The sequence below is a fragment of the Streptomyces cirratus genome, from assembly GCF_014650775.1.
Lineage (GTDB): Bacteria > Actinomycetota > Actinomycetes > Streptomycetales > Streptomycetaceae > Streptomyces > Streptomyces cirratus.
Map to the genome: position 1 here is coordinate 282,652 of NZ_BMVP01000003.1, position 111,374 is coordinate 394,025.

Consider the following 111,374-nt stretch of genomic DNA (forward strand, 5'->3'; position numbering starts at 1 on the left):
CTGTCGGTGTCCGAGCTGGTGTCCACCGCGTGGGCTTCGGCCTCGTCCTTCCGCGGCAGCGACAAGCGCGGCGGTGCCAACGGCGCGCGCATCCGCCTCCAGCCGCAGAGCGGCTGGGAGGTCAACGAGCCCGACCGGCTGGCGACGGTGCTGCGCACGCTCACCGGGATCCAGGAGTCCTTCAACGCCGCGCAGAGCGGTGGCAAGCGGATCTCCCTCGCCGACCTGATCGTCCTCGCGGGCGCCGCCGGCGTCGAGAAGGCCGCCGAGGACGCCGGCTTCGACGTGCGGGTCCCCTTCACCCCCGGCCGGGTGGACGCTTCGCAGGAGCAGACCGACGTCGAGTCGTTCGCCGCGCTGGAGCCGGCCGCCGACGGGTTCCGCAACTACCTCGGCAAGGGCAACCGGCTTCCGGCCGAGTACCTGCTCATCGACCGGGCGAACCTGCTGAACCTGAGCGCGCCCGAGATGACGGCACTGGTCGGCGGTCTGCGGGTGCTGGGTGCCAACCACCAGCAGTCGCCGCTCGGCGTGCTCACCACGACGCCCGGGCACCTGACGAACGACTTCTTCGTCAACCTGCTGGACCTCGGTACGACGTGGACGTCGACGTCCGGGGACGCGAACACCTTCGAGGGCCGCGACGCCGCCACGGGCGAGGTCAAGTGGACGGGCAGCCGGGCCGACCTCGTCTTCGGTTCGAACTCGGAGCTGCGGGCGCTCGCCGAGGTCTACGCGAGCGACGACGCCAAGGAGAAGTTCGTCAAGGACTTCGTCGCCGCCTGGGACAAGGTCATGAACCTGGACCGGTTCGACCTCGTCTGATCCACCGCGTCTGATCCGTCACGTCAGGGCCGGCCCGCAACGGGCCGGCCCTGACGCGTGTGTGCCGCAGCGGTCGGCAGGGGTGGCCGGTTGTCGCCGGTGCGGTGGGAGGGCCTGGCATGATCGGGCTTCACGTTACTCGTAAGTAACGCAACTCCCCCTCACCAGAAGGTCTTCACGTACGTGCGCAAGCTCGCCAGACGCCTCCTGCTCCCCGGCCTCGCCACCCTGGCACTCACCGCCACCGGCTGCTCCTCGGCCGGACACACCGCGGCGGCGGACGCAACTCCCGCCCCCGTCGCCCCCATTGCCGACGGCTCCCAACGGCTCGACGTCACCGCGGCCCCGCAGGACGCCGCCGCGACGGCCGCGGTGACCCGCGCCGAAGGCGCCGGCAAGGGCACGCCGGTGAACTCGTCCCTCAAGGTCGCCTCCTACGATCCGGTGACCCGGCGGGCCGTCATAGCCGCGCAGCCCAAGCGTAGTTCGCCGATACCCACCCCCTCCGCCGACCGCTCGCCGGACCGCTCCCCGGACCGCTCTCCCGCCGCCGACAAGCCGGTCGCCGTCGGTGACGTCATCGCCAGCGCCCCGGCGCCGGGCGCCCCCGACGGACTCCTCGCGAAGGTCACCGAAGTCGGCAGGAAGACCGACCGGGGCACCGAGGTCACCACGGCCCCCACCACGCTGTCCTCCGCCCTCAACGACGACAAGGCCGACGGCAAGGTCCCCGTCGACCCGGCCTCCGTCAAGGTCGAGCCCCTGATGAAGGGCGTCACCCTGTCCTGGGCGAAGAGCCAGGGCGCACGGTTCGGCCCCCAGGGCGCGAAGCTGCCCCTGGGCAATCTGCGCCTCGACCTCGACGCCCCGATCGACACCGCCCCGGACGCCCCCGTCTCGGCCGGCGCCTCGGTCTCCGGCTTCGTCCAGCTCGCCCCCACGGTCGAGTTCTCCTACGACGGGTCGCAGGGCGCCGGGCCGCGCTCCGCCTTCCTCGGCATGAGCGGCGACTGGTCCTCGCAGTGGAGCCTCAAGGGCCACGCCGCCGCGAGCACCGGCGCGCCCAAGCGGATCCCTTTCGCCAAGCTGCACAGCGCTCCGGTGATCCAGGTGGGCCCCGTACCGGTCGTCGTCAACCTCGACCTGACCTGCTACGTACAGGTGGAGGCCGACGGGCGCGTGACCCTCGACGTGCGACAGGACGTCAAGGGTGACTTCCGTGTCGGCGGCAGCTACGCGACGGGCAAGGGCTGGAGCCCCGTCAGCACGTCGAACGTCCACAGCTCCCCGGTGAAGGCCGAGGTCACCGCCGCCGGCCGGGTCAAGAGCGCCCTCGGCGCCGAGGCCTCCGTCGGCCTGTACGGGGCCGTCGGCGTCACCGCGGACTTCGCCCCCTACCTGCGCGGTGAGGCCGACGGCAAAGCCTCGGCGTCCACGGACGGCAAGACCGCCGTCAGCGGTACGTGGGCGCTCTACGGCGGCTTCGACCTGAGCGGGCAGCTGCACCTGCAGCTGTCCTTGTTCGGCACCCCGGTACTCGAACGCCGCATCCCGCTCGGCGCCCTCAACCGCGAGTGGCCGCTCACCAGCGGCACGTTCGCGGGCTGAGGGAGCCCGTCCTCCCGGGCGGCGGCGCATGCACGCAACGTCGCCCGGCGCAAGCCGGGAGGGGGGCTGCACTCGTTTGCTTGCTCCGCATGGTGGGGTCCCCCGATGTGCTGCATCGTGGCCGCGAGTGGACATCTCCTCACGTCGTGGGGGCCGCACGGCCCCCAGCCGTGCGCGGTCGTCACGCGGCGGTCAACCGGACGGAGCGTTCTATGAGTGACTACCCCCCACCCCGGGCCGAGGACGAGGAACCGGCCCCGCCGACCGGACCGACCACGTCCGGGAAGGCCGGCATCGGCGCCGGTGACACCCCGGCCGGCGCCATCGGCGACGAAGGCCTGCGCACGCTGTTGCAGACGGCGGTTGCGTGCAGGCCGCTGGAAGAAGTCGCGGACCTGGTGACGCTGCTGAGGCAATCCGGCCAGGTTCCCGACGCCGCGAACGAAGCGCTGCGCGCGGCCGCCGTCAGCCGCCGCGTCGAGGACGTCGTCTCGCTCGCGCTGCTCCTGAGCAACGAAGAGGAGCCGGCGCCGCAGCCCGACCGAATAGAACGGGCCGACGACCCACCGGCGCGGCGCGCTTCCCGCAAGCGCGCCAAGCGCACCGGGCCGGCCGCCGGCGCGCCCGGCCGGGGGCTGCGGTGGCCCGCCGTGGCGGTCCTGACCGGGTCCGCGCTGCTGTACCTGCCCCGGCACCCGTCACGGCTGCTGGCCGACGGCGGAGCGGGGACCTGGCTGCTGCTGGGCATCGTGGCGGTGTGCGCGGCGCTCGCCGTCGCCCTGGTGGTACGCGACCGTACGAGGGTGTGGGCGGCGGCGACGGTGACCGGCCTCGGCATCCTGGCGGTGCACGCCCTGGCGGCCATGACGGGACTCTCCCCCTTGGGCGGCGCCGTAGGCGGCCTGCTGCCGTGGCCCACGGGCATCGCGGTCCTCATGGCGGGCCTGGGCGCCGCCCTCGCGGGCATGGCCGTGCTCTACCGGTCCGAGGAACCGCCGCCCGTCCACCCGGCACCCGAGCCCGTCCGCTACGAAACGCCCGACGCGCTGGACGTCATCCTGCCGGGCGAAAGCGCGGACTTCCCCGAAGCGGAAACCACGGCCCCGTAGCGCGGGGCCGCCGCCCGGACCGGCGCCGCCCCGAGGCGGCGGCGCCGCGCGCCGGTCGCCGGTCGCCGGTCGCCGATGGATTCGTGCAACGAGCCGGCGGGCAGCGCGGCCCGGGCGGGCTCCGACGTCAGGAACCGGAGCCGGGGATCCAGAGGTTGTGCACCTGGAGGATCTCGGGCTCGCCGGTCTGCGGCCAGCCCAGCCCGGCGGCGATCGGCACCATCTTCTCCTGGAACGCCTTCAGCTGCTGTTCGCTCTCCCAGACGTCGAAGACCTCCAGTCCGTCGCCGGTCTTCGCGCAGACGTGGAACACGCATCCGTCCAAGATCCCGGGCGTCTGCCGGAGCTTCGTGTTGAGGGCTTCGTACTTCTCAGTGGCGACACCCGGCAGCGCGAGGCGCAAAAGGACCGCCATGGCCGGACCTCCTCGGTCGTCGGCGAGGTTCAGAGCCCCCGGCCGCCCCTGCGGCGGTTTCTGCCCTCTTCGGACAGGACACCACGCGGGGCCGGGGACGGCATCCGAGAACTCCGCGCCATCAGCCCGCGACCGTGGCCGGGGCCTGCGCCGGGGCGAAACAGGCGCTGCGGCGCAGGGCGGTCAGGGCTGCCGCGCAGGCCGCTCCGACCGCGGCCAGCACCGTCCACGGCAGCCACGGGGCGTCCAGCCGGGCCGCGAGGTCGAACAGGGCGCCCACGCCCAGGTTCCCCGCCGCGACGGCGATTCCGGAGGCCGTGCTGTAGGCCCCGTAGTGGGTGGCGACCAGCCGTTCGCCGGAGAGGCCGACCAGGGTGTCCATCTCGAACGGGTACAGCAGCGCCGACCCCGTGGCCAGCAGCGCCGCGCACGCGACCAGGGTGGCTGCTCCCGCCCAGCGGCCCCCGGGCAGCAGCAGCGGCAGGAAGGCCGCCCCCATGACCGCGAGGCCGATGGCGATCGCCTTCGGGGCGTCCAGGCGTTCGCGGGCCCAGTCGGTCAGCCGGAGCTGGCCCACGACCGCCACCAGCGCGGAAACGGCGAAGGCGACGCCCATGGCGGTGCCGGAGCCGTCGCCGAACAGGGACCGCGCCCGGAGCGGCAGCGCCAGGTAGGTCTGGAAGGCCAGCAGGTAGGAGCCGGCCATCGCCGCGGAGAAGAGGACGAAGGGCCGGTTGCGCACGATCACGGTCCAGTCGGCGGCGATCCCCCGCCAGCCGGCCACCCGCCGCGGGTCCGGATCCGGCCGTCGCGCGGGCAGCGACCGGGCCTGTACGACGGCCAGCACGCCGAAGACCGCCGCTGCCGCCGCGCAGACGAGCCGGAAGTCGAGGAGCAGCAGGGCGAGTCCGGCGAGCGGGCCGAGCAGTATGCCCGCCTGGTAGAAGACGTTGAAGCAGGCGAAGGCCTCCACCCGGCGGCCGCCGGCCCCGGCGGCGACGTAGGCCCGCACGGCGGGGTTGAACAGCGCTCCGGCGAACCCGGTGGCCGCCGAGGCGACGATGAGCGCGGGCAGGGTGCCGGCGACGGCCAGCAGCGCGAACGCCCCGGTTCGAAGTGCGCAGCCGGCCAGGATCATGGGCTTGTAGCCGATGCGGTCGGCGAGGGTGCCGCCCAGCCAGAACATCCCCTGCTGGGAGAGGTTCCGTACGCCGAGGACCAGGCCGACGGCCCAGGCTGCGAGGCCCAGGCCGTGGGCGAGGTGGTCGGCGAGGTAGGGCATCAGCATGTAGAAGCCGAGGTTGATGCCGAACTGGTTGACCATCAGCAGCCGCACACCGGGGTCGAAGGAGCGCAGCTGCGCGCGCAGCCGCCTCATCGCGCACCCGCGAGCGCGGTGGCGGTGCGCGGCGAGGGGGTGGTGACGTCGGTGCAGCGGGTCCAGGACGTGACCACCCGTTCCGCCGGATGGCCGATCTCCTGCGGGGCGTCGGGGAGGGTGCGGCCGAGCAGTCCGTGGCCGTGGCACCAGCCGTCGTCGTAGACCGTGTCCAGGTAGCGGTGCGGGCCGTCGGGGAAGACGGCGGCGATCCGGGTCCCGGCGGGGCGGGTGCGCGCCGCCCAGCCCGCGACGAGTGCGACCGCTCCCACGCTCCACCCGCCGCCGGCGTACTGGTGGCGGGCCAGGGTGCGGCAGGCGGTGACGGCTTCGTCGGGGGCGACCCAGTGGACCTCCGTGAACGCGTGGTGTGCGACGTTCGCGGGGTGGATGCTGGAGCCGAGGCCCCGCATCAGGCGCTGCCCCGCGGGCTGCCCGAAAATGGCGGAGCCGGTGGAGTCCACGCCGATGAGTTCGAGTGCGGGGAAGGTTTCGCGCAGCGCGGTGGAGATCCCGGCGGAGTGGCCGCCGGTGCCGACCGAGGTGACCAGTACGTCGACGCGGCCGAGCTGGGCGACGAGTTCGGCGGCGAGTGAGGTGTAGGCGGCGGCGTTGTCGGGGTTGTTGTACTGGTCCGGGCACCACGCGCCGGGGTGCCGGCGGAGCAGTTCGGTGACCCTGTCCCGGCGGGCCTGCTGCCAGCCCCCGGCCGGGTGCGCTTCGGCGACGGTGTCGACGTGGACTCCGTACGCGGCCAGGGCGCGCCGGATCGACGGCTCCAGACCGGGGTCGGTGACCACGGTCACCGGATGCCGGTACGTGATGCCGGCCAGGGCCAGGCCCAGTGCCATGGTCCCGCTGGAGGACTCGATGACCGGCGCCCCGTCCGCGAGGTCGCCCCGGGCCCGGGCGCGGGCCACCATGTGCAGGGCCGGACGGTCCTTGATGCCGCCGGGGTTGGCGCCCTCCAGTTTGGCCCAGAATCCGCGGCCGGCGTCCGCGAAGGGCTCGCCGACCCACAGCAGCGGAGTGCGGCCGACGAGATCGGCGGGCCTTTGCGCGGGCCGCGGAAGGGGAGGTGCGGGGGTGTGGGGTACGTAGGCGGTCGGCATCGGCGTGTCACGGCTCCTCGGCCCGGGCGCGCTGCGGCGCGGGGCATCGGCGGATCAGGGCGGGAACACACGGCCGTACGCTCCGCCGGGCCGGGCGCGTACGGACGCGGGCGGGCGGGACGCAGCGGTGGCGGCCGTGCGGGACCGGTCAGGTCCGCGCCACGCACGTCGCCGCGAGCACCCCCGGACCGCCCGCGGCCCGACCCGTGGCGGCTGCGGCCGCCGACGTACCCGCCGACGAGGCGGGCTCCGCGGGGGCGTGCGGCGTACGGGCCGACGGCGGCGCGGCGTGGGCGTCCCCCCGTACGCGGTCGGCGGCGTGGCCGAGGCCGTCGGGGCAGCCCTCGCCCTGCTCGGCACGGTTCGCCGGCACCACGGCGTCGGCAGGGGGGCCGGGGGACAGGGCGGCGGAGAGGGGGGCGGCGGCATCCGGCGTCAGGTGCGGGCCTTCCCCGACCGGGCCGTGGAGGCATCCGAGGAGGTGCAGGGCGATCGCCACGAGCAGCGCGAGGACGCCGACGGTTCGCGTGCGGTGATCCACCGCAGGAGCCGACGCCGCACCGATCATGTGCACAAAGTAGCGCGGTGGCCACGGGAAGTCACAGCGGACCCGCGGTGAACCGGCCGGGTGCGCGAAGCCGGCGGTCGGCCGGAATCCGTCGGCTTAACTCGCGCGGATGCGGTCATACGCGCTGCACGGGCCCGTCCGGGAACTCTCCCAACTGCCCGCCCGGCTGGCGGAGAAGCCGCGTGCCGCGCCCGGCGGCCGTTCGTGACCCCCACCGGTTTTGAGCACGTCCGTTTCCGAACACCGTTTCCGATCACCAGGAGGCCCACATGCCGGCACGGGGGCGACTGTCCACGCACGGGAGCGCCGGATGGACCCACCTACCGGACGGGCAGCGGCACACGGACCGCACCGCCGTCACGCCCGTCGCGCCACCGGTCAAACGCGCTCTCGCCGCGGTACTCCTGGGCACGTGCCTGGTGCTGCTCGTCGCGGGCGCCGTCAGCGGTTCGACGGCCATGGCCTGGGCGGCGGTGACGGCCTGGATAGGCGTGGTGAGCACCGTCTCGGCGGTGTGCGGCCATGCTCACCGCCCCTCCCACGAATGAGCCGCGCGATCGGGGACATCCTTCTGGATCTGTGGCGATGCCTCACCAAGGCCCCGGGACTTCCGTCCCGGGGTCACCGTGCGTATATTTGCCATCCGACAACCATTGCCATGCGTTAAATGCGGGAAGCGGACGCGGGGCACAGCGAAAGGAGACCCGCGTGGTCAGCAGTCCGGCCGGTGCGGCCGACGTCCGTCACGTCCTGGTGGAGTCGTTGAAGGGACGCGCGGACGACATAGCTGACCGCTGGGTTTCGCTCCAGCTGGAGCGCGCCCCCACGGACCCCGCCCACAACGAGCGCGATCTGCGCTACGAGGCCGACACCCTCGCCTCCGCACTCGTCACGGCTCTCGACACCACGCTGCCGGTCGACCAGATGGCGAACCGGCACCGCGAACTGCGCGAGGCCGTACGGGAGTTGTCCCTGCGCAGGGCGCGGGCCGGGGCTGAACCCACCGCCACCTCGCTGTCGGTGCTGGCCCTCAAGGAAGTCCTGCTGGGGATCGTCCGGGAGACGGTCGACGACACCGGCCAGCTGTTCTCGGCGGCGCTGCTGATCAACCAACTGCTCGACGCGGCCGGCGCCCTGTCCTTCGCCACGTACGTCGAAGGCCGCGAGGAGATCATCCGGCGGCAGAGCCGGCAGCTGCTGGAGGTCTCGACGCCCGTCGTGCGCCTGTGGCGCCAGGTCGTCGCCGTGCCGTTGATCGGCACCCTGGACACCGCACGCACCCAGGTCGTGATGGAGAACCTGCTCCAGGCCATCCAGGACGAGGACGCCCAAGTCGCGATCATCGACATCACGGGTGTACCGACCGTCGACACCGCGGTGGCCCAGCACCTCATGCAGACCGTGCGGGCGGTGCGGCTGATGGGCGCGGGCTGCATCATCAGCGGGATCCGGCCCACCATCGCGCAAACCATCGCACAGCTGGGCATCGACCTCTTCGACATCCTGACCCGGGCCACGCTCGCCGAGGCCCTGTCCGAGGCGATGAAGATCACCGGCGGTGCCGCGCCGGCCCCGAGCGCCACGGTTTCCCGATGAGCGCACACTCCGGTACCCCTTCCGGCGCGCACTCCTGCGCCGTACCGATCCTGCGCCTGGGCGACGTACTGGTCACCGGGCTGCTCAACGAGTTGGACGACAAGTCCGCCGTGGCCTTCGCGCAGGAACTGACCGAGCGGATCTCCGCCGACCGGGCGCGGGGCGTCCTCATCGACATCTCCCGCCTGGAAATCATCGACTCGTTCGTGGCGCGGAACCTGATGGAGCTCACGGGCATGGCCCGGCTGCTCGGAGCCCGGGTCATCGTGGCCGGCATGCGCCCTCCGGTGGCCATCACCCTCGTGGAACTCGGGCTGGAACTGACCGGCGTGGAAACCGCGCTGCACGCCGAGCAGGGCATGGCCGCGCTGGGCTGGGTACAGGCACCCCAGCCCCGGGAAGGGGCGCCGCATGACGCCGCTGGCTGACGGCAACAGGACCGTGCACGGCCCCGCCACGGGGCGCGCGGACACCCCCGGCGCGGAACCCGTCCGGCTCTCCCTGACCACGGAGGACGACCTGCTGGCGGTCCGGCACGCCGTACGGTTCGCCGCCGTGGCGGCCGGGTTCTCCATCATCGACCAGACACGAGTGATCACCGCGGCGAGCGAACTGGCCCGCAACGCCTACATCCACGGCGGGGGCGGGGACCTCGTGGTCGGCTCCGTCCACGAGGGCGCCCGTACCGGGCTCCGGCTGACGATCAGCGACCGCGGGCCGGGCATCCCCGACGTGGAGGCCGCGCTGGCCGACGGCTACAGCACCGGCGTGGGTCTGGGCCACGGGCTGGGCGGCGCCCGCCGTCTGATGGACGAGTTCGAGGTGCGCAGCACACCGGGCGAGGGCACCACCGTGATCACCACGCGATGGCGGCGCTGATGGTCACCCCGGCGCCGGTGGCGCCGACGCGCCAGGTGCGCATCGACCACTACAGCGCGGTACACGTCGCGGCCGAGACCGCGCGTGCGGTGGCGAAGGAATGCGCGCTGCCCGGCGCGATGCCCGACCAGGCGGCCGTGGTCGCCTCGGAGCTGGCCAGCAACATCGACAAGCACGCCCGCAACGGTGTGGTCTACATCCAGCCGCTGCCACTGGGCGGCGGCCTGGAAGTCGTGGCCGCGGACCGGGGTCCGGGGATAGCGGAGGTCGCGCGCTGCCTGGCCGACGGTTACACCACCACGGGGACCCTCGGCGCCGGACTGGGCGCGGTCGGGCGCATCGCGACGGAGCTCGCCATCACTTCGCGGACCGACACCGGCACCGTGGTCAGCGCCCGGCTCGCCCTTCCCCGGCAGCGCGAAGCCGCGCGGCAGCCGGTGGGACTGGTCTGCCTGCCTGCCGCGGGCCAGGAGGAATGCGGGGACGCCGCGGCCGTCGTGGACCTCGGCGGGGCGCGCACCGCGCTCGTCGTCGACGGTCTCGGGCACGGCCGGGAGGCGGCGGAGGCCGCCCAGGCGGCGGTGCGTTCCTTCCGGGGCGCCGCCGAGGGCGCCCTCCCGGACATCATGACGGCCATGCACCGGGCGCTGAGGCACACCCGGGGCGCCGCCGTCGCGCTCCTTCGGCTGCACGACGGGGAAGCCGAGTACTGCGGGATCGGCAACGTCCGCATGGTGGCGCTCTCCCCCCACGAGGTGCACCACCGGCTCACCGGCCAGCCGGGCGTGGTCGGCTGGCGGATGCCCGCCCCGCACACCCACCGCGTCCCCCTGACCCCGTCGACCACCACCGCGCTGCACACCGACGGCATCGACCTGCGGTGGGCGCACACCCCGCCCGGCCACCTGCTGCGCCTGCCCGCCCCGCTGCTCGCCGCCACGGTCGCGCACGCCTACCACCGCACCCGCGACGACGCCACCGTGCTGGCGGCCAGAGCTCCCCTCGGGCCGTCATGAGCCGTCTCTTCTGGGACGTGGCGGTGCTCCGCGAGGAGGTGCGCGACCTCGCGCGCTCCTACCGGCTGCCCGCGGACGTACGCGGCCGGCTCGTGCTGTCGGTGACGGACCTGGCCTCCCCGGAGTTCGAGGCCGGGCACCCCGTCAGACTGACCAGCGTGTTCGACGGTACGCGCGGCGTACCCCAGCTGAACCTCACCCTGACGGCCCCGCGCGCGGCCCGCCCGCCGCGGAGCGCCGGCCTGCCGCTGACCGCGCCCGAGACGTCGGCGAACTCGGTCACCTGGCACATCCCGCTGCCCGACCGGAACGCCGGACCGTTCGAGGAGGCGCCGGCGCGGTCGCCGGCGTCCCTGCCGGCGCAGGTGAGTGCGGCCGACGAGGAGCTGCGCGCCGCCCTCGCCCTGGCGGACCGCCTCAGCGCCCAACACCGGCTGCTCAAGCACGAGCTGGCGGAGACCAACGCCGGCGTCCTCGCCCTCTACGTGCAACTCGACGAGCGCGACGAGCAGGTGCGGAAGGCGCACGGCCAGGTCCTGCGGGAGCTGGAGGACGCACTGCGGCCCCTTCCGCCGGAGATCGACGGCTTGGAACTGGCCGTGCACTACGCGCCCGCGGACCCGGCCGCGCCGACCGGCGGCGACCTCTACGACTGGTTCGCGCTGCCCGACGGGACGGTGCACGTCACCGTGGTCGACGCGCTGGGCCACGGCGTACGCAGCACCCGCGGCGCCGTCACCGTCACCCACGCGGTGCGCACCCTGGCCCTGGAGGGGCACCCGCTGCACTCCATCCTCGCCCGCACCCACCACCTCCTCATGCCCTTCAACGCGGACCTGATGGCGACGGTGCTCCTGGTCCGGCTCGACCCCGCCACAGGGGAACTCCAGGTGGCCAGCGGCAGCCACCCGCCGCCGCTGCTCGCACGGGACGGCAGTGCACCGAGGTTCCTCGAAGCGACCGGCCGGGGCATCGGGTTCCCCTCCCCCGGCAGCGACACGGTGCTGCGGGAGCGCATGGAGCCGGGCGACCTGCTCCTGCTGTACACCGACGGTCTCACCGAGAGCCGCAGGGACCTGATCGAGGGCGAGTCGCGGCTCGTGAAGGCCGTCGAGCAGCACGCCCACCGCGCGATAGCGGAGATCCCCGATGCCGTGGCCGCCGAGATGCACACCGTCGTCCTCCACGCCGACGACACCCTCGCCCTCGCCATGCGGATGACCGCGAAGGCCCCGGCGGCGACCGGGACGAGGGCTGTTCACCGCCTGCCCGCGCAGGGCGGGCGGGCTGACAAACGGTCTATCGGATGAGAGAGTAGTGCGATGCCGCACAGCTTCCCCTTGCCACCCCTGCACCCCGGGCAAGTGGCTGCCGAAGCATCCGCTCTCCTGGAGATGCTGGACGTCCTGTGGGGCCGCGGCCAGGAAGCCGTACCCTCCCCCGTGCCCCCCTCGCAGCTGCGTGCCCTGACCGTGATCGACGAGCGGGAGGCCGTCAACCTCCGGGACCTCGGCGAAGCGCTCGGCTCGACACCGCCCTCGGTGAGCCGGCTCTGCGACCGGCTCGAAGCGGCCGGGCTCGTCCAGCGTTCCAGGGCGACGGCGAACCGCCGCGAGGTGGAAGTGCGGCTGAGCCGCACCGGCCGGGGCGTCCTGGCTTCGGTACGCACCGCCCGGGCGACGGAGCTGGAAACGGTGCTGACGCGCCTGACCCTCGAGCAGCGGAGTGCGCTGTTCGAGGGCCTGGCCGCCTTCCGGGACGCCGTGGCCGCCGATACGGGCGTGCAGCGCCTGGGCCGGGGGCGCGGCGGGGCCGACGTCAGCGACATCGCCTGAACGCGTTTCGGGACGACGGGACCCGCCCGCGGACCGGCTGTGGGTCCTGCGGGCGGGTACGGGAGTGCCGGGCCTCGCGGCGCCCCGGGGCCGGCCGGTCCCGGCGACGCGTCGTCAGGCCGGCCGGCCGCCGAAGGGGGCGCCGGTGCCGTAGTACGTGCCGAGCTGCGCGTGGTACCCGGCGTCGTCGAGGTGCTTGTCCCGCTGGAACTCCGGCGCGTTCTTGATCTGCTCCTTGGTGAGGTCGACCAGGACGCGCTTGTCGTCCGGGTCGATGCGCGTGACGGCGCCCGCCGGGATCAGCACCTCCTTGCCGAAGATCCACACGCCGGTGTCCACGACCAGGTAGGCGGAGCCCGCCTCCTGCGAATGCTTGTCGACCTTGCCGATGACGCCTTCGGTCGCCTCGACCTTGTATCCCGTCAGGTCGGTGCCCGCCAGGTGACCGGCCGTCTCACGGAAAGCCCACATGTGACCACTACTCCTTGCTCGTCGAACGGTCCGTCGGCTGCTCGCCTGCCCCGGCCGCCGCGCCGCATGCGGTGGCGGGCGAAAGCCCCCGGACGGCGTTACACCGGCCGGCCGGTCGGCGTGTCCCGTTCGACGTCCTCGCCGCGTCCGCCTTCCTCGCGACGGAATTCGGCGTTGATGCGCTGGGCTTCGGCGAGCTGGTCCTCGAGGATCACGATCCGGCACGCGGCCTCGATCGGAGTCCCGGCGTCCACGAGTTCACGGGCGCGGGCGGCGATCCGCAGCTGGTAACGCGAGTAGCGGCGGTGTCCGCCCTGCGAGCGCAGGGGGGTGATCAGCCGGGCTTCGCCGATCGCCCGCAGGAAGCCGGGGGTGGTACCGAGCATCTCGGCGGCCCTGCCCATGGTGAAGGCGGGGTAGTCGTCGTCGTCGAGACGCCCGAGTGAGTTCTCTGCTGTCACTTTCACCTCTGTATACGGAAATGCGTCGAGGGGCCCTGGTGCCGTACGGCACCAGGGCCCCGAAGGAAATTCAACACCATCTGCCGGGCTCTAATGCAGCCGGCTCTTCGTGTCCGCAGGACTCCCGGGACGACCGGGCTGCGGGGATCGCGGATGCGTGACCGGGGACCACCTTCCCATCGGGGGCCTTGCGGTACCCGGGCGGCTGATGACCCACCCGGGCGATCCTGATGGCGCGTGACTCCTTTTCCTACTTCGCTTCCTGCCAGTTCGGTACTGCTCGTCCACTCGTATCTCTCGACCTTTTCTACACGAGAAACGCTACCCGGCCCGGATCCCGATGTCTACTCCAGGCAGCACAGATTTTGACGTTCACCTGAATGAGTTAATCGCTCGCCCTCCGGCGTTGCCAGGTGTGGTGGGCGGACGCGGCGGCGCCCGCGGGCGAAGATGGGCCGCATGGCAGACACCTTCACCACGCGCACCCTGGAACTCACGACGGGTTCCACCGAGACGGTCCACGACCTGACCGACGCCTGCGCCCGGTTCCTGCGGGAGGCCGCACGGGGACGCGACGGGCTGCTCAACGTGTTCACCCCGCACGCGACGGCCGGTCTGGCCGTGATCGAGACGGGCGCCGGCAGCGACGACGACCTCCTGGAGACACTGCGCACGCTGTTGCCCGCCGACGACCGCTGGCGGCACCGGCACGGCTCGCCCGGACACGGCCGCGATCACGTGCTGCCCGCGTTCGTGCCCCCGCACGCCACGCTGCCGGTGGTCGGCGGCGAGCTGGCACTGGGCACCTGGCAGTCGGTGGTCCTGGTGGACACCAACCGCGACAACCCGCACCGGACCGTGCGGCTCTCATTCCTGGGCTGACGCGGTGTCCCCGGGGCGAGGGGCGCGGCCGGGTCAGTCGTGCAGGCGGGCGGTGCCGAGCCGGCCGACCATGGCGGGGTCGCGGTGGTCGAAGAAGAGCGAGCGCCCGGTGTCCATGGCTGCGATGCGGGCCATCTCCCCCTCCGTGAGCGCGAAGTCGAACACGTCGAGGTTCTCGGCCATCCGGTCGGCGCGGACGGACTTCGGGATCACGACGACCTCCCGCTGGATGAGCCAGCGGAGCACGACCTGCGGCACGGACTTGCCGTGTTCCCTGGCGATGTCAGTGAGGACGGGGTGGGTGAAGAGGTCGTTGCGGCCCTCGGCGAACGGACCCCACGACTCGATCTGCACCCCCCGCTCGCGCATGAGCTCCTGTTCGGCCGTGCGCTGGAAGAAGGGGTGGGTCTCCACCTGGTTCACCGCGGGGGTGACCTCGTTGTGGTCGATGAGGTCGACGAGCCGGTCGGGGTAGAAGTTGGAGACCCCGATCGCCTTCACCCGGCCCTCTCGGTAGAGCTTCTGCATGGCGCGCCAGGAGCCGTAGACGTCACCGAAGGGCTGGTGGATCAGGTACAGGTCGAGGTGGTCGAGACCGAGCTTGCGCAGCGAGGTGTCGAACGCGCGGCGGGCGTTGTCCTCGCCGGCGTCCTGGATCCAGAGCTTGGTCGTGACGAACAGCTCCTCGCGCGGGATGCCGCTGTTCCTGATCGCCCGGCCGACGGCCTCCTCGTTCTGGTAGGCGGCCGCCGTGTCGAGCAGCCGGTATCCGGCGGCGAGCGCCTCGGTGACGGCCTGCTCGGTCTGCTCCGGCGGGATCTGGTACACGCCGAAGCCGAGGATCGGCATCGCGACGCCGTTGTTCAGGGTGACGGTCTGCATGGGACTTCCTTCCTGCGGGGACCCGGGCCGGTCGAACGCCCTCATGGCACAGTGGGCGCCATCCGGCGCCCACTGTGCCACCGGGTCCCGGCCGCCGCCGTTCACGGCGCGACCGGGCGCGGCGGAGGGTGACCGGTGCGGGTCGCGCGGGGTCAGCCCTCGATGCGGTGCTGGGTCCAGAAGGAGGTCAGGTCCGTGGTCGTGGCTGCCTGGGCGGCCGCCTTGAACTCGGCGGTGGTCGAGACCCCGTACCAGTGCGAGGTGGCGTAGTCCTTGAGCAGCTTGGCCATGACGCTGTCACCGAGGACGCGCCGCAGGTCGTGCAGTGCGCACTTGCCGTAGCCGTAGACGACGGTGGAGTAGCGGGACGAGTGGGTGTCCCAGTAGGCCATCGGGTTGGTGATCTTCTCCGCGGCCGACGCCCACGAGACGCTGCTCCAGCAGTTGGTGCCCGTCTTGTTCAGCGCCAGGTCGGTGGCGTAGTCGGTGAACGCCTCGTCGAGCCACGGGCTGTTGTACTCGTCGTCGCCGACGATGCCGTACCACCACTGGTGGCCGATCTCGTGGGTGAGCGCCGTGGTGCTGACCAGGTCGAGGACGAATCCGGGGTATTCCATGCCGCCGAACCAGTAGTTGTTGTCGATCACCGCGTCCAGCTCGCCGTACGGGTAGGCGCCGAACCTCGCGGCATGGGCGTCCACGGCGGACTTGGCGGTGGTGAGCATCGACTGCGAGTCGGCGGAGCTGATGCCGGAGACGGAGTAGACGTTGACCGGGGTGCCGCCGGGTGAGGTGCCCGAGATCTTGGTGAACGGACCGGCCGCCCAGGCGAAGTCACGGACCTTCGAGGCGGTGGCGGTGGTGACCGTACGGCCGCTGGACCCGGGGGCGTCCACCGAGGCGCCGGTGGCGGGCACCAGGAGGGTGTCCGGGTGGTCGAGGGTCACGCGGAAGTCGGAGGCGAGGGAGTAGAACGACTCGCCGTTGTTGGTGTACGGGTCCAGGTGCCAGCCGGCCGCGTCCTTGACCGCGAGCACGGGGAGGGCGTTGCCGATGAAGTTGAACGCGCCGTCGTGGCCGAAGCGGTCGGTGCCGCTGGGGACGGTGATGCCCAGGTCGAAGCCGATCGTGGCGCTCTGACCCTGGGCCAGCGGTGTGGGGAGGGTGATCTGGAGGGCCGTGCAGCCGACCGAGAGCGCGCCCGCGGTGCCACCGGTGACGTTGGTGACGGCGATGGGCATGGCGGAGCAGGTGCCGTGGTAGTTGTCCCAGAGCCTCAGGTACACCTCGTTCAGGGCGGTGGCCGAGGCGTTGGTGAAGGTCGCGCTCTGGTGGCCGGTCCAGACGGTGCCGCTCGTGTTGCTGCTGAGGCTGACGGTGTACGAGGGCGCGGCCGGTGTACGGGTGGGGTCGCCGGGCGGGGTGGTTCCGCCGGAGGTGTCGAGGGCGACGTCGTCGATGACGAAGCTTGTCTGGAGGCTGGAGTCCTCGGTGCCGGTGAAGGCGACGGTCACGCTCTGCCCGGCGAACGTCGACACGTCGAACGACTTCTGGACGTACCCGATGTTCTTGTCGAGGTTCGAGTAGGTCGCGAGCGTCGTGCTGCCGATCTTCGCCGTCAGCTTGTCGTACTTCGTGGACGTGGTCGTCTCGGCGGTGTCGATGTGGAGCCAGAAGGTGAGACTGGCCGTGCTGCATCCGGCGGGGATGGTGATGCTCTGGGAGAGCGTGTCGGTGTGCGTGGAGCCGACGCCGTTCAGCCAGGCGAAGGCCGTGCCCGTGTGGGCGCTCTGGCCGGCTCGGCTGGTGATCACGCTGGTGGACGACTGGCTCCAGGGCGAACTGCCGCTTTCGAAGCCGCCGTTGGCGACGACCTGGGCCGGGGTACAGGCGGCGGCGCGGGGAGCAGCGGACGGCGTCGCCGCTGCCGGGGTGGTGCCGAGCGAGGCGGCGGCCAGCGCGGCGACCGCGAGCACGGTCGTGGCGAAGGCCTTGTGGGGGGTCGATCTCACGCGGAACTCCTTTGGGCGGCCGGGATCCCGGCCTGCTCGGTGACCGCTCGACCGGCTGGGTGTGGCCGGAGAGCAGCCGCGGACTGCGCGCATCGCTTGCGCGATCGCTGGGGTGAGATGCCGTGCCGCGTCGCCCCCGGGGGTCAGGGCGACGACTGGCGGAAGCCTGGCAGATTTGTCCGGAGCATGCCATCAGGCGCGAGTAAAAGTGTCCCCTCCTTCAACCCCGCGCCCGGCCCTCGTCCCTCCCCCGCACGCCCCGCCGATGCCGTCTGGCGGATCCGCGCCGGTGTCGGGCACCATCTCACCTTGCCGCTCGCGCCGTAGCACCACCTGCAACGTCAACTCACCGTGAAACGCCAGCCGCAGGAGGCACACGCCGATGAAGCTCCGCCCGATCCTGACCGCCCTCACCCTTGCCGTCGCGACCGTGGCCGCCCCCGGAATCGGGGTGCTGACCGGGGCCACCGAGGCCTACGCGGCCACCAAGATCAGCCACGCCACGGCCACCTCGATGTTCCGCAGCTCGGGGATCACCTGGTCCTCTTCGGGTGGCTGCTCGGACCGCAACAACCCCACCTGCACATCGTTCGAGCAGCTCAATCTCTCCAGCGCCCAGGGCGCCCAGACCCTCAAGAGCGCCAGCGGCTGTGCGCTCAACATCACCGGCGGCACCGAGACCGGACACGCCGCCGGGACGTACTCGCACTGGAACGGCTACAAGCTCGACTTCGGCAAGTCCACGTGTCTGACCGGCTACGTCAAGAACACGTTCACCTACATCGGCGTACGCGGCGACGGAGCGCTCCAGTGGAAGTCCGGCTCCGGGAACGTCTACGCCGACGAGGGCAGCCACTGGGACGTCACCTACTACAACTGCGGCGGCTGCTGACCCGCACCCGGGCGTGACACGACGAGTCCCCGGGAGCGGCTCACGCTCCCGGGGACCTCGGTCCGCAGCGGCGGTTCAGTCCTCGCCGAGGACGATGTGGTCCTCCGTGGTGCCCTGTTCCCGGATCGGCTCGGAACTCCCCCTGACGCTCTCCGCCGCCTGACGGCGGGGTCTCGCGCGCTCCTCGGGCTGATCGGCCGCCCGGGTGGAGTCGTTCGGGATCGTGTTGCGCACCATGTTCAGCTCCCTTTCGTCTGGCCGTGGCGGGCGACGACGTGCCCCACCGGACCCTCCCCGCGTCTCGAACGTGGCGTCCGCTGCGCGCTGCACCAGCACGCACCCCACACTGTGACGTCCCCGGAGCCCGTGCGCCCCCGCTGCGCGCCGATCGGGTGAAGAGCGCAGGCGGCACCTAAGCCGTGGCGGCGCAGTCGGGGTGACCCCAGCTCGAACCGTGCTTGGCGATCTTGTCGCCGGCCGCATAGGCGGTCCCACAGGGACAGGTGCCCTTGAACTTCGCCTTGATGGTCCGGGCGCCGCCGCCCGGGGACCCCGCGCCGGACGCGCGCTCCGCGGCGGCGGCCGGCTTGCGGCGTGCGGGGGACGTACGGGCCGGGGACGTACGGGCAGGCGCCGGCACCGGGATGGCGTGGTCGCCCAGCGCGGTCCCGGCGGGCTGCTGGGTGGTGGCGGCATCACTGGCGGCCTGGTCGGCGATCGCGTTCAGGTGGTCGCCGTCCACCCGGTGGGCGGGGACGTAGCGGAACTCGACGTCGCGCCCGGCGAGCAGCGCGTCGATGCGTTCGACGAGTTCCCGGTTGGCGACCGGCTTCCCGGCAGCGGTCTTCCAGCCGTTGCGCTTCCACCCGGGCAGCCACTGCGTCACCGCCTTCATCGCGTACTGGGAGTCCATCCGGACTTCGACCGCCGTCCCCGGCGCGACGGCCTCCAGCAACTGCGCCAGCGCGGTGAGCTCACCCACGTTGTTCGTGGCCCGGCCCAGCGCGCCGGCTTCCCAGCGCTCGGGGCGGCCGTGCGCGTCCCCGATGACCCAGGCCCATCCGGCAGGTCCGGGATTCCCCTTCGCCGCCCCGTCGCAGGCGGCAATGATGCGTTCAGACATCCCCCGATCATGCCCCACCGGACTCCTCGCGCCGGACCACTGCGCGGGAGTGCCACCGGCCGCCCGCGCGTGAGACGGGGCACATTTTTCCCCCGTTTGGTCCGATAAGGCTCAGCATGGTGCGTGGCCTGCCGCCCCCGTTCCGCGTGGGTGCCGGGCCCTACCGCGACATCCGCCACCAGGAGTGACATGCGACGCACAGACCGTCGGACCGCCAGCAAGCGCGTGGCCCTGACCTCGGCCGTCGCGGTCGCGGCCCTCGGCCTCGGCGGTCTCGCCGCGGGCTCGGCGGCCGCCGAGAACGGGCCCGGCGCAGCGGCCGCGCCCGCGGGGGCGGTCGTCCCGGCACGGGCCGCGCAGGCCGCCGAGCAGCAGATGTCCTCCTTCACGGTCGCGTTCCCCTCCGCCCCGTACCGCACCCACAACATCGCCCGCGCCGTGGAGCTGATCAACGGCTCGGTGGTCCGTCCCGGCGCCACGTGGAGCTTCAACGGGACGGTCGGCGAGCGCACGAAGGAGAACGGCTTCGTCGACGGCATCATGATCAATGACGGCCGGTACGTGAAGTCCCCCGGCGGCGGCATCTCGGCGGTCGCGACGACGATGTTCAACGCCGTGTTCTTCGCGGGACTGCAGCCGGTGGAGCACGGCGCCCACTCCTTCTACATCGAGCGCTACCCCGAGGGCCGCGAGGCCACGGTCGCCTGGGGCACGCTCGACCTGCGCTGGAAGAACGACTCCGGCCACCCCGTCCGCATCAGGGCCGCCTCCACCGAGACGTCGGTGACCATCACCTTGCTCGGTACGAAGAAGTACGACGCGATACGCGCCACCAAGGGACCGCGGACGAACATCACCCCGCCGGCCAAGCGCACGGCGACGGGCGCCACCTGCGAGGAGCAGACCCCCCTGGAGGGCTTCGACGTCTCCGTCGACCGCGTCTTCGTCAAGGGCGGCCGGGAGCTGCGGCGCGAGACGTTCCGCACCCACTACACCCCGCGCGACGAGGTCACCTGCCTGCCGGAGCCGTCCCCGGCCCCGGCGGCCCCGTCGGCCTCGGCCACTCCCCCGGTCACCCCCGCCCCGCAGGGCACCGCGGCCGGCGCCACCGCATCCCCGACGCCGAGCCGCTGACCCCGGCCCGCCGGACTCAGGCGGGCCGGAAGGCGGTGGCGCGGACCGTGTTGCCGCAGAGGGCGAACCCGTCGGCGTCGGCCGGGCCGAGCTGCTGCTTGATCCCGGCGAAGCCCACCACGAGCGAGGGGGCGACCGTCGGGCGGGCGCCGGAGGCGCAGTACCCCTCCGCCTCCCCGAGCACCGGAGTGAACGTCAGACGGGTCGAGGCCCGCCCGCCGACGGCGAGTTGCACCGTCCGCTCAGCGCCCTGCCGTTGGACGGTCAGGGGCTTGTTCTTGTCCGGGGAGCCCTGGCCGGCGAGGGCGACGGTGGGAAATCCCTTGAGCACGCAGGGCTTCGGGCCCTCGTTGGTCACGGTGACCGTGACCTGGGTGGAACCCGCCGCGCTCGCCGACAGCTGGCTGCCCTTGCAGGCGGCCGCCGGGGCCGCCGCCGCCGACTGGGCGCCGGTCAGCGCCGCACCGGACAGGACGGCGCCCAGCACGAGCGAGCAGCAGGCGGTGGCGGTCGCGCACTTTCGTCCTGCACGTTTCATGGCCGTTCTCCCATGGTGTGTCCGGAACGTCGCGCTTTCCCCCGCCTTCCAGCCTGGCACGATCCCGCGCCGCCCGCTCTGCGGCCCGGACGCGTCAGCGCGTGGCCCGGCCGTACAGCACCAGGGCGCGGGACAGGGCGGTCAGGGCCACCGTGCACAGGAGCGTGCGCAGGATGTTGGTGGTGACCCAGGTGGTCTTGAACTTGTCGACGATCGAGAAGTCGGTCATCTTGGCCGCGTTGCCCGCGTCGGCCAGTTCGTTGTTCAGCGGGATGTTGACGCTGAAAGTGATCATGAGGACGATGAAGTAGAGGACCGCGCCCACGGCAACCCAGACCGCCACGTCGCGGCGCCCCTTGCGGTATTCGAGGATCGCCGACACGACCGGCAGCAGCAGCGCGATCATGAAGGCCATGCCGAAGAGGGGGTTGCCGTCGATGGCGGCGTTGAAGTTCTGCATCGCGGTGACGTAGGTCCGGTCGTCGGCCTCGGCGAGGCCCGGCATCACCGAGACGTCGAAGGCGAAGAAGAGGCCGGCCATCAGACCGAGCAGGATCGTGGAGACCAGGAGCAGGACCGTCGCGCCCTTGCCGCGTTCCGCCGGCCCCGCTACCGGCCCCGACTGCGGGGGCTGGGGCTGGGGTTGGGGCTGCTGGGCGTAGGGGTTGTGGACGCCGGGCTGGGGCGGGTAGGGCTGGGGGTTCCCGGCCGGATGTGTGGTCATTGGCTGCGTCCTCTTCTGGGTGCTTGGGTTGCTGCTCGCATCGGCACGGACATCGCATCGTGGCATCCCCCGGGCCCCTCGGTCATGGGGGTGCGACCGTCTCTCGAGCGTTCTTCGAGGGCCGGTGACGCATGCTGTTCGGTCGGCCTCCCGCCGGCCGGGCTCGCGGACCGGCGCGCGGCGAGGAGGCACTCCTCCAGGAAGGCCAGTACGCGCAGGTGGTAGGCCGTCGCGGTGTGTCCGAGGCTCAGGTTGTGTCCCGAGCCGGGCAGGTGCTCCACGGTCACCGACGGAGAGCCCGTCAGTCGGGCGGTCATCGCGCTCAGGGTGCGGGCGTCGAGCCGCCACCACCCCTCGTGTTCGGCGAAGGTCAGCCGGACCGGGATCCGGACGCCGGGTGCCAGTTCCTCGTACTGCCGGGGCCACCAGGGCGTGTCCGCCGACTCGCGGGGCGGAACGCGCGAGAGGAGGGCGCGGCTCGCCTGGAAGGTGCCCGGCGGATAGAGGTTCAGGGGGCCCCAGTTGAGCCGGGTGGCGCCGCCGCCGAGCGTCGAGGGGAAGTGCAGGGCCTGCGGGTGGTACTCGTAGCCGACGCCGGAGGCGTCCAGACCGAGCAGGGGTACGGCGGGGGCGATCGCCGCCGTGTGCAGGGCCACCTTGCCGCCGTCCGAGTGGCCGAGGAGGAAGACTCCGGCCCCGAGCCGGTGGGTGCGGGCGTGCTCCGTGAGGGCCCGCCGCAGGGTCCTTGCCTGGTCGGGCAGCGACTGGCCGTCGGGCAGCGAGGCCGCGGAGGCTCCGTATCCGGGACGGTCCACGGCGAGGACGGCGTGGCCGAGGGCGGTGGCCAGGGGGATGAAGGAGTCCCAGTACCGGGCGCGCATGCCCCGGCCGTGGATCGCGAGGATCGTGGAGCGGGGGGCACCGCCGCCCCCGGGCAGCGCGAGGAGACCGGAGACGGCGGTGCCCGCCGCGTCGAGGGTGTGGGGGCGGGCGGTGCCGGCCGCGTACGCCGATGCGGTCACCGCAGCGCCAGTCCCCTCCGGGCGCCGCGCACCTCGTCCAGCCACCGCGCCGGGGAGCCGGCGCGCAGCAGGGAGGTGGCGACCAGGAGGCCGCCGAAGCCCGCGTCCAGCAGGCGGGCGGCCGTCGTGGGGCCGTCTATGCCGCTCGCGCTCACCGGGCAGGGGGTTCCGGTGGCGCGGAGGGCCGGGAGGAGTGCGGTGCTGCGGCCGAGGTCGCCCGTGTCGCGCTCGCGCGTCCTGATGTCCTTGTTGTTGACCGCGATCACGCATTCCGAGGCGTGCGGGACGGCTTCCAGTTCGGCTTCCGTGGTGATCTCGACGAAGGGGGTGAGGCCGGTCAACAGGCACCGGTCCACCAGCTTGGACAGGCTCGACACCGGAAGCAGGGCGGCGGTCAGCAGGACAGCCGACGCGCCCAGTTCCCGCGCCTGCGCGATCTGTTCGGCGCGGGTGATGAAGTCCTTCTGGAGCAGGGGCAGTCGGGTCAGCGTGGCGACCTCGCGGAGCAGCGCCTTCGAGCCGCCGAACCAGCGGCCCGTCACCACGGAGACGCACGGAGCGCCCGCGTCCTCGTAGGCGCTCACGACCGCGGCCGGGGTGCGGCCGCCGAGCAGGTCGTGACCGTGGGCGTCGCGCTGTTTCACCTCCATCACGACGGGGGTGGCAGAAGCCAGCAGGGCGCGCAGGAAGGGGAAGTCGGTCCGGTCGTGCGTGGTCATCGCGACGGCTCCAGGTCGGCGGGCGGTTGGGTCCGGGCGGGGCCGGCGGAGGGGGTCCCGCGCCAGGCGCGGGCCAGGGCGGTGATCTCGGGGACGCCGAAGCCGCCGGTCAACGGGGAGCGGGCCGCGGTGTCGACGTCGATCCCGTGGAAGCCCGCGGCCCGCACCACGTCCGCGTACCGGGGCGGGCTGTCCGGCCCGAGGCCTCCGGCCAGCAGGAACGGCCGGGTCATGCGGGGCACCAGCCCCAGTACGTCGCCCGGGTCGAGGGCGTGTCCGGTGCTGCCGATCCGGCCGTCATCGGTGGCCGCGTCGATGAGGAAGAGGTCGGTTCCGGCGCGCTCGTAGGCTCCGATGAGCGGGCGCTCGACGCAGCCCGCACCGCCCTGCGCCAGGTGCACGACCTTGACGATCACGACGTCCGGCGGGAGGGCCGCGCGCAGGGCCCGGACGGCCGCCGGCGACTGGTACGCGTGGAGCTGGATCCAGCCGACCCCCGTGCGGCGGGCGAGCTCCGTCAGTGCTTCGGTGTCGGCGAGGAAGGTGACCAGGACCGGCAGCAGGCCGGCCGAACGGGCCTGCGCCGCGAGGCCGGTGAGCGTCTCCGCGTCCAGTTCGCGCGGGCCGCCGGGTACGCCGTGCCAGAGCCCGACGCAGTCCGCCCCGGCGGCGGCCGCCGCTTCGATGTCGTCCCGGCCCGTGGCCCCGCAGACCTTCAGCAGCGGGCGGGGCGGCGGGCCGCTCACCGGCCCGCCCCGAGGCCCAGCATCGAGGCGATGCGGTTGTACTGGATCTCGTTGGTGCCGGAGTAGACCGTGCCGCCCACGGCGTTGCGCACGTCCTGTTCGAGCCCGTATTCGGACATGTAGCCGTGGCCGCCGAAGATCTGTACGGCCGCGAGGCTGGTGGCGAGGTTGCTCCGGCTCGTGACGAGCTTGGCGATCGCGAGGTCCACCGTGACGTCCTCGCCCGCCTCCAGCTTCTCGCCCGTGTCGTAGAGCCACTTGCGGGCGCTCTCCAGCTGGATCTTCATGTCGACGATCTTGTTGGCGATGGACTGGTACGAGCCGATCGCCCGGCCGAAGGACTGGCGGGTCTTCGCGTAGGCGACGCACCGCTCCAGCCGGTGGCGCATCTCGCCGGCGTTGACGACGAAGGAGAAGAGGACCTCCCGCTTCATGACGTGGTCCAGGACCATGAGGCCGCCGCCGACCCGGCCGAGCACCGCGCTCCTGGGGACGCGTACGTCGTCCAGGTACAGCTCGCACAGGGGCGAGGTGCGCAGTCCCATCTTCTTGCCGCAACCGCCCGTGGTCAGGCCCGGGGTGTCGCGGTCGACCAGGAACGCGGTGGTACCGAGTGGGCCGCCGCGCGGGTGGGTCCGGGCGTAGACCACGATCACGTCCGCGATCGGGCCGTTGCTGACGAAGGCCTTGCTGCCGCTCAGGACGAACGTCTCGCCGTCCCGGGTCGCCCGGGTGGTCATCGCCATCGCGTCGGAGCCGCCCTCGGCTTCGGTGATGGCGTGCGCGCCGATGGCCTCGCCCGATGCGATCAGGGGGAGGTAGCGCTGTTTCTGGTCGTCGGTGCCGAAGTGTTGTACCGGGATCCCGGTCGAGCAGATCGACGTGGTGGCCGAGAAGCTGAGGCCGGAATCCCGGTTGTACTCGCCGAGTCCCTCCAGCGCGTACATGGTGGTGAGCAGTGACTGTCCGAGGCCGCCGTACTCCTCCTCGAAGGGCAGCGACAGGATTCCGGTGTCCCGGAGGAGTTTCCATTTGTCCTCGGGAAAGCGGCCCTGTTCCTCCAGTTCGATGTGATCGGCGCTCAGCGCCTCTCCCCAGCGCTCCAGGCCCTCGCGCAGATCGGTCTGATCGGTGTTCCAGCGGATCACGGCGGACCCCCCTCTGGGTCGGTGGACGGCTCGGACGTCGTGGTGGTGGCTGCCTCAGTAGGCGGACGAGTTGTGGGCGTCGAGCTGGTGGACCTCGTTGCCGTTCAGGGCCGGGGAGAAGACGCAGACCAGACGCAGGTCCTCGTGGGGGCTGGCGACGAGGTAGTGCGCGTCGTGCTGGTCGAGGGCGTACATCCGGCCCGGGACTATCTCGTGGGTGGTGCCGTCCAGCTCGATGACCTCGCCGGAGCCGGCGATGCAGTAGCACGCCTCCAGGTGGTTGACGTACTCCAGGCGCGACTTGGTACCGGCCAGCACGACGGTGTCGGTGAGGGTGTAGCCGAGTCCGTCGTCGGCGAGGAGGAAGCGGCGGCTCAGGCCGTTGCCCCATTCGACGGTCTTCACGGACTCGATGTCGCGGACGATCATGGCTGTCTCCTGATCTGTGAATGGTGTGCGGAGGAACCTGATGAGGCAGGGGTCTGGTCTGCGCCGGCGGGTGCCTGAGCACCGCGCGGGCGGGTGATCGGCTGCTACGCGGGCCGCACCGAGCGGACGAACTCCCGGAACGCGCCGGGCAGATCACGCCCGTCCTGCTGTGCCCGCTCCACGGCGGCCACGGCGGCGGAACCGATGATGGCGGCGTCCGCCCCGCTGGCGCCCACCGCTTCGACGTCCTCGCGGGTGCTGACGCCGAAGCCGACGGCGATCGGGGCCGCGGTGTGCTCCCGCAGTTCGGCGACCGTCCGGGCGAGCGCGCCGTGCCCGGCGGCGGGCGCGGTACCGCTGCGCCCGTAGTGGGCGACGAGGTAGAGGTACGCGGTGGCGTCCTGGGCGGCCCGGGCGCGGGTGGCGTCCGGGCTGGAGGCGTAGCAGGTGGTGACGACCGGGAGGGCGGCCGCCGCGGCCGATTCCAGGTAGGCCGTCCGGAGCCTGGGCGGCAGCGCGTGGACGAGCAGTGCGTCGGCCCCCGACGCGGCGATGTCACGGGTGGCGGCGGTCGGGTCACGGCGTCCCAGGGAGTACCTCCAGTCGGCGAGCAGGGCGATCCGTGTGTGCGTCAGGCGGGGGCGTACGTCCGCGACGAAGGCGAGGACGTCGTCCAGGGCGGCCCCGCCCCGTCCCAGGGCCCGGCTCGCGGAGCGCCGGATGACGGGGCCGTCGGTGACCGAGTCCGGGAAGGGCACGGCCAGTTCGAGGCAGTCCACGCCTTCCTCGTCCAGCATCAGGACGAGGTCGTGCAGGACCGGGAGCGGCGGGTCTCCCGCGTTGAGGAACAGGGCGAGACCCGGGGTGGCGCCCGGAGCGCGCCGGCCGGGGAAGAAGGGCGCAGCGGTGGGGGCGGGGGTGCTAGACACGGGCCACCGCCGGCCGGGTGCGTCCGGCGGCGAGGCGCCGGGCGAGGTCCGCGGCGGCGCCGGAGCCGATCGCGTCGTCGGCGAGGGCCAGCGCCGAGGGCCAGTCCCGGCCGGGGCCCGACGCGACGATCAGGGCGGCCGCCCCGAGGGCGACCGTACGGCGGGCCACCGGACCCGCGCCGCCGTCGAGCACGGACAGGAAGTGCGGGACGGCTCCGGCCGCCTCGGTGACGGGGCGCAGGTCTTCGAAGGAGCCGTCGCCCGGGGTGAGTTCGCCCGGCCGGATGACGCGGGTGGCCGCCCGGCCCCCGTAGACGGTGTTGACGGCGAAGGGCAGCAGTTCGTCGGCGCCGGTGTCGTTGGCGGTGAGCCAGATCCGCCGGGTGGTGGTCGTGGCGGCGAGTTCGCGCAGCGTGTCGAGGGGGACGGCCGCGCTGACGCCGGTGACCTGGGCGGTCACGGGCAGGTCGGCGAGGAACGGCCCGAGCGCGTTCAGGAACCGGCCGAAGGGTTTCATGGCGAGCGGGGCCACGGTCCGTGCCAGCCGGGTCAGTTGCGCCGGGTAGACGAACGGGCCCGCGAAGGCGATCCCGTGCTCCGCGAGGACGTCCTCGGTCTGGGTGTAGGAGGAGGTCAGCCGCACCCCGAGCCGCTCCAGCAGGTCGACGGAGCCGAGCGCGCTGGTGTAGGCGCGGGAGCCGGTCTTGACCACCTTCACCCCGGCCGCCGCGGCGACGAACGCCGCGGCGGTGGAGACGTTGAAGGTCGGGGGCCCGCCGCCGGTGCCGACGACGTTCACGGTGTCCTGCCAGGCGCCGCCCGCCGCGGCCGGCGGCCGTCGCTCGGCGAGGGAGTCGAGCAGGTTCCGCAGGGTGTCGTGGCCGGGTAGCCGACTGGTCAGCGAAGCCAGCAGACCGACGGCCTGCGCGCGGTCGAGACCGCCGGCGCCGAGCTCGTCCCACCAGGACCGCCAGGTCTCGCGGCCGATCGGGGCCTTGCCTTCGAGCAGGCCGGCGAGTGCCTCGTGCACGGTTCCTCCTTCCTTGCGCGTGGGGCTGCGGGGGTGCGGGTCAGGCCGCGGCGCGGGCGTGGGTGACGAAGTGGTCGATGGCCTCGACGCTGCGGAAGTTCTCGGGGTCGAGGTCGGCGTCCCCGACGGCGAGTTCGAAGCGGTCCTCGACCCAGGCGATGAGCTTGAGGACGCCGAGGCTGTCGATGACCCCGTCGTTGAGGAGGTCGTGGTCGACGGCGAGTTCGGCGGGGGCGGTACCGGGGAGGAATTCGCTGATGACGAAGTTCTTGATGGTGTCGACGTTGCTCATGATCGGGTTCCTTCGGCTGGAGACGTGGTGGTGAGGGCGGTGCCGCCCGGCGAGCCGGACGGGGTGATCCGGTCGAGCGCCTTGCGGTCGACCTTCCCGGTGGCCGTTTTGGGCAGCGGCTCGTCGGTGAGCGTGAGCTGGGTGGGTACGGCGGCCCTGGGCAGGTTGCGGGCGCAGTGTCCGCGCAGTTCGAGGACGGTGAGGGTGGAGCCGGGGGCCCGCCGGGCGGCGGCGACGAGCTTCTTGCCCGCGATCGGGTCGGGCCGTGCCGCGACGCCCGCCTCCAGTACGCCGGGGTGCTCCTGGAGGACCCGTTCGACCTCGGCGGTGTTGACGGCGACTCCGCGCACCTTGACCTGGAAGTCGGTGCGCCCGGTCAGGTGCAGGGTGCCGTGGGCGTCGCGCCGTACGAGGTCGCCGCTGCGGAACCAGCGGCGGTCGTCCAGGCCGAGCGGGTGGCCCGTGAACTTCTCCGCGTGCCGGGACCGGTCGAGGTAGCCGCGCGTCTGGAAGGGGGTGTGGACGAACAGCTCACCGGTGCCGGGCCCTTCGACGACGGTGTTCGTGTCGGGGTCGACGAGGAGGGCGTGTACGCCGGGCAGCGGGCGGCCGATCGGCACCGGGGGCGGCGCCGCCGGGTCGACCTCGTGGACGAAGCTGTCGTTGGTCTCCGTACAGCCGTAGACGTTGTGGATGCGCGCCCCGGGGAAGAGTGCGGGCAGCGCGGCGTAGGTGCGGTCGGGCAGCGCGTCGCCGGTGAACATCACGTGGTCGACGCCGGGAAGGGTGGCGCCCTCCTTGGCGGCCGCGTCCTGGAGCAGGCCGAGTGCCATCGGGACGGCCTGGACCACGTGGACGTCGTGCCGGACGATCAGGTCGAGCAGGTGGCTGCCGTGGGTGGCACGGGCGGGGTCCACGAGGACGACCCGGCCGCCGCGGGCGAGGGTGGTCCACACGTCCAGGAGGCAGAGGTCGAAGTTGAGGGGCGCGTAGTTGAGGACGGTCCGGCCGGGGCCGATGCCGAAGGCGGGGCCGGCCCAGGCGCCGAAGCGGTCCAGTGCATCCCGGCAGAGCGGGACGGTCTTCGGCAGGCTGGTGGATCCGGAGGTGGTCAGCATCAGCGCCACCTCCGCCGCCTCCTCGGGCGGCAGCGGACTGGCCCCGGTCAGCGGGTTGGGGGCGACGCGGGCGACGGCGCCGCCCGGGGCGAGTACGTGGGCGCAGCCGGCCTGCGCGAACAGGTCCGCGAGCAGGCTGTCGGCGAGGGCCGGGGAGGGCAGCAGCACGGGGCGGCGGCTCAGCAGGCAGGCCAGCACGAGGGCCACCGCCGCCGGGGACTTGTCGGCGAGGACACCGACGGGCTCCCCGGGGGCCAGGGGCAGCCCGGCGAGCCGCTCCTGTTCCCGTCCGGCGAGTTCGTACAGCTCGCGGTAGCCGGTCGCCTCGCCGTTGAAGAGCAGGGCGGTGGCGTCGGGCCGCTCGCGGACCTGCCGGAGGAAGCCGTCGGTGAGTGCCTCGGGCGCGAGGGGTCTGTCAGGCATCCGACACCCCTTGCGCGAACTCGATCCAGCCGCCCTTGACGGCGGCGCCCGTCGGCGTCCTGCAGGTGAAGCGGACGACGGTGGCCCGCGCGTCGGGCTGCAAGAAGATCTCCAGCGGGACTCCGGGGAGCACGGGGGCCGAGAAGCGGCAGCCGAGGCCGCGCACCCGGTCCGGATCGCCGCCGGCGAAACGGTCCACCGCCTCCTCGACGGCGAGCGCGACGACGCTCATGCCGTGGGCGATGACGGTGTCGAAGCCGGCCTCGCGGGCCGCCGCCGGGTCCAGGTGGATGGGGTTGAGGTCGCCGGAGGCGTGGGCGTACGCACGGATCCAGTCGGCGGTCGGTTCGTGCGTCGCGGTCTGCGGTTCGCCCGCGCCGAGCGGGGTCGGCGCGGCCGCCGCGCCGGTGACGTCGCCGAACGGCTCCAGTGCGGTGGCGCCCACGAGCAGGGCGGAGATGACCAGTTCCGCGAACGGCTCCGGCCCGTCCTGCCCGTGCAGGCGGGTCCGCAGGGCGATGCGGGCGCCGCGCGGCTCCCTGCGCACGCCCAGCACGTCGAGCCGTACGGTGACCTGCTCGCCGGGGCGGACCGGCCGCAGCAGGCGGATGTCCTGGCCGAGGTGGACCACGGGGACCGGGCCCGCTTCGCCGGCCGTCAGGGCGGTGACGGTCTCCTCCGCGAGGGTGTGGGCGAGCACGAAGGCGTGGACGGGCGAGGCCCGGCCGGGTTCGGCGGGCGCGAGGCCGAGCCGGGCGGCGCCGCGGTAGGCGGTGATCCGGGCCTCGGCGGCCGTCAGGGTGCGGACGGGCGCGGGCAGGGGCGGCGAGAGGGGTGCGGAGGTCATTGCGGCACCACCACGACGGAGGAGTTGTGGCCGCCGAACCCGAACGAGTTGGTGAGCGCGGGTCCCGGCCGCACGGCGCGCGGTGCGCCGTGGACCACATCGATGTCCATTCCAGGCTCCAGCTCTTCGTGGTTGGCGGTGGGCGGCACCTCACAGCGCCGCATGGCTTGCACCGTGGCGATGAGTTCGACGGCTCCGGCGGCGCCGATGAGGTGGCCGAGGACGGACTTGGGGGCGGTGACCGGAGGCTGGGCGCTGCCGAACACCTTGGTGAGGGCGGCGGCCTCGGAGCGGTCGTTGTGCGGCGTGGAGGTGCCGTGCGCGTTGACGTGGACGATGTCGCCGGGGTCCAGGCCGGCGTCGGCGATCGCCGAGGCCATGGCCGCCGCGGCGCCCGCCCCGTCGGGGAGCGGCATCGCGAGGTGGTGGGCGTCGGCGGTGGCCGCGTACCCGGCGACGAGCCCGTACGTCTTCGCCCCCCGCGCCTTCGCGTCGTCGAGCCGCTCCAGGACGACGAAGCCCGCACCCTCCCCCATGACGAAGCCGTCGCGGTCCTTGTCGAAGGGCCGGGAGGCCAGTTCGGGCCGGTCGTTGCGCAGCGAGACGGCGTTGAGGTTGCCGAAGCCGGCCAGGGTGACGGGGGTGAGGGTGTGCTCGCAGCCTCCGGCGATGACGAGGTCGGCGCGGCCGGTCTGGAGCAGGAGCAGGGCGTGGCCGATGGCGTCGGCTCCGCTGGCGCAGGTGGTGGCCAGGGTCAGCGCGGGGCCCGTCCAGCCGAGCCGCATGGCGATCTGGGCGGCGGCGGCGTTGGGCATCGTCATCAGCGGCATCAGCGGGTTGACCCCGGCGGGGCCGCTCTCTTCGAAGTGCGCGGACTCCAGGTCGCTGGTGGCGCGTCCGCCGACGGCGTTGCCGACGACGATGGCGGTCCGGCCGTCCTCGGCGGTGGGCGCTCCCGCGTCGCGGTGGGCGGCGAGCGCGGCGAGGGTGCCGTAGTGGGCGAAGGGGTCCATGCGGCGGGCGTCCTTGGCGGGGACCAGGCCCGCGAGGTCGTCCAGGCCCCGGACGCGACAGCCGATCCGTACGCGGTGCCGGCTGAGGTCGATGTGTGTCAGCTCGGCCGCGGTGGAGCGGCCGGCCCGCAGCGTGGCCCACAGGTCGTCCGGGGTGCATCCGCCGGGGGTGACCACGCCCATGCCGGTGATGGCGACCGGCGGCCGTACCGAACTGCCCTTGGACGTTCCGGGCATCTGTGCTCCCCCTGGAGTGTGGTGGTGGGTCGAAGTGGCTCGCGGGAGGGCGGTCAGATGATCCGGCACTCGCGGGCGGAGGTGATGAACGCGTCGGCGGCGAAGTCGATGTCGGCCGTCGTGTGGGCGGCGGTGATGGCGATCCGCAGCCGGGCCAGGTCGTTGGGGACGGCCGGGGTGACGACGGGCAGGCCGATGACGCCGTTCTTGCGGCAGGTGGTCGCGTAGTCGTAGGCGGCGGTGTCGGAGCCGGCGATGATCGGGACGACGGCGGTCTCGCTGTCGACCGTGCTCATGCCCGCCGCGTGGAGCAGGCCGCGGAAGCGTTCGGCTTCGCGCTGGACGAACTCGACGCGCTGCGGCTCCCGCTGGAGGATGCGCAGGGCCTCCAGCGCGGCGGCGGCCTGGGCCGGTCCGAGGGCTGCGGAGAAGAGGAAGGGGCGGGCCGCGTACTTGAGGTGGTGGATCAGGTCGGCGGAGCCGGCGACCCAGCCGCCCATGGAGGGGATGGCCTTGGAGAGGGTGCCGAGTTTGACGTCGACCTTCACCTCGTAGTCGAAGTGCTCCTCGATGCCCTTGCCGGTGGCGCCGATGACTCCGAGGGCGTGGGCCTCGTCGACCATCAGCAGTGCGTTGTGGGCGTCGCAGACCTTGCGAAGGTCCACGAGGGGGGCGATGTCCCCGTCCATGGAGTAGACGCTGTCGACGATGACCAGGCGCACCCCGGTGTCGGGGGCGGCGGCCAGGCGGCGCTCCAGGTGGCCGGGGTCGTTGTGGCGGAACCGGGTGACCGTGGCGCCGGAGAGCTTGCAGCCGTCGACGATGCTGGCGTGGTCGTACTTGTCGATGAAGACGGTGTCGCCCGGTCCCACGAGAGCGCCCACGGTGCCGACGTTCGCCGCGTAGCCGGACCCGAAGACCAGGGCGCGCTCGCGGCCGGCGAACCGGGCGACCTCGGCTTCCAGGTCCTCGTGCAGCGGGGTCGAGCCGGCCAGGGCGCGCACCCCGTGGTTGCCGGTGCCGTAGAGGTCGAGGGCCGCCTTGGCCGCAGCGACGACGCGCTCGTCCCCGGCGAGGCCGAGGTAGCTGTAGCCGGACATCATCAGCAGGCGCTGGCCGTCCTGGTCGGCATATGCGGAATCCCGCTCGACGGTGTAGGCGACGAAGCTGTTCTTGCGGACGGGCTCGTACTCCAAGGACCGGACGCGGTCGCGGAAGTAGGCCAGCTTCGGCTCCAGACGGGCCCAGGCTTCGGTTGCGTTCACGTTCATCTCCTCGTCGTGATCGCCCGGCGGACACGGAACTCCATCGGCGCCCTGCCGTCGTTCCGGACGAGCTCTAGTGGAATTCGATTAACGCCTGTGGGGCGCAAGAGCGACGCAACAGCGGGACGCGAAAAGGGCGAAAGCGAATCACGAACCGTGCGTTGCCCATTTGTTGTTGACATGCGGAGAAGATGCGCGTGTATGTTCGCAGCGCACAAGACCAGGGGGACACGGCCGGTATCCCGGCAGTTTCGGAGGGTACACAGTGCTGATCAGACTTGTAGGACTTGTCACGATCGAGCCGTCGGGAGCGCCCTCGCGGCATCTCTCCGGCGCACAGGCACAGGTGGCGTTCGCTCGGCTGGTCATCGAGCGGGCGGGTGGTACGGAGCGGGACCAGCTGGCGGAAACCGTGTGGCCGGAGGGGTTGCCCGACACCTGGGCCTCCGCGCTGCGCAGTGTCGTCAGCCGGGTGCGCACGTTCGTGACGATGCCTCAGGACGAGCCCGGTGACGCCGCTTTGGTGGCGCAGGGCGGGCGGTACGTGCTGCGCGTCCCGGGGGACGCGGCGGTGGACGTGGAGTGCGCGGAACTCGCGGTGACGGAGGCGAACGCCGCGTTCGCGGAGGGTGCCTTCGCGGTGGCACAGCAGCTGGCGTCGGGCGCGGTGTCGAACCTGCGCGGGTCGTTCCTGCCCTCGCACGAGGGCGAGTGGGTCAACGCGATGCGCGAACAGCTGGAGGAACTGCGCCTGACGGCGCTGGAGGTGGCGAGCCTGTCGTCGTCCGCGCTCGGTGACGAGCACCACGCCCTGCGCTACGCGGAGGAGGCGGTGCGGCGGGCGCCGTTCCGGGAGAGCGCGTACCGCTGCCGGATGACGGCGCACAAGAGGGCCGGCAACCGCGCCGAGGCGCTGCGTAGTTACCACCAGCTGCGCCGGGTGCTGGCGGAGGAGCTGGGGACGGATCCCGCGCCGGAGACGGAGGCCGCGTACCTGGAGATCCTGCGTACGCCGGAGCCCCGCGCGCCGCAGCGTCCTTCCGCGGTCCTCGATCCGTTCCTGATGGGGGTCTTCGAGGTCGGCAGGAACGTTTCGGGTCCGCGGCCCTGCATCCTCGGGCGTGCGTGTGCCACCCATCGCGGGCACGGCGCGGCCCAGTCCCCCGCCACCTCGGCCGCCGCTTCTCCCGCCGCGTAGGCCCTGCCGGAAGGCCGTACCGCAGCCCCCGGCCGCGGTACGGCCTTCCGGCGTGCCCCACGGGCGTGCCGGGGCAGCCCGAGCGGCCCCGGCCCCCCGAGGGGCGGGGGCCGGGGCTGGTGGCCGGGACCGGCGGACGCGGGCCCGGTCGGGCCGGACCACGTGAGGCCGGGTCAGGTCAGGTCAGGTCAGGTCAGGTCAGGTCAGGTCAGGTGATCGAGACTCCGCTGTCGATGCTGATGACCTGGCCGGTCATGCAGTCCTGGTCCAGGAAGAGGCCGGCGCTGCGGGCGACCTCCTCGACGGTGACGAAGCGCGGGATGGGCGCCTTGCCCTCCATGCCCTCGATGACCCGCTCGGGAAGGTCCTTCGTCATCCCGGTGATCATGAAGCCTGGGGAGAGCGCGTTGACGGTCACGCCCCGGCGGCCGCACTCGGCCGCGAGGGTGCGGGTGAGGCCGATCAGTCCCGCCTTGGACGCCGAGTACGCCGTCTGGCCGGCGGTGGCGATGATGCCCGACGGCGAGACGATGTTGACGACCCGGCCCCACCTCTGGCGCAGCATGGCCGGGACCGCGGCCCGGGCCGTGTGGAAGGACCCGATCAGGTTGGTCTGGATGACCTGCGCCCAGTCCGCGGGGTTCTGCATCGCCATCAGGCTGTCCTTGCGGATGGCCCCGTTGTTGACGAGGACGTCCACCGGTCCCAGCGCCTCGCAGATGTCGGCGTAGATGCCCTGGACCGCCTCCCAGGAGCCGACGTCGCCGGTGACCAGGACGGACGGGTTGGTCAGCTTCTCCTGCACCGCCCGCGCCGCGTCCCGCGAACTGTTGTAGTGGACCGCGACCCGGCAGCCCAGCGCGTCCAGTTCAAGGGCCAGGGCCTGGCCCAGGCCGCCCGAGGCACCGGTGACGAGCGCGACCGGCGCCTCGGGCCGTACGCCCGTGCTCTTGTTGCTCATGCCGCGGTACCGCCCCATTCCATCAGGACCGAACCCCACGTCATGCCGGCGCCGAACCCGGCCAGCAGGACCTTGTCCCCGGCCTTGATGCGTCCCGCGTCGAGGGCTTCGGTCAGCGCGATCGGGATCGAGCCCGAGGCCGTGTTGCCGTACTTCTCCAGATTGGTGATCAGCGCTTCCGGACGCAGTCCGGTGTGGGAAATGATCGAGTTGATGATGCGGATGTTGGCCTGGTGCGGTACGACGTGGTCCACGTCGGCCGCGTCGACCTTCGCGCTCTCCAGCGTCTCGCGCACCGTACGGACGGTGTAGCGGACGGCGTTGAGGTAGATCTCGTTGCCGTTGATCTGCGCGTAGTGCAGGCCCGCCGCCACGGTCTGCGCCGTGGCGGGCATCCGGCTGCCGCCCGCGAGCACCTTCAAGGAGCCGGTGCAGGAGCCGTCGGCGCCCAGGTTCCAGGCCTTGACCCGGTTCTCCGGGCCGGGCTGGAGGACGACGGCCCCCGCGCCGTCGCCGACGAGGATGGACAGGTCGCGGTCGGCGGGGTTCGCGGTCAGGGTGTGGGTGTCGGAGCCGATCAGCAGGATCGGCCGGGGGTCGATCGCGATGAGCGCCATGGCGGAGACGAGCCCGTAGACGAAGCCCGCGCATTCGGAGTTCACGTCGTGGGCGCTGCCGGCGATGCCGAGTTCGTGGTGGACGAACGCGGACGTCGCCGGGGACGGCTGCTCGGGTGTCGCCGTGGCGACGATCAGGTGGGCGATGTCGGCGCCGGTCAGGCCCGCCTTGTCCAGAGCGCGCCGGCCGGCCTCGACGGCCAGGGAGACGGTGGTCTGCCCCGGGTCAACGGCCCGCCGCTCACGGATGCCGCAGCGGCTGACGACCCAGTGCTCGTCCACGCCGAAACGCTCGGCGAGTTCCGCGCTGGTGACGATGCGCTCGGGTACGGACATGCCCCACCCGGTGATGTCGAAGCCGGTCACGTGACTCCTCGCTATGCCTGGGCCGGAACGAGATCGACGATCTTCGCGTAGACGTCGCGCAGCGTCGTCGTGTCGTCGAGGTCGGCGAACAGCGTCTCGTCGGCCGGGATGTGGGGGTACTTGGTCTGGAAGCCGTACAGCCACTCCATGAGGTCCAGCGAGTCGACGTCCGTGATGTGCTGGAGCGGGGCGTCGGGGCTGACCTCCGCAGCGCCGGAAACGGCCTCCAGCTGGCTCGCGAGCTCTTCGATGGTGGGCAGCGACATGGGGTCGGTCCTCTCTCGACGGTGCGGCCCGGGAGCCGCGTCGTTCTTTTCGAGAGCGATGAAAGCCCCGCAGCCGCAAGGAAGACGCAAGATGTCCCGGGCGCCGGACGCCCCCTGCCTTTTCCCCGCCTTTTCCATCCCTTTCACCCTCCTTTTGGTACGGACCGGATACCCGGCGGGCCCGTGTTGCGTACGCCTTGCGGGGGATCCGTTTTCCTCGGACGTAATTCGGCACGGACGGCAAGGGCCGCCCTTCCCGCTCGCAGGAATGAGGATCAGATGACAACGGTCGCCCCCAGGACGGTGGACCCAGAGGTCGATGCGATCAGGCACCACTACGAGGTGAGCAACGACTTCTACCGGTTGCTGCTCGGCCCGACGATGATGTACTCCGGCGGTTACTGGAACGAGGGCGAGGACCTCGTCGCCGCCCTCGACGAGGCCCAGGAGCGCAAGCTCGACACGTTCGCCGACCTCGCGAACGTCCGCGCCGGCGGCGTCAAGCGGGTACTGGACATCGGCTGCGGCTGGGGCACCATGCTGAACCGCCTCACCACGGTGCACGGCGCCGAGGAGGCCGTCGGCCTGACCCTGTCCCGCACCCAGGAAGCCTTCATCGACGGCCTGGGCAACCCGCGGATCACCACACTGGTCAAGAGCTGGGCGGACTACGCGGTCGCCGACGAGAGCGAGAAGTACGGCGCGGCGTTCTGCATCAACGCCCTGGAGCACTTCGTCTCCTCGAACCTGCCGCCCAAGGAGCGCACCAAGCGCTACCGCTTCTTCTTCCAGCAGGTCGCGAACGCCCTGAACCCAGGCGCGAAGTTCGTCCTGCACACCATGACCGCCGAGGCACTGCCGATGAACCGCGCGCTCCTCGACGACTTGAAGTTCCTCCAGCGCTCCGAGTTCGCCGGGTGCCACATCCCGCACCTGCACGAACTGACCGCCGGCGCCGAGGGCCTCTTCGAGGTCGACGAGATCGTCAACGAGCGCGAGTCGTTCGCGATGGCCTGCCGCGCCTGGCTGGTGCTGCTCGCCGAACGCCGGGACGAGGCCGTGGCCATGGAGGGCGAGGAGGTCGTCGCCCGTTTCGAGCGCTACCTGGACATCTTCGCGTACACGCTCGAGGACAAGTTCTTCAACAACTTCCGCGTGACCCTCACGCGCCGCTAGGAGGCCGACGTGACGAGCATTCTCGAACCGGCCAGGGACGGCGGAGCCCGTCCCACGGCCCAGGCCTCCGCCGGGGGCCGCGGACCCACCCGGCACCTGAGGGTCGCGGTCATCGGTACCGGGTTCTCGGGTCTGGGTACCGCCATCCGGCTGCTGCAGTCGGGCATCGACGACTTCCTCGTGTTCGAGCGGGCCGACGAGGTCGGCGGAACGTGGCGCGACAACAGCTATCCGGGGTGTGCGTGCGACGTCATGTCCCACCTCTACTCCTTCTCCTTCGCCCAGAACCCGAACTGGAAGTCCACCTTCGGCAAGCGGGACGAGCTGTACGCGTACCTGCGCGACACGGCCGACCGCTTCGGGGTCCGCCCGCACATCCGCTTCGCGCACGAACTGCTCGCCGCCCGCTGGGACGAGGGCGAGCGGCACTGGCGGATCGAGACCTCGCAGGGCGACTACACCGCCCAGTTCCTGGTCACCGGCACCGGCTACCTGAGCGAGCCGGCCGTCCCCGACATCAAGGGCCTCGACGGCTTCGAGGGCAAGGTCTTCCACTCCTCGCGGTGGGACCACGACCACGACCTCACCGGGCGGCGCGTCGCCGTCATCGGTACGGGCGCCTCCGCGATCCAGTTCGTCCCGAAGATCCAGCCCGACGTGGAGCGCCTCGACCTCTACCAGCGCACGCCCCCGTGGGTCGGCCCGAAGAACGACAAGACCACCACGGCGCTGCAGGCCAAGCTGCTGCGCTCGGTGCCCGGATACCAGAACTTCCGGCGGAACTTCAATATGTGGGGCCGCGAGATCCTGGCCTTCGTGATGGCCCGCCCGAAGGTCGCCGCCAAGATGCAGAAGATGGCCAGCGACCACTTGAAGAAGTCGGTCCCGGACGAGGCGCTGCGCGCCAGGCTGACCCCCGACTACGTGATGGCCTGCAAGCGGCTGCTGTTCTCCAACACCTGGTACCCGGCGATCCAGCAGCCCAACGTGGACCTGGTCACCGACGGGATCGCCGAGGTCCGCGCCAAGTCGATCGTGGGCCGCGACGGGGTGGAGCGCGAGGTCGACACCATCATCCTCGGTACCGGCTTCCAGGCCACCGACCGCCCGGTGGCGCGCCGGGTCTTCGGCCGGGACGGCGTCCAGCTGCGCGAGGCCTGGCAGCGCGACGGCATGTCGGCCCACCGCGGCACCACGATCGCCGGATTCCCGAACCTGTTCATGCTGCTCGGTCCGAACACCACGCTGGGGCACTCCTCGCAGGTCGTGATGATCGAGGCGCAGATCAAGTACGTGGTGGACGCCCTCAAGCAGGCCGAGAAGCGCGGCCTGTCCAGCGTCGAGGTGCGCGGGGAAGCGCAGCGGGCCTACAACAAGGCGCTCGATGCGAAGCTCGACGGTTCGGTGTGGAACGCGGGCAACTGCAAGAGCTGGTACCTGGACGAGAACGGGCGCAACCCGTCGATCTGGCCGACGTACACCTGGCGCTTCCGCCGCCAGACCAAGCGCTTCGACCTGAGCGAGTACCAGCTCGCTTCGCAGGTGCGCACCGCCGCCCCGGCGACGCACCAGTAGGACTCCGGCAGGCATGAGAAACGGGAGACGTACGCAGATGAGCAGCACCCCGAGAACGGCCACGGGTACGGCCGCCGCCCCTTCCCGGCGCAGAGTCCTCGGCGGCATCGCGGCGACCGCCGTGGCCGTCGTGGGCTGGAACACCGTCGACCAGAGCTGGGCGACGGCCGCGGAGGCCTCCGGCGCGGCCGTGGTTCCCGTGCCGGCGCTCACCGGCACGCTGGAGACGTCGCCCTCCGTGGTCGAGGCCTTCGGCAAGGACTTCGGACACCTGTGGGACGGCGCGGGCAGCAAGCCGTGGGCCGTGCTGCGGCCGGGCAACGCCGACGACATCGTCAAGATCGTGAACTACGCCCGGGCCAACGGCATCAAGGTCGCGGTCAACGGACAGGGCGGCTCCGGTACGGACATCGAATCGCACTCGGTGTACGGCCAGGCCCGTGTGCCCGGCGGGATATCCATCGACGCCCGCAGCATGTCGAAGATCGTCTCCATCGGCGGGAACTGCGCGGTGGTCGAGGCGGGCGTCACCTGGGCCCAGCTGACCGACGCGTGCCTCCAGGTGGGCAAGACCCCGCCGGCGCTGCCCGACTACCTGTACCTGTCGGTGGGCGGCACGATCAGCATCGGCGGGATCGGCGGCACGGTGGCCAAGTACGGGCTGCTGTGCGACACCGTGCGGTCCATCGACATCGTCACCGGTGAGGGGAAGCTGGTCACCGCGACGGCGACGAACCGCCCGGAGCTGTTCAACGCGGCGCTGTCGGGCGGCGGTCAGGTCGGCATCATCGTCCGCGCCGAAGTCGCCCTGGTCCCGGCGCCGAAGCGGTCGGTCATCTTCACCCTGTACTACGCGGACGTGGAGACCTACCTCCAGGACGCCGAGAAGGTGCTGGCCGACGGCCGCTTCCACGTCCAGGCCGGCGAGATGCTCCGCACGCCGGACGGCTCGGGGTGGCGTTACAAGATGGAGGCCGGGGCCAACTACAGCACGACGCCGCCGGACCGGGCGAAGCTGCTGAGCGGCTTGCAGGACGTACGGGCCGACGCGGTGATCGAGGACGTGACGTACCGGGAGTACATGTTCCGGCTCGACGCCTACGAGGGCTACCTCAAGGAGACCGGCCACTGGTACTCGCCCAAGCCGTGGCTGAGCATGTTCCTCCCGGCCTCCAAGACGAAGACGTTCATGAAGCGGGTCGAACAGGAGCTGACCGCCGACTCCCTCGGGGGCGGGTTCCTGCTGTTCTCCCCGTTCCTCACCTCGCAGGTCAAGCGGCCGCTCGCGATGATGCCGGGCGAGTCCGTGGCCTACCTGTTCGACCTGCTTCGCTTCCCCAACCCGGGTGACCCGAACATCCAGGCGATGCTCGACCAGAACCGGCGCCTGTACGACCTGGCGGTGTCGATGGGCGCCAAGCGCTACCTGGTCGGCGCGGTGCCGAACATGACGCAGGCCGACTGGCGGGCCCACTTCGGCAACCGCTGGACCGGTTTCGTCAACGCGAAGAAGAAGTTCGACCCGGCGAATCTCTTCACCCCGGGCCAGGGCTTCTTCGCCTGACCGCGGATCCCCGGCCCGTCCCCGCCCCGGCAACACAGCGCAACTCCGCACGACCGTGCACCTGAGGAGGCTCGACATGACAACGTACGACCTGATCGACGAGGCGGTGATCGACGCCCCGGCGACCGCCGTCTGGGAAGCGCTCCTCTCGGAGTTCCGCGGCGCCGCCCAGTGGTGGGTCCCGGCCAACACCTTCGCCCCCGTCTCCGGTTCCCCCGACCAGGTCGGCGGCGAGGTGGGGGTGACCGTCCACACCAAGGGCGTCGGCAACGGCGGTCTCAAGCTCCGCTTCACGGCGCGTACGGTCGCCGTGGAGAGCGGCCGCCGGCTCGACGTGGAGTACGTCGACGGGGCGTTCCGCGGGCCGGCGACGTTCCGTCTGGAACCGCTGCCGGACGGCCGCACCCGGCTGTCCATGCACTTCGCGGGCAGGCCGCACGGCTGGCTGGGCGTGCTCGCCAAGGCCGTCGACCTCGGGGCGGAACACTCGAAGGCCACCTTGGCGGCCTTCGAGTGCCTGGGCCGCCGGCTGTCGTCCTCCACCGCGGGGGCCCGGCGATGACGACGGCGGCGGAAGTCACCCGGGAGCTGACCGTACGGACCGACGACGGCGCGGAGCTCGCCGTCACCGTTCTGGCCCCGCTGGCGGGCACGCCGGCCGCCGCTGACGTGGTCCTCGTGCACGGGTGGGCGCACTCCCGCCGCGCCTGGGGCACCATCGCCGACCGGCTCATCCGGGCCGGACACCGCGTGGTGCTGTACGACCAGCGGGGCCACGGCGCCTCCACCTCCGGCCGCACCCCCGTCTCGGTGGAGCGCCTCGGCGACGACCTCGCGGCGGTGCTGGGCGGGGCGGACGCCCGGGCGGCCGTCGTGGTGGGCCACTCGGGCGGCGGGTTCGCGGCGCTGTCCTACGCGGCCGGCGGGCCGCCGGCCGGGCACCTGGGCGGCCTGGTGCTGCTGGGCACGGCGGCGCACGGCCAGGACACGCCCGACGGCGAGGTCAAGATGATGGGCAGCCCCCTCTTCTCGTGGGCGCTGCACCGTCCCCCGCTCGGCCGCAGACTGCTGTCGTCCACCATGGCCAAGTCCGTTGACACGGCCCTGCTGGACGTGAACCGGCAGCTGTTCGCGGCGACGGACCCGCGGATCCGGGCGGACTTCTTCCGCTGCACGCGCGGCTGGGACCTGCGCCCGGCACTGGCCGGAGTCGGCGTGCCGGCGGTGGTCCTGCACGGTGAGGCGGACAAGGTCATCGACCCCGCTCTGGCGCGGACGCTGGCCGACTCCTTGCCGGGCGCCCGGTTCGAACCGGTGCCGGGCGCGGGCCACATGCTCCCGCTGGAGCGGCCGCTGCTGGTCGTGTCCGCCGTGTCCGAACTCGCGTCCCGGTGACCCCCGGACGATGATCGAGGCACTGCTGCCGCCGGGCGTCACGTCGTCGGAAGTCTTCGACGACGAGGCGCCCGCGCCGCTCTTCCCCGCCGAGGCGGCCCTCATGGAGGGCCGCCTCGCCCGCCGTCGCCGCCAGTTCGCGACGGCCCGCGCCTGCGCCCGCCGGTGCCTGGCCGCACTCGGCCACTCCCCCGCGCCCCTGCTGCCCGGCCCGGGAGGCGCTCCGGCCTGGCCGACGGGCGTGGTCGGCAGCATCACGCACTGCGACGGCTACCGCGCGGCCGTGGCGGACCTGTCCGACCGTACGTCGGCCCTCGGCATCGACGCCGAGCCCGCGGGTCCGCTCCCGGAGGGCGTACTGGGGCTGGTCACCTCCCCCGCGGAACGCGACCATCTGCGGGAGCTCGCCGCGGCCCATCCGGGGGTTTTCTGGGACCGCCTGCTGTTCTGCGCCAAGGAGGCGGTGTACAAGGCCTGGTACCCGGCGACGGGCGTCTGGCTCGGCTTCCGCGACGCGACCGTGGCCCTCTCCCCCGACGGCACCTTCACCTGCACGCTCGACGTCCCGGCCGCGGTGAGCGAACCCGTCGACCCGCTCTACCGGGGCCGCTGGTCGGCGGGACCGGAGCTGGTCCTCACGGTGGTCGTGCGGCGCGACTGAGGATCAGCCCGGGCCGGCTGAGGATCAGCGCGGGCCGGGGCCGCCCAGCACGACCGTACGGGGCGTGCGCGGGCCCTGCCCGGCCCCGGGCGCGGTGATGCCCGCGCGGAACTCCCTCGGGCTGACTCCGCGCACCCGTTTGAAGGCCGCCGACAGCGCGAACGCCCCGCTGTAGCCGACCCGGCGGGCCACCGTGGCCACCGTCGCCTCGGGCTCGCGCAAGTAGTCGGCGGCCAGAGCGATGCGCCAGCCGGTGAGGTAGGCGACGGGGGGTTCCCCGACGATGTCCGTGAAGCGGCGGGCCAGGGCCGCCCTGGACACGCCGACCTTGCGCGCGAGTTCCTCGACCGTCCAGCCGTGGGCCGGGTTCTCGTGCAGCAGGCGCAGCGCCGGTCCGACCACCGGGTCGCTCTGGGCCCGGTACCAGGTCGGGGCGCCGCTGCCGGGGGCCGCGAGCCAGGCCCGCAGGACCCCGATCAGCAGCAGGTCCAGGAGCCGGTCCAGCACGATCTCCTGGCCGGGCTCGTCACGGGAGATCTCCGCCGTCAGCAAGGTGATCAGGGCGTGGTCCGCGGATTCCGCCGGGCGTACCAGGATCGTGGGCAGCACGCTCAGCAGCCGCCGGCCGATCTCGCTCGGCGCCTGGTAGGTGCCGCTGAGCATCACCGCCGAACCGGCGTCCTGGAGCGGGTCGCCCCAGGTGCGGACGCCGAGGGCCATGGTCTCGGTGACGTCCTCGCCGCTCGCGGTGCTGCACCGCTGCTCCGGTCCGACGGTGATCTGGACCGGCGTGCCGGGGCAGTCGGCGACCGTGTACGGCTCGGGCCCGTGCACCACGGCCACGTCGCCGGGCCGGATCCGTACCGCGGTGCCGTGGTCCGGCACCAGCCAGGCGTCGCCGTGGACCATGGTGATGACCGACAGCGGCGCGCGGTCCTCCACGCGGAGCGACCAGGGCGGGTTGAAGACGGACTTGAGGAGGAAGGCGCCGCGCGCCTTCGGGCCTTCCAGCAGGCCGGTCAGCGTGTCCATGCGGATATCCTCTCTCGTTTCCCGCCGGGCGGGACCGCGTGAAGCGCCCGCTCTCCCGCGGGGGACGGATGTGAGAGCGGGCGCCGTTCACGGGGGCGCCGGGGCGGTCCGGCGCCTACGCGGCCGGGGTGCGGCCGTGCAGGGCCAGGGTGCGGCCCAGGGCGGCCAGGGCCGTCGCACAGGCCAGGGTGCGGACGGTGTTCCCGGCCCGCCAGCGCGTGCCGAACCCGGCGCGAGCGGCGGCGAAGTCGCTTCCGGCCCGGGCCAGTTGCGCGTTGAGCGGCAGGTTCACCAGGGCCGTCACGACCAGCGAGAGCGTGTACAGCGCGAAGGCGGTCCAGGCCCAGCGAGCGGTGTGGGGGCGTCCGCCGCGCTGCTGCTGGGCGGCGGCGACGCCGGTGGCGATGAACGCGCCCACGAAGAGCAGCCCGAACAGGCCGTTGTCGATGGCGTCGTTGATGTTCCGCATCGCGGTCACGTACGTCTCGTCGTCGCCGCGCCCCAGGCCCGGAATCACCGAGATGTCGAAGGCGAAGTAGAGACCGGCCATCAGGCCGGTGCCCACGGTCGCCGCCACCAGGGTCGCGGACTGGGCCGTCGTGCCCGTCGTCGATCGTGTCACTTCTGCAGTCCCTTCAACGTGTTCTCGTACCGTCTGCGGAGCAGGGTCGCGCCGAGCAGCCGGACCGGCGGTGGGATGGTGGCGGACACGTGCGCGACGGAGTCGCGGCCCGCTCCGTCGAACATCCAGGGCTGGAGGTGGAGCAGCACGCGCCTCGGGGCACTGGCCACCACCTTGCGCTCCTCGGCCAGGTAGGCCCGCTCCCCCATCCGGTCGAAGACGGGGAACACGACGCGTTCCTCGTCGCGCAGGTGGTCGTGCAGGATCTCCTGGAAGTCCCGGGCGGCCGCCGTGAGCCCCTCGCCGCCGTGGGTGACGGCGGTGGTGACCGCCGCCATGGCCGCGTCCAGTTCCTCGTGGTCGTCGTGCAGTTCACGGGCCTGGGCGTCGAAGTCCGCGTCGAGGCGCCGCAGTCCGGGCCACAGCACGTCGTCCTCACTGGTGTGGTGCCACTCGATGACCTCGCGCAGGCGCAGCCACCACTCGGCGCCGCCGCCCCGCCAGGCCGGTGCGGCGGCGCGCAGTCGTGCGGCGTCGCGGCGCATCGCCCGGTGCATCAGGGCGAATCCGTGGTAGTGCGGTGCGAGGGCGTCCAGTCCGTGTTCGCTGGAGTAGGGCGGCTGGTGCGTGGGCATCGGGGCCTCCTGCCGGTCGGTGCGGCGTGCGTACGAGCTCCGCGCCCGGGCGGGGCGCCGGGCGGGGCGGCCGCCTTGGGGGGCGGCCGCCGCGCGAGGCGCGTGCCCGGCGTGGTCAGACGTCCCAGACTCCGGTCGCCGCGGCCTCGCGGGCGAAGTCGGCGAAGTCCTTGGGCTTGCGTCCCAGGGCCTCTTCGACTCCGTGCACGAGGTGCGCGTTGCGGCCGTCCAGGATCATGGTGAACAGGTCGGCGAACTCCTCGGGGAGACCGTTCTGACGGAGCACCGCGCGGTACTCCTCGTTGGTGACGGAGACGTACGTGATCTGCCGGCCGGTGGCCTTCGACAGTTCGGCGGCCACGTCGCTGTAGCTGAGCAGGCGCGGTCCGGACAGTTCGTAGGTCTTGCCGATGTGCTTGTCGTCGGTCAGGGCGGCCACCACCACGTCGGCGATGTCGTCGGCGTCGACGAAGGCCTCCACGGCGTCGGCGGTCGGCAGGGCGATCTCCCCGGCCAGGACCGGCTCCAGGAAGAAGCTCTCGTTGAAGTTCTGGTTGAACCAGCTGGAGCGGACGATCGTCCAGTCCGCGCCGGAGGCCTTGAGGTTGTTCTCGCTGATCTCCGCGGCCTCTTCGCCGCGGCCGGAGAGCAGGACCAGTCGGCGGGCACCGGTCTCGACGGCCACCTTGGCGAACGCGCCGACCTGTTCGGCGGCGCCCGGGAAGGCGAGGTCGGGGTAGTAGGTGACGTACACCCGGTCCACGCCCTCCAGCGCGGGCACCCAGGTGTCGGGTTCGTTCCAGTCGAAGGCGGGCTCTCCCGAGCGGGAACCGACCCGGACGGCGAGGCCCTGGGCGGAGAGCTTCTCGGCGACGCGCCGGCCGGTCTTGCCGGTGCCGCCGATGACGAGGGTGGTCCGGATGTTCTGGGTGGTGGAAGTCATGAGTACAGTCAAGTCCCTCGGCGCGAGACGGGACATGGCCGCGAAGCTCAGTTCCATATGCGTGCGTCTACGCGCGGTCGTGTCAGGGCGTGTCAGAAGCGGCCCAGGCCGCCGCAGACGTTCAGGGCCTGCGCGGTGATGGACGCCGCCACGTCGGTCGTCAAGTAGCCTACGAGACCGGCGACTTCTTCGGCGGTGGAGAAGCGGCCCAAGGGTATCTGGGCTTCGAACTGCTGCTGTACGTACTGCTCGCTCGTGTCCCACACCCGCGCGTAGCCGGCCCGTACGCGGGCCGCCATCGGCGTCTCCACATATCCGGGGCAGACCGCGTTGACGGTGATCCCGAGCGGTGCCAGCTCCTTGCCGAGGGCCTTGGTGAGGCCGACCACGGCGTGCTTGGACGCCGAGTAGGGGGCGCCGAGCAGCACCCCCTGCTTGCCCGCCGTGGAAGCGATGTTGACGATCCGGCCGTGGCCGGCGGCGGCGAGGCCGCCGTTGGTGAGCGTCTCCCGGGTGACCAGGAAGACGCTGTTCAAGTTGGTGTCGATGACCTCTTCCCACAGTTCGTCGGTGAGGTCGGCGGTGGCGCCGCCGCCGCTGCGGCCGGCGTTGTTGACCAGGATCCTGACGGGTCTGTCGAAGGTCGCGACGGCTGCCGCGACGAGCCCTTTGACCGCGGCCCGGTTGCGTACGTCGGCAGCCGCTCCCTCTACCTCCAGGCCCTCGGCCCGCAGGTCCTCCACCGTCTGCTTGACGTCCGTTTCCGTACGTGCGCAGATGAACACCCGGTGGCCCCGGGCGCCCAGGTCGCGCGCGACGGCCAGGCCGATACCGCTGGTCGCCCCGGTCACCAGGGCGAGGGACCCGTCGGAGGCTTGACCTGCCCCCGGCGTCGACTGTGCCTTCATCGGGCGCCCTCCGTTGCTCGCTGATGCCCTGACGATGGCAGCGGCGACTCGGGGCGCGCCGGAGACGGGATGGAGGGCCGGGTCAGACCTGCCGGAGGAGGGTCAACCGGAGTTGCCGGAGGCGCAGTGCCTCAGCAGTACCTGTTGAAGGCCGCGTCGGCGCCGGTCTGCCACGCCTTCCAGTAGGCGTCGGAGTGCTGCTGGTTCTTGTTGGGCGTGGCCTTGACGTCACAGCTCTTTTGCGCCGCGGAGCGGCCCGCCCGGTAGCCGTCGCCGGCACCCCGCTTGGCGTCCTTCGCGTTGTTGCCGGTCGCGTTGCCGGAGGTGTCGCCGGCCTTGACGACCTTGCAGTTGACGAAGGTGAAGTTCTGGTCCTCCTTGACGGCGAGGACGGTGTAGTCGACGTTCTTCTGGAAGCGCGTGACCTGGAAGTTGCCGTTCGCGTCGACGCTCAGCGGCACGGTGCTCTCGCCGTCGTTGAGGTTGCGCGGCGCCGTGAACCCCTCGCCCTTGATGGTGACCGAGGTACCGCTCGCGTTCGGGGTGACCGTACAGCTCGCGGTGGGTACGGCGGCGCCGGCCGACGGGGCCAGGGCGACCGCGCCGGACAGGGCGAAGGACGACGCGAGCAGCGTGGTGATCACGGTGCGCCGTGTGTGTCGGTGCATGGTGGGTACTCCCCTTCCGGAAAGAGACGATGCGGGAGCGGGGAGAGGCGGCCACGCGTGGTCCGCGGGCTCCGCCCTTTCCATCGTCCCTCCGGCCCCGCGGGGTGTCGACCGGGCCGGTGTCAACACCACCGCCGCCCCTTCATCCCCCCGGGGCCGCCCACTTCCGCCGCCTTCCTTCGCCCGGGGGCGGGCGCGCCGGCCGCGTGGGAACCGGGTCCGCCCGGCGCGCGCGGGGCGCGGGCGTCCCGGAGCGGCGCGAGCACCGCGTCCGGGCGATCACTTTCGGTGCCACCATGCCTGCGCGAACAGCGGGCAGGGCGACGCAGCCGTCGCACAAGGACGTAAGGGAGCACAGCGGTGACTCAGGTGGTCGACGGCACGACTGGGCATGTCCCCGCACAGCAGGGGCCGCAGGGCGCAGGGCCGGGGGCCCCGGAACGGACCGACGCGGAACTGCTCATCGCGGCGTCGATCCTGCTGGCGGACGCGGCGCTCACCGCGAAGCAGGCCGGCGCGGAGCTGACCGGAGCCCTCTCCAGCGGGCGCTTCGTGCTGGACGCGCTGCGCCGCCCCGGCTGGGCGCTGGGCACGGCGGTCTCCTGCGTGAAGGCGCTCACCAGCCCGGCGGGACTCGGTTTCGGGGCCAACGGCGGCCTCCTCGGCGAACTGGCGCGGATGGCGGGGAGCGTGACGTACCGCCGTCCCGCGAAGGTGGCCATGGCGGTGGACGCGTTCGCGATGCGCATCCGCGCCGTCGCGGTCGAGCACCCGAACCTGGACTCGCCCTTGGCCCGGCGGCTGACGGACGCGATGGTCGGCGGGAACCGGCTGGAGGCGCTGCGGGCGATGTACGCGCTGGTCGAACGGCTCGGTGTGACCCGCGCGCTGACCACGGTGTCCCCCGTCATCATGGAGCTGCTGGCCTTGTCGGGGCTGCTCGACGAGAACCCCGTCAACGACGACTTCTCGTGGGTGACCCTCGCCGGCGGCGTGCCCACCACCGACCCCTTCCTGGGGCTGCCGAGTTCACTGCTGGGCTACCTCAACCCGGGCCCGGGACGGGCGGAGCGGGCCGATGCCGACTCCATCCTGGAGAAGGTGCTGGGCACGTCCCGCAACGACATCGTCAGCTACGTGAACGACATCGGCGCCCTGGGCAACCACGGGCTGGTCCTGCTGCGCCGCGTGGCCTGCGCCGACGGGCAGCAGCGGTACGTCCTGCTGCTGCCCGGGACCAGCTTCGGTCTGCTGAGCAACAGCACCCCGCAGGACCTCGTCGGCGCGTTCGACGGACTGCTGCGCACCGACACGACGTACACCCGGGCCGTGAAGCAGCTGCTGCTGCGTTCGGGACTGCCCGCCGGATCGGAACTCATGATCGTCGGGCACAGTCTGGGCGGACTGACCGCGATGAACCTCGCGATGGACGTGGACGTGGCGTCCACCTACCGCATCACGCACGTGATCACGGTGGGCTCCCCGATCGACGGCAAGCGGCCCGCCGACCACACCACCCAGGTGATCAGCCTCGTCAACAAGCACGACGTGATCCCCATGCTGGACGGGCGCGGGCCGGCTTCGCCCAACGACATCCCGGACAGCTGGGTCGAACTGTCCTGGCTCGACGAATCGTACGACTACCCCCTGTCGCACGCCCCTCAGGCGTACTCGGACACCCTGCGCGGGGAGTTGACCACCTACCGGGACCAGGTCAACAAGCTGATCACCGCCTACGACGGTGAAGTCATCGGGAACCAGCCCTACATGCTCCGTGACAAGTGACCACGACGCCCGCACCGACCGCCACGACCACAGCTGCCGCAGCGACCCAGAGGGAGACCGACCGATGACCACTGCCGAGAGCCCGGCCACCACGGCGCGACGGCCGGCGACGGCCCGGGCGCTGGAGAACGCCGTGTTCAGCGCCGCCATGCTCGCCCACCGGCTGCCGTGGACGGACGCCCCGGCCCGTGCGCTGGGGCTGGACGCGCTCACGCGCGACGGGGTGCGCAGCGGGCTGCTGGCGCACCTGCGCCGTACCCGCTCCGGGCGGCCGGTACGGCTGCGCACCGCGTTCGGGACCTTCCTCGTACCGCAGTCCGGCGCCGACGCCGCGGGCCTCCTCGCCGCGGCGGACGAGGCGGGGGTGCTCGGTGCGCCCTGCGGCCTGACGCCGGGCGGCCTGCGGTACGGGCTCTCCCCGCACGTTCCGCTGGGGCGGGAGGTTGCGGTGGAGCCCGGCCAGTGGGCCGCGCTGCTGGCGCAGGACGTGGACGCGGCGATCGCGGCCCGGCGCGGGGACGGCACGCTCGACTGGGACGGATGGCGGCGCGGCATGGCCCGGGTCGCCCGGCGCGTCGTGGTGGGCGCGGCCGCGGCCGAGGACACGCTGCTGAGCGAGGTGGCCGCGCGGGCGTCGGCGGAGTCGGGCAGCCGCTCCTACGGGGCCCGGACCGCGGCCCTGGGGCGGCGGCTGGCCCCGTACCTGGCCGATCCCGACCCCTCTTCGCTCGCCGGGTGCCTGCCGGCGGACGGCGCCGGACCGCAGGCCGCGGGCCCGGCCGTCGCGCACGCGCTCGCCGTGGTCGAGGGGGCCGCGGCGGGCACCGCGCTCCAGGCGCTGGCCCTGCTCGCGGTGGGGTCGGTGGCCGGGCCCGGTGAGGCGGTCGGCGAGGCGCTGCGGCGCTATCCGGCCGTCGGCGCGGCCGTGTACCCGGTGGGGGGTGCCTTCGTGTGGGAGGACCTGGCGGTCGAATACGGGACGGAGATCCTTTGGGCGCCGGCCTGGGCCCCCGAGGAGGACCGCTCGGGGCAAGGGCCGTCCGGGCTGTGCGGAGCACCGTCCGGGTGCGCGGCGGCGCGCTTCGCGGAGCACGTGGCGCAGGAGGTCGTGCGCCGTGTCACGGCGGCGGTGCACCCGGTGCTGATCTCGCCCTCGTTCGGCGCGGACCGGCTGCCGGACGCGCTGGATCCGAGCACGCTGCTCGTGGCGTTCCGTGAGGCGGACGGCCTGATCGCGGACGGCCGCGTGACGGTCGGCATGCCGGCGGCGGTGCCGGTCACGGTGCACGGCTTCACGCCGGCCGCGTACGGGGCGCTGGCCCACGCCAGCGCGGACCGGCTGGAGCGCCACGCGGAGAGCCTCGCCGCCTGCGCCGGGAACGGCGGCTGGGACACGGACGAGGCGGGCGAGCGGTTCCGCATGACCCTCCTCGGCCACTCCGAGCGGTGCGCCAGGGCCGCGGGCGACGTGCGCCGGGCCGCGAAGCGGCTGGCCGGCTGATGCCGGGCCGCTCGCCGGAAACCCGCCGGGGTGCGGTGGTGGCGGGACTGGGTTCCTACGTACCGCCGCGCGCCCTGACCAACGCCGAGCTGTGCGGGAACCGGCCCGTCGGCGACGAGTGGATCCGCACCCGCATCGGTGTGGCGAGCCGCCGCGTCGCCGACGGGGAGGCCACGGTCGACCTCGCCGTCCGGGCCGGCCGGGGCGCGCTGGAGGCCGCCGGGGCCGGCGGTGCCGACGCGCTGGTCCTGACCACCATCTCGCCGGACCGGCTGGTGCCGGCCGGGGCGCCGGAGGTGGCCGCGCGGCTGGGGTGCGGGACGATCCCGGCGTTCGATCTGGCGTCGGGCTGCAGCGGGTTCCTGTACGGGCTGGGCGTCGCTTCGTCGATGATCGTCTCGGGGGCCTTCGACAGCGTGCTGCTGGTGGCCTCGGACGTGTTCAGTGCCTTCGTGGATCCGGACGACTGGCTGATGGCGGCCATCTTCGGCGACGGCGCGGGGGCGGTGCTCCTGCGGGCCGGCGACACCGACGAGCCGGGGGCCCTCGGGCCGGTCGACCTGGGCACCGACGGTGCGCAGGCCGATCTGCTGGAAGTGCCCGGGGACGGGGCCAGGGCGCGCAAGCGCACCCTGGCGGCGCCGGGCGCCGAGTTCTCCCCGTATTTCCGCATGGACGGGCCGGCCGTGCGCAAGCAGGCGATCGTCGGCATGTGCGACTCGGTGACGCGGGCGGTACAGCAGGCCGGGTGGTCGCTCGGTGAGCTGGACGCGGTGGTCGCCCACCAGGCCAACCAGCGGATCCTGGACGGCCTCGCCGCCGAACTGGGGCTGGACCCCGGGCGGATGCTGTCGCACATCGAGGCGTACGGGAACACCGCCACGGCCTCCGTGCCCGTCCTGCTGGCCCAGGCGACCGCCGCCGGAGCGCTGCGGCCGGGGATGCGGGTGGCGCTGACGGCGTACGGTGCGGGGCTGGCCTGGGGGTCGGCCACCCTGGTCTGGCCCGACGTGCGGGCGGTGACCGACGACGGGTGAGCCGCCCCCTGCCTGCGGAGCGGCCTACCAGAAGGGCGTCTCCCGCCGGCCCCGTTCCCGGTCCACCAGCCCCTGCACGGCGCCCTGGGCCTCGGCGCAGAGCCGGCGGGCGGCGGCCGAACGCTCTGCGAGGGATCCGGACCGCGGGGGCGCGGGGATCGGCTCGCCGATGGTGACCAGCCACTTCGCGGGCAGCGGGAAGGGCGGCGTGAGCGGGAAGTAGGGCAGGCCGAGGAGGCGCGCCAGGGCCGGTACTTCGCCGAGCCTGGGGCAGGCCTCCTCGGCGCCGACGACGGACACCGGGACGACGGGCGCGCCGGCCCGCGCGGCGGTGACGGCGAAGCCGGGGCTGAACGGACGCAGCCGGTAGCGCTCCTCGAAGGGCTTTTCCAGTCCCGCGATCCCCTCGGGAAACACTCCTACGAGTTCTCCGGCGGCCAGGCGTTCCCATCCCAGCGTCGGATCGAGCGGAATGGCTCCTTTCTTGCGGGCGTATGAGCCGATGACCGGAACCCGGAAGACGAAGGGGGCGGCGGGCACGTGCAGCGGCCGGTCGATACGTCGCACGAGGACCTTCTGCAGGACGAATGCGTCGAGTCCCCAGGCGCCCGAATGGTTGGCGACGAGGACGGCGGGCCCTTCGGCGGGAATGTTCTCCCACCCGGTCACCTCGAGCCGGAAGTATTCGTCGACGAGCCAGTCGAGGAGCCGGTCCCACGCCTCTTCCCCCGCCTTGCCCAGCAACCGCTTGAGGTTACGGAGCTCCGTTCCGGCGACGTCGAGGACGTCGGCCACATCGGCCGGATCGACGATCTGGTCGACCGGGTCAACGGTCGAATCGGTCAGGATTTCCGACATGAATGATCCTCACTCGCCTATCAGGCGTCATTTGAAGGCCGGTCACGGACAGGTTTTGAGTAATTCACCGGCCGTGGTACTTATGTGGGCAACAGGCCCCAGCTCCACTGCGCCGGGGAAATCGATTTTCCGTTCGCCTTCGACCGCCGCCCGTTTGCGTCACCATGCTGCACGGGGCCGCGAAACCGCAAATGAGAGATGCCGTGACCATTTCCGCGCAGGAATCCGTCCTCCACGCGATCAGTGAACTGCTCATCGAAAAGTTCGAGGTCCCCGCCGACGAGGTGCGGGCGGACGCGCCGATGCGCGAACTGCTGACCGATTCGCTCATGGTGGTCGAGATGGCCATCGCCGTGCACGAGACGCTGGGCGTCAAGGTCGAGGAGGAAGAACTGCGCGCCACGACGCTCGCCGGGTTCGCCGAAGCCGTCGGCGCGCGGTGCACGGACCGTTGAGCCGGCGCTCCCCGGCCGTCACCGGGATCGGCCTGGTCACGCCGGCCGGCTGTGACCGGGAATCCACGTGGTCGGGGGTCCTCGGCGGCCGCCGCACCGCCGCACCCGACCCCGCGCTGGAGGGTCTGCCGGTCGCCCTCAGCTGTCGCGTGCCCGAACTGGACCACCCCGTTCTGCGGCGGCGCGGCTCGGGCCGCCTCGACCGGGTCGACCGCCTCGCCCTGGCGGCCGTCGCCCAGGCGCTCGACCAGGCCGGACTCGACCCGGAGCAGTGGGACGGCAGCCGGGTGGCCGTCGTCACGGGCGGTGGCATGGGGGGCCTTCTGACCCAGGACCAGGCGCTCGCCCGACTGGCCGACCGGGGACCGGAGTTCGTCTCGCCCTACTTCCTCACCGGCTATCTGATCAACATGGCCTGCGCCAACATCGCGCTGCGCTTCGGGACGACCGGTCCCGCCCTCTCCACCTCCACGGCCTGCGCCTCGGGCACCACCGCCCTCGGCCTCGCCCGGGACCTGATCGCGACCGGGCAGTGCGACATCGCCCTCGTGTGCGGCGCGGAGTCGGCCATCACCCGGCTGATGGTGGCGGGCTTCACCCAGATCGGCGCCCTGTCGGGCACGGGCTCGCGGCCCTTCGACACCACCCGGGACGGCTTCGTCATCGCGGAGGGCGCCGGCGCCCTGGTGCTGGAGCGGCCCGAGCACGCGGCGGCCCGGGCGGCGCGGCCACTGGCGCGGCTCATCGGGTACGCGGCCTCCACCGACGCCCACCACCTGGTGGCTCCGCACCCCGAGGGGCGGGGCGCCGAGCGGGCCGTCCGGGCCGCGCTCGCCGACGCCGGCGTCGCGCCCGGGGACGTCGGCCACGTCAACGCCCACGGCACCGCGACACGGCAGAACGACGCCATCGAGGCGGGTGTCCTGCGGCGCGTGTTCCCGCACCGTCCGCCGGTCACCTCGGCGAAGGGGGCGCTCGGACACACGCTGGGCGCCGCCGGTGCCATCGAGGCGGCGCTGACCGTACTGGCACTGGCGAAGGACACGGTTCCGCCGACGGCCGGCCTGGGCGAGCCGGACTCCGGGATGGGGATCGACGTCGTCGCGGGCCCGGCGCGCGCACACGCCGGCGAGATCGCGGTGAGCAACTCCTTCGGTTTCGGCGGCCACAACGCCGTCGCGGTCCTCGCACGCGCCTGAACCACTCCTGAGGCCCTGTCCGGGCCCCGTCTTCCGGCAGGGCCGCCGGTCGGCGAAGATGCGGAGGTCACCCCTGCGCAGCGCGAGGAGCGTTACCCCAGATGTCCCCTTCCGGTTCCGGTGCCCGGCCGCCGACGATCGCCGACGTGGCCCGGGCCGCCTCGGTGTCACCGACGACCGTCTCCCACGCCCTGAACGGGATCGGGAAGGTCGACCCCCGCACCCGGGAGCGCATCAAGGCGATCGCCGCCGAACTCGGCTACCGGCCGAACCTGCGCGCGCAGCGCCTGCGCCGGGGCGAGGCCAAGGCCATCGCGCTGGCGTCGTCGATGCCGTTCGCCGTGGCCGGCGGGCCGTCACGGCTCGGCTTCTACATGGAGGTCGCCGCCGCGGCGGCGGAGCGGGCGCTCGTGCACGGCTACGCGCTCGTCCTGGTCCCGCCGGTCCGTACGGGGTCCCCCTTGTACTCGGTCGACATCGACGGGGCCATCGTCGTGGAGCCCGACACGGAAGACGTCGCGGTGGCGCAGCTGCGCGAGCGCGGGCTGCCGTACGTGGCGCTGGGACGGCCGGTCTCCCCCGCCGAGGCCGCTCCGTACGTCGACCTGCGCGGGGCTGCGGTCGCGGAACTGCTGCTCGGGCACCTGCGGGAGCAAGGCGCGCGCCGGCCCGCGCTGATCGTCGGGGACGGGGCGCGGCACTCCGGTGTCGACGCCCGCGCCGTGTACGGGCTGGCGGCGGCGCGGCACGGCTGGGAGCCGATGGTGGCGACCGCTCCCGAGGAGGGCGGGGAACAGGCCGGGTACGACGCCTGCGCGTCGCTGCTCGCCGCCCACCCGGGCATCGACGCCGTCTGCGCCCTGGTGGACACCTTCGCCGTCGGGGCGGTCCAGGCGATCGTGGACAGCGGCCGGCGGATCCCGCAGGACATCGCGGTCGTCACCCGCTACGACGGCCTGCGGGCCCGGACCTGCGAGCCCCCGCTCACCGCGGTCGACCTGCACCTGGACCACGCCGCGTCCGAGGCGGTGGAGCTGCTGCTCGGCCGGCTGCGCGGGCGGGACACCCCGCCCGTCGCCACGGCCCCCGAACCGCGCCTGATCGCCCGGGCTTCGTCCCTGCGGGGCGCCCTCACGCCTTAGCCGAGCATGAGCACCACCCCGGAGACCAGGGCGAAGCCGAGGACGAACAGGCGCATCCGGCGGGCGTCCAGGCGGTGGTGCACCAGGCGGCTCAGCCCGGCCCCCACCGCCAGGGCGGGCAGCAGCAGCAACGCCCGGACCAGTTGCCCCGGTTCGCCCTGGCCCGTCGCGAACAGCAGGGCGAGGGACGCCACTTCGCCGACCAGGAAGCACACGGCGATCGTGGCCCGCAGCTCCGCGGGCGGCCGGTGCTGGTAGACCAGCGCGAGCGGCGGGCCGCCCACGCCCGTCGCGGTTTCCGTGAGCCCCGTGACCAGCCCCGCGCCCAGGTACGCGCCCCGGCCGGGGGTGAAGGCGGGCGCGGCCAGGCTGACCAGCGCCGCCAGGACCGTGGCCGCCCCGACGAAGAGCCCGAGCCGGCCGTCGGGGATGGCCCACAGGAGGGCGAGGCCGAGGGGGGTGGCGGCGAGCCGCGCCCCGGTGATCCAGCCGGCGCCGCGCAGGTCCAGGCTGTCCCGCTCGCGCCAGGCCACGTAGGCGTTGAGCGGGATCATCGACGCGAGGACGAAGACGGGCAGCAGCGCCGGGTCCAGCAGCCCCGCCACCGGGGCGACGATCAGCGCGAAGCCGAGGCCACTGGTCCCCTGCACGAACGCGGCCACCGCCACCGTCACGGCGAGCAGGGCGAGGGTCTGCGAGGTCACCGGGCCACGCTCCGTCCGCGGTGGCGGCCGGCGCGGGCGGCGGTGGAGGTGGGGTGGGTCCGGGTGACGGCGGCCCGCTCCAGCACGGAGCGCGAGAGTTCCACCGCCTGCCGTACCAGCGCCGGGCCGTCCCAGTCGGTGGGCCAGCCCCGCCACAGCCGGAGGCGGCCGCCGACGAACACGGCGCTGATCTGGTCGCGGTTGCCGCGCCGCACCAGTTCCCACGGCAGGTCCCAGCTCAGCCGCATCTCGGGGGTCGATATGTCGATGAGCAGGAAGTCGGCGGCGGCCCCTTCGGTGACGGTTCCGGTGAAGGAACCGAGGCCGAGCGCGTCGGCGCCGCCGCGGGCGCCGTGCTCCAGCCAGGTCCAGCCCGCTCCGCAGGAGGAGTCGCCGGAGGCGAGTCCGTAGGCGAGGCGCTGGGCGGACTCCGCGGCGTCGGCGAGCCGGAAGGCGTCACCGCGGGTGCCGTCGGTGCCGAGCCCGAAGCGGATGCCGCGCTCCGCCATGAGCGCCGCGGGGGCGACGGCGTTGCCCTTCCAGGCGCTGGCGACCGGGTTGTAGCTGACGGCGGCGCCGCTGTCGGCGAGCAGGGTGAGTTCCGCCGGGGTGAGGAGGGTGGCGTGTGCGGCCACCAGCTGGGGTCCGAGCGCGCCCACGTGGTGCAGGTGCTCCAGGGGGCGCAGGCCGTGCCGGACGAGGGAGCGTTCGACGGCGACGAGGTGCTCGTTGACGTGGATCTGTACGACGGCTCCCGCTTCGGCGGCCAGGCAGGCGCTCTCCCGCAGCGTGCGGGCGGTCGCGGCCTCGGGGATGGAGACGGCGAGGGACGGGTGGATCAGGTCGTCGGTGTCGTAGCGGGCCAGGTGCTTGTGCGCCTGGGCCATGACGTCCGCGGAGTCCTCGCCGGGGGCGTCGTTGCACAGCAGTCCCAGTACGCAGCGGATTCCGGCGTCGCGCGCGGCGGCGGCGACGACGTCGGCCTCGACGGCGGCCCGGGTGCCCGCGTCCGCGACGGTGGTGAACCCGCCGCGCAGGGACTCCAGCGCGGCCAGCTTCGCCGCAACGTACGCGGACTCCTCGTCCAGCGCGCCCTCCAGGGGCGCCCACACCCGGCGGAATATCTCGGAGGGCTCACCGAACGCCAGGGCCGCGCCGAAGCTCTGGGTGAGGTGGTGGTGGGTGTCTACGAAGCCCGGCATCAGCGCGTGCCCGGGCAGCCGCACGGGCGTCAACCGGGGGTGCAGGCGCTCCAGTTCCGCTGCGGGGCCGATGGCGCCGAAGGATCCGTCGGCCACGACGACGGCGTGCGATTCGAGCGGCCCGTCGGGGGTGAGGACCACGTCGGGCACGAGCAGCCGGGGGCCGGTGCCGCAGAGGTGGTCGGGGGACACGTCGTTCATGGATCTCTTTCCGGTGAGGGGGATCAGGCGTGCGGCGCGGGCTCGGAGGCCGCCTCGGCCGGGGCGCGGCGCAGTCGCGGGTGGTGGAAGAGGACGTTGAGGAGGGCTGCGGTGAACGCCCCGACGGCGACGCCGCTTTCGAGGAGGATCCGCGGGCCCGGCGGCAGGCTCCCGTACACGCCCGGGATCAGGATGGGCAGCAGTCCGAGGGCGAGGGACACGGCGCAGATGAAGGTGTTGGTGTGCCGGTCGAGTTCGGCGCGGCTGAGCATCTGGATGCCGAGCACCGTGATGACGGCGAAGACGACCATGGCGGTGCCGCCGACGACCGCTGCGGGCACCACGCTGATGGCGCGGGTCACGGGAGCGAGGAACCCGATGCAGATGAGCACCACGCCGGCGGCGGCGGTGACGAAGCGGCTGCGGACGCCGGTGACCCGCACGATGCCGATGTTCTCGCCGCTCGTCACCATCAGCGGCAGTCCGAAGAATCCGCCGAGGAGGGAGACGACCGCGTCGCCGCGGATGGTTTTGGGTACGTCGGTGCGGCGGTCGATGGTCTTGCCGACCGCCTCCGCGTTGATGACGGTCTGGCCGGTGGCTTCCGCCATGGAGGCGAGGCTGTAGAGCATCAGCGGGAGCGCGGCGACCAGGTTGAACTGCGGTGAGCCGAACGGCAGCAGCTCGGGGGCGCCCAGCAGCGGGCCGTGGAGGGCCGGGCCGAAGTGGGCGGCTCCGAGGGCCAGCGCGAGGACGGTACCGGCGATCAGGCCGAGCATGACGGCGAGCTGGCGCAGGACGCCGGTGAACAGCCGGTAGAAGGCGATGGTGAAGCCGATGGTGGCCAGGCCCAGCAGGAGGTGGGTGGGGTCGGCGAAGCCCGGCTCGCCGGGCCTGCCGGTGACCAGGACCGCGCCGACCTTCACCAGGTTCACCCCGACGATGACGATCATCGTTCCGATGACGAGCGAGGGGAAGAAGGCGAGGAGCCGGGAGAAGACGGGCAGCACGACGAAGTAGAAGGCGGCCGTGAGGATCACGGCGCCGGTGGCGGTGCGCAGGCCGTGCTGCCGGGCGATGGCGAGGAACAGGATGAGCGGGGCGCCGCCGGGGAGCATGACGAACGGCAGCCGGGGCCCGATCTTCCAGGGGCCGAGGGACTGGACCAGCGAGCCGATCCCGGACAGGACGAAGGCGGCGGAGAGCAGCTTGACCGTCAGCCGGGAGTCGAGCCCCAGCGTCGCGGCCATCAGGAAGATCGCCGAGATGGGGGTCGCGGCCATCACCAGCACGTGCTGGATGCCGAACAGCAGGATCCTGCCCAGCGGGCGGGCCTGGTCGACGGGGTGCGGCTGGTCCTCGGGGTGGAGCTCGTCCTCGGGCCGGGTTCCCGGGTCGGACTGGGCCATCAGGTCGGACTGGGCTTCCAGGTCGGGCTGGGTTTGAGGCTGCGGTGGTGCGGGACGACGGTTCGCGATGCGGAAACCGGGCACGTTCGAGCTCCGTTCGGCTCGTTCCGGATAGGGCTGGTCCCACGGCCCGGGACGGGGGTCGCGATGACAAGCCAAATCGATTTGGCCGCCAGTATGTGAGGGTGCTTCCACCGCGTCAAGAGAGCTGGACGAGCCGCTTCGAGCGCCGTCCGGTTATGAAAACTCCCCCTCCCCCACGAGGGGGTTGGGGGAGTAGGGTGCCCCGGTGCGGGTCACTGCGGGGTGTGGAAGCGGCCCGCGCCGCGCTGCTGGGGAACGGTATTCAGCCGGTGCGCGCCGGAACGTCGGCGGCCGGGAAAGGGGTTGCGCCGCGAGGGAGCCGAAGGGGCCACGACCAGGAGGACGATGAGGGCGAGGACCGCGACGAGGATGAGCCCGGCAACGAGGTTCATGTTCACGCCTTCCGTCGGATGCTGACGGTCTTTCACTGCTTTCCTGTCACTACATCCTGTAACCGAAAATCACGGCGGTAAACACAACGGGTGAGTGCGCCGGGTAACGCCTGCGCAAAAAGCGGCAGTTGTGACCTTGCGCGTCACGTTCCGAAGAGCGCCAGGGAGCCCCACAGCGCGAGGGTGGCGGCGACCAGGGCGGCGGGGACGGTGAGCAGGCCGAGGCGGGTGAACTGCCCCAGGCTGACCCGGTGGTCGTGCCCGTGCGCGATCCGCCGCCACAGCAGGGTGGCGAGCGACCCGGCGTAGGTCAGGTTGGGGCCGATGTTCACCCCGAGGAGTACGGCCAGCACCGCGCCCGGGCCGACGGGTGCGGCCAGCGGGACCAGGGCCAGGACGGCCGGCAGGTTGTTGATCAGGTTGGCCAGCACCGCGGCGAGCGCGGCGGTGCCGAGCAGGGCGGGCAGCCCCGTACCGCCGGGCAGGACGTGGCCCAGGGCGTCGCCGAGCCCGTGGTCGACGACGGCGCGGACCACGATGCCGAGGGCGAGCACGAAGGCCAGGAAGGAAGGGGCCGCGGAGCGCAGAACGGCGCCGGGCGTGGTGCGACGGCGCGCGAGTGCCCGGACGCCCATCACCAGCGCCCCGGCCGCCGCGGCCCAGGCCGGGTCGATGCCGACGGCCGAGGCCACGGCGAAACCGGCGAGGGTGGCGGCGACGGTCACCAGCGCGAACCGCGGGAAGCCGGCCTGCTCCGCCGCCTCGGGCCGCTCCGCGGGTGCGTTCAGGTCGGTGGCGAAGAAGCGGCGGAAGACCACGTACTCGACGCCGATCGCGGCCAGCCACGGCAGCGCCATCAGCAGCGCGAAGCGCGTGAAGGTGAGGCCGCTGGCGGTGTAGGCCAGGAGGTTGGTCAGGTTCGACACCGGCAGGAGCAGCGAAGCCGAGTTGGACAGGTGGGCGGCGGCGTACACGTGCGGCGTGGGGCGCGCCCCCATCCGAGCGGCCGTCGCGAACACCACGGGCGTCAGCAGCACCACGGTGGCGTCGAGGCTCAGCGCCGCGGTGATCAGCGAGGCGAGGACGAAGACGGCGCCGAGCAGCCGGCGCGGGCGGCCCGCCGCCCAGCCTCCCATCCAGGTGCCGCAGGCGTGGAAGAGTCCGTCGTCGTCGCAGAGTTTGGCGAGGACGAGGACGGCGGCGAGGAAGCCGATCACCGGCCCCAGCCGCTCCGCTTCCGCGCGCAAGTGGTCCAGGGTGATCCCGCCGGTCGCGACGACCACCCCGGCGGCCGGTACGGCGAAGACCGCCTCGGACCGGCCGAACGGACGGACGACGGCGCACACGAGGACGACGACCAGGGCAATGACGGAGATGAGCTCGACGGGCATGCTTCGATCATCGCGGAGCGCCGGACGGGGGCGACGGCCGCCACCCCCGGGTTCCTCGGACGTCCGCCGGCCGTCAGGCGGCGCTGCGGGCGGGCTGCGGGGTGAGCAGCTGGGCCTGGCCGAAGAGCAGGGCCCAGCCGTCGGGGAGGCCGGAGAGGATGCGGGCGAGGAGGTCGGGCCCGGCCAGGGCGGCGACGGCGGTGAGGACCGCGCCGGCTTCCCAGCGCGCGGTGGCGGGCGTACCGCCGGCCGCGCCCGCGAGGTCCTTGACGAAGGCCCAGCCGGTGAGCGGCCGGGAGTCCGGGACCTGAGCGGTGAAGGTGAGTGCGGCTTCCACGGGCAGGCGGGCGGCCAGGCCCACCCGCTCGTCGCCCGTGATCTGGCGGCCGAGCGCGGACATGACGCGGCGGACGGCCTCCTCGGCCCGCTCTCTGGTCGGGTACGCGCCTTCGTAGCGCACCCTCTCCACCATTTGGTCGTAGGTCGTCTCCGGCACCTGCCGGAGCTGTTCGGGCCGGTGGAACATGGGTGCTGTGCGCCTTTCTGATCGATGGGTCGGGGGGGGGTGGCGGCGGAGCCGGGGAACGGTTCAGACGGGCTGGGGGCGCCCGAAGAGCAGGTCGTAGCCGGGGGGCAGCTGGAGCAGGAGCCGACGGGTGAGGTCCTGGCCGGCCGCGTCGGCGGCGACGCTGAGCACGGCGCCGACGTCCCAGGCCGCCGTCGCCTGCGAGGCGCCCTCGATCCACGCCGCCGTCGCGCGTACGAAGCGCTCCGGCGCGAGCGGCTCCACCGCCTGGAGGGGGTTGAGGAGGATCAGGGCGTACGTCTCGGGCAGACGGGCCGCCAGTTCGGCCCGCTCCGTGCCGACGATGTGGGCGCCGAGCAGGGCCAGGACGACCCGGGCGGCGCGGTCGGCTTCCTCAGGGGTGTCGTATTCGCCGCGTTCCTGGACCTGGTCGAGGAACGCCTCCCAACGCAAGGCCATGGGACCTGTCCTCCTCGGTGCTCGCAGAGCGTTCACGGGGGCGCGGTCACGGGGGCGCGGAGGACGGGACTGCCGGGGGGAGTGGAGCGGCCCGTCCTCCGCCGCCTGGGTGGCCGACGGGCCGGTCAGCCGGAGATCTCCTTGCGGCCGCCGTCGGTGGCACTGATGGTGATCTTGCGCGGCTTCGCGCGTTCGGCGATCGGGATGCGCAGGGTCAGTACACCCGCGTCGTAGTCGGCCTTGATGTTCTCGGTGTCCAGGGTGTCGGCGAGCATGACCTGCCGGGAGAACACACCGAGCGGCCGCTCGGAGAGTTCCATCTGCACGTCCTCGCCCTTGACCGTCGGCCGGCGCTCGGCCCTGACGGTCAGCATGTTCCGCTCGACGTCGATGTCGATCGCGTCCGCGGAGACGCCCGGGACGTCGAAGGCGATCACGTACTGGTCGCCCTCTCGGTAGGCGTCCATCGGCATCACGGACGGCTTCGACCAGGTGCCGGCCGTGCCCACCAGCTGCTGGGTGAGCCGGTCGAGCTCGCGGAACGGGTCGGTGCGCATCAACATCGCGAAACACCTCCAGTCGGTTCAGGCAGGAACTGCCAATGCGCTTCAACGTGCTTCCGTTGTAGCATGTCATCCAGACGATGACAAGCGAGACGTCATCTGGAGGATGACGCAACGACGAGATCCACGGAGAGTGCCCCATGACCGCATCCGCGCAGCCCACCCCCTCGGCGGACACCGGCCCGGCCTCGTTCCTCGCCGCGGCGGCGGCCCTCGAGACGATCGACCGGGCCGTCCGTCAGGCCCAGAACGCCGACGGCGCGGAGCCCGGAGCCACCTCGCCCCCGAGCACGGACGGACCCCACCCCGCCCTCGCCTCCCTGCTGTTGCTGCGCCAGGTGCGGGAGCAGCTCGCCGGCTGGGAGACCGGCCTCATCGAAACCGCCCGGGAGGCCGGCGCCAGCTGGGCGGACCTGGCAGGGCCCCTCGGTGTGGCCAGCCGCCAGGCCGCCGAGCGGCGCTACCTGCGCCAGCGTCCCGGTGAGGCGGGGGTCACCGGTGAACAGCGGGTGCAGGCCGTGCGCGACCGGCGGGCGGCCGACCGCACCGTCACCGCATGGGCCCGGGACAACGCCGCGGGCCTGCGTCGGCTGGCCGGACAGGTCACCGCCCTGACCGACCTCCCGGCCAGCGCCGACCGGCAGTTGGGCGAGCTCAACCAGGCCCTCGCCCGCGACGACGCGGCCCACCTCGTGCGCCCCCTCACCGACACCCGGCGCCATCTGCGCCCCGAGCACTCCGAACTCGCCGACCGCATCGACGAGATGACCCGCCACACCCACCGACTGCGCAAGGACAGCGACACCCAGCGCCGCGAGACCTGAGGGGCGAGGCCCAGGGGGCCTCGGCGTGGAAGGGAGCGAACGATGTCCACGCGTCGACACGAGCCCGCTCCGGCGCCGGAGGGGATCGCGGCCGCCGTCACGACGAGCCGCTCGGAGGGACACGTCACCGTGGCGGTGACGGGGGAGATCGACATCGCGACGGCGCCGCTGCTGGAGCAGGCGCTCCGCGAGGCGCTCCGTGACCGCGTGACGGAGGTCGAGGCCGATCTCAGCGGAGTCTCCTTCTGCGACCTCTCCGGACTGGACGTCCTGCTCCGTGCCGAGCGGCACGCCCGCGCCCACGGCCGGACCCTGCGCGTGGCGGGAGTGCACTCACCGCAGGTGCGACGCCTGTTCGAGTTGACGGGCACGACCAGGATCGCCGCCGAGGACCCGGCACAAGACCCGGGAAACCGTAACTCCGCGTAGCCGGAGGAGGGGGACTCGTCTCTTTACGTAACCGATACACCGCGGGGGACGCCAAATCACCGGAAACCTTCCGCCCGGAGGGAAGACTGGTCGGCCGTCGAGAGCCAAGCGCATGTCGATCAAGACCAGCCCCCGGACCGGGCTGTTCCTGCAACCCGATGCGGAGGTATCACGATGACCCCCTACGGAACGGAAGACGCCCATTCACCCGGAGAACCCAGGCCCCCGGCCTCCTCGCCCCGCGTCCTCGCCCTGTCCTTCCTCGGCCTGTTCCTCGCCGCCTCCACGGTGACCGGCAGCGCCTCACCGGCCAATGCGGCCCCGTCACACGGCGTGAGAGCCGTCGCGGTGGCCGCCTCCAAACGGGGGGCCCCGTACGCCTACGGCGCCGCGGGGCCCAAACGCTTCGACTGCTCGGGACTGACCTTCTACGCGTTCCGCAAAGCCGGGCGACGACTGCCGCGCACCGCGGAACAGCAGTACGAACAGACCCGCCACATCCCGCCCGTCGAGCGCGCTCCCGGCGACCTCGTCTTCTTCCCCCGGGGCGCCACCATGGCCCACGTCGGCATCTACGCCGGGGGCGGAAAGATATGGCACGCCCCCCGCCCGGGCGGCCGGGTACGCCTCGAACGGATCTGGACCTCCGACGTGCGGTACGGACGCGCGGGCTGACGGCGCTCACCCGCGCCGGGCGGCGCCCCCTCGCGCGCCGCCCGGCCCCTTCGACCATGATGGGAGGAGGGACCCTCGAAAGGCCTGACGGAAGGAGGCCCCAGGTGAGCGCCGAGCGCTACGAACTGGTGCTTCCCGGCGAGCCGGGGGCGGATCCGGACACCGTGGTGGTGTCGCGGACCCAGCTGAAGGGACCGGGCGGCCACCCCGTGTACGAGGACCGGACCGGCATCGTGCGGGCGGAGATCAGCGACCGCGGCGAGGTACGGATGCTGCCGTCAGGCGGTCACCAGGATCCCGTCACGGCCCTGGAGGCCCGCCCGCTGCAGTGATCACGCCCGGGGCACGCGACCGGCGCCCCACTCCCCCGCGCCCGCTTCGGCCGGGCCGGGCCGGCCGCGGTGCCACCAGTGCCGGCGCCGCGGATGTACGGCGCGCCCGAGGCGCCGCCCCACCAGCAGGTACCCGAGCAGTGCGCCCGCCGTGTTCAGGATGACGTCGTCGACGTCGAAGGCGCGCCCGCTGACCAGGGCGCCCTGGATCAGCTCCACCAGCGTCATGAGCGTCGCCGTCACGACGGCGACCCTGAGCAGCCCGCGGGCCGGCGGGACGAGCACGGGCAGCAGCACCCCGAGCGGCACGCCGAGCAGGACGTTGCCGCCGAGCTGCCGGGCGGCCTCGCGCACGGAAGCCCCGTTCAGGTAGGCGCTGATGGAGCGGCCGGGATGCACGTTGCTGTGGACGAGGTCCACCGAGGCGGCCGACGGCTCCAGCGTGAGGCGGGCCAGCACGACGCTGAACAGTACGGTCGCCGCGAAGGCGCCGACCATCGCCAGCGCCCGGACCACCGGCGACGCCGGGGGCCGGCCGAACGGCGCCGCCTCGGGGCGGCCGCGCGCCCCGCCGGGGGCGGTCTTCTCGTCGGGTTTCCTCATATGCCGCAACCACTTGGGCCTCGATGTCATGCGGGCCCTTGTACCCCGGCGGCGGCGTTGAACTCGCCCCGTCCGGCGCCTTGTTGGCTCAGGCCGGGCGGGTCTCGGTGTGTCCGCACACCCAGGCCAGGGCGTCGTGCACGCCCTGGATGTGGTCGTGCGGCACGGAGCGCCCGGGCTGCTCCTCCAGCCGTACGACAGCGGCGTCGACCTCGGCCGTGAGCAGGTCCACGCCGGGCGGCCCTTCGGTGTGCACGCCGGTGACGGGGCCCTCGCGGTCCCGGCCGAGGGCCCACGCGTATCCGCTGGCGGCGCCCCGGGCGAAGGGGGTCGACCGCTCCAGACTTCTGCACTCCCGTTCGATGTCGGCTCGACGGCGGGTTCCGACCATCTCCTCGCCACTGCGGTTCGTGGATCGCGTCGCCATACGTACCCCGCCTCCCCGGGTTCGCCGCGCCCGGCCCCGCGTAGGGAGCGGGGCGTCCTCTTGGCCCGTCTGCCCGGTCAAGGGGCGGGCATGCCGTCCGGTCCGGACCGAAGCCCCGTACGCCTGCCCGGCATCCGCGCATCATTTCGACTTTCGGGGGCACGTCGGTGATCAGTCCCGTGAACCGGCCCGAAAGGACCTTCCATGTTGATGCCGTCCCCGATCGTCGTCCGCTCCCTGCTCGCCCGGTACGCCTCCTTGGCCGGCCAGGACTCCGCCGCCGCACGGCAGGAGCTGGAGCAGGTCTCGTACACCCTCTGCGTCACGACGGCGACGACCACGATCGAGGACGCCCTGGCCGCGGCCGAGGTGCTGGCCGAACGCGAAGTGCCGACGGGCCGTCAGGAAATGAGTGCGGCTGCCGCGTAGCCGACGGCGAGGACGCCGCTGCGCCACCACCGGGGCCGTCGCCGCGCGGCGACCCCATGCCCTATGAATGAAACGGGGCAAACTAGGCAGACGGCGAATAACGCCCATCAGTATAGATTCGGAGTTTCGTCATGGCTGAGCACACCACCACCCCGCACTACACCGTGCCGGGGATGCCGAAGGAGGACGCCGCCCGTGTCGTCGAGGTGCTGCGCATGCGGCTGCACTCGCTCAACGACCTGGCGCTGACGCTCAAGCACGTCCACTGGAACGTGGTGGGACCCCATTTCATCGCCGTCCACGAGATGCTGGACCCCCAGGTCGACGCGGTCCGGGAGATGATCGACACCACCGCGGAACGCATCTCGACCCTCGGCGGGGTCCCCGCCGGCACCCCGGGCGCGCTGGTCGCCGAGCGGACCTGGGACGACTACGACGTGGGCCGGGCCGACGCCGTCGCCCACCTCGGTGCGCTGGACCTGGTCTACGCGGGTGTCATCGAGGACCACCGGGCCGCGATGAAGACCACCGACGAGCTGGACCCGGTCACGCAGGACATGCTCATCGGCCAGCTGGCGCAGCTGGAGCTCTTCCAGTGGTTCGTCCGCGCGCACCTGGAGAGCAGCGGCGGACGCCTGAGCACGGCCGGTGCCCACACCCTGGACGAGGCCGCCGACCAGGCGCTGCGGGACGCTCGCCGGACGGCCTGATCCCGCCCGCCGACCCCTTCGGCACACGCCGGGGCCGCCCGCTCCCGAGAGGGAGACGGGCGGCCCCGGCGATGCTGTGCGCGGCGCCCGGTGGGCGCGTCCTCATTCGTTCTTGGCCGTACTGGGCCGTCCTCAGTTGAGGGAAGGCTCCGGCGGCGCCGGCTTGGGCGCGGGCCGTCCGGTGAGGAGCCGGTCCGCTTCGATCTCCGCGAAGACCGACTTGCCGCTGTCGTGCGGGACGGTGCCCCAACGGTCGGAGAGGCGCTGCACGATGTACAGCCCCTGCCCTCCGGGGGTTCCCCGCAGTTGCCTCGGGCGGGGACGGGGAGGCTCGGGGTCCCCGTCGAACACCTCGATGCGCAGGGATTCCCCGGCGACCAGCAACAGCTGGTGGCAGCCGCCCGCGTGGACTCCGGCGTTGGTGACCAGCTCGGAGACGATGAGCAGGGCGTCATCGGCGGTCTCGGTGCCGTCCCAGCCCCAGTCGCGCAGCGCCTGTTTCGCGAACTCGCGGCCCTTGGCCACCTGGCCGCTGGTACCGCTGAGGGTGAGCCGACGGCGCTGGCCCATGACCGGCGGTCCGGTGGGCAGTGGATCGCTGGTGTCGGATCCGATGGTCTTCACTGTGGTCTCACCCCCGTCTTTGACGCTGATCGTCGTGTATCGCGAAGGCCCGGTGCGGCCGGGCCACGGGCCGGGGCGCAGTCGCCCTCGGTGCCTCAGGTGTTGCGTATGCCCGGTCTGACCACCCGGACACGTGGGTACTCCGATCGGCGCAGTGCCGCCGGCTCACCCGGGCAGGACGGGCGGCGGGCACGAGCGGGCTCAAGGTGCGGTGAGTGCGGCGTCGACGGTGGTGTCGACGGTGAACACGGTGTCCGCGCCGGTGATCTCCAGGAGCCTCAGGAGCTGCTGGGTGGGTGCGGCCAGCCGCACCGCGAGACCGGCCTTCTCCGCGTCCAGACGCGTCGCGAGCAGCAGGTTGAGGCCCGAGGAGTCACAGAAGCCCAGGCCCGTCAGATCGATCACCAGCCGGTCCGCGCCCGACCGGACGGCCTGCTCCAGGAGCGGCCGGACGGCTCCGAGGCCGTCCAGGTCCAAGTCTCCCGTGATCGCGCACACCACGGCGCCCGTCCCGCTCTTACGGAGCCCGGCTCTCTGCGGTCCGTCTGTGGCCATGCCCCCCTGCGGAGTCACTTCGCCCTCTCCCGGGTTGCCAGTTCCCACGTCAGCCTCTCCGTCGCCCCTCGTGCCGTACGGACGCAACTTTACAGGCGCCGGTGGCGGTGGGGGAGGCCCTGCGGCCGCCACCCCTCTCCGGGGTCAGCTGCCGCTGACGTGGAGGCGCAGGGTGAGGCCCGATTCCAGGGCCCGGATCTCGACCAGGTCGCAGAGCTGGTGGATCATCCACAGGCCGCGGCCGCCGTTGCCGGACGTCAGGGACGGGCGCCGGCGGCCCGCGAGGGCGTTGGAGAGGCGGCCGCTGTCCCGGATCTCCGCGACGACGACGCCCGTGGCCGGGCTCCACAGCCGCAGGGTGCCCTTGCCACCGCCGTGGGCCAGGGAGTTGGCGGCGGCTTCACTGACGGCGAGTACGAAGTCGCCCCGCCGGGCCGGGTCGAGGTCCGCCCCGCGGACCCAGTTCTCGGCCTGTTCGCGGACCTGGGCGAGCCCGCCGTCGCCGTATTCCAGGAGGAGGGGGTCGCGGGAGGGCTCGGGAAAGGGGAGATCACAGTCCGAGCAGACGACGGCGGCGTCCGTATAGAGGGGACTGACGGTGTCCCGGCCGTCCTCGATCACCGTGGGGTGGGTGCGCCGGGCGTCGGCCACCACCTGCGGCGGCAGGCCGGAGAGGTCGTAGGGGCACAGGATCGTGGCGGGCCGCCCGGCGAAGGCGGTGTTGATGAGTGCCTCGTGGCGGGTGGCTTCGAGGATCTCCCCTTCGGTGCGGCCCGGCCAGATCGGCTCGCCGACGATGCGAGGGGCCCGGCCGGGGTTGCGGTCCGCGAAGCCCTGGAGGGCGGCCAGGATCCGGCCGGGGTTGCGGCCCAGCTCCCTCATGTCCACGCAGTCGATGCCGTCGGCGTCGCTGCCCAGGCTCTGGCGCAGGGCGTCGAGGTGCGGGCCGGGCACGGCGAGGAAGACCGGCTCCTGCGCCGCCAGGGCCGCCCGCACGAACGCGCCGACGCCGGCCGTGTACTCCTCCAGGTCCCGGTAGAAGAGTGCGGGATGGACGAAGTCCGCGGGCTCCGCGGCCGCCGGAACAGGGGTGACGATCATGCTGCGACCTCCAGCGCGGCACATTCCTCCGGAAACAACTCGGCCACTTTGCGCAGCGAGTACGGGGGCTTGTGGAGAAGGAGGCTCCGGCCCTTCCCGGTCAGTGAGTTCGAGACCTCCACGAGCACGGCGACCGCGCCGGGGTCGAGGAAGGTCACCGCGGACAGGTCGAGGTGAACGGTGGGGCCGGGCATCCGCGCGAGGGCGGCGAGCGCGGAGCGCAGGACGGGGCGGGTGTCGACGTCGCCGCTGCCGCTCAGCCGGATGCCGGAGCGGTCCCGCATCGGGACGGCGGCCAGGGCGGCCGGGAGGGTGCTCGGCCCGCCGGCCGGGGGGCGGGGGGCGTCGGCGCAGGTGGTGTGGGCCCGGGTGAGCAGGTCGGCGGTCGGTCCGGGGATCAGGCGGCGGTCGAAGAGGCAGAGCCCCGTGAGGGGAAGGTCCGCGTAGACCTCGCGGTCCAGGCGCAGCTCCGACTCCAGGACGCGGTCGACGTGCTCCTCCTCACGCGCGGACCAGGACATCTCGCCGAGGACCCGCAGGCCCGTGTGGCCGTCGGCGAGGGCCTCGGCGCAGGCCGCGCGGAACATGGAGATGACCCAGTCGGGGTCGAAGGGAACGTGGCGAAGGTAGGACCGTTCGGTTCCGGTCACGCTCAGGCGGGCGTCCCGGCGGGCCGCGTCGACGTCGATGTGGCCGCGCCGCAGTGCGTCGATGACGGCGTCGGGCTCGGTGCTGTCGGCGCTGTACCAGACGCGCTGGCCGCGCTCCAGGCCGTTGCTCACGAAGCGGACCACGGTGTCCGCCCACGCCAGGTCGTTGTCGTAGGCGAAGGAGGAGTGCTCACCACGGGCGGCCGGGTACCGGCTTTGACGAGGGGGCGGGCTCACGTTCTTCCCTCCGGGGACGGGCGGTTGGCCGGGTCGTCCGACAAGGCTACCGCCGGTCCCCGTCGACACCGGCCCGCCCGCCACCTCGGCGGGGTGTGCGGGCTGGTGCTGTGGCCGGGAAGGTCTGCCGGGTCGCGGCGTCCGGTGCGGTGCATCGCAAGGCGGAGGGCCGCGGCCCGTACCGGACGTACTCGCGCGGTTTCGACAACGCGGGGGGGGTGCCGGGCCAGGCGTCGCGACCCGGTGAACCCTCCCGGTCACAGCACTAGGACGCGAGCATGCCGCTGCGCAGTCGCGCCAGGGTGCGGGAGAGCAGGCGGGACACCTGCATCTGGGAGATGCCCAGCTCGGCGCCGATCTCGGCCTGGGTCTTCTCGTCGCCGAAGCGCATCTGCAGGATGCGGCGGTCCCGCTCGTCGAGCTCGGCCAGCAGCGGGGCGAGGGTGTGGAACTCCTCGAAGAGTTCCATGGCGAAATCGGCTTCGCCGAGGGTGTCGGCCAGCGACCGGGTCCTGCGGCCCGGGGCGGAGTCCTCTTCCGAGCCGGCGGAGGCGTCGAGGGAGTCGCTGGTGTAGCCGTTGGCGGCGACCAGCCCCTCCACGACCTCGTCCTCGCTCAGTTCGAGGTCCTGGGCGAGTTCCTTGACGGTCGGGGCACGCCCGAGGAGGTCGGTCAGGGCCTCCCGGCTCTTGGCGAGTTCCGTGCGCAGCTCCTGGAGGCGGCGCGGGACGTGCACGGCCCAGGTGGTGTCGCGGAAGTACCGCTTGATCTCGCCGGTGATGAAGGGGAGCGCCAGCGTGGCGAACTCCACTTCGCGCTCGGGGTCGAAGCGGTCGATCGCCTTGATCAGGCCGATCGTCCCGACCTGGAGGATGTCGTCCATGTCGACACCGCCGCCCGCGGAACGGGCGCGGAAGCGGCGGGCGGCGAAGTGCACCAGTGAGACGTTCATCTCGATGAGCGTGTTGCGCGCGTACTGGTACTCCGGGGTGCCCTCCTCCAGCGAGCGCAGCCGCAGCAGGAAGACGCGCGACAGCTGCCGGGCGTCCGACGGGGCCACCTCCCGGGCGTCGGCGATCCGCGGCAGTCGGCCCTCGGGCTCATCGATCGTACGGCCAGGCACCGGTACGGCCTTCGCGTCTGTCTTGCGGACCTGGTCTACAACTGCGGCGGAGCTAGGCATGGGGGACCTTTCCTCCCGACGACGGACGGCTGACGACGCTCGCTTGCCCCGAGAATCGCTCTTCACACGGGGCTGATGGAAGTTTCTTCCGAGACGGTGCCCCACGGGTGCACCGGGGGCTTCCGGGCGCCCGGGATGTGGTGGGATACGTTCCGGCGCGGGACGAAGGCCAGCGTCCCCGCAGTGACGGAGTGTCGGAAGATGGTGGGGAAGAGATGACGAACGCTACGGTCACGAAGGGCCCGGGGCCGGACTCACCGGGCGCCGTGGGCGAGCCGGAACTGCGGCAGCTGCTGGCGGGGCTGACGGCGGTGCGTGACGGCGACTTCGGCACCCGGCTGCCCGACGGGGCGGACGGGCTCCTCGGCGAGATCGCCACCGTCTTCAACGGCATGATCGACCAGTTGTCCCTGTTCACCTCGGAGGTCACCCGGGTGGCCCGCGAGGTCGGCACCGAGGGGACGCTCGGCGGTCAGGCCGAGGTGCCGGGCGTGTCCGGGAGCTGGGCGGACCTGACGGACTCCGTCAACGCGATGGCGGGCAACCTGACGACGCAGGTCCGCGACATCGCCCAGGTCGCCACCGCGGTCGCGCGCGGCGACCTGTCGCAGAAGATCGCCGTGGACGCCCGGGGCGAGATCCTGGAGCTCAAGGACACCGTCAACACGATGGTCGACCAGCTCTCCGCGTTCGCCGACGAGGTCACCCGGATGGCCCGCGAGGTGGGCACGGACGGTATCCTCGGCGGCCAGGCCGACGTCAAGGGCGTCTCCGGCACCTGGCGGGACCTTACCGATTCGGTCAATTTCATGGCCGGAAACCTCACGGCCCAGGTGCGTTCCATCGCCCAGGTCGCGACGGCCGTCGCCAAGGGCGACCTCTCGCAGAAGATCCGGGTCGACGCCCGGGGCGAGATCCTGGAACTCAAGGACACCATCAACACGATGGTCGACCAGCTCTCCGCCTTCGCCGACGAGGTCACCCGCGTCGCCCGCGAGGTCGGCACCGAGGGCAACCTCGGCGGCCAGGCCACGGTGCGCGGGGTATCGGGCACCTGGAAGGACCTCACCGACAACGTCAACGTGATGGCGTCGAACCTGACCGGGCAGGTGCGCTCCATCGCCCAGGTCGCGACGGCCGTCGCCAAGGGCGACCTCTCGCAGAAGATCACGGTGGAGGCGAAGGGCGAGGTCGCCGCGCTCGCCGGGGTCATCAACACGATGGTCGACACGCTGTCCGCGTTCGCCGACGAGGTGACCCGCGTCGCCCGTGAGGTCGGTACCGAGGGGCGCCTCGGCGGCCAGGCCCGCGTCCCGAACGTGGCGGGCACGTGGAAGGACCTCACCGACAACGTCAACTCCATGGCGAACAACCTGACCGGTCAGGTCCGCAACATCGCCCTGGTGACCACCGCCGTCGCCAACGGCGACCTCTCGAAGAAGATCGACGTCGACGCCCGGGGCGAGATCCTCGAACTCAAGACCACGATCAACACGATGGTCGACCAGCTGTCGTCCTTCGCCGCCGAGGTGACGCGCGTGGCGCGCGAGGTCGGCAGCGAGGGCCGCCTCGGCGGCCAGGCGGAGGTCGAGGGCGTCGAGGGCACGTGGAAGCGGCTGACGGAGAACGTGAACGAGCTGGCCGGGAACCTGACCCGCCAGGTGCGGGCCATCGCCGAGGTAGCGAGCGCGGTCGCCGAGGGCGACCTGACCCGCTCCATCACCGTGGACGCCTCCGGCGAGGTCGCCGAGCTCAAGGACAACATCAACTCGATGGTCGGCTCCCTGCGGGAGACCACCCGTGCCAACCAGGAGCAGGACTGGCTCAAGTCCAACCTGGCCCGGATCTCCGGCCTGATGCAGGGCCACCGGGACCTGTCCGCCGTCGCCGAGCTCGTCATGGACGAGCTGACGCCGCTCGTGAACGCCAGCTACGGCGCCTTCTACCTCGCCGAGGAGACCGAGGGAGAGACGTGGCTCACCCTCATCGGCTCCTACGGCCGGCCCGCCGGAAGCCCCGCCTCCGTACGTCTGCGCCGCGGTGAGACCCTCGTGGGCCAGGCGGCCCGCAGCCGGCGGATCATCGTGGCCGACGAGGTGCCGCCCGGTTACGTCGTCTCCTCGGGGCTGGGCCGCTCCGCCCCGGCGGGGCTGATCGTGCTGCCCATCGTCGTGGAGGAGCAGGTGCTCGGCGTCATCGAGCTCGCCACCTTCAAGACCTTCACCCCGGTGCACCGGGACTTCCTGGGCCGGCTGATGGAGACCGTGGGCGTCAACGTCAGCACGATCGTCGCCAACGCCCGCACCGACGAACTGCTGGGCGAGTCGCAGCGGTTGACGGTCGAACTCCAGGCACGGTCGGAGCAGCTCCAGGTCCAGCAGGACGAACTCCAGCGCTCCAACGCCGAACTGGAGGAGAAGGCCGCCCTCCTCGCCACCCAGAACCGGGACATCGAGACGAAGAACTTGGAGATCGAGCAGGCCCGGCAGGAACTGGAGGACCGCGCACAGCAGTTGTCGCTGGCGTCGAAGTACAAGTCGGAGTTCCTGGCCAACATGAGCCACGAGCTGCGCACGCCGCTCAACAGCCTGCTCATCCTCGCCCAGCTCCTGGCGCAGAACCCCACCCGCAACCTCACGGCCAAGCAGGTGGAGTACGCCGGGATCATCCACTCGGCGGGCTCCGACCTGCTCCAGCTGATCAACGACATCCTCGACCTGTCCAAGGTCGAGGCGGGGAAGATGGACATCAACCCCGAGCGGGTCTCCATCAAGCAGCTCCTGGGCTACGTGGAAGCCACCTTCCGGCCGCTCACCAGCCAAAAGAGCCTCGACTTCGAGATCGTGACCCTGCCCGGCGTGCCGGTCGACCTGCTGACCGACGACGCGCGGCTGCGCCAGATCCTGCGCAACCTCCTCTCGAACGCGGTCAAGTTCACCGAGCACGGCCGGGTGGAGCTGCGGATCGAGCCGGCGACCGCCGACGAGCTGCCGGGCCACCTGGACCGGGCCGGATCGGTGGTGGCCTTCCGCGTGATCGACACGGGCATCGGCATCGCCGAACAGCACCTGGAGGCGATCTTCGCCGCGTTCCAGCAGGCCGACGGGACCACCAGCCGCCGGTACGGGGGCACGGGGCTGGGTCTGTCGATCACGCGCGAGATCGCCCGGCTCCTCGGCGGTGTGGTCACGGCCCGCAGCGTGCCGGACGAGGGTTCGCAGTTCACGCTGTACCTGCCCGTCTCCTACGACGACTTCCACGACCGCGCCCTGGAAGGGCCGGCCCAGGAGCCGGCCCCGGCGGACGAGGCGGAGGAGCCCGGCGCGACCGCCGACGCCGCGGTGCCCGCCGCGGACCAGTCCACGCGCCACCCCAGACGGCTGCTGGTGATCGAGGAGCGCAGCAACGGCCTGCTGAGCCTCGTGGCGGAGAGCGCGGCCCGTGACCTTGCGGCCGGGCGCGCCGCCTCGGGTACCGAGGAACAGGTGGAGGTGGCGACCGCCGTCACCGCCGTGGAAGCTGCCGCCGTACTCGCGCAGGCCTCCTTCCACTGCGTCGTCCTCGACCTCGGCAGCGACGGCGAGGCCCTGCGCTTCCTGGACGCCATGGCGGGCGACTCGGCCCTGGCGTCCCTGCCGGTGCTCGCGCACGACGGCCGCCGCCTGAGCGCGGCGCAGCGGACGGAACTCTCCCGGCACGCCGCCCGCCAGCCGCTGGAAGTCCTCTCCAGCCTGGACGAGCTGCGCGAACGGATAGCGCTGCACCTGTCCGCCGAGCGGCCCGGCGCCGTGCCCCCGCTGGTGCGGACCGGCGCTCCCTCGCCGTCCTCCGGACCCGCGCACGTCGACGACCGCCTGGCGGGCCGGTCCGTGCTGGTCGTCGACGACGACGCCCGCAACCTGTTCGCGATCTCCGGCATCCTGGAGCTCCACGGGATCGAGGTCCTGCACGCCGAGAACGGCCGCAAGGGCATCGAGGCCCTGGACGCGAACCCGGGCATCGACCTGATCCTGATGGACGTGATGATGCCGGAGATGGACGGGTACGCGGCGACCGCCGAGATCCGGCGGATGCCCGCCTACGCGGGGCTGCCGATCATCGCGGTCACCGCGAAGGCGATGCCGGGTGACCGGGAGAAGAGTTTCGCTTCCGGGGCGAACGACTACGTGACAAAGCCGGTCGACGCGAACGACCTCATGGCCCGGGTCCGGCGCTGGCTGCTCCCGCAGGAGCCCGCTCGGCGGGACGAAGGTGCCACCGGTGCCTGACGTCCGACCGACTCCCCTCCCCAGCCGAGAAAGCCGGTTCACGGTGAACAGCCCCACGTACGCAGGAGACGAGCAGGGAGAGATCCGGTTCGCGCCGGAGCCGAGCCCCCGGCAGGGCGGCGAAGGCCCCGGCCCCGGCTTCCCGCCGGCCCACCCCGCCGCGTCCGCGGCGGCGGCGGGCGACACCGGCCGGCTGGCGGCCACCGTCGAGCGGTTGCGGCAGGAGGTCCGGGAGGCCCAGGCCGCCGCCGACGGCCGGGCACTGGTCGAGATGGCCAAGGGCGTCCTCGTCGGCCGCCTCGGCTGCGGTCCGGCCGAAGCGGCGCGGCAACTCGCCACGCTGGCCGAGCAGTCGGGGACGACCCTGCTCGCGCTCGCGGTCGACGTCGTCAACCAGGCCGCCCGGGACCACGTGAGCGAGGTCGCGCGGGAGTTCCTGGAGAGCACCGGCCAGGCGGCCCCCGCCGTCGGCGTGAACGCGCCCGCCGTGCGGCTGCGCACCGCCGAGAGCGGACTGCTGGCCGCCGCCGACTCGCAGGCGGTGGCCGCCGCCCTGCTGGAGAACGCCCTGGTCCCGCTGGGGGCGCACGGGGTCGCGATCTGGGTCGCGGGCTCGGATTCCTCCCTGACGCTGGTGGGACACGCGGGATTCCCGGAGGAGGAGGCGAGCCGGTGGCGCTACGTCCCTCCCGAGGTCGCGACCTGCGCCCATCTGGCTCTGGACAGCCGCGAGTTGGCCGTCGTACCGAGGCTCAGCGACTCCGGCATCCCCTCCATCGGCCGGCGTCAGCATCCGGGAGGCGGCCGCGTCGTGGTGCCCGCCGGCACCGGGGGACGGATCCACGGCGTACTGGAGATCTGCTGGCCGGACCCGCTCGACCCGCTGCCCCCGCAGGTGCTGCGGCAACTGGAGGCGCTGGCCGAGCTGTGCGGGCACACCCTCGGCGACCAGGCGATGGCGCCGGCCGCGGCGCCCGTGGATCCAACGGCCGGTTGCGCCGCCGTCGCCGAGATGGTCAACCTGGCCGACAACCTGTACGACCCGGCGCTGGTGCTGACGCCCTGCCTGGACCCGGGCGGCCGGCTCGCGGACTTCCGCGTCCACCACGTCAACGACCGCTTCATCGACCCCGCCGGCCGGCCGCGCTCGTCGGTGTGCGGTTCGTCGTTCCTGGAGGCGTACCCCGCGGCTGCCGAGGACAACGGGCTCTTCGGCAAGCTCGAACGGGTCTACGCGACGGGCGAGCCGTGCCGGACCCAGCGCATGGCGCTGACCGCGTTCGTGGACGACGTTCCCCTCACTGCGATCGCGGACGCCAGCATCAGCCGCCACGGGGAGTCCCTGCTGCTCATCTGGCGGATAGAGGACGAGACGGCGCGCCTGGCCAGCCTCCTCCAGCATGCCCAGCGCCTGGGCCGCGTCGGCGGCTTCGAGGAGAACATCACCACGGGTGAGATCACCTGGAACGGGCAGCTGTTCACGCTCTACGGGCGGCCCCTGTCCTCCTCCCCCGTGCCCCTGGAGGAACTGCCCGGCCACACCCACCCCGACGACGTGGTGTCCATCACCCGCTTCCTGCGCAGGCTCCTGCACCACCTGCGCGAATCCTCGGTGGACTTCCGGCTACAGCGTCCCGACGGCATCACCCGGCACATCCGTCTCGTCGCCGAGCCCGTCCTCGACGACCGGGGCAGCCTCCACGCGGTGCGCGGCGCCTACCAGGACATCTCCTCCCAGCACTGGACGGAGGTGGCGCTCGCCGCCACCCGGGACCAACTGGCGCACACCGAGGCGGAGGCGGCCGAACGCAGCCGTCTCGCCCTCCAGCTCCAGCACGCCATCATGCCCCCCGCGCCCGCTCCCCTGGAGGTTCCCGGCATCCGCATCGCGGTCCGCTACCGGCCCGCGGAGTCGGAGGCGATGGTGGGCGGCGACTGGTACGACTCGGTCGTGCTGCCCAACGACAAGGTGCTGCTGTGCGTCGGCGACGTCGCCGGGCACGGCATCGAGGCGGCCACCGGCATGGTCATCCTGCGCAATGCCCTGCGGGGCCTCGCGGTGACCGGCGCCGGGCCCGCCCAGCTGCTGTCCTGGCTCAACACGGTCGCCCACCACCTGACCAGCAACGTCACCGCCACCGCCGTGTGCGGCATCTACGATCCGCGGACGCGTGTCCTGCGCTGGGCGCGCGCCGGGCACCTGCCGCCGGTCCTGGTGCGGGGCACCGACGCCCAGACCTTCCCGATGGCTCAGGGGCTGCTGCTGGGGGCGCTGCCGGACGTCGATTTCGGGGAGGAGGAGGTACGGCTGGAGCCCGAGGACACGTTGCTGATGTACACCGACGGGCTCGTCGAGCGGCGGGACGTCTCCGTGACGGACTCCCTTTCGCAGCTGATGTCCCTCGCGGCGCGGGAGGCGGATTCCCTGGACAGGCGGGTCGACCGGCTGCTGACGCACAGCAGGTCGGACACCGACGACGACACCTGCCTCATCGGCATCCAGGTCCGCTAGTGCCGGACAGGGCCGGGGCCCTGTCCGGGATCACTCGGGGACGGGCTCGGCGTGGGGGGCGGGGACCCCGGGCGGGTGGAAGCAGGCGCTGATGGCCTTGCCGCCGTGGCAGGCGTGGACGTCCACCGTGTCGGCGAGGGCGTCCACGATGCCCAGGCCCCGGCCGGAGGTGGCGTTCGCGTCGGCCTCGCGGGGTTTGGGCAGTCGCGGATCGGCGTCGGCCACGCTCACGTGCAGGCACTGGCCGTCCCACGTCAGGACGAGGTGGGCGGTCGCGGCGGCGTGGACATGGGCGTTCGCGACGAGCTCGGAGACGCTGAGCAGGATCGAGTGGACGGTGTCCGGGGCGTCTTCGGCCCAGTCCAGCGACTCGAGGTGGCGGGCCGTCCACTGCCGGGCCGCTCGGACCCCGTTCGACACCGGAAAAGACCGGGCCCATCCGACCGCCCTCATGGCCATCATCCTCACCGTTTCCCTTCGTCCGTGGGGGGTGCCGGGTCGGCTGCCGCCTGTCGTGCCGCTTCGCCCGCCGACGACGCGGGTACCCCGCACGGCCGGGAGCATCCCCCGGGGCCACCGCCGCGGCTCCCCGCCCGCGGGGCAGGTGTAGGGGTGCTGGTAAGCACCGTGTCACCAGCCGCAGACGGCAGTGATCTCGGGTGGCATCCCTCGTGCGGGTGATGGGGTGCCAGCCGGGGAACGTACGGACACGTGAGCCCGGTGAGTCCCGTTCACCGACGGTGCAAGACCGTGGTCGTGGGCGGTTCGCGCTTGTTCCTGCTCTATTGGAGGGTGACGACGATGGGTAGCAGCCCGGTCCCGTCCGCCATCGGGGCCAGTGCCTTGCCGACCACGGCGCCCAGAGCCCGTGAGGGGTCGGTGGCCTTCATCGCGTGTCCGACGGTGGGGGACGAGGTGAGGAGGTCTCCCACCTCGATCGCCGCGAAGGACGCGTCGACCTGGCAGTAGACCTTGCCGATCATGGCAATGGGGCGGACGTCCTCGCCGCATCCGGCGTCGAGGATCAGACCCGGCCGGTAGGCGCCGGCTCCGGCGACGATCCCGATGGCCTTCTTGTCGTACTCGCGGTCACTCGGCGCGACGCGGCCGTCCTCGTCGAGGCACATGAGCGTTCCGGGTTCGCTGGCGGCTGCGGCCGGCCTCGTCTCGAAGAGCTCGGCGAGGTCGCCGCCGAGGAGGCGGATGTCGCCGGAGACTTCGAGATCGCCCTGAACCACCGTCTTCCCCTGGAACACGGCCGCGGGACCGTGCTTGCTCGTGGCGAAGATGCCCGCGCCGTTGACGCTCTGCCCGACGACTCCGGAGCCGTCCGCCTTGTTGTCGCCCCACACGCCGGCGGCCCCCGTCGCGGCGGGGGAGCTGGTTTCACCGTATACGCCGTGCCAGTGCTGGCTCTTGCCGATGACTCCCGGGCCGCCGGCGACACCTTCGCCCATCACACCGGCGCCGCCGGTGGTGCTGTCGGTCTTCCCGTAGACGCCCATCCACTTGCTGCTTTCACCGATCACACCGGGGCCGCCGTCGGTGTTGCTGCCGGATACCCCTGCGGCATTCGCGCTCGCACTGATGCCGACGACACCGTGCCACGTGGCGCCGTCTCCCCGGACACCGACTGCTCCGCCCTGACCGTAGACAGCGGTCGTGTCACCGGTGGACACGCCGTGAAAAGCCGTCTCGCCATTGGTTTTGTTCTCGACGGTCGACATCAGACCTCCAACATTCGCATGATTACTGCTGGCCTTCACCTCTGGGTCGTACCACCGGGCGCCCCGCTACTCCCGGTACTCCCGCCGGCACACGATCTCGACTCCGGCGCCGCCGGAGGAATCTTGATAGCCCCCCGGGGAGCAGTGCGTATCGGGGTCCGCGGCGAAGACCGTGAGAGCGGCACCCCCCACGAGGAGGCCCAGACCGGCGGCGATGGCCTCGACGACCGCGAACGCGTTCGTCGAGACGTGCAGGTCGGCTCGCCACGACGAAGCCGCGATCGCGTCCCAGTTCGCGGAGATGCGCTGGTCCCAACCGTCCTGCTGCCAGTCGTCATCCCGCGAACCGAGGTCCGTCGTCCCGTGAACGGTCCCGTCGGCCGCGTAGGCGTAGATTTGGCCGTGCGGGTCCGTGTAGTCGAGCACGACACCGAAGGCGTAGTCGTGTCCGACGAGGCCTGATTCGTGGACCTGTCCTCGGTAGGTCCAGAACCCGTCCGAGAACAGGACCAGTTGGGCCCTTCCTGTCACGGTGGAAGGTCCCAGGTCCCCGCTGTGGATGTCGTAGGACTGCGGGGTCAGCCTGCGCATCAGGTCGCGGCCGGAGACCTCACCGCGCAGTCCTAGATGGTCGACCAGTCCCCGCACCGACATCGCGTTGCCGACCGGGGTGAACTTGGAGGCGGCAGACCGCAGCGTCGTCATGGCAGCGCTACCAGCATTCGCACGTGGCCGACCTCGCGGGGCAGGAGGTACGCCGCCTCACCGGTCTCCGGCATCCGCCGGGTCCGGGCCGGCCGCGCCCACAGGGTGGACGCCGGTTCCCCGAACCACTTGCTGTCCGGCGGCTCACTCCGAAGCGGATCACAGTACTTCAGTACCGGCTGCTGCTCTTCGGGCACGGACATCGCCATCACCGACCTCGTCTCGTCGCGATCGCCACCTCCCCGCCGCAATCGGCACGGACACATCGCTTCACCCGAAAGGCCTAAGGAGAAACGATCATCCGATATCCGTGAGGCTTGTTTCCGCTGTTCTCCGGGCGCGTGAGCTGCCCCGACCTGCCGAGCCCAAGAACTGATCACCGCCGCGGCTTCCCGCCCGCTGGGCAGGTGTAGCGCCGCGCAACGGGGGCAGCCGAGGGGCAAGATCGTCCGGCTTCCCGAAAGGATCCGCCCATGCTGATGGCCCACCCGGCCGTGCTGTCCGGTCTCGTCGAACGCTACTGGGCGCTGGCGGTCCTGTGCGCCCAGGACGACACCCCGCAGACCCGCGGCCGTATGGACGACGTCGGGCGCACCCTGTGCGTCGCGACGGGCACCTCCAGTGTGGACGCGGCGCTCGCGGCAGCCCGCTACCGACTGCCCGGCGCCCGCACCTTCGACGATTCGGTCCTGGCGACCCGTTAGGCCCTGTCCCGGCCCGCACGACCGTTGCCCTGCCCCTCCGACGAGGGGCAGGGCAACGGTCGTGCGGGCCGCGGTGCTACCCGGAGGTGGTGATGCGGGCGCACTCCCGTACGACGTCGCCCAAGTCCCCGGTCTTGGCCAGCAGTTCGCGCTGGACGCGCGCCCCGTTGCCGCGCTCGAAGAGCTCCTCGATGCCCTGGCGGGCAGGGGCGGCGTCCCCGTGGTCCTCAAGGGCTTCGCGGACGTGCTCGAACAGGGCGTCCACCACGACGCGGGCCGGTGCCTCCAGCATCGTCGTCGGGTGGATGAGGGGTCCGTCGATGCCCGAGCGGGCCGCCCGCCACGACGCCAGCCGCAGCAGGCTCACCCCGATGCGCGCCGGGGGCTCGCCGGCCTCGTAGCCGCGCGCCGCCGTTTCGACGAGCCCGCGTACGAGCGTCGCGAGCAGGACCGTGGTGGAGGGGTGCAGGCACACGTCCGCGACGCGGATCTCCACGGTGGGGTAGTTCGCCGCGAGCCGGGCATCGAAGTAGATCATGCCCTGGTCGCGGAGGACCCCGGTGGCGACCATGGCGGACACCTGCTCGTGGTACCGGTCGGCGCTGCCGAAGATCTCCGTCGGTCCCGCGGAGGGCCACCGGTTCCACACCCGGCTGCGGTAGCTGCCGTACCCGCTGTCCTGGCCCTGCCAGAACGGCGAGTTCCCGCTGATGGCGGTGAGGACGGGCAGCCAGGGCCGGATCCGGTCGATCACGGCCACCCCCTCTTCGTCGGAGTCCACGCCGACGTGGACGTGGCAGCCGGAGGTCAGCTGTTCCTGCGCGGTGAGGCCGAACCGCTCGGCGACCCACGCGTAGCGCTCCCCGGCATTGGTCGAGGGCCGGACCGGCAGCGGCGAGGTGGCGAGCGCGGCCACCTCGGCGCCGGCCTTGGCCGCGTGCCGGGCGGCCTCGGAGCGCCACCTGACGATCTCCTCGGTCAGCTCCCCCATCTCGGTCACCGGTTTGGTGGAGAATTCCACCTGCTCGCGCATCAGCTCCTTCTCGAAGGTGCCCTGCTCTTCGGCGACGGCATGCCGCTCCGCCTCGGCCAGGACCGCGCCCGACACGGAGAGGGGCTCACCGCTCTCCGCTCCGATCAGGAGGAGTTCCTCTTCCACCCCGACGCTACGCAGACGCACTCGCACCACTTCCGTTCGTTTCCGCTGTTCCGATGGTGCGCGGCTGCCCCGGCTCGGGGCCGCCATGCGCCGGCTACGGCTTGTTGGCGATCGCTCCGAGGTACTGGTTGAGGGACTCCAGGCGGGCGTCGAGGCGCTCGGCGCTGTGGGCCACGTCCTGGAGTTCCCGCGCCGCGGCGAGCACTGCCAGGACCAGGGCGCGGGCGGCCGGGTCGCTGACGTCGCGCAGAGCGGTGCGGGCTTCGTCGAGGAGGGGTGACGGGACGGGAACGGTCGATTCCATGTCTGTCTCCTGTCGGTGGGGTGTCAGTGGGGGAGCGGGAGCCTGCCCCTGCCGGGTCAGCGGCTGCTCCGCTTGAGGTTGTAGACCAGGATGAGCAGGGCCACGGCCATCAGCGCCAGGTGCATCCATACCGGGCCTGCCGGAACGTGCTCACCGGCCGTCGTCGTCCACATCTCCGCTGCCTTCCGCCGGGGCGTAGCGCTCTGTCGTTGTCGTGTTACCGCGCATGCCCGCGATCCGGGCGGCGACGCGCCCGACGGCTCCCGACGGTCGAGGTTTCGCCCGCCCGCGAGTGGACATCCGCCTGGCATGAAAGACACCCCAGCTCCGCACGACAGGGGCGACCGCGACGGCCGGGTCCGGCCGACGGAGCCCGTATCCGGCCCCGGCCCCGGCCCCGAAGTGGAGCGCAGGGCGCCGGACGAGCCCACTGACCTCTCCGGCCGGTCGTGGGGGGCCGTGCTGAAGCGGACCCTCCGGGAGTTCCAGAGGGACGAGCTCGCCGACCGGGCCGCCGCCCTGACGTACTACTCCGTGCTGTCGCTCTTCCCGGCGCTGCTGGTGCTGGTGTCGCTGCTGGGGGTGGCGGGGAAGTCCACGACCCAGGCGGTGCTGGACAACCTGCAGAAGCTGACACCCGGCTCGGCGCGGGACGTCATCTCCGACGCGGTCCGCCAGCTCCAGGGCGGCACGGGGCTCGGATCGGTCCTGGCCGTGGTCGGCCTGATCGCAGCGGTGTGGTCGGCGTCCGGCTACGTCGCGGCGTTCATCCGCGCGTCCAACGCCGTCTACGACGTGCCCGAGGGGCGGCCGGTGTGGAAGGTGCTGCCGCTGCGGCTCGCGCTGACGGTGGGGCTGCTGGTCCTGGCGGGCGCGAGCGCGCTGATCGTCGTGTTCACCGGCGGTCTCGCGCGGCGGGCGGGGGACGCGCTGGGCCTCGGGGGGACGGCCGTCACGGTGTGGTCGATCGCGAAGTGGCCCGTCCTGGTCCTCCTCGTCACGATCATGATCGCGGTGCTGTACTGGGCCTCCCCCAACGCCAAGGGGCGCGGATTCCGCTGGATCACGCCCGGCAGCCTCCTCGCGCTGCTGATCTGGATGGCCGCCTCGGCGGGCTTCGCGCTGTACGTCGCGAACTTCGGCTCGTACAACAAGACGTACGGCACGCTGGCGGGGGTCATCGTCTTCCTCATCTGGCTCTGGATCACCAACCTGGCCATCCTCCTCGGCCTGGAGTTCGACGCCGAGATGAGCCGGCAGCGGGCGATCGCGGGCGGCTTCCCGCCGGACCGGGAGCCGTACGTCGAACCGCGCGACACCCGCGAGTGGAACGACGAGGACAAACGCCGCGCGGAGTGACCCTCCGTCCGGACGGCGGAACGCGTCCGCCCCCGCTGGCCGTCATCACGACGGTCGTGTCCTGACACCGGCGCTTGACCTCAACCGGGCTTGAGTTTCTAAGTTCCTCCCAGAGCCGCGGGTACCGACCAGCGGCGTCTTTCCATGGAGGTTCGCCGTGACCGAGCGCACAGCCCACATCGAGATCCCCGACCGCTACCGCCATGCCGTGATCCCCCACATCATGGTCGACGACGCCGCCGCGGCGATCGATTTCTACGAGCGGGCGTTCGGCGCCCGTGAGGACTTCCGGCTCGACGCTCCGGGCGGCGGGATCCTGCACGCCGAGATCACCATCGGACGGTCGGCCCTGATGCTGGGTGACGCCGGCGTGGAGGAGGCGGAGACCGCCTCCTTCGCCGCGCCGGCCTCGCTGGGCGGGGGTACGTCCGTCACGCTGCATGTCTTCGTTGCGGACGTCGACGGCCTGGCCAGGCGCGCGGAGGCCGCCGGCGCTGAGATCCTCCAGCCGCCGAAGGACATGTTCCACGGTGACCGCACCGTCATCCTCAAGGACCCCTCGGGCCACATATGGGTATTTCTCGCCCACGTGGAAGACGTCTCACAGGAGGAGCTCCGGCGCCGCCTGGCCGCCGCCGGTGCCGGGACGGGCGTCGCGACCCGGTGAACCATGCCGGTCACAGCACTAGGAGCGGCCCGTGGGCTGGTCGTGCGTCAGGGACGCCGTGACGGTGAACAGGGCTCCGTCGGGGTCGCGGAGGGCGGCCCAGCGTTCGGAGGCGTTCTCCTCGATGTCAGACATGACGCGGCCGCCCAGCGCCTCGGCGGCCTCGAGGGCGGGTTCCAGCGCGGGGACCCGGAAGTGGACCCGCCAGCGCGGCCGGACCTGCGGCTGGAGCGCGGCGGTCTCCACCGGGCCGCTGTTGAGCCGGGCCACTGGCTCGCCGTGGTGGCGCAGGACGACCTGGTCGTCCTCGTAGGAGATCTCGACGGGCCCGTCGGCCCACCGGAGCACCTCCCCGTAGAAGACGGCCGCGTCGAAGGCGTTCAGGGTGAGCAGTTCCAGCCAGGCCGGGGCGTGCCCGGAGCCCACGCGCCAGCCGGAGAAGACGATGCCCTCCCAGATGCCGAAGACGGCGCCGTCGCGGTCGGTGGCCAGGGCGCCGCGGCCGCCGGTCTCGAAGGAGACGGGCCCGACGCCGACCGTTCCGCCGCGCTCGCGGATGCGGGCCACCGTCTCGTCGGCGTTTTCGACGGCGAAGTAGGCCGTCCAGGCGGCCGGCACCTCCAGTTCCCCCGCCAGTGCCCCGATCTCGGCGACCGGGGCGCCTTCCACCTCGGCGACGGCCAGGCCTTCGCCGAGCCCTCCCGGCCGGAACGTCCAGCCCAGGACCGCGGCGTAGAAGCGCTGGGCGGCCTCCAGGTCCCGCGTCGCCAGACTCACCCAGCACGGAGCGCCCAGGGCATCACCCGTCGAATCCTGCACAGCCGCGCTCCGTCCCTCGCCGATGCCGGGGCGCCACGGCGGCGGCCCCCCTCAAGAGGTACCGTCCCGGCCGTACCGCCACCGTCATGACGCGCCGCTGGGCCGGGGGCTTGATCAGCGCGCCCGGGCCTGGCCCCGCTCGGGCAGGTCCTCGTCGGCGGGGAGGGCGGCGAAGCCGCGGCGGGGGGTGCCCTTGGCGGTGGCGGGCTGCTTGCCGCAGAACGCCGCTTCGAGGGTGCCGCCGAGCGCCGTGTTGGCCTGGCCCCGGTTGGAGGTGTTCGCCATGGCGGCGAGGGTGCGCCCGCCGTCGCGGGTGGCGAAGGCGTAGGTGTAGAAGCCCTGGACCGTACCGGTGTGGCCGTACACCGAGGTGCCGCAGGACAGGTCGTAGCGGCGCAGGCCAAGCCCGTAGAAGCGGGTGTGCGTGGCGTCGGTGGGCGTCATCGCGAGCATCGCGTCGAGGGTGCGGGCGGGCAGCAGCCTGCCGCCCAGCAGTGCGGAGACGAAGGTGTTCAGATCGGCCGCGTTGGAGATCATCGCACCGGCGGACTGGGCCCAGGAGACGGTCTGTTCGGTGGAGTCGACGGGTGGGGCCCCGGCCTCGTCGGGGTACAGGTAGCCGTGCGCGTGCGGGCCCTTGATCTCGGTGCGGGGGTGCACGTAGGAGGTGTTCTTGAGTTTCAGCGGCTTGATGATGCGCCGCTCGTACTCCTCGGCGACCGGGTGGCCGGTGGCCTTCTCGATGAGCATGCCGACGACGACGAAGTTGGTGTTGGAGTACGCGTACGCCGCACCGGGTTCGGAGGTGCGCGGCTCGCGCAGTGAGAGGTTCACCAGTTCGTGGTAACCGAACACCTTGTTCCGGACGGCCTCGAAGCCGGGAACGGTCCGGTCGAACATCGCGTTGGTGTAGTCGGCGAGCCCGCTGCGGTGGGTGAGCAGGTGCCGCACCGTGATCCGGTCGTCGGGCAGCAGCCCCGGCAGGTAGTGGTTGACGGGGCGGTCCAGGCCGATCCTGCCCTCGTCGGCCAGTTGCAGCAGGACCACGCCGGAGAACGTCTTGGTGACGCTGCCGATGCGGAAGCGGGAGTTGGGGTCCATGGCGGCGCCGGTGGCCCGGTCCTGGACCCCGACGGTCCTCGTGGCCGCCCCCGCGGGGCCGGTGAGGCGCACCATCGCGCCGGGGGCCCCGGCGGCGGTCGTGTTCCGCAACGCCAGGGTCACACCTTCCAGATCGGGCGCGGCCGGGCCGCCGCGCGTCGTCGGCGCGGAGGGGGCGGCGTAGGCGGTGGCGGCGGGGGCGAGCCCGCTCACCACCGCGATCAGGGCTGCGCTGACGGCCAGGCGACGGTCCATGGTCAGGGACACGTTGCTCCTCAACTCGGTTCGCGGGGGCCAAGTGGCGGTGGCAGCCTACGCGCGCGCGGGGCCCCGTCGTGTGCGGTGAGCCCCCGTCAGCACCGGGCGGGCGAACTCGTTCCCCCTCAGGCGTACGTTCCGCCCGCGAGGGAAGGTAGGCCCCGTGCCGACGGACGACGAGACCCTCGATGGATTCGCGGCCGAGCTACGACGCCTGCGCCGGCGGCGCAACGTGTCGCTCTCGGACCTGGCCCGCTCGATCCACTACAGCAAGGGCTACCTCAGCAAGATCGAGAACGGGCGGAAGCCGCCCACCCCCGACGTCGCCCGGCGGTGCGACGAGGCCCTGGACGCGGGCGGCGAACTGCTGCGCCTGGTCCCGCCGGTACCGGCCGTCCCCCCGGCCCGCGCGGGGGACGAGGGGCCCGGTCCCGCGGGTTCCGGCGAGGTCTGCCCGTACCGGGGGCTGGCCGCCTACGGACCCCGCGATGCGGAGTGGTTCTTCGGCCGTGACAGCGCCACCGCCGAACTGACCGGCCGGCTCGCCGAGCGGATCGGGCACGGGGCGGTGGCAGTGGTGGCCCCGTCGGGCGCCGGGAAGTCCTCGCTGCTGCGCGCCGGGCTGCTGCCCGCGCTGCGCCGGGGGGCGCTGCCGGTGGCCGGGTCGCGGGACTGGCCGGTGGTGGTGTGCGCGCCGGGGGCGCATCCCCTCAAGGAGCTGCTGCGCTGCGCCGCGGACGCGCTGGGGGCCGCGGCGGCGGGGATCACCCCCGAGGAACTGGCGGACCGGCCGGACCTGCTGCCGCACGCGGTGGTGGGCTCGCTCGGCCGGCCCGGGCTCGTACTCCTCGTCGACCAGTTCGAGGAGGTGTTCACGCTCTGCGAGGACGACCGGGAGCGCGGGGCCTTCGTGCGCGTGCTGCACGCGCTGGCCGCCGGCGCCACCACCGCCGTCGTCATCGGGCTGCGGGCGGACTTCTGCGGGCACTGCCTCGACCATCCGGAGCTGGTGGAGGTGTTCACGCACGGCCTGTTCGCCCTCGGCCCGATGTCCGACGGGCAGCTGCGCCGAGCCATCTCGGAACCCGCCGCACGCGCCGGGCTGGCCCTGGAGGTCGGCCTGGTCGAGTTGCTGCTGCGGGATCTCGGGGACCGCTCGGCCGCCCACGCCGGCTCCCTTCCGCTCCTCGCCCACGCCCTGCTCGGCACCTGGCAGCAGCGCACCGGCAGGACGCTGACGGTGGCCGGTTACGAGATGACCGGCGGGATCCACGGGGCGGTCGCGCGCACCGCCGAGTCGGTGTTCGCCCGGCTGGAGCCCGCCGAGCGGCGCATCGCGCGCCAACTGCTGACCAGGCTCGTGCACATCGCGGACGGCGAGGGCGCGCAGACCCGCAGGCCGGTCGAACGGGACCGGCTGCTGCGGCAGGTGCCGGATCCCGGGGCGGGCGGCCGGGTGCTGGACGCGTTCATCGAGGCCCGGCTGGTGACCGCCGACGGCGCGTCGGTGGAGATCACCCACGAGGCGCTGCTGCGGGCGTGGCCCCGCCTGCGCGAGTGGATCGAGTCGGACCGCTCCGCCCTGGTGGTGCGCCAGCGGGTCTCGGACGCCGGGGCGGAGTGGGTGCGGGGCGGGCGCGACCCCAGCCTGCTCTTCCGGGGCGCGAGGCTGGCCGGGGTGCGGGAGTGGGTCGAGCGGCAGGAGCCGTCCCAGCTGGGGCCCGAGGAGCGGGAGTTCATCGCCGCGTGCGAGGCGGAGGAGGAGCGCCGCGGCCGGGCGGTGCGGCGCCAGAGCAGGATCCGCCGGGCCCTGGTGATCACTTTGGCGGGGCTGCTGGCGGTGGCGCTGGCGGCCGGGGCGCTGGCCTTCCAGCAGCGTTCGCAGGCGCTGGACCAGGGGCGCACGGCGCAGTCGCAGGCCATGGCGGTACGGTCGCGGGCCCTGGCGGCGGGGCAGCCGGAGGCGTCCATGCTGCTCGCGGCCGCCGCCTACCGCACGGCGCCCACCGCGGAGGCCCGGGGGGCGCTGCTGAGCAGCCAGTCGCAGTACTTCGCCGGCCGGCTGCGCGGGCATGCCGGGGCGGTCAACTCGGTGGCGTACAGCCCGGACGGGAAGCTGCTGGCCTCGGCGAGTTCGGATTCCTCCCTACGGCTGTGGGACGCGGCGGGGCGCCGCCTCGTCGGCACGTTCACCGGGCACACCGGGGCGGTCTCGTCGGTGGCCTTCGCGCCCGACGGGAGCAGGCTGGCGACGGCGGGGGCGGACGGGACGGTGCGCCTGTGGGACGTGGGGGCCCGGCGGCCGGCCGCCACCTTGACGGGGCACCGTGGCGGCGTCCGTTCGGTGGCGTTCAGCCCGGACGGCCGCACCCTGGTCTCCGGCGGCCTCGATCACACCGTGCGGCTGTGGGACGTGCCGGGCGGCACCGCGCGGGAAGTCCTGACCGGGCACGACGACGCGGTGATGGCCGTCGCGTTCAGCCCGGACGGCTCGCGCATCGCCTCCGCCGGGGCGGACCGCAGCGTGCGGCTGTGGGACACCGCCGACCCCGGACGCGCGGTGGTGCTCTACGGCCACACCGACCAGGTGCTCGGGATCGCCTTCTCCCCCGACGGCAGGACCCTGGCCTCCGGTGGAGCCGACCGGACGGTGCGGCTGTGGGACCTGCCGGGGGGTGCGGCGGGCGCGGTGCTCACCGGCCACGGCGACGACGTGAACGCGGTCGCGTTCAGCCGTACGGGGGACACGGTGGTCAGCGCCAGCGGTGACGGCACGGTCAAGTCGTGGGACCCCGTCACCCGCAAGGTGATCGCCACGCTGTCGGGCCACACCGACTACGTCCTCGCCGTCGCCGCCGGACCCGGGGAGCAGCTCGCCACCGGCGGGTTCGACCAGTCCGTGGTGCTGTGGGATCCCGGCCGGGCCGCTCTGGCCACCCGGCCCTTCACCGAGGCGTGGCAGTCGGCGTTCTCCCCCGACGGCCGGCTGCTGGCGTCGGCGCAGGCGGACCACACCGTGCGGGTCTGGGAACCCGGCCGGCACCGGCTGCTGACCACCCTGACCGGCTGCGGGGGTTCGGTGTTCGGCGTCGCGTTCTCGCCCGACGGGCGTCTGATCGCCGCCGCGGGGGCCGACCGTACCGTCAGGACCTGGGAGGTGGCGGGCGGGAAACCGGTCGCGGTGCTGACGGGTCACGGCGGTTCGGTCTTCGCGGTGGCGTTCTCCCCGGACGGCAGGACGCTCGCGTCGGCCGGCGCGGACCGCACGGTGGTCCTGTGGGACGTGGGCACGGGCCGGCGGGAAGCGACCCTCGACGCCCACCAGGACTTCGTCAACGCCGTAGCGTTCAGCCCGGACGGCCGGACGCTGGCCTCCGGGAGCGATGATCTGACGGTACGACTGTGGGACGTGAAGGATCCACGGGGCGCCGGGCGTTCGCCGCGTGCCGTACTGCGCGGCCACACCGGCTCCGTGCGCGGCGTCGCGTTCTCCCCGGACGGGCGGATCCTCGCCAGCGGCGGCAACGACGGAACGGTCCGCCTGTGGGACACCGCGCGGCTCGCCCCGGCCGCCACCCTCGCCGGGCACAGCGGATCGGTGCGGGCGGTGGCGTTCAGCCCCGACGGCAAGGTGCTGGCGAGCAGCGGCAGTGACCAGAGCGTGAAGCTCTGGGATCCGCGGCGCGCCGAGCAGACCGCCACGCTGAACGGCCATACGGGAGCCGTGTGGGGCGTCACCTTCGACCCGGCGCGGCCGGGCACGCTGGCGAGCAGCAGCAACGACGGGACCGTGCGGCTGTGGAACACCGACACCACCGAGCGCACGGCCGGGCTGTGCCGGCTCCTGGGGGACACCGGGCCGGAGCGCTGGGCCGGGCTGCTGCCTGATGTCCCGTACCGGAGGGTGTGTCCGGCGGGCGCCCGCTGAACTGCGGGAAAGGGCCGTTTCCCCGGGCGTTTCCCGTTTCCCAACGGCAAGGGCGACGCGTGGCGTCTCGACAGGGGCGCCCGCCGCGGCCCAGTCTCGAACCACCGCAGCCGGTGGCGGTGTTCTGGTCGCAGCCGCCGTCACCGGCCGACCTTGCGGGCTTTCCGGCCATCGTCACGGGAGCCGGCGACCACGCGCCACGTCATGGGGAGACCACGTCGTGGGTCACGGGGCCGTCGGAGCCCGACGCCGTCCGGAGGACAACGGGGAGAACGGGGAACCAGTCATGCGCACCATCCTGTACGAAGCGAGGCGGTCCGTCGCGGCGGTCGCTCTCCTGGCGCTCTGCGCGGCGGGGGTCGCGGTCCAGCCGGCGGGCGCCGCACCGGCACGGAGAGCCGAGGGGGCCGGTCCGGCGGCGGGCACGGCGGCCGCCGAGGGGAGCTGTGACGTCCTCGCGCCGGGCGCGTCCGCCGCCGCACAGGCCGCGGTCCGGGCCGCCTGCTCGCAGATCGGCGTCTGGTACACGTGGGGAGGCGGCCACGGGCCGCAGCCGGGCCCCACCTACGGGCAGGTGGACCCTACCGATCCGGCCAGTCAGCACGACCCGGAGCGGCGCGGGTTCGACTGCTCGGGGCTCGTCCGGTACGCCTACGCCCAGGCCACCGGTCAGGACATCCTGGCCGGCACCTCCAACGCCCAGTACCACTCGTCCCGGGTCACGGCGCGTTTCGGCGCGTCCCAGGGCACCGGGCCGCTGCTGCCCGGTGACCTGCTGGCCTGGGGCGGTGACAACTCCATCCACCACATCGCCGTCTACCTCGGCGCGGGAAAGATGGTCGAGGCCCGGCAGTCCGGCACCCACGTGATGGTGAGCGACGTCCGGCTCGGCGGCGACTACAACGGCGCCGTGCGCATCGGGGCCGCCGACCCCGGGCAGGGCGGCACCTTCTCCACCTGGGGCACGGACGTGTGGACGCACAGCGAGCCGTCCACGACCAGCGGGCGGGTCCACAAGTTCGACGGTCCGACCCGGGTGCGGATCAGCTGCCAGAAGCACGCCCAGCCCGTGGACGCCGAGGGCTACCACAACGATGCCTGGTCCTACCTGCCGGAGTACCAGGCCTGGATCACCAACATCTACATCCAGGGTCCCGCCTGGCTGGACGGCGTCCCCACCTGCCCCTGACACACCTTCACCCACACCGATACGCACAAGGAACCGAGGAGTACACCGTGAACGCAGCAAAGAAGTTCGCCCTGCTGGCCGGCGCGGCCGCCCTGACGGCCGGCCTCACCGTCACCTCACTTCCCACCGCGAGCGCCGCCCCCGCCAAGCCGGCCGCCGACTGCGGCGTCCACTCGGACGGCAGGCTCTACTGCGGCAACAGGGCCGGCGCGAAGGGCTACGCCGACCGCTCGTACCGCTCGGCGACGCGCGGCACGCTCAACACCACCTACAGCTGGTTCGTGTGCTGGGGCCCGGGGGACCCGCACCCGGGCGGCAACAACGTCTGGTACTGGACGCAGCTGGACAACGGCGCGTGGGGCAACGTCCCGGCCGTCGACGTCAACACGCCCAACGACCCGGCTTACGGCCTGCGCCAGTGCTGAGCCACGACTGCTGAGCCGGTCAGTACGGTGGGGCCCACTCCCGGTCGGGAGCGGGCCCCACTCGTGTGCGCGTGCGGCGGTGCGCTACCAGCGGTACCAGCGGCCGCCACCGCCCGCGGGACGGGCGACGAAGCCGATGAGCCACAGCACCAGGACCGCGATCGCGACCCACCACAGCACCTTCACGGCGAAGCCCGCGCCGAACAGGATGAGAGCGAGCAGAAGGACGAGAAGCAGGGGAACCATAGTTATCAACCTCCGAAGTGGCGACTGCCCCGCCCGGCCCTCCCCATGCGCGCGAACCGCCCCGTTGTCCGGCTCCGTCAGCTCGGCGGGTACGCGGCCGCCTTGAGGCGGCGGGCCAGGTGCGCGGTGTTCGCGGCGAGGGTCGCGGTGGTGCCCGCCGTCTCCTCGGGCGTCTTGTCGAGGTCCTGGTAGTCGGTGCCCTGCATCGCCTCGCCGACCCAATAGGTCACGGCGCCGGGCGCCAGGCTGAAACCGACGTCGTTCAGGCCTTGGAAGAGGTCGGCGCTGACCTTGTGGGCACCGTCCTCGTTGCCGACGACACACACGGCCGCGACCTTGCCGTAGGTGAGCAGCCGGCCCTCGTCGTCGGTCTCGGAGAGTTCCGCGTCCAGGCGCTCCAGGACCCGCTGGGCGACGCTGGAGGGATGGCCCACCCAGATCGGTGTGGAGATGACGAGGATGTCGCTGCCGAGGATGGTCCGGCGGATCTCGGGCCAGGCGTCTCCGTCGCCCATGTCGCTCTGCACTCCCGGTTTGACGTCGTGGTCCACGACCCGGATGACCTTGCCGGTCACGCCGTGTTCGCCGAGGGCCGCCATCGTCTGCTCGGCCAGCAGCTGGGAGCTGGAGGGAGCCGGCGAGGGAGTCAGGCTGCAGACCAGCGCCACGGCGCGCAGCGGGGTCGTCGGGGAGACGGTGTCGGGGTTGTGTGTCGTTTCCATACGGACGCGGGTGCCCTCCCCCGGCGTTCTCTACCGGGCCGCCGGGCCTTCCTCGGGGGACCGAAGACACCCCTGAACCACACGCTCGGTCACCGAAAAGGTGCGGTGCGTAGCAGACCGTGGCAGCGTCGGAGGTGCGGAGGGCAAAGAGGCCCTCCCGACGAGAGCAAGGAGCGTGAACCGTCATGGGCGGTATGCGGGACAAGAACCAGCAGCCGGGCAAGAGCCGCGAGGAGCAGGAGCACCAGCGGCAGCAGCGCCCCGGCCAGGACCCGGAGTCCATGCGGACGGGTGGCCGCCAGCGCAAGCCGGGTGAGGTGTCGCACGACCGCGCGCTCGACGACGACATGCCGCGCGACGACGACATGGACATGCCCCGCGGCCAGCGCTGAACCCGCGGCTGCGCGCACAGGACTCCGGCCGGTGGCTGACCACCGGCCGGAGTTCGCCGTGCCGGGCGGCGCCGGGCGGGCCGGCGGGCGAAGGGACCGGGCAGCCGGGCCATGCGTCCGCCTCAGGCGGGTAGGCGTACTGGAGGGGACCCGTGTGCGCGAGGCGCAGGGAGGCACGACATGGCTCGGGTGTCGGTGGAAGGGACGGAGATCGTCGTCCGGCTGTCCCCGCGGGAGCGGCTCGCCGTGCGCCGCCGACGCAACATTCGCGTGCCGGTCGCGGCGGTACGTGAGGCAGCCGTGGAACCCAGCTGGTGGCGCGCGCTGCGCGGCGTGGCGGGCAGGGGCAGCTGGCACCCCGGGCGCTGTGTGGGGATCAGGCACGCTTCAGAGGGCGGGAACGGCGAGGACTTCGTCTCGGTACGGGCCTCCGGTCCCGTGCTCCGCCTGGAACTGGCCGGTGACGCCGAGTTCCGCCGGATCGCGGTGAGCATCCCGGACCCGGAGGGAACGGCGCGCAGGCTGCGGCCCGTGGACCCGCCGGCGGAAGACGCGGGGCAGCGGAACGAGGGGCGCCCGGAGCGGGTGCCGCGCCGCCCCCTGCTCCAGCACGAGGGCGGCACGGTGGACGACCACGGCCGAGCGCCCGGCGCTCCTTCGCGGACGGGCACCGGCGCGCAGCCCAAGGCCGACGACGAGCGGGTACGCAGGGCCAACGAGGGCGGATGACGGGGCAGGCGCGGCGGTCGCGCGCCTGAGGCCGGCCAGGATCCTCCGGCGGGCCTGCGCCGCCTGCGCCGGCATCTTCCGGTGCAGCGGGTTCGCGGCGGCGGCCGGCCCGGGCCGCGCCGGTCCAGGAGTTCCCCGGAGCCGGCGGTGATCCGTCCCCCCGCGGTGTCCCGGTCGCAGGGGACCGGCCCGCTGCCGTCGGGGACGAGGGGGCTCGTCAGGCGGTCCGGGGAGGCGTCTGGCCTTCAGCCGGACGGGGCGTTGCGGGCGCGGCGCGGCGCGGCCACGGGCGCCTACCCGGGGTCGGACGGCTCACGCCGACGGCCGCGGCGGCGGGCGGCCCCGGCCGCCCGGGCGGTCCACCCCATGGGGCAGGATGGAAACTCCCGTTCCCAAGGCGTTCATCAGCCCGAACGGGGGTCTCCGCACGACGAACTGACAGGTGACAAGGTGACGACACACCCCATACGACGGCCTGCGGCGGCCGCCGCCGCTCCCCCGGTCCGGCGTGGAGCGGAGGGCCCGCGTTGAACCGGGACCTCGTCCTGCACGACTGGCTCGTGGCCGGTATCGCCCTGGCCGCCGGGGGCGTGGCCGCACTCCTGCTGCGCGGGCTGCTGCGCTGGCTGGCCAAGCACGCCCTGCGGACCCGGTGGAGCGGCGACGACATCATCGTCGACGCGCTGCGCACGCTCGCACCGGGAGCGGCCGTCATCGCGGGCGTCGCGGTGGCCGCCGGCACGCTGCCGCTGACGGCCCGGATCTCGGGGGTCGTCAACGCCTCGCTGACCGCCCTGCTGATCCTCTTCGCCACGTTCAGCGCCGCCCGGGTCATCGCGGGCCTGGTCCAGTCCGTGGCGCAGTCGCGGACCGGAGTGGCCGGTTCGGCGACCATTTTCGTCAACATCACGCGCATCGTGGTGCTCGCCATGGGCGTGCTGGTCGCGCTCGAAACCATGGGCGTGTCCATCGCGCCGCTGCTGACCGCGCTCGGTGTGGGCGGTCTGGCGGTGGCCCTCGCCCTCCAGGACACCCTGGCCAACCTCTTCGCGGGCGTGCACATCCTGGCCTCGAAGACGGTGCAGCCCGGCGACTACATCCGCCTCAGCAGTGGCGAGGAGGGGTACGTGGTCGACATCAACTGGCGCAACACCGTGGTACGCAACCTGTCGAACAACCTCGTCATCATCCCGAACGGGCGGCTCGCCAAGACGAACATGACCAACTACACCCAGCCGGAACAGCAGTTGTCGCTGCTGGTGCAGGTGGGCGTGGGGTACGAAAGCGATCTGGAGCACGTCGAGCGCGTGACGCTGGAGGTGGTCGACACCGTGATGGCCGACATCAACGGCGCCGTCCCCGATCACGAGGGAGCCGTCCGCTTCCACACGTTCGCGGACTCCCGGATCAACTTCACGGCGATCCTCGGCGTCGGTGAGTTCAGCGACCAGTACCGGATCAAGCACGAGTTCATCAAGCGCCTGCACCAGCGGTTCCGGGAGGAGGGCATCTCGATACCCGCCCCGACGCGGACGGTCGCGCTCCAGCGCGAGGACGCCCTCCCGGCGCACCCGGTCCTCCCCCACCAGCGCGAGGGCGGCCGGACCACCGTGCGCTGAGGCAGCCGGCCCGGGGGCTGAGCGAAGGCGAGGGGCTCGGGTTGGTCGCGTTGGCGTTCGTACGGATCTGCGCGAGGCATCCCCGGGCCCCCCAAGCCGTGGCCGGCCGCTCCACCCACCCGGCCAGCTGACGCGCTGACGCCTGCGACTCCCGTCCCCGAGGAGGTACGGCTCGCCGTGGCCTTACGAACTCCCTTACGGAGTCCTACCTTTGAGCCATGAGAACTCGGCGTTCCGGACCGCTGGCGGGAGTTGTGTCACCGGTGACCGACGGATGGCGGCTGCTGTTCGTGCCCAGCCGGGCCCGCCAGCTGGCGTTCGCGCTCGGGGCGAGCACGGTGGTCCCGGCGGTGGTCGCCGCCCCACTTCTGCTGGGCGCTCTGGTGGCCGCCGTGATCTCGGGAAGCTCACTCGTCTGGGGCGGTTTGCGGCTCTTACTGGCGCTCACGGTCGTCGCAGTGATCCTGCTCGCCGTGGCCATGATGTGCGTCACGGTCTCCACGATGGTGCGGTGGGTCGAGCTCCGCCCCCGGGCAACTCCGGCGCAGGTCGTGATCGCCCGCTTTCTGCGTTCGTCGACCATGGCGACGGCCGATCTGCAGCGAGTCGTCGTCATCGAGCGACTCAGCCTGGGGAAGCGACAGTCGATCAAGGTGGTGCTGCACACCCGCAGCGAGACGGTGGAGTGCGAACCGGCGACGTCCGCACCGCTCTCCCGGGTCGACGCACAAGCGCTGACCGGCTGGTTGACCGAGCAACTCGGCCCGGCCCAGGTGGCGGTGGAGCATCAGACGCAGGTCAAGCGGGACTTCCTGCGTCCCGACGAGTGGTGGACCCCGTCCCACATCGCCAAGCTGTGGCGGGTACCCGTCAGCGAGGTCGACGCCATGGCCGCCCGGCGCGGCGTCGAGGCCTATCCGTACACACCCCGGGCGAGCGCGATGTACAGCCCGGGCACTTCGGTCACCGTCTACGACCCGGGCCGGGCCTACGAGGTCGCCGAAGAACTCCGCGCGGAGCGAGCCGCCCGGCGGGGCGCCGACAGCACGGCAGCCCCCGGCCCGGACGGGGGCGACGCAACGGATTCCCGCTGACCCGGTCGGGCCGAAGCCCACGGCCGATCAGGCCGGGCCCGCCCAGCCGCTCCACGCCGCCCGGGCGCAAGGCGCCGCGGCGCCCGACGCGCGTACGCGGCAGGCCGGCGCGAAGGCTGGCCGGAGGGGCTCTGGTTGAGGTGACCGGGTCTGTGTAATGTCACATCGCATGATGATCTTACGGCGCGTGGCGTCTGCCGCGTCCCTTCTCTGTGTCCTCCTCCCGATCACCGTCGCCGCTCCCGCGCACGCGGCCGACGGCGCGGCGTGCACCTCCGTCGCCGCCGCTCCGGACGCCGAGCAGGCGCGGCTAGCGGACGCACGCACCACCGCGCTCGTGGAGCGGGGCGGTTTCGGGGACTTCGTCCGCCGCTTCCCCGCCGCACTGTGCACCGTGCGCGGCCCCGCCGAAGCCGGCCGGCTGCTCGACGGCTGGGGCGAGGCGCTGTGGCAGTCCGCCGTGCGCCGGGCCCAAGGGCAGCGGCCCGCCGGCGACCTGCCGGCCGGCGACGACCGGCCGCTGTACTGGGCCCGGCTCGCGATGACCGCCCAGCTGGCCCGCTGGGATCCGGGGTTCGCGATCGACGGGGCCGCCCTGCGCAGCCGGTTCGAGGACGCCTCGCGCGGCCTCACGGGCAACGCCTTCCGGCCCGCGCCCGGGGTGCGGCGCGTGTTCATCAGCGGCTTCGACCCGTTCGGGCTCGACGCGGAGCTGCGCCGGGCGAACCCGTCCGGGTCCGCCGCCCTCCAGCTGAGCGGCCGTCGCATCACCCTCGCCGACGGGAGTCCCGCCGAGGTCCGTGCCGTCGTCCTGCCCGTGCGCTACGCCGACTTCGACGCCGGGATCGTGGAGCGGGCCTTCGCCCCGAAGCTGGCCGGCGGCCCCGCCCCGGCGGACGTCATCACCACCGTCAGCCAGGGCTACCCCGGCATCTTCACCCTGGAGGCGTGGGCGGGCCGGGCCCGGTCGGCGGACCCCTACCCCGACAACACCGGCGCCCTCTCGGGCGGCACGCGCGAGCACCCCGTGGACGCCCCGGGTCTCGGCCCGGGCGCCGAGTTCATCAGGACCACGCTGCCCGCCGAAGCGGTGACCGGCGCCGTCCAGGCGCCGTACCCGGTCCTCCTCAACACGGAGGTCACCGAGATCCCGGAGGGCGGCACCACGCCGGTGGACCGGACCGACGGCCCCACCCCCGGCTCCCGGGCGGTGGAGGGCGGCGGGGGCGGCTACCTCTCCAACGAGGTGGCCTACCGTTCCAACCGGCTGCGCGGCGAACTCGCCCCGACGCTGCCCGGCGGTCACCTGCACACCCCGGTCCTGACGGGCCTGCCGGCCGATCCGCAGCTGCTGACCGGACCGGAGTTCGAGCGCAACGAGAGGGCGATCACCTCGGAGGTCCGCTCGGTACTGGAACACGCGGCCGCGCCCACGGCCCGCTGAGCCCGAACAGGCGTGCCACGGGCGGGCTATACGATCTGACGCGTACGCCCGCCCGTCAGCCGAAGGAAGAACGACGACACCATGACGGTCCACCGCCCGGGACAGCCCGGTGACCTGCCCCCGCCGCAACTGCTCTGGTCGCGCTGGGCGTTGCTCGCCGTCCTGGAGGCGACCAGCGGGGCCGAGGGCCGCGGGGTGCACCGCACGGGCCACTGGATCACCGGCACCGGCCTCCACCTCGACGACGCGGGCTGCACCTGGTGGACGCTGTCCCGCATCGGCGAGGACCGCTACGTGCTCTACGGCGAGGACGAGTCGAGCGGCGTCAAGTGGCACGAGCCCCGCATCGACATGCTGGCGGGTGCGCCGCACTGGCTCCCCCACGAGAAGCTGCGCGACCTGCTCGAAGGCTGGGAACTCGGCTGCGTCTACTGGTACGAGAACGGCTCCTGGGCCCGCGCGCCGTACCCCGGGAGCCTCGCCGACGACGGCCTGGACTGCGGCATGAGCCGTTTCCTGGACCGCGAGGAGGTGCTCGGCATGCTGGCCGACGCCGACGAGCCGGTGGAGGGCCCGACGGCAACGGACCTCCTCGACGCGGCGGAGGCCTACCGCCTGTCCCCCGAGCAGTTGGACGCGCTCGCCGACGACGACCCGGCGCGGGACCTCCCGGCGATGCACCGCGCCCTCGCCGCGTCGGGCCTCGCGGCGGCGGCGCTCCCCCGCTGAGCCGCCCGACGTGGTTAACGTCGTCCCATGAACACGTCACCGCAGCGCTTCGAGATCCTCCTGGTCCCCACCCACGTCGAGAAGCCGGGCGAAGCACACCGGGCCGGCGACCCCGTACGCTCCGCCGTCGTGGAGGCGACCGGCGAGACGGGTGCCTCGGGGTACCCGCGGTACGCGGGGAACGGCATGGAGGCGGACATCGACCCCGCCAGCGGCACGGTGGAGGCCCTGCTCGTCGACGGCGCCGAACTGGACTACGGGCTCACGGCCGTGGCGAAGCGCCGCGACTGACCCGTCCTGCGGCGGCGGGCGCCGAGCCGGGCCCGTCCGGCTCGGCGTGCCACGCGGCGGCCCATGCCCCGACGGTGTTAGACAGGCAGCCCATGCCGTCCGGTGTGGCGGGCCGGAGGAACGGGGCGGATGGACGGATCGACGGCGGGCACCCGGAACGTGCCGGACGGCGCCCGCGAGGCGCTCGCGGTGCAGACCTTGGCCGACCGGGCGACCGGCGTGCTGATGGCGCTGGTCCCCTGCGGCGGGGAGACGGCCCGCCGGCTCCTGGCGGACACCGGCCGGGCCACCGGCAGCGAACCCCCGCAGACGGCCCGGGCCGTCGTCGCGCTGGCCGGCGGGCGCGATCTGCCCGCCGGGCTCCGGCAGGCCCTGCGCGCCGCCATCCGTGGCGCGCGTACCACGAGCGCCCCGCCGGCGCAGCGCCGCCCGGCCGCTCCGGGGCCCGATCCGCGTCTCGTACGGGAACAGCTGGCGCGGCTGAGCGCATTGCGCCGCCGCACCCTGGAGGCCCCCGCGGACCCGGTCCTGCGCGGCCTGCTGGAGGACTCCGCCGACGCCCTGTGCCTGCTCATGGGGCACCGGACCCCCCACGAGGCCCTGCGGGCGGGCGAGGTGCTCATCGCCGCCGGACGCATGCCCGGCGGCCGCGCCGTGACAGCCCGTCGGCAGCAACTCCTGACGGACCGGGCGTGGGCGGCGGTCGAGGCGCTGCTCCCTGCGGCCGTCCGCTTCGGGCACGGGCCGCGGCGGCTCTTCGAGGCGATGCTGTGGAAGGTCTCGACGCAGGCGCCCTGGACGGACCTCCCGGCGCACTACGGCCCGTGGCACACGGTGGCCGAACGGTTCCGCATCTGGTCCGCCGACGGTACTTGGGAGCGCGCGCTCGCGGCCGCCGCTCTCACCGACACCGGCGCCACTGTTGTCGGCACCGCCGGCGAGGACGACGGCCTGGACGACTGGACCACCCCCTGGCTCCCCGCCTCCGCCGGGGACCGCTGAGCCGCGGTCCGCGCCGTCATGCCGCGCCGAAGTCGGGGAGGGTGAGGGTGCCGTCGTCGGCGAGGGTGAAGCCGGGATTGTGGGCGATCTCCCAGGGGTGGCCGTCGGGGTCGGTGAACGTGCCCGCGTAGCCGCCGTAGAACGTGGTCGCGGGAGGGCTGGTGACGGTGGCCCCGGCGCCGCGTGCCGCCTCGATCAGTGCGTCCACCTCCTCGCGGCCGCGCACGTTGTGCGCGAGCACGATCCCGCCGAAGCCCGTCGGGCCGCGGTCCTCGATCCCGGAGTCCGCCGCCAGCTCGCCGCGGCTCCACAGGACCAGGGCGAGGCCGCCGGCCTGGAAGAAGACGGTCTGCGCGGTCTCCTGCCCCCGCCAGCCGAGGCTCTCGTAGAACGCCCGGGAGCGGGCCAGGTCACTGACGCCCAGGGTGATCAGGCTGATGCGCTGTTCCATGGCCGGAAGCTACCACCGGCCGCGCCGCACCCTTCGGGCTTGCTCCGTGCGGGTTGTCTTGCGTGCGCGTTCGGCGGCACGCCCGAGCGGGTGATCATCATCAAGGCGTCCAATCGTTTTGATGGTGTCATCGGGCCGTGGGCGATCCGGGAAGGCTGCGTGGCGATGACATCGGCACACGGGGCAGGACGAAACAGGTTGTGGGGCGCGGTCGCCGCGGTCGCCGGTGCCGCCCTCGTGGTGGCCGCGGCCCCCGGCCGGCCGGTGGGATCCGATGCCTCGCGGCTCGCCGCCGAGGGCGCGGAAGCGGCCGTCACCCTGCTGGTCGGCAGGGCCCTCGACGAGGGCCACGGCAACGTGACCGTACGGTGCCCGGCGGAGAAGGCCCTCCAGGCCGGACTGTGCGACGGCTGGCGGCAGCAGCGGGTGCTGGCGACGGCCTGGGGCGCCGGATCGGTCCTGGGCCGAGCGGCCGGTTCGGCCGGCCCGGCGCCCACGGTCGCCCTGCCCACCGACGCCGACGGGCCCTTGGAGATCGCGCTCGCCGATCCGGGGCGGCTCACCGACGTCACCGTCCACGACCGGCACGGGCGTTACGTGGGCGGCGCGCTGGACCCCCGCAGCCGGCGCTGGGCCAACACCGAACCGCTGCGGGCCGGCGAGGAGTACACGGTGCGCGTGGGCGCGCAGGACGTGGCGGGGACACCGGTCGGCGTGACGATGGCGTTCCGGACCGCGCCGCCCACCGACGACGGCCGTCTCACGGTCGAGTTCGGGCCGAAGGAGGGCACGTACGGCGCGGGCCAGATCGTGACGGCCTCGCTCAGCCGCCCGGTCGCGGCCACCGACCGTACGGTCCGGGCCCGGGTGGAGCAGGCGCTCCAGGTGACCTCGGAGCCGGCGGTGGAGGGCGGGTGGCACTGGGTCGACGACTCGACGCTGCACTACCGGCCGCGTACGTACTGGCCGGCCCACGCCGTGGTGCACGTGCGCAGCGGCCTGGACGGCGTCGAGGTCGGCGAGCACGCCTACGGGGGTCCCTCCGACGGCCTCGACCTCACCATCGGTGACCGCGTCGAGGCGGTCACCGACGCCGCCGAACACGAGATGACCGTACGCCGCAACGGGCGGGTCATCCGCACGATCCCGGTCACCACCGGCAAGGCCGGGTTCCGCACGCGCACCGGCGTCAAGGTCGTGCTGGGCAAGGAGCTGGAGGTCCGGATGCGGGGGGACTCCGTGGGCATCGGCCGCGGCACGAGCGAGTTCTACGACCTGCCGGTCCGCTACGCCACACGGGTGACGTGGAGCGGGGAGTACGTGCACGCCGCGCCGTGGTCGGTCGAGGCCCAGGGCGAGGAGAACGTCAGCCACGGCTGCACCGGCATGAGCACCGCCGACGCCGCCTGGTTCTTCGCGACGGTACGGGAGGGGGACGTCGTGGAGGTGGTGAACAGCGGCGGCGAGAAGATGGCGCCGTTCGGGAACGGGTACGGCGACTGGAACCTGGACTGGCCGGCCTGGCAGCAGGGCAGTGCCCTCGCGGCCGCCCGGCAAGCCTCTTCCGTACCGCCGCCGGCGGTCCACGCTTCCTCGCGGCTGCGCCCCCTCGCCTGAGGAGCCGGCCGGACTCACCGCTTGTGACGGCGGGAATTCGGCTGGTGATAAATAGATGAATCGCTGACTGAATTACCGTCAACAAGCCTAATCCTATATCTCGATTACATAACGAGATGACCATAAAAGGCCTGGACCAATCCTGATCCACGCGCGTAAATCCCTTGTGGCACAAGGAATCTGATCGTTCATCAAATACGGTCGGGTAGGTAACGGTCCGATATCCCGGACCGCTTTCCCGTTTGTCCGAATTCTTCACGCGCACCGTCTGGCAGGCTTCCGCGCACCCACTCTTCCGACCACGAGTTGAGGTGCGCATGACTAGACATCGCAGAAGGCCTGAACACCGGCGCAAACCCCGGCGGTTCATACTCATCACCGCCGCCATGGCCACGGCGGCGGTGATCGCGGGGGGAGTCGCCTACTCCGGACTGGGTGACGGCGCCCAGGCGGCCCAGCCCGTACAGGCCGAAGCCCTCGGCTCCCAGACGCCCGCACCGGCCGCCGCACCGGCCCGGGACCAGGAGCCGGCACCCCTCATGGGCGCGCCCGCCAACGAGGACGCCCGCGGCATGATCTACGACGGCCTCAAGGCCGCGCCCCAGGGCGACCGTTGCGTCGGCGTCTACCGCACGGAAGCCGGGCAGTGCACCCACGGCCCCGACGCGCCGCCCAAGGGCGTCGACATCAAGGCCGAGATAGCCCCCGCCGTCAAGACGAAGGCGGCCGCGGCCGATCCGGCCCACCCCGAGGCCGGCGCCCCCGCGAGCACCGAAGCCGACGGGCGTCCTCAGGACGCGCCCGCCGCCGACGCGCGCACCGCCAAGGCCGCTTCCGCCGCGCCGGCGCCGGCGCCCTCCTCAGCGGGCAAGGCCGTCGCCGCGGGCCCCGCGGGCCAGACCGTCCCGTGCGACGGAGACGGCAGCACCGGCAACCGCGTCCAGGTGGTCTACGTACACGGCCCCGACCGCGACCGGTACTCCGAGTACGTCGCATCGTTTCGCAAGTGGGCGGCCGACGCCGACCTGATCTACTCGACGAGCGCCCAGGAGACCGGCGGCATCCGGCACATCCGCTACGTGACGGCCGCCGACTGCACCCCGACGGTGCTGAACATCGAACTCCCCGCGTCCGCGCTCTCGGAGTTCAGCGCGACCAACAACGCGCTCGCCGGCAAGGGCCTCGACCGCCGCGACCGCAAGTACATGATCTTCGCGGACACTCAGGTCTACTGCGGCATCGGCACGTTCAACGGCGACGAGCGGGCCGGCCAGGACAACCTGAGCAACTTCGGCCCCTCCTACGGCCGTACGGACTCCGGCTGCTGGGGCGGCCACACCGCGGCGCACGAACTCGGCCACAACCTCGGCGCGGTGAACAACAGCGCCCCCAACACCAGCCGTGGCGCCCACTGCACGGACGAGTACGACGTCATGTGCTACTCGGACACCCCGTACTACCCGCAGATGCGGTACGTGTGCTCCAACCAGGCGGCCGAGAACATCCTGGACTGCAACCACGACGACTACTTCCACACCAACCCCAAGCCGGGCAGCTACCTCGCCACGCACTGGAACATCGCGAACAACCAGTTCCTGATGCGCACGGGCGGCGGCACCGACCCGAACCCGAACCCGAAGCCGACGCCGACCCCGACGCCCAGCCCCAAGCCGACCAAGAATCCGACCGGCGGGCCCGCCGTGACGGCCGGTCAGCTGAAAGCCGACTCGGTCGTCGTCAGCTGGCCCCAGGTGCAGGGCGCGGTCTGGTACCAGGTGCTGCTCAACAGCAAGCACCTGACCTGGACGCAGTCCCAGGTGCTGCGCATCTACAACCTCCAGCCCGGTACGGACTACAAGGTCGCCGTGTCGGTCCGTGACGGCGCCGGCCGTGACAGCGGCCCCGGCAGCGCGGCTTCGTTCCGCACGCCGGGCGCCGGCGGCGGAGCCACCACCCCGGGCAGCCGCTACACGCTGGGCAACGGCAGCACCGGCATGTCGGCCGAGCTGTGGGGCGGCCGCACCGCCGACGGCACGGTTCTCGTCGGGGCACGGGCCAACGGCTACGCGCCGCAGCAGTGGTACTTCGACGACGCGGGCGGCGGGCTCGTGCGGATCCGCTCGGCGGCCTCCGGCAAGTGCCTCCAGGCGGGCAGCGCCCCGGCCGCCGGCGTATGGGTCGCGCAGCAGCCGTGCGGGAGCGACTCCGCCCAGAACTGGCGGGTTTCCTCCCGCGCGGGCGCGGTGACCGTCACGGACGCCTCGGGCGGCTACGCCCTGAGCGTGAGCAACCGCCCCTACTACGGGGACTGGCTGCTCGACCTCCAGCGCGCGGACGGCCGCGCGACGCAGGTGTGGACGGTCCAGAAGGCCGGCTGACCCTCCGTACGACCGGCCGTGGGGCGGGGACGGCCGTCCCCGCCCCACGGCCTCCCCTCATCTTCTCCGCCCCTCCTTCTCCACCCCACCGCAATGGGAGCACCACGACGATGCGACGCAGACGACACTCCTTCCAGGCCTTGACCGCCACCGGTTTCCTGGTCCTGGCCCTCACCCGGGCGCTCGTGGCGCCCACCGCCGCCCACGCGCACGGCGACACCGTCAAGGTCGTGATCACGGGCCAGCGGGACGGCCACCTCACCACCGAGGTCACCTGGGAGAACGACGGGGACGCCGTGGCCGAGGCGGTCGCCGCCACGGTGAACGCGACGAGCGCGGACGGCTCCCGCACCGCGGGGCCCTGGCGGCTGGTGCGCGATCCCGCCGGCGGTGGCGGCGCGGGGTGGAGCACGGCCGAGATCCTGCCGCCGGGAACGTGGAAGGTCTCCGTCGACGTGGGGTTCCCGGCCCTGGGGCACGGCGAGAAGGAAGTCGCCGTGCCGGTGGTGGACCCCCAGCCCTCCGCCCCGGCGCCGTCGTCCCCGCCGGTCCCGGCCGCGCCGTCGTCCTCACCGGTCCCGGCCGCGCCGTCGGCCTCCGGTGCCGCGCCGTCACCGGCCGGTCCGTCTCCGGTCGCGCCTGCCGCCGCCGGGGCGACCGGCGACGGGAGCGGCTGGTGGTGGACGACGGCCGGGGTGGCGGTGACGGCCCTCGCCGGTACCGCCGTCGGTCTCTGGCTGCGGCGCGCCCGCAGGCGTTAGACCGGGTCGGACCCGATCACCCCTGGCAGATGCCCCGTTCGTAGTCGACGGTGGCGGTCGCCTTGGAGTACTGCCACTGCGGGGCCAGCAGCTGCGCGTCGAGCTGCCGGGCCGCGGTGGGGTCCTCCACGACGTAGCCGAAGTCCTGGAGCCAGGCCGGGTACAGGTTCTTGGACCCCAGGTAGAAGGCGGAGCCGTCCACCGAGACCAGCTTGTGGTGCTGGGCGTACGGGTGGCCGTCCGCCCACGTCGGGTTCTGCGCGGCGCGGAAGGTGGCCAGCTGGAGGTTCGAGCACATGGCGGCGCCGGCCGTGCGCTGGTCCCCGGTCAGCAGGGCGAGCCGGTCGCGGAGCGTGTCGCTGACCTCGGAGAGCGACTTGATCTGCGAGTAGCCCCCGCTGCCGACGGCTCCCCGGTTGGCCGGATCGCTCACCACGATGCGGACCTTGACCCCGGCGGCCATCTTGGCGGCGAGGGCGTCGTAGACGCGGATGTCGTAGCGGGGCAGCGGTGGGCAGGTCGCGTTGAGGTCCTGCTGGGAGATCTCGATGTGCCGGGTGGCACTGGAGATCAGGGTCCGCAGGGCGCTCTCCTGCGGGTTGACCGTCTCGTAGTCGCGGTCGGCGTTGGTGTTGTCGTGGAGGCCCACCCCGCACTTGGTGTCCGCGGCGGCGGGCAGGGCCGGCCGGAAGGCGGAGGCCGGGTCGTTGAGCTCGATGCCCACGCCCAGTCCGCCGACGGCGATGACCGGTACCGTGCCCGGCTCCGCGGGCGGCGACGCGGGGGCCGTGTTCCCGGCGAGCGTGGGCGTACAGGCGGCGCCGTTGGAGGATGCGAACCAGACGCTGGCGATGTTGGCCTTGTTCCGGCAGGTCCAGGACCACAGTTCGTCAAGGTACGAGCCCGCGGAGGCGGCGGCGGGCCCCGTCAGGGCCAGGTCGATGTCGGCCACCGGGTGGGCGGTCTCCAGGTAGTCGCCCTTCCAGCTGTTGATGCCTCCGCTGATCACCGACCGGCCGTCGACCACGAGGATCTTGGAGTGGTTCCAGGAGAACGCGGTCTTCGACGTCGTCATGGACGCCACGTTGAGGTCGATGGCGCGGGCGTCGGGGCCGAGCTTGGCGACGAGGTCGTCGCGGTACTTCGACGGCAGCACGTTCAGGTGGTAGACGGGCGCCGCCCCCACGAGGATCCGCACCTTGAGCTTGTTGCCGCGGGCCGCAGATGCCTTGAGGCCCGCGACGAGGGCGTTCTGGAACGCCCCGTCGGGGAACGGCGCGAGGGTGGAGAGGTCGACCGTGCCCGTGGCCCGGGAGACATTCTCGGTGATCTTGGCCAGCAGGCGCCGGGTACCCGGCCGGGCGGCGCAGGTGTCGTCTCCCCAGCAGCCGGGGGTCTGCAGCAGCCAGTCGCCGGCGCCCGAGGAGGAGGCGTCGAGGGCGTTGCCGGCGGTGCGCTCCCAGACCCGGTGTTCGAGTCCGGGGGACACCTGACGGAGCGTCCCTTCGACCGCGTCGAGGTGCGGGGTCGGTGAACCGGGGTCGGCCACCGCCGCGCCGGCGGGCAGCAGGGCCAGCAGGACGGCCGCGGCGGTGGCCCGGGTGAGCAGGGAGGACGGACGGCGGAGCGAGGGGCGGGGCAATGTACTTCCTTGGGCGAGAGCCGTGAACGAGGGCCGAGCAAGATCGACTCGGGGGAAGTTACCACCGCGTAGCAAGGCGCCCGGAATTCCCTGTGCCGGATTCGGCCACCCCCGCCGGCAGCGGACGGCCGGGCACGGCCGGGCACGCGAGCCCGGGGTGCCCGGCCGCCGCACGCGGCTGACGGGGGTCAGCGCTGGGGGCAGGTCTTCCAGGCGAAGTGGTAGACGGTCCGGATGTCACCGTCGGCGGAGTCCATGGCGACGAAGCTGTTGGTCTTCGCCGGGTCCGAGGCGCCCGCGCTGACGCGCAGTTCGGTGTTGATGTTGAAGTTGCGCTGCACACCGCACGGCGCCCACACCAGCTGGTCCCAGTCGGTGGAGTCGGTGACCTGCCAGTCGTTGTCGAGCGGGCCGTTGAACGCGTGGGTCCTGCTCGCCGTGTCGGGCGAGCCCTGGAAGTAGTACGACGCCTTCTGCGTGGCTCGCGCGCCGCGCTCCAGATGCGCGTAACCGCGGTAGTCGGCGCTCGCGACGGCGTACGAGTAGCCCTGCGGGACGTGGACGATCAGGTTGATCTGGCAGTTCTTGCGGAAGTCGGTCGGCTGGGAGCCGAGCCCCACCTGCGCCAGGTACTGGCTGTAGGTGACGGTGAAGGCGGTGTGGTCGGGGGCGAGGGCGACCGCGGCGGTGCCGAGCGGGCAGCCGGAGCCGTTGACGGAGGCGACGTCGATGACGATCTTGTCGGGCGGCGGGGTGAAAGGGGCGGGAGCGGCGGTAACCAGCGCCGAGCCGGCGAGGAGCGCGGCGGTCGCACCGCTCACGAATAAGACACCGGGCATGATGCTCCGATCGGTTGTCGGTGGCCTTGCCTGATGTGGGGGACGTCCGGCCCGCACGGCGGAGCGGGTTCGGACCGCTTCGGATAGTAGGGACCGCGGCCGCGCCGCAGTAGGGCGCTTACCGGCCGAACAGCGGGCCCGCGCCCGGGCCCGGACGGCGCCTGTCAAGATCGACGGCATGGACGGCCGGCCCGTCGGCCCGGTCACACCCGAGGAGACCGCATGACGCAGCGCACGGACAGCCGCCCGAAGACGCAAGGGGCACCCCTCCCCCAGCCGTTCGGCGAGGCGTTCACACGAGACCCCCACGCCGTGTACCGGCGGCTGCGGGAGGAGGGCCGCGTCCACCACGTCGCCCTGCCCGACGGCTCCCCGGTATGGCTGGTCATCCACGAGGCGGACGTACGGGAAGGCCTCGCCGACCCCCGCCTGTCCGTCAACAAGCGCCACTCCACCACGGGTTACACCGGGTTCTGCCTGCCGTCCGCGCTCGACCGGAACCTGCTGAACATCGATCCGGACGATCACCGGCGCCTGCGCCGCCTGGTGTCCTACGGCTTCACCCCGCGCCGCGTCGGGCAACTGCGCGACAGCGTGCAGGGCATCGTGGACGACCTGGTGACGTCGCTGGCGCAGGAGATGGACGCCCGCGGCGAAGCGGACGCCGTCGCCGGGTTCGCCAAGCCGCTCCCGCTGCGCGTGATCGGCTCGCTCCTGGCCGTGCCCGACGCCGACCAGGACCGGTTCTCCGGCTGGGTCACCGGCATGCTCGCGCCCCGCGGGCGCGAGGAACTCGTCGACGCGATCGGCCGGATCCACTGCTTCCTCATCGATCTCGTGGCAGCACGCCGCGCCGCGCCCGGCGACGACCTGCTCTCCGACCTGATCGCGGCGCGCGACGAGGAGGACCGGCTCACCGAGGACGAACTCGTCTCGCTGGCCTTCCTGATCCTCCTGGCCGGCAGCGAGAACGTCCAGCACGTCATCGCGAACGGCCTGCTCACCCTGCTCACGCACCCCGAGCAGCTGGCCGAGTTGCGCGAGCGGCCCGCGCTGTTCCCCGCTGCCGTGGAGGAACTCCTGCGCCACGCCCAGCCCATCCAGACGACGATCCGGCGCTTTGCCACCGAGCCGGTCGAGCTGGGCGGCGTCCTGATCCCGGCCGGGGACACGGTGCTGCTCTGTCTGGCCTCGGCCCACCGGGACCCCGCCCGGTACCCGGACCCCGAGCGCTTCGACATCCACCGCGCGGACACCGCCCACCTCGCCCTCGGGCAGGGCATGCACTACTGCCTCGGCGCACCGCTCGCCCGCCTCCAGATCACCCTCGCGCTGCGCACCCTGCTCGATCGGTTCCCCGGGCTCCGCACCGCCCGCCCTGCCGGACAGCTGCCCTGGACCACCACGTTCCGCTTCCACGCCCTGCGAGAGCTGCCGCTGACGACGGCCCCGTGACCGGTCCTCGCCGCAAGGTGCCCGCCGGGGCGCCGTTCAGCGCTGGTCGGGGTCCAGGGGGAGGATGCGGGCCATCAAGAGGGCCACGTCGTCGTGGTCCCCGGGGCGGCGGAGGGCGCGCAGGAGCAGGTCGCAGGTGGCCTCCAGGGGGCGGTGGGGGCCTGCGAGGAGGCTGAGCAGCAGGTCGAGGCGTTCGTCGAGGGACTGGTCGCGGGTCTCCACGAGCCCGTCGGTGTAGAGGACCAGCTGGTCGTCCGGGGCGAGGGCGATCCGGGTGGTGTGGAAGGGGACGCCACCGACCCCGAGGGGGGCGCCGGTGGGCAGGTCGAGCAGTTCCGGGAGCCGGCCCGGGCGCATCAGGACCGGTGGGAGGTGACCGGCGAGGGAGATGTGGCATTCGGAGCGCAGGGGGTCGTAGACGGCGTAGGCGCAGGTGGTGATGGTGTGTTCCATGCCGGCGGCGGCCTGGTCGAGGTACTGGAGGACCTGTGAGGGGTCGAGGTCGAGCTGGGTCAGGGTCCGGGTGGCGGTGCGCAGCTGGCCCATCGTGGCGGCGGCCGCGATGCCGCTGCCCATGACGTCGCCGATGACGAGGCCGGTCTTGTCGTCGGCCAGCGGGATGACGTCGAACCAGTCGCCGCCGATCTCGCTGGTGGCCCCGGACGGCTGGTAGCGGTGGGCGATCTCCAGGCCGAGCCGGTGGGCCGGCTGGTGCGGCAGCAGGTTGCGCTGGAGGGTGAGGGCGGCGTGCCGCTGGTTCTGGAACAGTCGGGCGTTGTCGACACAGACGGCCGCCCGCGCGGCCAGTTCGACCGCCAGGGTGACGTCGTCCTCGTCGAACGGTGCGGGCGTGCGGGCCCGCATCAGGCCGATGGCGCCGATCACCTCGCCGCGCGCCACCAGCGGGACCGCCAGGTAGGAGTGCACTCCCGCCGCGGCGAGCAGCGCGGCTGCGTTGTCGTCCCGGGCGATGCGGCGCAGGTCCGGGCCGCTCACCCGGGCCATGAGGACGGGGCGCCCGGTGTTCACGCAGTGGGTGATCACCCGGTCGGTGTCGTACTGGGCGAGCTCGCCCGCCGGGTCGGTGGCCTGCGCCGCTCCCGTGGGGTAGGCGGCGACCACCGCGAGGGCCCGGAACCGGGCCGGTCCGCTCGGTTCGCCGGTGGTGCGGCGGCCGTGCAGGACGCTGTCGAGCACGTCCACGGTGGTGACGTCGGCGAGCTGCGGTACGCACACCTCGGCCAGCTCCCGTGCCGTCTGCTCCAGGTCCAACGTGGTGCCGATGCGTACGGAGGCGTCCGCCACCACCGCCAGGCGGCGGCGGGCGCGGGCGGCATCGGCGGCGGCCCGGTGCTGCTCGGTCACGTCGACCACGGAGACGGCGACGCCCAGCGCGTGCCCGGCCGCGTCGTCGAGCCGGTAGTAGGACACGGACCAGGCTCGTTCCTCGGGGTCGACCGGGGTGCGGCCGGTCACGTACTGGTCCAGCAGTGGCACGCCGGTGGCGAGCACCTGCCGCATGGAGGACTCGATGGCCTCCACGTCCAGGAAGGACAGGGCCTCGCGGATGGTCCGGCCGAGGTGTTCGGAGGCGGGCAGGCCGTTGATGTGCTCCAGCGCCGGGTTGACCAGGACGTACCGCAGGTCGGTGTCGGTCACGCCGAGGCCGATCGGGGACTGGGAGACCAGCCGCAGGGACAGGGCCAGGTCGCGCTCGACGCGCCGCAGCGTGGGGTGGTCGGTGGCGATGCCGAGGGCGTAGAAGTCCCCCAGGTCGTCCTGGAGCCGCATGTTGCGGAACTCGACCAGGCGGCTGCTGCCGTCCTTGTGCAGGATGGGGAAGCTCCCGGCCCAGCGCCGGCCGCTCTTCATGACCTGGGTGAACA

Annotated in this window: 113 protein-coding genes and 1 pseudogene (2 of these 114 only partly in view); 52 read left to right on the forward strand and 62 right to left on the reverse strand. The window is 72.8% G+C overall.

Annotation, left to right across the window (positions count from 1 at the left end):
* The 3 genes from katG to IE207_RS10890 form a co-directional block, all read left to right on the forward strand.
* Positions 1-825, forward strand: partial view of a catalase/peroxidase HPI gene (katG, locus tag IE207_RS10880; RefSeq protein WP_190183873.1) — the 3' end only. It extends 1,407 nt beyond the left edge of the window; the window shows 825 of its 2,232 coding nt (coding positions 1,408-2,232); its start codon lies off the left edge, out of view; it ends in the stop codon at positions 823-825.
* Between the two features lie 183 nt (positions 826-1,008).
* Positions 1,009-2,433 (forward strand): hypothetical protein, encoded by a 1,425-nt coding sequence (locus IE207_RS10885; RefSeq protein ID WP_190183874.1) that lies wholly within the window; start codon positions 1,009-1,011, stop codon positions 2,431-2,433.
* A gap of 212 nt (positions 2,434-2,645) precedes the next feature.
* Positions 2,646-3,542 carry a hypothetical protein gene (locus IE207_RS10890; protein ID WP_190183875.1) on the forward strand — a complete coding sequence of 299 codons (897 nt, stop codon included), beginning with the start codon at positions 2,646-2,648 and terminating at the stop codon, positions 3,540-3,542.
* A 127-nt stretch (positions 3,543-3,669) separates the two neighbouring features.
* On the opposite strand, the gene IE207_RS10895 is transcribed toward IE207_RS10890, so the two are convergent.
* The 4 genes from IE207_RS10895 to IE207_RS10910 all read right to left on the reverse strand — a co-directional run bounded on the left by IE207_RS10895 (position 3,670) and on the right by IE207_RS10910 (position 7,015).
* The gene (locus IE207_RS10895) at positions 3,670-3,957 is read right to left on the reverse strand and encodes a hypothetical protein (protein WP_190183876.1); all 288 of its coding nucleotides are present in this window, start codon (positions 3,955-3,957) and stop codon (positions 3,670-3,672) included.
* A gap of 121 nt (positions 3,958-4,078) precedes the next feature.
* Positions 4,079-5,335 carry an MFS transporter gene (locus tag IE207_RS10900; RefSeq protein ID WP_190183877.1) on the reverse strand — a complete coding sequence of 419 codons (1,257 nt, stop codon included), beginning with the start codon at positions 5,333-5,335 and terminating at the stop codon, positions 4,079-4,081.
* Positions 5,332-6,447 (reverse strand): PLP-dependent cysteine synthase family protein, encoded by a 1,116-nt coding sequence (locus tag IE207_RS10905; protein ID WP_190183878.1) that lies wholly within the window; start codon positions 6,445-6,447, stop codon positions 5,332-5,334. Before IE207_RS10905 ends, IE207_RS10900 begins: the two co-directional genes overlap by 4 nt.
* A 148-nt stretch (positions 6,448-6,595) precedes the next feature.
* Positions 6,596-7,015 (reverse strand): hypothetical protein, encoded by a 420-nt coding sequence (locus IE207_RS10910; RefSeq protein WP_190183879.1) that lies wholly within the window; start codon positions 7,013-7,015, stop codon positions 6,596-6,598.
* A 269-nt stretch (positions 7,016-7,284) separates the two neighbouring features.
* Between IE207_RS10910 and IE207_RS10915 the strand changes: the two genes are divergently transcribed.
* The 7 genes from IE207_RS10915 (at position 7,285) to IE207_RS10945 (ending at position 12,341) form a co-directional block, all read left to right on the forward strand.
* Positions 7,285-7,563, forward strand: a complete 279-nt coding sequence (locus IE207_RS10915) for a hypothetical protein (RefSeq protein ID WP_190183880.1) — start codon at positions 7,285-7,287, stop codon at positions 7,561-7,563.
* Between the two features lie 160 nt (positions 7,564-7,723).
* A complete protein-coding gene (locus tag IE207_RS10920; RefSeq protein ID WP_229873632.1) occupies positions 7,724-8,611 on the forward strand; it encodes an STAS domain-containing protein in 888 nt (295 codons plus the stop codon).
* Positions 8,608-9,039, forward strand: a complete 432-nt coding sequence (locus IE207_RS10925; protein ID WP_190183881.1) for an STAS domain-containing protein — start codon at positions 8,608-8,610, stop codon at positions 9,037-9,039. The genes IE207_RS10920 and IE207_RS10925 overlap by 4 nt, the downstream gene beginning before the upstream one ends.
* Complete coding sequence (locus tag IE207_RS10930; RefSeq protein WP_190183882.1) at positions 9,023-9,490, forward strand: anti-sigma regulatory factor; 468 nt, start codon at positions 9,023-9,025, stop codon at positions 9,488-9,490. The genes IE207_RS10925 and IE207_RS10930 overlap by 17 nt, the downstream gene beginning before the upstream one ends.
* Complete coding sequence (locus tag IE207_RS10935; RefSeq protein ID WP_229873633.1) at positions 9,478-10,506, forward strand: SpoIIE family protein phosphatase; 1,029 nt, start codon at positions 9,478-9,480, stop codon at positions 10,504-10,506. The genes IE207_RS10930 and IE207_RS10935 overlap by 13 nt, the downstream gene beginning before the upstream one ends.
* On the forward strand, positions 10,503-11,816 hold the full coding sequence (locus tag IE207_RS10940) for a PP2C family protein-serine/threonine phosphatase (protein ID WP_190183883.1): 1,314 nt from the start codon (positions 10,503-10,505) through the stop codon (positions 11,814-11,816). Before IE207_RS10935 ends, IE207_RS10940 begins: the two co-directional genes overlap by 4 nt.
* 12 nt (positions 11,817-11,828) lie before the next feature.
* Positions 11,829-12,341, forward strand: coding sequence for a MarR family winged helix-turn-helix transcriptional regulator (locus IE207_RS10945; protein WP_190183884.1), 513 nt, complete (start codon positions 11,829-11,831; stop codon positions 12,339-12,341).
* 114 nt (positions 12,342-12,455) lie between these two features.
* On the opposite strand, the gene IE207_RS10950 is transcribed toward IE207_RS10945, so the two are convergent.
* Positions 12,456-12,812, reverse strand: a complete 357-nt coding sequence (locus tag IE207_RS10950) for a PRC-barrel domain-containing protein (protein WP_190183885.1) — start codon at positions 12,810-12,812, stop codon at positions 12,456-12,458.
* Between the two features lie 98 nt (positions 12,813-12,910).
* On the reverse strand, positions 12,911-13,273 hold the full coding sequence (locus IE207_RS10955) for a helix-turn-helix domain-containing protein (protein WP_190183886.1): 363 nt from the start codon (positions 13,271-13,273) through the stop codon (positions 12,911-12,913).
* Between the two features lie 459 nt (positions 13,274-13,732).
* On the opposite strand from IE207_RS10955, the gene IE207_RS10960 reads away from it, so the two are divergent.
* Entirely contained in the window at positions 13,733-14,155 is a 423-nt protein-coding gene (locus IE207_RS10960) for a YjbQ family protein (RefSeq protein WP_190183887.1), read from the forward strand.
* A 33-nt stretch (positions 14,156-14,188) separates the two neighbouring features.
* On the opposite strand, the gene IE207_RS10965 is transcribed toward IE207_RS10960, so the two are convergent.
* Together IE207_RS10965 and IE207_RS10970 are read right to left on the reverse strand one after the other, a co-directional pair.
* Positions 14,189-15,037 (reverse strand): aldo/keto reductase, encoded by an 849-nt coding sequence (locus IE207_RS10965; protein WP_190183888.1) that lies wholly within the window; start codon positions 15,035-15,037, stop codon positions 14,189-14,191.
* A gap of 152 nt (positions 15,038-15,189) precedes the next feature.
* On the reverse strand, positions 15,190-17,049 hold the full coding sequence (locus IE207_RS10970) for a M1 family aminopeptidase (protein ID WP_190183889.1): 1,860 nt from the start codon (positions 17,047-17,049) through the stop codon (positions 15,190-15,192).
* A gap of 382 nt (positions 17,050-17,431) precedes the next feature.
* Here IE207_RS10970 and IE207_RS10975 point away from each other — a divergent pair, with 382 nt between their 5' ends.
* Positions 17,432-17,941, forward strand: a complete 510-nt coding sequence (locus IE207_RS10975; protein ID WP_190183890.1) for a hypothetical protein — start codon at positions 17,432-17,434, stop codon at positions 17,939-17,941.
* Between the two features lie 75 nt (positions 17,942-18,016).
* Here IE207_RS10975 and IE207_RS10980 read toward each other — a convergent pair whose 3' ends face one another.
* Both IE207_RS10980 and IE207_RS10985 read right to left on the reverse strand, forming a co-directional pair.
* Positions 18,017-18,178 (reverse strand): hypothetical protein, encoded by a 162-nt coding sequence (locus IE207_RS10980; RefSeq protein WP_190183891.1) that lies wholly within the window; start codon positions 18,176-18,178, stop codon positions 18,017-18,019.
* A gap of 175 nt (positions 18,179-18,353) precedes the next feature.
* A complete protein-coding gene (locus IE207_RS10985; RefSeq protein WP_190183892.1) occupies positions 18,354-19,064 on the reverse strand; it encodes a ribonuclease H family protein in 711 nt (236 codons plus the stop codon).
* Positions 19,065-19,433: 369 nt separating this feature from the next.
* Between IE207_RS10985 and IE207_RS10990 the strand changes: the two are divergent.
* Positions 19,434-20,198, forward strand: a pseudogene (locus IE207_RS10990) (VanW family protein); the annotation flags it as partial.
* 16 nt (positions 20,199-20,214) lie between these two features.
* Here the strand turns inward: IE207_RS10990 and IE207_RS10995 are convergent.
* From IE207_RS10995 to IE207_RS11060, 14 genes are all read right to left on the reverse strand, one after another.
* Positions 20,215-20,736, reverse strand: coding sequence for a DUF4232 domain-containing protein (locus IE207_RS10995; RefSeq protein WP_190183894.1), 522 nt, complete (start codon positions 20,734-20,736; stop codon positions 20,215-20,217).
* 94 nt (positions 20,737-20,830) lie between these two features.
* Positions 20,831-21,460 carry an anthrone oxygenase family protein gene (locus tag IE207_RS11000; protein ID WP_190183895.1) on the reverse strand — a complete coding sequence of 210 codons (630 nt, stop codon included), beginning with the start codon at positions 21,458-21,460 and terminating at the stop codon, positions 20,831-20,833.
* Positions 21,457-22,482: an alpha/beta hydrolase gene (locus tag IE207_RS11005; protein WP_190183896.1), complete on the reverse strand. Its 1,026-nt coding sequence runs from the start codon at positions 22,480-22,482 to the stop codon at positions 21,457-21,459. Before IE207_RS11005 ends, IE207_RS11000 begins: the two co-directional genes overlap by 4 nt.
* Positions 22,479-23,201 (reverse strand): beta/alpha barrel domain-containing protein, encoded by a 723-nt coding sequence (locus tag IE207_RS11010; protein WP_190183897.1) that lies wholly within the window; start codon positions 23,199-23,201, stop codon positions 22,479-22,481. Before IE207_RS11010 ends, IE207_RS11005 begins: the two co-directional genes overlap by 4 nt.
* Complete coding sequence (gene trpF, locus IE207_RS11015) at positions 23,198-23,947, reverse strand: phosphoribosylanthranilate isomerase (protein WP_190183898.1); 750 nt, start codon at positions 23,945-23,947, stop codon at positions 23,198-23,200. Before trpF ends, IE207_RS11010 begins: the two co-directional genes overlap by 4 nt.
* A complete protein-coding gene (locus IE207_RS11020) occupies positions 23,944-25,095 on the reverse strand; it encodes an acyl-CoA dehydrogenase family protein (protein ID WP_190183899.1) in 1,152 nt (383 codons plus the stop codon). Before IE207_RS11020 ends, trpF begins: the two co-directional genes overlap by 4 nt.
* 54 nt (positions 25,096-25,149) lie before the next feature.
* Entirely contained in the window at positions 25,150-25,524 is a 375-nt protein-coding gene (locus IE207_RS11025) for an ectoine synthase (protein ID WP_190183900.1), read from the reverse strand.
* 104 nt (positions 25,525-25,628) lie between these two features.
* A complete protein-coding gene (gene trpA / locus IE207_RS11030; protein WP_190183901.1) occupies positions 25,629-26,453 on the reverse strand; it encodes a tryptophan synthase subunit alpha in 825 nt (274 codons plus the stop codon).
* Entirely contained in the window at positions 26,446-27,483 is a 1,038-nt protein-coding gene (locus IE207_RS11035; RefSeq protein WP_190183902.1) for a hypothetical protein, read from the reverse strand. Before IE207_RS11035 ends, trpA begins: the two co-directional genes overlap by 8 nt.
* Positions 27,484-27,523: 40 nt before the next feature.
* Complete coding sequence (locus IE207_RS11040) at positions 27,524-27,775, reverse strand: acyl carrier protein (protein WP_190183903.1); 252 nt, start codon at positions 27,773-27,775, stop codon at positions 27,524-27,526.
* Positions 27,772-29,316, reverse strand: coding sequence for an AMP-binding protein (locus IE207_RS11045; protein ID WP_190183904.1), 1,545 nt, complete (start codon positions 29,314-29,316; stop codon positions 27,772-27,774). Before IE207_RS11045 ends, IE207_RS11040 begins: the two co-directional genes overlap by 4 nt.
* Positions 29,309-30,163 (reverse strand): MaoC family dehydratase, encoded by an 855-nt coding sequence (locus IE207_RS11050; RefSeq protein WP_190183905.1) that lies wholly within the window; start codon positions 30,161-30,163, stop codon positions 29,309-29,311. Before IE207_RS11050 ends, IE207_RS11045 begins: the two co-directional genes overlap by 8 nt.
* Positions 30,160-31,413, reverse strand: coding sequence for a beta-ketoacyl-[acyl-carrier-protein] synthase family protein (locus tag IE207_RS11055; RefSeq protein ID WP_190183906.1), 1,254 nt, complete (start codon positions 31,411-31,413; stop codon positions 30,160-30,162). Before IE207_RS11055 ends, IE207_RS11050 begins: the two co-directional genes overlap by 4 nt.
* A 53-nt stretch (positions 31,414-31,466) precedes the next feature.
* Positions 31,467-32,684: an aminotransferase class I/II-fold pyridoxal phosphate-dependent enzyme gene (locus IE207_RS11060; RefSeq protein WP_229873634.1), complete on the reverse strand. Its 1,218-nt coding sequence runs from the start codon at positions 32,682-32,684 to the stop codon at positions 31,467-31,469.
* A 340-nt stretch (positions 32,685-33,024) separates the two neighbouring features.
* Here IE207_RS11060 and IE207_RS11065 point away from each other — a divergent pair, with 340 nt between their 5' ends.
* The gene (locus IE207_RS11065) at positions 33,025-33,876 is read left to right on the forward strand and encodes an AfsR/SARP family transcriptional regulator (protein ID WP_229873635.1); all 852 of its coding nucleotides are present in this window, start codon (positions 33,025-33,027) and stop codon (positions 33,874-33,876) included.
* A gap of 208 nt (positions 33,877-34,084) precedes the next feature.
* Here the strand turns inward: IE207_RS11065 and IE207_RS11070 are convergent, their stop codons facing one another.
* From IE207_RS11070 to IE207_RS11080, 3 genes are read right to left on the reverse strand one after another with little or no spacing between them, the layout of a single operon-like run.
* Positions 34,085-34,837 carry an SDR family NAD(P)-dependent oxidoreductase gene (locus tag IE207_RS11070; protein WP_190183909.1) on the reverse strand — a complete coding sequence of 251 codons (753 nt, stop codon included), beginning with the start codon at positions 34,835-34,837 and terminating at the stop codon, positions 34,085-34,087.
* Positions 34,834-35,820, reverse strand: coding sequence for a 3-oxoacyl-ACP synthase III family protein (locus tag IE207_RS11075; RefSeq protein WP_190183910.1), 987 nt, complete (start codon positions 35,818-35,820; stop codon positions 34,834-34,836). Before IE207_RS11075 ends, IE207_RS11070 begins: the two co-directional genes overlap by 4 nt.
* 11 nt (positions 35,821-35,831) lie before the next feature.
* Positions 35,832-36,086 carry a hypothetical protein gene (locus IE207_RS11080; protein WP_190183911.1) on the reverse strand — a complete coding sequence of 85 codons (255 nt, stop codon included), beginning with the start codon at positions 36,084-36,086 and terminating at the stop codon, positions 35,832-35,834.
* Between the two features lie 279 nt (positions 36,087-36,365).
* On the opposite strand from IE207_RS11080, the gene IE207_RS11085 reads away from it, so the two are divergent.
* The 6 genes from IE207_RS11085 (at position 36,366) to IE207_RS11110 (ending at position 42,457) form a co-directional block, all read left to right on the forward strand.
* Positions 36,366-37,262, forward strand: a complete 897-nt coding sequence (locus IE207_RS11085) for a class I SAM-dependent methyltransferase (protein ID WP_190183912.1) — start codon at positions 36,366-36,368, stop codon at positions 37,260-37,262.
* Positions 37,263-37,271: 9 nt separating this feature from the next.
* Positions 37,272-38,837 (forward strand): flavin-containing monooxygenase, encoded by a 1,566-nt coding sequence (locus IE207_RS11090; protein WP_190183913.1) that lies wholly within the window; start codon positions 37,272-37,274, stop codon positions 38,835-38,837.
* Positions 38,838-38,874: 37 nt separating this feature from the next.
* Positions 38,875-40,401: an FAD-binding protein gene (locus IE207_RS11095; RefSeq protein ID WP_190183914.1), complete on the forward strand. Its 1,527-nt coding sequence runs from the start codon at positions 38,875-38,877 to the stop codon at positions 40,399-40,401.
* Positions 40,402-40,477: 76 nt separating this feature from the next.
* A complete protein-coding gene (locus IE207_RS11100) occupies positions 40,478-40,963 on the forward strand; it encodes an SRPBCC family protein (RefSeq protein ID WP_190183915.1) in 486 nt (161 codons plus the stop codon).
* On the forward strand, positions 40,960-41,796 hold the full coding sequence (locus IE207_RS11105; RefSeq protein ID WP_190183916.1) for an alpha/beta fold hydrolase: 837 nt from the start codon (positions 40,960-40,962) through the stop codon (positions 41,794-41,796). The genes IE207_RS11100 and IE207_RS11105 overlap by 4 nt, the downstream gene beginning before the upstream one ends.
* Positions 41,797-41,806: 10 nt before the next feature.
* Complete coding sequence (locus IE207_RS11110; RefSeq protein ID WP_190183917.1) at positions 41,807-42,457, forward strand: 4'-phosphopantetheinyl transferase family protein; 651 nt, start codon at positions 41,807-41,809, stop codon at positions 42,455-42,457.
* Between the two features lie 24 nt (positions 42,458-42,481).
* Here IE207_RS11110 and IE207_RS11115 read toward each other — a convergent pair whose 3' ends face one another.
* The 6 genes from IE207_RS11115 to IE207_RS11140 form a co-directional block, all read right to left on the reverse strand.
* Positions 42,482-43,489, reverse strand: coding sequence for an AraC family transcriptional regulator (locus IE207_RS11115; RefSeq protein ID WP_190183918.1), 1,008 nt, complete (start codon positions 43,487-43,489; stop codon positions 42,482-42,484).
* A 115-nt stretch (positions 43,490-43,604) separates the two neighbouring features.
* A complete protein-coding gene (locus IE207_RS11120; RefSeq protein WP_229873636.1) occupies positions 43,605-44,111 on the reverse strand; it encodes an anthrone oxygenase family protein in 507 nt (168 codons plus the stop codon).
* The gene (locus IE207_RS11125; protein WP_190183919.1) at positions 44,108-44,746 is read right to left on the reverse strand and encodes a hemerythrin domain-containing protein; all 639 of its coding nucleotides are present in this window, start codon (positions 44,744-44,746) and stop codon (positions 44,108-44,110) included. The genes IE207_RS11120 and IE207_RS11125 overlap by 4 nt, the downstream gene beginning before the upstream one ends.
* Positions 44,747-44,861: 115 nt before the next feature.
* Positions 44,862-45,689, reverse strand: coding sequence for an NAD(P)H-binding protein (locus tag IE207_RS11130; protein ID WP_190183920.1), 828 nt, complete (start codon positions 45,687-45,689; stop codon positions 44,862-44,864).
* A gap of 92 nt (positions 45,690-45,781) precedes the next feature.
* Positions 45,782-46,597 (reverse strand): SDR family NAD(P)-dependent oxidoreductase, encoded by an 816-nt coding sequence (locus tag IE207_RS11135; protein ID WP_190183921.1) that lies wholly within the window; start codon positions 46,595-46,597, stop codon positions 45,782-45,784.
* A 131-nt stretch (positions 46,598-46,728) separates the two neighbouring features.
* Complete coding sequence (locus tag IE207_RS11140) at positions 46,729-47,265, reverse strand: hypothetical protein (RefSeq protein WP_190183922.1); 537 nt, start codon at positions 47,263-47,265, stop codon at positions 46,729-46,731.
* Positions 47,266-47,625: 360 nt separating this feature from the next.
* Here IE207_RS11140 and IE207_RS11145 point away from each other — a divergent pair, with 360 nt between their 5' ends.
* The 3 genes from IE207_RS11145 to IE207_RS11155 all read left to right on the forward strand — a co-directional run bounded on the left by IE207_RS11145 (position 47,626) and on the right by IE207_RS11155 (position 51,588).
* On the forward strand, positions 47,626-49,050 hold the full coding sequence (locus IE207_RS11145) for a lipase family protein (protein ID WP_190183923.1): 1,425 nt from the start codon (positions 47,626-47,628) through the stop codon (positions 49,048-49,050).
* Positions 49,051-49,114: 64 nt separating this feature from the next.
* Positions 49,115-50,551: a cytochrome P450 family protein gene (locus IE207_RS11150; RefSeq protein ID WP_190183924.1), complete on the forward strand. Its 1,437-nt coding sequence runs from the start codon at positions 49,115-49,117 to the stop codon at positions 50,549-50,551.
* Between the two features lie 38 nt (positions 50,552-50,589).
* Entirely contained in the window at positions 50,590-51,588 is a 999-nt protein-coding gene (locus IE207_RS11155) for a beta-ketoacyl-ACP synthase 3 (RefSeq protein ID WP_229873637.1), read from the forward strand.
* Positions 51,589-51,612: 24 nt separating this feature from the next.
* Here IE207_RS11155 and IE207_RS11160 read toward each other — a convergent pair whose 3' ends face one another.
* Positions 51,613-52,446, reverse strand: coding sequence for a lysophospholipid acyltransferase family protein (locus IE207_RS11160; RefSeq protein WP_190183926.1), 834 nt, complete (start codon positions 52,444-52,446; stop codon positions 51,613-51,615).
* A gap of 203 nt (positions 52,447-52,649) precedes the next feature.
* Here IE207_RS11160 and IE207_RS11165 point away from each other — a divergent pair, with 203 nt between their 5' ends.
* From IE207_RS11165 to IE207_RS11175, 3 genes are all read left to right on the forward strand, one after another.
* Positions 52,650-52,901, forward strand: a complete 252-nt coding sequence (locus IE207_RS11165; RefSeq protein WP_190183927.1) for an acyl carrier protein — start codon at positions 52,650-52,652, stop codon at positions 52,899-52,901.
* Positions 52,898-54,100 carry a beta-ketoacyl-[acyl-carrier-protein] synthase family protein gene (locus IE207_RS11170; RefSeq protein WP_190183928.1) on the forward strand — a complete coding sequence of 401 codons (1,203 nt, stop codon included), beginning with the start codon at positions 52,898-52,900 and terminating at the stop codon, positions 54,098-54,100. The genes IE207_RS11165 and IE207_RS11170 overlap by 4 nt, the downstream gene beginning before the upstream one ends.
* A 101-nt stretch (positions 54,101-54,201) precedes the next feature.
* On the forward strand, positions 54,202-55,242 hold the full coding sequence (locus tag IE207_RS11175) for a LacI family DNA-binding transcriptional regulator (RefSeq protein ID WP_190183929.1): 1,041 nt from the start codon (positions 54,202-54,204) through the stop codon (positions 55,240-55,242).
* On the opposite strand, the gene IE207_RS11180 is transcribed toward IE207_RS11175, so the two are convergent.
* The 8 genes from IE207_RS11180 to IE207_RS11215 all read right to left on the reverse strand — a co-directional run bounded on the left by IE207_RS11180 (position 55,239) and on the right by IE207_RS11215 (position 62,173).
* Positions 55,239-55,946, reverse strand: a complete 708-nt coding sequence (locus IE207_RS11180) for a sulfite exporter TauE/SafE family protein (protein WP_190183930.1) — start codon at positions 55,944-55,946, stop codon at positions 55,239-55,241. The genes IE207_RS11175 and IE207_RS11180 overlap by 4 nt on opposite strands.
* A complete protein-coding gene (locus tag IE207_RS11185; RefSeq protein ID WP_190183931.1) occupies positions 55,943-57,349 on the reverse strand; it encodes an amidohydrolase family protein in 1,407 nt (468 codons plus the stop codon). Before IE207_RS11185 ends, IE207_RS11180 begins: the two co-directional genes overlap by 4 nt.
* Positions 57,350-57,372: 23 nt before the next feature.
* Positions 57,373-58,842 carry a uracil-xanthine permease family protein gene (locus tag IE207_RS11190; RefSeq protein ID WP_229873638.1) on the reverse strand — a complete coding sequence of 490 codons (1,470 nt, stop codon included), beginning with the start codon at positions 58,840-58,842 and terminating at the stop codon, positions 57,373-57,375.
* A 212-nt stretch (positions 58,843-59,054) separates the two neighbouring features.
* Positions 59,055-59,234: a hypothetical protein gene (locus tag IE207_RS11195; protein WP_190183932.1), complete on the reverse strand. Its 180-nt coding sequence runs from the start codon at positions 59,232-59,234 to the stop codon at positions 59,055-59,057.
* A 143-nt stretch (positions 59,235-59,377) separates the two neighbouring features.
* The gene (locus IE207_RS11200; protein WP_190183933.1) at positions 59,378-60,625 is read right to left on the reverse strand and encodes an SLC13 family permease; all 1,248 of its coding nucleotides are present in this window, start codon (positions 60,623-60,625) and stop codon (positions 59,378-59,380) included.
* A 73-nt stretch (positions 60,626-60,698) separates the two neighbouring features.
* Positions 60,699-61,151: a DUF2267 domain-containing protein gene (locus tag IE207_RS11205; protein WP_190183934.1), complete on the reverse strand. Its 453-nt coding sequence runs from the start codon at positions 61,149-61,151 to the stop codon at positions 60,699-60,701.
* 63 nt (positions 61,152-61,214) lie between these two features.
* Positions 61,215-61,610, reverse strand: a complete 396-nt coding sequence (locus IE207_RS11210; protein WP_190183935.1) for a DUF2267 domain-containing protein — start codon at positions 61,608-61,610, stop codon at positions 61,215-61,217.
* A gap of 125 nt (positions 61,611-61,735) precedes the next feature.
* Positions 61,736-62,173, reverse strand: a complete 438-nt coding sequence (locus tag IE207_RS11215) for an Hsp20/alpha crystallin family protein (RefSeq protein ID WP_190183936.1) — start codon at positions 62,171-62,173, stop codon at positions 61,736-61,738.
* Between the two features lie 140 nt (positions 62,174-62,313).
* Between IE207_RS11215 and IE207_RS11220 the strand changes: the two genes are divergently transcribed.
* From IE207_RS11220 to IE207_RS11235, 4 genes are all read left to right on the forward strand, one after another.
* A complete protein-coding gene (locus IE207_RS11220) occupies positions 62,314-62,997 on the forward strand; it encodes an HSP18 transcriptional regulator (protein ID WP_190183937.1) in 684 nt (227 codons plus the stop codon).
* A 42-nt stretch (positions 62,998-63,039) separates the two neighbouring features.
* Positions 63,040-63,426, forward strand: coding sequence for an STAS domain-containing protein (locus IE207_RS11225; protein WP_190183938.1), 387 nt, complete (start codon positions 63,040-63,042; stop codon positions 63,424-63,426).
* Between the two features lie 174 nt (positions 63,427-63,600).
* Positions 63,601-64,101 (forward strand): C40 family peptidase, encoded by a 501-nt coding sequence (locus IE207_RS11230; protein WP_190183939.1) that lies wholly within the window; start codon positions 63,601-63,603, stop codon positions 64,099-64,101.
* A 104-nt stretch (positions 64,102-64,205) separates the two neighbouring features.
* Positions 64,206-64,433, forward strand: coding sequence for a DUF6296 family protein (locus IE207_RS11235; RefSeq protein ID WP_190183940.1), 228 nt, complete (start codon positions 64,206-64,208; stop codon positions 64,431-64,433).
* Here the strand turns inward: IE207_RS11235 and IE207_RS11240 are convergent, their stop codons facing one another.
* Positions 64,434-65,036, reverse strand: a complete 603-nt coding sequence (locus IE207_RS11240) for a VanZ family protein (RefSeq protein WP_229873639.1) — start codon at positions 65,034-65,036, stop codon at positions 64,434-64,436.
* 88 nt (positions 65,037-65,124) lie between these two features.
* Positions 65,125-65,463 carry a hypothetical protein gene (locus IE207_RS11245; protein WP_229873640.1) on the reverse strand — a complete coding sequence of 113 codons (339 nt, stop codon included), beginning with the start codon at positions 65,461-65,463 and terminating at the stop codon, positions 65,125-65,127.
* Between the two features lie 204 nt (positions 65,464-65,667).
* Between IE207_RS11245 and IE207_RS11250 the strand changes: the two genes are divergently transcribed.
* Together IE207_RS11250 and IE207_RS11255 are read left to right on the forward strand one after the other, a co-directional pair.
* Complete coding sequence (locus IE207_RS11250; RefSeq protein WP_190183941.1) at positions 65,668-65,892, forward strand: DUF5133 domain-containing protein; 225 nt, start codon at positions 65,668-65,670, stop codon at positions 65,890-65,892.
* A 131-nt stretch (positions 65,893-66,023) separates the two neighbouring features.
* Positions 66,024-66,602 (forward strand): Dps family protein, encoded by a 579-nt coding sequence (locus IE207_RS11255; protein ID WP_190183942.1) that lies wholly within the window; start codon positions 66,024-66,026, stop codon positions 66,600-66,602.
* Between the two features lie 132 nt (positions 66,603-66,734).
* On the opposite strand, the gene IE207_RS11260 is transcribed toward IE207_RS11255, so the two are convergent.
* The 5 genes from IE207_RS11260 to IE207_RS11280 form a co-directional block, all read right to left on the reverse strand.
* Positions 66,735-67,226, reverse strand: a complete 492-nt coding sequence (locus IE207_RS11260) for an ATP-binding protein (RefSeq protein WP_229873641.1) — start codon at positions 67,224-67,226, stop codon at positions 66,735-66,737.
* A gap of 201 nt (positions 67,227-67,427) precedes the next feature.
* Positions 67,428-67,781 (reverse strand): STAS domain-containing protein, encoded by a 354-nt coding sequence (locus IE207_RS11265; protein ID WP_190183943.1) that lies wholly within the window; start codon positions 67,779-67,781, stop codon positions 67,428-67,430.
* Between the two features lie 144 nt (positions 67,782-67,925).
* Entirely contained in the window at positions 67,926-68,882 is a 957-nt protein-coding gene (locus IE207_RS11270; RefSeq protein ID WP_190183944.1) for an anti-sigma factor RsbA family regulatory protein, read from the reverse strand.
* A complete protein-coding gene (locus IE207_RS11275) occupies positions 68,879-69,769 on the reverse strand; it encodes an MEDS domain-containing protein (RefSeq protein ID WP_190183945.1) in 891 nt (296 codons plus the stop codon). The genes IE207_RS11270 and IE207_RS11275 overlap by 4 nt, the downstream gene beginning before the upstream one ends.
* A 265-nt stretch (positions 69,770-70,034) precedes the next feature.
* Positions 70,035-70,952 carry a SigB/SigF/SigG family RNA polymerase sigma factor gene (locus IE207_RS11280; protein WP_190183946.1) on the reverse strand — a complete coding sequence of 306 codons (918 nt, stop codon included), beginning with the start codon at positions 70,950-70,952 and terminating at the stop codon, positions 70,035-70,037.
* Positions 70,953-71,167: 215 nt separating this feature from the next.
* Between IE207_RS11280 and IE207_RS11285 the strand changes: the two genes are divergently transcribed.
* Entirely contained in the window at positions 71,168-75,220 is a 4,053-nt protein-coding gene (locus IE207_RS11285; protein ID WP_190183947.1) for a HAMP domain-containing hybrid sensor histidine kinase/response regulator, read from the forward strand.
* Positions 75,221-75,263: 43 nt separating this feature from the next.
* The gene (locus IE207_RS11290) at positions 75,264-77,732 is read left to right on the forward strand and encodes a SpoIIE family protein phosphatase (RefSeq protein ID WP_229873642.1); all 2,469 of its coding nucleotides are present in this window, start codon (positions 75,264-75,266) and stop codon (positions 77,730-77,732) included.
* A gap of 30 nt (positions 77,733-77,762) precedes the next feature.
* Here the strand turns inward: IE207_RS11290 and IE207_RS11295 are convergent, their stop codons facing one another.
* From IE207_RS11295 to IE207_RS11305, 3 genes are all read right to left on the reverse strand, one after another.
* Positions 77,763-78,185 (reverse strand): ATP-binding protein, encoded by a 423-nt coding sequence (locus IE207_RS11295; RefSeq protein WP_190183948.1) that lies wholly within the window; start codon positions 78,183-78,185, stop codon positions 77,763-77,765.
* A gap of 329 nt (positions 78,186-78,514) precedes the next feature.
* Positions 78,515-79,459, reverse strand: coding sequence for a hypothetical protein (locus tag IE207_RS11300; RefSeq protein ID WP_190183949.1), 945 nt, complete (start codon positions 79,457-79,459; stop codon positions 78,515-78,517).
* A 66-nt stretch (positions 79,460-79,525) separates the two neighbouring features.
* On the reverse strand, positions 79,526-80,164 hold the full coding sequence (locus IE207_RS11305; protein WP_190183950.1) for a hypothetical protein: 639 nt from the start codon (positions 80,162-80,164) through the stop codon (positions 79,526-79,528).
* Positions 80,165-80,637: 473 nt separating this feature from the next.
* On the opposite strand from IE207_RS11305, the gene IE207_RS11310 reads away from it, so the two are divergent.
* A complete protein-coding gene (locus IE207_RS11310; protein WP_190183951.1) occupies positions 80,638-80,868 on the forward strand; it encodes a DUF5133 domain-containing protein in 231 nt (76 codons plus the stop codon).
* A gap of 76 nt (positions 80,869-80,944) precedes the next feature.
* Here the strand turns inward: IE207_RS11310 and IE207_RS11315 are convergent, their stop codons facing one another.
* The gene (locus IE207_RS11315) at positions 80,945-82,042 is read right to left on the reverse strand and encodes a glutamate--cysteine ligase 2 (protein ID WP_190184223.1); all 1,098 of its coding nucleotides are present in this window, start codon (positions 82,040-82,042) and stop codon (positions 80,945-80,947) included.
* A 79-nt stretch (positions 82,043-82,121) separates the two neighbouring features.
* The gene (locus IE207_RS11320; protein ID WP_190183952.1) at positions 82,122-82,331 is read right to left on the reverse strand and encodes a hypothetical protein; all 210 of its coding nucleotides are present in this window, start codon (positions 82,329-82,331) and stop codon (positions 82,122-82,124) included.
* 309 nt (positions 82,332-82,640) lie between these two features.
* Here IE207_RS11320 and IE207_RS11325 point away from each other — a divergent pair, with 309 nt between their 5' ends.
* Both IE207_RS11325 and IE207_RS11330 read left to right on the forward strand, forming a co-directional pair.
* A complete protein-coding gene (locus tag IE207_RS11325) occupies positions 82,641-83,690 on the forward strand; it encodes a YihY/virulence factor BrkB family protein (protein WP_190183953.1) in 1,050 nt (349 codons plus the stop codon).
* A 157-nt stretch (positions 83,691-83,847) separates the two neighbouring features.
* On the forward strand, positions 83,848-84,357 hold the full coding sequence (locus IE207_RS11330) for a VOC family protein (protein ID WP_190183954.1): 510 nt from the start codon (positions 83,848-83,850) through the stop codon (positions 84,355-84,357).
* 18 nt (positions 84,358-84,375) lie between these two features.
* Here the strand turns inward: IE207_RS11330 and IE207_RS11335 are convergent, their stop codons facing one another.
* On the reverse strand, positions 84,376-85,134 hold the full coding sequence (locus IE207_RS11335; protein ID WP_229873643.1) for a VOC family protein: 759 nt from the start codon (positions 85,132-85,134) through the stop codon (positions 84,376-84,378).
* A 156-nt stretch (positions 85,135-85,290) separates the two neighbouring features.
* Entirely contained in the window at positions 85,291-86,532 is a 1,242-nt protein-coding gene (locus IE207_RS11340) for a serine hydrolase domain-containing protein (RefSeq protein ID WP_190184224.1), read from the reverse strand.
* Positions 86,533-86,698: 166 nt separating this feature from the next.
* Here IE207_RS11340 and IE207_RS11345 point away from each other — a divergent pair, with 166 nt between their 5' ends.
* The 3 genes from IE207_RS11345 (at position 86,699) to IE207_RS11355 (ending at position 92,077) form a co-directional block, all read left to right on the forward strand.
* Entirely contained in the window at positions 86,699-90,463 is a 3,765-nt protein-coding gene (locus IE207_RS11345; RefSeq protein ID WP_190183956.1) for an nSTAND1 domain-containing NTPase, read from the forward strand.
* A 286-nt stretch (positions 90,464-90,749) separates the two neighbouring features.
* Complete coding sequence (locus tag IE207_RS11350; protein ID WP_190183957.1) at positions 90,750-91,652, forward strand: C40 family peptidase; 903 nt, start codon at positions 90,750-90,752, stop codon at positions 91,650-91,652.
* Positions 91,653-91,699: 47 nt separating this feature from the next.
* Positions 91,700-92,077 (forward strand): hypothetical protein, encoded by a 378-nt coding sequence (locus IE207_RS11355; RefSeq protein ID WP_190183958.1) that lies wholly within the window; start codon positions 91,700-91,702, stop codon positions 92,075-92,077.
* 84 nt (positions 92,078-92,161) lie between these two features.
* Here the strand turns inward: IE207_RS11355 and IE207_RS11360 are convergent, their stop codons facing one another.
* Positions 92,162-92,323: a hydrophobic protein gene (locus tag IE207_RS11360; protein ID WP_190183959.1), complete on the reverse strand. Its 162-nt coding sequence runs from the start codon at positions 92,321-92,323 to the stop codon at positions 92,162-92,164.
* A gap of 77 nt (positions 92,324-92,400) precedes the next feature.
* Positions 92,401-93,045 carry a flavodoxin family protein gene (locus IE207_RS11365; protein ID WP_190183960.1) on the reverse strand — a complete coding sequence of 215 codons (645 nt, stop codon included), beginning with the start codon at positions 93,043-93,045 and terminating at the stop codon, positions 92,401-92,403.
* Between the two features lie 185 nt (positions 93,046-93,230).
* Between IE207_RS11365 and IE207_RS11370 the strand changes: the two genes are divergently transcribed.
* The 8 genes from IE207_RS11370 to IE207_RS34070 all read left to right on the forward strand — a co-directional run bounded on the left by IE207_RS11370 (position 93,231) and on the right by IE207_RS34070 (position 100,345).
* Positions 93,231-93,437, forward strand: coding sequence for a hypothetical protein (locus IE207_RS11370; protein WP_190184252.1), 207 nt, complete (start codon positions 93,231-93,233; stop codon positions 93,435-93,437).
* A 180-nt stretch (positions 93,438-93,617) separates the two neighbouring features.
* Complete coding sequence (locus IE207_RS11375; RefSeq protein WP_190183961.1) at positions 93,618-94,166, forward strand: hypothetical protein; 549 nt, start codon at positions 93,618-93,620, stop codon at positions 94,164-94,166.
* A 527-nt stretch (positions 94,167-94,693) separates the two neighbouring features.
* Positions 94,694-95,785, forward strand: coding sequence for a mechanosensitive ion channel family protein (locus IE207_RS11380; RefSeq protein WP_190183962.1), 1,092 nt, complete (start codon positions 94,694-94,696; stop codon positions 95,783-95,785).
* Positions 95,786-96,048: 263 nt separating this feature from the next.
* Positions 96,049-96,879 (forward strand): hypothetical protein, encoded by an 831-nt coding sequence (locus tag IE207_RS11385; protein ID WP_190183963.1) that lies wholly within the window; start codon positions 96,049-96,051, stop codon positions 96,877-96,879.
* 187 nt (positions 96,880-97,066) lie between these two features.
* Complete coding sequence (locus tag IE207_RS11390; protein ID WP_190183964.1) at positions 97,067-98,323, forward strand: PA0049 family protein; 1,257 nt, start codon at positions 97,067-97,069, stop codon at positions 98,321-98,323.
* Between the two features lie 81 nt (positions 98,324-98,404).
* The gene (locus IE207_RS11395) at positions 98,405-99,052 is read left to right on the forward strand and encodes a hypothetical protein (protein WP_190183965.1); all 648 of its coding nucleotides are present in this window, start codon (positions 98,405-98,407) and stop codon (positions 99,050-99,052) included.
* A 27-nt stretch (positions 99,053-99,079) separates the two neighbouring features.
* Positions 99,080-99,343 (forward strand): hypothetical protein, encoded by a 264-nt coding sequence (locus IE207_RS11400; protein ID WP_190183966.1) that lies wholly within the window; start codon positions 99,080-99,082, stop codon positions 99,341-99,343.
* A gap of 129 nt (positions 99,344-99,472) precedes the next feature.
* Positions 99,473-100,345: a transposase gene (locus IE207_RS34070; RefSeq protein ID WP_190183967.1), complete on the forward strand. Its 873-nt coding sequence runs from the start codon at positions 99,473-99,475 to the stop codon at positions 100,343-100,345.
* Between the two features lie 16 nt (positions 100,346-100,361).
* Here the strand turns inward: IE207_RS34070 and IE207_RS11410 are convergent, their stop codons facing one another.
* A complete protein-coding gene (locus tag IE207_RS11410) occupies positions 100,362-100,796 on the reverse strand; it encodes a VOC family protein (RefSeq protein ID WP_190183968.1) in 435 nt (144 codons plus the stop codon).
* 165 nt (positions 100,797-100,961) lie between these two features.
* Here IE207_RS11410 and IE207_RS11415 point away from each other — a divergent pair, with 165 nt between their 5' ends.
* The 3 genes from IE207_RS11415 (at position 100,962) to IE207_RS11425 (ending at position 105,552) form a co-directional block, all read left to right on the forward strand.
* On the forward strand, positions 100,962-102,413 hold the full coding sequence (locus IE207_RS11415) for a L,D-transpeptidase (protein ID WP_229873645.1): 1,452 nt from the start codon (positions 100,962-100,964) through the stop codon (positions 102,411-102,413).
* Between the two features lie 386 nt (positions 102,414-102,799).
* Positions 102,800-104,791, forward strand: coding sequence for an RICIN domain-containing protein (locus tag IE207_RS11420; protein ID WP_229873646.1), 1,992 nt, complete (start codon positions 102,800-102,802; stop codon positions 104,789-104,791).
* 110 nt (positions 104,792-104,901) lie between these two features.
* Positions 104,902-105,552 (forward strand): hypothetical protein, encoded by a 651-nt coding sequence (locus tag IE207_RS11425; RefSeq protein WP_190183969.1) that lies wholly within the window; start codon positions 104,902-104,904, stop codon positions 105,550-105,552.
* Positions 105,553-105,568: 16 nt separating this feature from the next.
* Here the strand turns inward: IE207_RS11425 and IE207_RS11430 are convergent, their stop codons facing one another.
* Complete coding sequence (locus IE207_RS11430; RefSeq protein ID WP_229873647.1) at positions 105,569-107,194, reverse strand: phospholipase D-like domain-containing protein; 1,626 nt, start codon at positions 107,192-107,194, stop codon at positions 105,569-105,571.
* 188 nt (positions 107,195-107,382) lie between these two features.
* Positions 107,383-108,033: a DUF4360 domain-containing protein gene (locus IE207_RS11435; protein WP_190183970.1), complete on the reverse strand. Its 651-nt coding sequence runs from the start codon at positions 108,031-108,033 to the stop codon at positions 107,383-107,385.
* Between the two features lie 222 nt (positions 108,034-108,255).
* On the opposite strand from IE207_RS11435, the gene IE207_RS11440 reads away from it, so the two are divergent.
* Positions 108,256-109,488 (forward strand): cytochrome P450 family protein, encoded by a 1,233-nt coding sequence (locus IE207_RS11440; protein WP_190183971.1) that lies wholly within the window; start codon positions 108,256-108,258, stop codon positions 109,486-109,488.
* 36 nt (positions 109,489-109,524) lie between these two features.
* Here the strand turns inward: IE207_RS11440 and IE207_RS11445 are convergent, their stop codons facing one another.
* On the reverse strand, positions 109,525-111,374 hold the 3' portion of the coding sequence (locus IE207_RS11445) for a SpoIIE family protein phosphatase (RefSeq protein ID WP_190183972.1). The gene runs 238 nt beyond the window's last position; 1,850 of the gene's 2,088 nt are visible here — the last part of the coding sequence; its start codon lies off the right edge, out of view; its stop codon occupies positions 109,525-109,527.

Coding starts and splice junctions, on each gene's coding strand:
- IE207_RS10890 (WP_190183875.1), top strand. CDS start 2,646: ATGAGTGACTACCCCCCACCCCGGGCCGAGGACGAGGAACCGGCCCCG.
- IE207_RS10895 (WP_190183876.1), bottom strand. CDS start 3,957: ATGGCGGTCCTTTTGCGCCTCGCGCTGCCGGGTGTCGCCACTGAGAAG.
- IE207_RS10900 (WP_190183877.1), bottom strand. CDS start 5,335: ATGAGGCGGCTGCGCGCGCAGCTGCGCTCCTTCGACCCCGGTGTGCGG.
- IE207_RS10905 (WP_190183878.1), bottom strand. CDS start 6,447: ATGCCGACCGCCTACGTACCCCACACCCCCGCACCTCCCCTTCCGCGG.
- IE207_RS10910 (WP_190183879.1), bottom strand. CDS start 7,015: ATGATCGGTGCGGCGTCGGCTCCTGCGGTGGATCACCGCACGCGAACC.
- IE207_RS10915 (WP_190183880.1), top strand. CDS start 7,285: ATGCCGGCACGGGGGCGACTGTCCACGCACGGGAGCGCCGGATGGACC.
- IE207_RS10925 (WP_190183881.1), top strand. CDS start 8,608: ATGAGCGCACACTCCGGTACCCCTTCCGGCGCGCACTCCTGCGCCGTA.
- IE207_RS10930 (WP_190183882.1), top strand. CDS start 9,023: ATGACGCCGCTGGCTGACGGCAACAGGACCGTGCACGGCCCCGCCACG.
- IE207_RS10935 (WP_229873633.1), top strand. CDS start 9,478: ATGGCGGCGCTGATGGTCACCCCGGCGCCGGTGGCGCCGACGCGCCAG.
- IE207_RS10940 (WP_190183883.1), top strand. CDS start 10,503: ATGAGCCGTCTCTTCTGGGACGTGGCGGTGCTCCGCGAGGAGGTGCGC.
- IE207_RS10945 (WP_190183884.1), top strand. CDS start 11,829: ATGCCGCACAGCTTCCCCTTGCCACCCCTGCACCCCGGGCAAGTGGCT.
- IE207_RS10950 (WP_190183885.1), bottom strand. CDS start 12,812: ATGTGGGCTTTCCGTGAGACGGCCGGTCACCTGGCGGGCACCGACCTG.
- IE207_RS10960 (WP_190183887.1), top strand. CDS start 13,733: ATGGCAGACACCTTCACCACGCGCACCCTGGAACTCACGACGGGTTCC.
- IE207_RS10965 (WP_190183888.1), bottom strand. CDS start 15,037: ATGCAGACCGTCACCCTGAACAACGGCGTCGCGATGCCGATCCTCGGC.
- IE207_RS10975 (WP_190183890.1), top strand. CDS start 17,432: ATGAAGCTCCGCCCGATCCTGACCGCCCTCACCCTTGCCGTCGCGACC.
- IE207_RS10980 (WP_190183891.1), bottom strand. CDS start 18,178: ATGGTGCGCAACACGATCCCGAACGACTCCACCCGGGCGGCCGATCAG.
- IE207_RS10985 (WP_190183892.1), bottom strand. CDS start 19,064: ATGTCTGAACGCATCATTGCCGCCTGCGACGGGGCGGCGAAGGGGAAT.
- IE207_RS10995 (WP_190183894.1), bottom strand. CDS start 20,736: ATGAAACGTGCAGGACGAAAGTGCGCGACCGCCACCGCCTGCTGCTCG.
- IE207_RS11000 (WP_190183895.1), bottom strand. CDS start 21,460: ATGACCACACATCCGGCCGGGAACCCCCAGCCCTACCCGCCCCAGCCC.
- IE207_RS11010 (WP_190183897.1), bottom strand. CDS start 23,201: ATGACCACGCACGACCGGACCGACTTCCCCTTCCTGCGCGCCCTGCTG.
- IE207_RS11025 (WP_190183900.1), bottom strand. CDS start 25,524: ATGATCGTCCGCGACATCGAGTCCGTGAAGACCGTCGAATGGGGCAAC.
- IE207_RS11040 (WP_190183903.1), bottom strand. CDS start 27,775: ATGAGCAACGTCGACACCATCAAGAACTTCGTCATCAGCGAATTCCTC.
- IE207_RS11045 (WP_190183904.1), bottom strand. CDS start 29,316: ATGCCTGACAGACCCCTCGCGCCCGAGGCACTCACCGACGGCTTCCTC.
- IE207_RS11050 (WP_190183905.1), bottom strand. CDS start 30,163: ATGACCTCCGCACCCCTCTCGCCGCCCCTGCCCGCGCCCGTCCGCACC.
- IE207_RS11055 (WP_190183906.1), bottom strand. CDS start 31,413: ATGCCCGGAACGTCCAAGGGCAGTTCGGTACGGCCGCCGGTCGCCATC.
- IE207_RS11060 (WP_229873634.1), bottom strand. CDS start 32,684: ATGAACGTGAACGCAACCGAAGCCTGGGCCCGTCTGGAGCCGAAGCTG.
- IE207_RS11070 (WP_190183909.1), bottom strand. CDS start 34,837: ATGAGCAACAAGAGCACGGGCGTACGGCCCGAGGCGCCGGTCGCGCTC.
- IE207_RS11080 (WP_190183911.1), bottom strand. CDS start 36,086: ATGTCGCTGCCCACCATCGAAGAGCTCGCGAGCCAGCTGGAGGCCGTT.
- IE207_RS11085 (WP_190183912.1), top strand. CDS start 36,366: ATGACAACGGTCGCCCCCAGGACGGTGGACCCAGAGGTCGATGCGATC.
- IE207_RS11095 (WP_190183914.1), top strand. CDS start 38,875: ATGAGCAGCACCCCGAGAACGGCCACGGGTACGGCCGCCGCCCCTTCC.
- IE207_RS11100 (WP_190183915.1), top strand. CDS start 40,478: ATGACAACGTACGACCTGATCGACGAGGCGGTGATCGACGCCCCGGCG.
- IE207_RS11105 (WP_190183916.1), top strand. CDS start 40,960: ATGACGACGGCGGCGGAAGTCACCCGGGAGCTGACCGTACGGACCGAC.
- IE207_RS11110 (WP_190183917.1), top strand. CDS start 41,807: ATGATCGAGGCACTGCTGCCGCCGGGCGTCACGTCGTCGGAAGTCTTC.
- IE207_RS11115 (WP_190183918.1), bottom strand. CDS start 43,489: ATGGACACGCTGACCGGCCTGCTGGAAGGCCCGAAGGCGCGCGGCGCC.
- IE207_RS11125 (WP_190183919.1), bottom strand. CDS start 44,746: ATGCCCACGCACCAGCCGCCCTACTCCAGCGAACACGGACTGGACGCC.
- IE207_RS11130 (WP_190183920.1), bottom strand. CDS start 45,689: ATGACTTCCACCACCCAGAACATCCGGACCACCCTCGTCATCGGCGGC.
- IE207_RS11135 (WP_190183921.1), bottom strand. CDS start 46,597: ATGAAGGCACAGTCGACGCCGGGGGCAGGTCAAGCCTCCGACGGGTCC.
- IE207_RS11140 (WP_190183922.1), bottom strand. CDS start 47,265: ATGCACCGACACACACGGCGCACCGTGATCACCACGCTGCTCGCGTCG.
- IE207_RS11150 (WP_190183924.1), top strand. CDS start 49,115: ATGACCACTGCCGAGAGCCCGGCCACCACGGCGCGACGGCCGGCGACG.
- IE207_RS11160 (WP_190183926.1), bottom strand. CDS start 52,446: ATGTCGGAAATCCTGACCGATTCGACCGTTGACCCGGTCGACCAGATC.
- IE207_RS11175 (WP_190183929.1), top strand. CDS start 54,202: ATGTCCCCTTCCGGTTCCGGTGCCCGGCCGCCGACGATCGCCGACGTG.
- IE207_RS11185 (WP_190183931.1), bottom strand. CDS start 57,349: ATGAACGACGTGTCCCCCGACCACCTCTGCGGCACCGGCCCCCGGCTG.
- IE207_RS11195 (WP_190183932.1), bottom strand. CDS start 59,234: ATGAACCTCGTTGCCGGGCTCATCCTCGTCGCGGTCCTCGCCCTCATC.
- IE207_RS11200 (WP_190183933.1), bottom strand. CDS start 60,625: ATGCCCGTCGAGCTCATCTCCGTCATTGCCCTGGTCGTCGTCCTCGTG.
- IE207_RS11205 (WP_190183934.1), bottom strand. CDS start 61,151: ATGTTCCACCGGCCCGAACAGCTCCGGCAGGTGCCGGAGACGACCTAC.
- IE207_RS11210 (WP_190183935.1), bottom strand. CDS start 61,610: ATGGCCTTGCGTTGGGAGGCGTTCCTCGACCAGGTCCAGGAACGCGGC.
- IE207_RS11215 (WP_190183936.1), bottom strand. CDS start 62,173: ATGTTGATGCGCACCGACCCGTTCCGCGAGCTCGACCGGCTCACCCAG.
- IE207_RS11220 (WP_190183937.1), top strand. CDS start 62,314: ATGACCGCATCCGCGCAGCCCACCCCCTCGGCGGACACCGGCCCGGCC.
- IE207_RS11225 (WP_190183938.1), top strand. CDS start 63,040: ATGTCCACGCGTCGACACGAGCCCGCTCCGGCGCCGGAGGGGATCGCG.
- IE207_RS11230 (WP_190183939.1), top strand. CDS start 63,601: ATGACCCCCTACGGAACGGAAGACGCCCATTCACCCGGAGAACCCAGG.
- IE207_RS11240 (WP_229873639.1), bottom strand. CDS start 65,036: ATGAGGAAACCCGACGAGAAGACCGCCCCCGGCGGGGCGCGCGGCCGC.
- IE207_RS11245 (WP_229873640.1), bottom strand. CDS start 65,463: ATGGCGACGCGATCCACGAACCGCAGTGGCGAGGAGATGGTCGGAACC.
- IE207_RS11250 (WP_190183941.1), top strand. CDS start 65,668: ATGTTGATGCCGTCCCCGATCGTCGTCCGCTCCCTGCTCGCCCGGTAC.
- IE207_RS11255 (WP_190183942.1), top strand. CDS start 66,024: ATGGCTGAGCACACCACCACCCCGCACTACACCGTGCCGGGGATGCCG.
- IE207_RS11265 (WP_190183943.1), bottom strand. CDS start 67,781: ATGGCCACAGACGGACCGCAGAGAGCCGGGCTCCGTAAGAGCGGGACG.
- IE207_RS11270 (WP_190183944.1), bottom strand. CDS start 68,882: ATGATCGTCACCCCTGTTCCGGCGGCCGCGGAGCCCGCGGACTTCGTC.
- IE207_RS11280 (WP_190183946.1), bottom strand. CDS start 70,952: ATGCCTAGCTCCGCCGCAGTTGTAGACCAGGTCCGCAAGACAGACGCG.
- IE207_RS11285 (WP_190183947.1), top strand. CDS start 71,168: ATGACGAACGCTACGGTCACGAAGGGCCCGGGGCCGGACTCACCGGGC.
- IE207_RS11295 (WP_190183948.1), bottom strand. CDS start 78,185: ATGAGGGCGGTCGGATGGGCCCGGTCTTTTCCGGTGTCGAACGGGGTC.
- IE207_RS11300 (WP_190183949.1), bottom strand. CDS start 79,459: ATGTCGACCGTCGAGAACAAAACCAATGGCGAGACGGCTTTTCACGGC.
- IE207_RS11305 (WP_190183950.1), bottom strand. CDS start 80,164: ATGACGACGCTGCGGTCTGCCGCCTCCAAGTTCACCCCGGTCGGCAAC.
- IE207_RS11310 (WP_190183951.1), top strand. CDS start 80,638: ATGCTGATGGCCCACCCGGCCGTGCTGTCCGGTCTCGTCGAACGCTAC.
- IE207_RS11320 (WP_190183952.1), bottom strand. CDS start 82,331: ATGGAATCGACCGTTCCCGTCCCGTCACCCCTCCTCGACGAAGCCCGC.
- IE207_RS11325 (WP_190183953.1), top strand. CDS start 82,641: ATGAAAGACACCCCAGCTCCGCACGACAGGGGCGACCGCGACGGCCGG.
- IE207_RS11340 (WP_190184224.1), bottom strand. CDS start 86,532: ATGGACCGTCGCCTGGCCGTCAGCGCAGCCCTGATCGCGGTGGTGAGC.
- IE207_RS11350 (WP_190183957.1), top strand. CDS start 90,750: ATGCGCACCATCCTGTACGAAGCGAGGCGGTCCGTCGCGGCGGTCGCT.
- IE207_RS11360 (WP_190183959.1), bottom strand. CDS start 92,323: ATGGTTCCCCTGCTTCTCGTCCTTCTGCTCGCTCTCATCCTGTTCGGC.
- IE207_RS11365 (WP_190183960.1), bottom strand. CDS start 93,045: ATGGAAACGACACACAACCCCGACACCGTCTCCCCGACGACCCCGCTG.
- IE207_RS11370 (WP_190184252.1), top strand. CDS start 93,231: ATGGGCGGTATGCGGGACAAGAACCAGCAGCCGGGCAAGAGCCGCGAG.
- IE207_RS11375 (WP_190183961.1), top strand. CDS start 93,618: ATGGCTCGGGTGTCGGTGGAAGGGACGGAGATCGTCGTCCGGCTGTCC.
- IE207_RS11395 (WP_190183965.1), top strand. CDS start 98,405: ATGACGGTCCACCGCCCGGGACAGCCCGGTGACCTGCCCCCGCCGCAA.
- IE207_RS11400 (WP_190183966.1), top strand. CDS start 99,080: ATGAACACGTCACCGCAGCGCTTCGAGATCCTCCTGGTCCCCACCCAC.
- IE207_RS34070 (WP_190183967.1), top strand. CDS start 99,473: ATGGACGGATCGACGGCGGGCACCCGGAACGTGCCGGACGGCGCCCGC.
- IE207_RS11410 (WP_190183968.1), bottom strand. CDS start 100,796: ATGGAACAGCGCATCAGCCTGATCACCCTGGGCGTCAGTGACCTGGCC.
- IE207_RS11415 (WP_229873645.1), top strand. CDS start 100,962: ATGACATCGGCACACGGGGCAGGACGAAACAGGTTGTGGGGCGCGGTC.
- IE207_RS11420 (WP_229873646.1), top strand. CDS start 102,800: ATGGCCACGGCGGCGGTGATCGCGGGGGGAGTCGCCTACTCCGGACTG.
- IE207_RS11425 (WP_190183969.1), top strand. CDS start 104,902: ATGCGACGCAGACGACACTCCTTCCAGGCCTTGACCGCCACCGGTTTC.
- IE207_RS11435 (WP_190183970.1), bottom strand. CDS start 108,033: ATGCCCGGTGTCTTATTCGTGAGCGGTGCGACCGCCGCGCTCCTCGCC.
- IE207_RS11440 (WP_190183971.1), top strand. CDS start 108,256: ATGACGCAGCGCACGGACAGCCGCCCGAAGACGCAAGGGGCACCCCTC.